Origin of the sequence: Enterobacter sp. kpr-6, assembly GCF_900116015.1 — a bacterium.
In the GTDB taxonomy this organism is placed as follows: domain Bacteria; phylum Pseudomonadota; class Gammaproteobacteria; order Enterobacterales; family Enterobacteriaceae; genus Enterobacter_D.
Map to the genome: position 1 here is coordinate 426,823 of NZ_FOYH01000002.1, position 115,343 is coordinate 542,165.

Genomic DNA, 115,343 nt, shown 5'->3' on the forward strand with positions numbered 1-115,343 from the left:
TGTTGGGGTATCGCCAAGCGGTAAGGCTCTGGTTTCTGATACCAGCATTCCGAGGTTCGAATCCTCGTACCCCAGCCATATAAAACAAAAAGCTCGCTTCGGCGGGCTTTTTGTTTTTCTGTATCCGGCAATTGAACCCGGCAAAACGTTGTCACCGGGCTTCGCTTACAGCCCTAACGCATACTTCAGCGCCTGCGTTTTTAACACCCCCGCGCGCTGTGCCGCCATCAGACCGACGTTACGCAATACCCGCAGCGGCCCCAAATCGTTACTGAATCCGGCGTAGAAGAGATCCATCCCGCTTTGCATAATGAAATTATCCGCCATCCGCCGCCGCTGGTAACGCTTGAGGATCGTGTGGCTTGACCACTCTTCGCCATAGCTTCTGGCCCCGCTCAGCACGTCAATCAACGCATCCACATCGCGATAGCCGAGATTTACCCCCTGCCCTGCCAGCGGATGAATGGTATGCGCGGCGTCGCCCACCAGCGCCAGCCCCGGCTGAACGTATTGCAGCGCGTGGCGGCGCGTTAAAGGGAAGGCTCCGGCGTGGATCGGCTTCACTTTACCCAGTCGCGCCGGGAAGTGTTTTTCAATCTCGCGCTGCAACTGCATCATGTTGAGCGTTTTCAACTGGCGTACCCGCGCGGGTGTGTCGTACCAGACCAGCGAAGCCCAGTTATCGAATAAGGGTAAAAAGGCATGCGGCCCGTTCGGTGTGAACTGCTGCCAGGTGGCGTCACCGGGCGCATTCTCACACTCAACGGTGATCAGCATGCAGGCCTGCTCATACTGCCAGGCGTGGATGCCAATCCCGGCCCACTGGCGCACCTGCGAATTGGCTCCGTCGGCTCCCACAACCAGCCTTGCGGACAATGACTCGCCGTCAGCGAAATCGAGCTGGTGATAGTCACCCTGTCGATGAATCGCCTTCAGCGCCGCGGGTGCGCAAAGCGTCACCTGAGGATGGCTTTCCAGCGCCTCCCACAGCGCGCGTTGCAGCACGCTATTCTCAACCATGTAACCCAACAGCGGCAGCTTCAGCTCGGCGGCATCAAAGCACACATGGGCGCTCTCCCACTCCCACGTTTCAAGCCGCCGGTATGGATGGCAGCGCATTGCCGTGATCGCATCCCAGACGCCAAGCTCACGCAGCAGGGTCACAGAGGCGGCGCTGATCGCCGAAATCCGCACGTCCGGCACGCTTGCGGCATCAAACGCCGACGGCACCGCCTGCTCGATGACCGTTACCGTAAATCCCTGCTGCGCCAGCCCCAGCGCCAGCGCGCTGCCGACCATCCCGCCGCCGACCACCGCAACTTCAGTTCGTTGATTTATCATGGTCATTCATCCTTATTTTCAATTCCCTTAAGTTTACCGGATTTTTGATTACCGTGGGCGGGACATGAACTATGGTCAGCGCCCGGTCAAAGCATTACAATACGCGACCTGCAATCCTGGCGTTAATCAGAGCAAGAGCAAGTCGATGACAAAAAAACTCCATATTAAAACCTGGGGCTGTCAGATGAACGAATACGATTCATCAAAGATGGCCGATCTGCTGGATGCCACTCACGGGTACCAACTGACCGAAGTGGCAGAAGAAGCCGATGTGCTACTGCTGAACACCTGCTCGATCCGCGAGAAGGCCCAGGAGAAAGTGTTCCATCAGTTAGGTCGCTGGAAACTCTTAAAAGAAAAAAATCCTGACCTGATTATCGGCGTAGGCGGCTGCGTCGCCTCGCAGGAAGGCGATCATATTCGTCAACGCGCCCAGTGCGTCGATATTATTTTCGGACCACAAACCCTGCACCGCCTGCCAGAAATGATCAGCGCCGTGCGCGGTAACCGCAGCCCGATCGTGGACATCAGCTTCCCGGAAATCGAAAAATTCGACCGTCTGCCGGAGCCGCGCGCCGATGGCCCGACCGCCTTCGTCTCGATCATGGAAGGCTGCAACAAATATTGTACTTACTGCGTGGTGCCCTATACCCGTGGTGAAGAAGTGAGCCGTCCGTGCGACGACATTCTGTTTGAAATCGCTCAGCTTGCGGCGCAGGGCGTGCGTGAAGTTAACCTGCTCGGTCAGAACGTGAACGCCTGGCGCGGTGAAAACTACGACGGCAGCACCGGGACGTTTGCCGAACTGCTGCGTCTGGTGGCTGCAATCGATGGCATCGACCGCATTCGCTTCACCACCAGCCACCCGATTGAATTTACCGATGATATCGTTGACGTCTACCGCGACACGCCGGAGCTGGTGAGCTTCCTGCACCTGCCGGTGCAAAGCGGTGCTGACCGCGTGCTGAACCTGATGGGCCGCACCCACACGGCGCTGGAGTACAAAGCCATCATCCGTAAACTGCGGGCGGCCCGCCCGGATATCCAGATTAGCTCTGACTTTATCGTTGGCTTCCCTGGCGAATCCACCCAGGACTTTGAGCAGACAATGAAGCTTATCGCCGACGTGAATTTCGACATGAGCTACAGCTTTATTTTCTCCGCCCGTCCGGGCACTCCTGCCGCCGATATGGTTGACGACGTGCCGGAAGAGGACAAAAAACAGCGTCTGTACATTTTGCAGGAGCGCATCACCCAGCAGGCAATGGCGTGGAGCCGCCGGATGATTGGCACCACTCAGCGTATTCTGGTGGAAGGCACCTCGCGCAAGAGCATCATGGAGCTTTCTGGCCGTACCGAGAATAACCGCGTGGTGAACTTCGAAGGCACGCCGGAGATGATCGGTAAATTTGTTGATGTGGAAATCACCGACGTCTTCACCAACTCCCTGCGTGGAAAAGTGGTGCGGACCGAAGAAGAAATGGGCCTGCGCATTGCGGAAAGCCCGGAATCGGTTATTGCCCGCACCCGCAAAGAAAACGAACTCGGCGTAGGCGTTTACCAGCCCTGATCGTCCAGGCCTGCCGTTGCTGGCAGGCCTTGTTTTTATCCGCCCTACCCCCATATTCTTTCCAATGCTTGCGCCTTTTTCCCTTGCCGTAAATAATTTCGGTATCGCTAAAGACATTGCCCGTCAGCACCTCGCTGGCCAGCCAAGAGGTATAGTTTGAATACAGAAACCCGTGAAGTAACCCTTGAACCCGCCGATAATGCCCGTTTACTGAGTCTGTGCGGCCCGTTTGATGACAACATCAAACAGCTTGAGCGACGCCTGGGTATTGAAATCAACCGCCTTGATAATCACTTTAAACTGACCGGTCGCCCTATCAGCGTGACGGCGGCTGCGGATATCCTGCGTGATTTGTATGTCGACACCGCGCCCATGCGCGGCCAGACCCAGGACATTGAGCCTGAACAAATCCATCTGGCGATCAAAGAAGCCCGTGTGCTTGAGCAGACGGCGGAAAGCGTGCCGGAGTACGGCAAAGCGATCCACATCAAAACCAAGCGTGGAGTGATCAAACCACGCACGCCGAACCAGGCGCAGTACGTCGCCAATATTCTTGACCACGACATCACCTTTGGCGTGGGACCGGCCGGTACCGGTAAAACCTATCTGGCAGTGGCAGCGGCCGTGGACGCGCTGGAGCGTCAGGACGTGCGCCGCATCCTGCTGACCCGTCCGGCGGTGGAAGCGGGTGAAAAGCTCGGCTTCCTGCCCGGCGATTTAAGCCAGAAGGTCGATCCCTATCTGCGCCCGCTGTATGACGCGCTGTTTGAGATGCTCGGCTTTGAAAAAGTCGAAAAGCTGATTGAACGTAACGTGATTGAAGTGGCTCCGCTGGCCTACATGCGCGGACGCACGCTGAACGACGCCTTTATCATCCTGGATGAGAGTCAGAACACCACCATCGAGCAGATGAAAATGTTCCTGACCCGTATCGGCTTTAACTCCAAAGCGGTGATCACCGGCGACGTCACGCAGATCGACCTGCCGCGCAACCTGAAATCCGGGCTGCGCCATGCGATCGAAGTGCTGGCTGAAGTCGATGAAATCAGCTTTAACTTCTTCCACAGCGAAGACGTGGTACGCCATCCGGTCGTTGCCCGTATCGTTAACGCCTATGAAGCCTGGGAAGAGGCCGATCAAAAACGTAAAGCTGAACTGGCCGCCGAGCGCAAACGCGAAGCCCAGCAGCAGGAGCAAAAATGAGTGCGGTGATCCTCGATTTACAACTGGCCTGTGAAGATAACAGCGGCCTGCCGGAAGAAGCGCAGTTTCAGGGCTGGCTTGACGCCGTGATCCCCCAGTTCCAGGAAGAGTCAGAAGTGACAATCCGCCTGGTGGACGAAGCCGAAAGCCATGACCTCAACCTGACGTATCGCGGTAAGGATAAGCCGACCAACGTGCTCTCCTTCCCTTTCGAAGCGCCGCCGGGAATGGAAATGCCGCTGCTGGGCGATCTGATCATCTGCCGTCAGGTGGTTGAGCAGGAAGCCCGCGAGCAGGGTAAACCGCTTGACGCCCACTGGGCGCATATGGTGGTGCACGGCAGTTTACACCTGCTCGGCTACGATCATATTGAAGACGAAGAAGCAGAAGAAATGGAAGGCCTCGAAACAGAGATAATGCTTGCTCTGGGCTATGAGGATCCGTACATTGCCGAGAAGGAGTAGTCAGCCCAGGCTGACCTCCTGATTCCCGTCTGGCGCTGAGTTTGCGCGACCCGGCATGCATTTATTAACATGAGAACCCATACGACGCCATGAGCGACGACAATTCACACAGTAGCGACACACTCAACAGCAAAAAGGGATTTTTCTCCCTCTTACTGAGCCAGCTTTTCCACGGCGAACCGAAAAACCGTGATGAACTTCTGGCGCTTATCCGTGATTCCGGGCAGAACGAGCTTATCGATGAAGATACGCGCGACATGCTCGAAGGGGTAATGGATATCGCCGACCAGCGCGTCCGCGACATCATGATCCCCCGCTCGCAAATGATTACCCTGAAACGCAACCAGACACTTGATGAATGTCTCGACGTCATCATTGAGTCTGCGCACTCGCGTTTCCCGGTGATCAGCGAAGATAAAGATCACATTGAAGGGATTCTGATGGCGAAAGATCTGCTGCCGTTTATGCGCAGCGATGCTGAAGCCTTTAGCATGGAAAAAGTGTTACGCCAGGCGGTGGTGGTGCCGGAAAGCAAGCGGGTTGACCGCATGCTGAAAGAGTTCCGCTCTCAGCGCTACCACATGGCGATTGTCATTGATGAATTTGGTGGCGTATCGGGTCTTGTGACCATTGAAGATATTCTTGAACTTATCGTCGGCGAAATCGAAGACGAATACGATGAAGAAGAGGATATCGAGTTCCGCCAGTTGAGCCGCCATACTTGGACGGTTCGCGCGCTGGCCTCCATTGAAGATTTTAACGAAGCCTTCGGGACCCGCTTCAGCGATGAAGAAGTGGATACCATTGGCGGGCTGGTGATGCAGGCGTTCGGGCATCTGCCTGCGCGCGGGGAATCCATTGATATTGATGGCTACCAGTTCAAAGTCGCCATGGCAGACAGCCGCCGTATTATTCAGGTTCATGTCAGAATGCCGGACGACTCACCCCAGCCTAAACTGGACGAATAAAACCAAACTGGACGAATAAATGGTTTTTGCCTCACTGCTTGAGCGCCAGCGCGTACGTCTTTTGCTGGCGCTGTTATTCGGAGCCAGCGGAACGCTGGCTTTTTCTCCTTATGACTTCTGGCCTGCCGCGCTGATATCCCTTATCGGTCTGCAAGGCCTGACGCTGAATCGCCGTCCGCTACAGGCCGCCTGGATCGGCTATGCATGGGGCTTTGGCCTGTTCGGTACCGGTATTAACTGGGTGTACGTCAGTATTGCCCAGTTTGGCGGGATGCCCGGCCCGGTCAACATCTTCCTTGTCGTGTTGCTGGCAGCTTATCTCTCGCTCTACACCGGGCTTTTTGCCGGGGTACTTTCACGCCTGTGGCCGAAAGCGAACTGGCTTCGCGTGGCAATTGCTGCCCCTGTGGTCTGGCAACTCACGGAGTTTTTACGCGGCTGGGTGCTGACTGGCTTCCCGTGGCTGCAATTTGGCTACAGCCAGATCGACGGCCCGTTAAAAGGCCTCGCACCGGTCATGGGTGTGGAAGCCATTAACTTCCTGTTGATGATGGTCAGCGGTTTGCTGGCGCTGGCCGCCGCGGCCCGTAACTGGCGTCCACTGGTCGCCGCCGTGGTGCTTTTCGCCCTGCCGTTCCCGCTGCGCTACATTCAGTGGTATACCCTGCTACCCGAACGCGCCACGCAGGTGTCGATGGTACAGGGCAATATTCCGCAGTCGATGAAGTGGGATGAAGGCCAGTTGATCAATACGCTGGAGATCTATCTCAACGCCACGGAGCAGGTGGTGGGTAGATCGCAGCTTATTATCTGGCCGGAGTCGGCTATTCCCGATCTGGAGATTAACCAGCAGCGCTTTTTAAGCGCGACGGACGACATGCTGCGCGCCAAAGACAGTACGCTGATCACCGGTATTGTTGATGCGCGACTCAGTCAGCAAAACCGTTATGACACCTACAACACCATCATCACGCTCGGTAAAGACAGCCCGTATCGCTACGACTCCACCAATCGCTATAACAAGAACCATCTGGTGCCGTTTGGTGAGTTTGTGCCGCTGGAGTCGATCCTGCGCCCGCTGGCTCCGTTCTTCGACCTGCCGATGTCGTCGTTCAGCCGTGGCCCGTATGTGCAGCCGCAGTTGATTGCGCACGGGTTAAAACTGACCGCCGCGATTTGCTATGAAATCATCCTTGGCGAGCAGGTGCGGGACAATTTCCGCCCGGATACAGACGTCCTGCTGACCATTTCCAACGACGCCTGGTTTGGTAAATCGATTGGCCCGTGGCAGCATTTCCAGATGGCGCGGATGCGCTCGCTGGAGCTGGCACGCCCGCTACTGCGCAGTACCAACAACGGCATCACCGCCGTGATTGGCCCGCAGGGTGAAATCCAGGCGATGATCCCGCAATTTACCCGTCAGGTTCTGACCGCTCAGGTCACCCCAACCACTGGCCTCACCCCCTACGCCCGCCTGGGCAACTGGCCGCTGTGGATCGTCACCGCGCTGTGTGGTTTTGGCGCGCTGGTGATGAGCCTGCGCCAGCGTCGGCGGTAATTTTTCCCCCTCACCCCGGCCCTCTCCCTCAGGGAGAGGGAGAAAAGCGGTCCCTGAAACCACTCCGGCTGTCCCCTCTCCCTCAGGGAGAGGGAGAAAAGCGATCCCCGAAACCACTCTGGCCGTCCCCTCTCCCTTAGGGAGAGGGTTAGGGTGAGGGTATACCCCAATCTGGCACATCTTTTGCTTAACAATATCAGGCAACTGCGAATTTTTGCGTCTGTGCAACTTGTCTGCACCACAGCGGATCGACGGTAGCACCATTTTAGTGCAACGGCAGATTTTTGCCTCTTAACGGTGCGGTGCACCTCGCAAAAATAAACAATAACGCAGCAAAATCTTTACATTAAGCCAGACTAAATGTTAACAAACACGCATAACTCTGCACGCTTTTGCAGCAGGATATAACAACACAACACTCACACTGGATCACAACGCGTCTCTGGCGCTGACGATGAAGGAGTTGGATATGCAATTACGTAAACTGGCCACAGCAATGCTGGTGATGGGAATGTCAGCCGGACTGGCGCACGCTGAAGACGCAGCCCCTGCCGCTGCCGGTCAAAGCACGCTCGATAAAATTGCCAAAAACGGCGTGATCGTGGTCGGCCACCGTGAATCTTCCGTGCCGTTCTCGTACTACGACAATCAGCAAAAAGTGGTCGGCTACTCTCAGGACTACTCCAACGCCATCGTTGAAGCGGTCAAAAAGAAACTCAACAAACCTGATTTGCAGGTCAAGCTGATCCCAATTACCTCGCAGAACCGTATTCCACTGCTGCAAAACGGCACCTTTGATTTTGAGTGCGGCTCAACCACCAACAACCTTGAGCGCCAGAAACAAGCGGCCTTCTCTGACACCATTTTCGTGGTCGGCACCCGTCTGCTGGCGAAAAAAGGCGGCAATGTTAAAGACTTCGCGGATCTGAAAGGCAAAGCGGTCGTTGTCACCTCCGGTACCACCTCTGAAGTGCTGCTCCACAAACTCAACGACGAGCAGAAAATGGACATGCGCATCATCAGCGCGAAAGACCACGGTGACTCCTTCCGTACGCTGGAAAGCGGTCGTGCGGTGGCGTTCATGATGGATGATGCCCTGTTAGCCGGTGAACGCGCGAAAGCGAAAAAACCGGACAACTGGGAAATCGTCGGCAAACCGCAGTCCCAGGAAGCCTACGGCTGCATGATGCGTAAAGATGATCCGGAGTTCAAAAAACTGCTGGATGAGACTATTGCTCAGGCACAGACCTCCGGTGAAGCCGCTAAGTGGTTTGATAAGTGGTTCAAAAACCCAATTCCACCGAAAAATCTCAACATGAACTTTGAGCTTTCTGACGAAATGAAAGCCCTGTTCAAAGAACCGAATGACAAAGCACTGAACTAATTAGAACGTAGAACCATTAGGGGCAGGCTCTCCTGCCCTCTCGATTAACAAGAAGCACGGACAGACTATACGTTGAAGGGTCGTTCCCCATTCAGCGCGAACATTTAGCTTCTTATTAATCTTCGAGGGTAGCGCTGCTACCCTTTTTTTTCAGAGGTACATTATGTCAATAGACTGGAACTGGGGAATTTTCCTGCAACAAGCCCCGTTCGGCAACACCACGTATTTAGGCTGGCTGTGGAGCGGCTTTCAGGTCACGGTCGCCCTGTCGATCACCGCCTGGATCCTCGCTTTTTTAGTCGGCTCACTGTTTGGTATTTTGCGCACCGTTCCTAACCGCTTCCTCTCGGGGATCGGCACCCTGTATGTTGAACTCTTCCGTAACGTTCCGCTCATCGTGCAGTTCTTTACCTGGTATCTGGTGGTCCCTGAGCTGCTGCCAGAAGATCTCGGCATGTGGTTTAAAGCGGAACTCGACCCGAATATCCAGTTTTTCGTCTCTTCCATGATCTGCTTAGGGCTGTTCACCGCCGCGCGCGTGTGCGAACAGGTGCGTGCGGCTATTCAGTCGCTCCCGACAGGGCAGAAAAACGCCGGTCTGGCGATGGGGCTGACGCTGCCGCAGACCTACCGTTACGTGCTGCTGCCGAACGCTTACCGCGTGATTGTGCCGCCAATGACCTCCGAGATGATGAACCTGGTCAAAAACTCCGCCATCGCCTCCACCATCGGTCTGGTGGATATGGCTGCGCAGGCGGGGAAATTGCTGGATTATTCCGCCCATGCCTGGGAATCCTTTACCGCCATCACGCTGGCATATGTCCTGATTAACGCGGTGATTATGTTGGTCATGAATCTGGTGGAACGTAAAGTCCGTCTGCCCGGCAACCTGGGGGGCAAATAATGTACGAGTTTGACTGGAGTTCTATTGTTCCGTCTCTGCCCTATCTGTTTGACGGGCTGTTGATCACCCTGAAAATCACCGTCACCGCGGTGATTGTCGGTATCGTCTGGGGCACCATTCTGGCGGTACTGCGCATGTCGAGCTTTAAGCCGCTGGCGTGGTTTGCCTCAAGCTATGTCAACGTCTTCCGCTCGATTCCGCTGGTGATGGTGTTGCTGTGGTTCTATCTGATCGTGCCGGGGTTACTGCAGGATGTGCTGGGCCTGTCGCCAAAATCGGATATCCGCCTGATTTCAGCGATGGTGGCCTTCTCAATGTTTGAAGCCGCTTACTATTCTGAAATTATCCGCGCCGGGATCCAGAGTATTTCCCGCGGGCAGTCGAGCGCCGCGCTGGCGCTGGGTATGACGCACTGGCAGTCGATGAAGCTCATCATTCTGCCGCAGGCGTTCCGGGCGATGGTGCCGCTGCTGTTAACGCAGGGCATCGTCCTGTTCCAGGATACATCGCTGGTGTATGTGTTAAGCCTCGCCGATTTCTTCCGTACCGCCTCTACTATCGGTGAGCGCGACGGAACCCAGGTTGAGATGATCCTGTTTGCCGGTGCGGTCTATTTTGCCATTAGTCTCAGTGCTTCACTGTTGGTCAGCTATCTGAAGAAAAGGACAGTTTAATGATTTCCCTGAAAAATGTTTCAAAATGGTATGGTCACTTTCAGGTGCTGACCGACTGCTCAACGGACGTGAAAAAAGGCGAAGTGGTGGTGGTTTGCGGGCCGTCGGGTTCCGGTAAATCCACGCTGATTAAAACCGTCAATGGGCTTGAGCCGGTACAGAAAGGCGAAATTATCGTTAACGGCACCAAAGTCAACGACAAGAAAACCAATCTGGCCGAACTGCGCTCCCACGTGGGCATGGTGTTCCAGCACTTCGAACTATTCCCGCATCTCTCCATTATTGAGAACCTGACGCTGGCGCAGGTTAAAGTGCTCAAGCGCGACAAAGCCGCAGCGCGGGAGAAAGGCCTGAAGCTGCTGGAGCGCGTAGGTCTGTCGGCACACGCTAATAAGTTTCCGGCGCAGCTTTCCGGCGGCCAGCAGCAGCGCGTGGCGATTGCCCGCGCCCTGTGTATGGACCCGGTCGCAATGCTGTTTGACGAACCCACTTCCGCGCTCGATCCCGAGATGATTAATGAAGTGCTGGACGTCATGGTCGAACTGGCCCAGGAAGGGATGACCATGATGGTGGTCACGCACGAAATGGGCTTTGCGCGTAAAGTCGCCTCGCGGGTGATCTTTATGGATGAAGGTAAAATTGTCGAAGATTCAAATAAAGACGATTTCTTTAACGATCCGAAATCGGAGCGGGCCAAAGACTTCCTGGCGAAGATCCTGCACTAAATGACCTTTACCGGGCGGCCAACCCGCCCGGTATCAACAATTAAGGTTCAAACGGCCTGCGCTGGAACTGGTCGTGGCCGCACTTCGGACACAGCGGCAACGCGTCCGGGGTGTATATCGCCAGATGGAAGTGGCATTTCTCACAGACTAAATTGCCAAGCCCGACTACTTCCCCGCTGTGATAGACGCCGTGATGGTTGAGATCGGAAAACACCTCGCGCCACTCAAGCTGCGTTTTATCGGTAATGTCCGCCAGCTCCTGCCAGAGACTCTCTTTGATGACGCGCATAAACACGCTGTCATTTAGCTCGTCCTGACTTTCCCCATAGCTGCGGGCGAACTCCTCCAGATCGCGGCGAATGGCGCGCGTTAGTTCATCGATCTCCGTGCGGGTTAATTCCCCTGTCTGCGATACACGCAGCCTCGCCTGTTCGACCAGCGCATCAATGTCGCGTTCGCCGTTACGCAAACGCTCGGTCATGGTGGTCACCAGTTCACGGTAGTATTGAGCAACCTTGTTCATCCTTTCGCCTCCGGGCTGAGTAACTAACTCTAATAATAGACCTTATTTACGCCACGCTTTGCTCGCGGCCCCACAGAGTCTGTAAATTCGTGCAAGGATTGGCAGGTGACCTTTTCATCGCCCGATGTGCGAAAGGCTGTTTTGAGGCGGGCGTTTGGGCTATGCTATGCGGATCGTATACCCCCATCTTAATGCTACGCTTGTAGCTGTATTAAAAACAGGATCACTGGCTGCCATGCAAGAGCAATACCGCCCGGAAGAGATAGAATCGAAAGTCCAGCAACACTGGAGCGATGCGCGCACATTTGAAGTCACTGAAGACGAGAGCAAAGAGAAGTATTACTGCCTGTCTATGCTTCCCTATCCTTCTGGTCGCCTACACATGGGCCATGTTCGTAACTACACCATCGGCGATGTGATTGCCCGCTACCAGCGCATGCTTGGCAAAAACGTTCTTCAGCCTATCGGCTGGGATGCCTTCGGTCTTCCTGCGGAAGGCGCAGCGGTTAAAAACAACACCGCACCGGCTCCGTGGACCTACGACAACATCAATTACATGAAGAACCAGCTCAAAATGCTGGGCTTCGGGTATGACTGGAGCCGCGAGCTGGCGACCTGTACGCCGGAATACTACCGCTGGGAACAGAAATTCTTTGCCGAGCTGTATAAAAAAGGTCTGGTTTACAAGAAAACCTCTGCGGTGAACTGGTGCCCGAACGATCAGACGGTACTGGCGAACGAGCAGGTTATCGACGGCTGCTGCTGGCGTTGCGACACCAAAGTTGAACGTAAAGAGATCCCGCAGTGGTTCATTAAAATCACCGCTTACGCCGAAGAACTGTTAAACGACCTGGATACGCTGGACCACTGGCCAGATACGGTCAAGACCATGCAGCGTAACTGGATTGGTCGTTCCGAAGGCGTTGAAATCACCTTCAACGTTGAGAATTACGATCAGAAACTGACCGTGTACACCACCCGCCCGGACACCTTTATGGGTGCCACCTACCTGGCGGTTGCCGCAGGTCACCCGCTGGCGCAAAAAGCGGCAGCAACGAATTCCGCGCTGGCTGATTTCATCGAGGAATGCCGCAATACCAAAGTGGCCGAAGCCGACATGGCGACGATGGAGAAAAAAGGCGTCGATACCGGCTTTAAAGCGATTCACCCGCTGACGGGCGAAGCGATCCCGGTGTGGGCCGCTAACTTCGTGCTGATGGAATACGGCACCGGTGCGGTAATGGCCGTTCCGGGTCACGATCAGCGCGACTACGAATTTGCCAGCAAATACGGCCTGAACATCAAGCCGGTTATTCTGGCGGCAGACGGTTCTGAGCCGGATCTGTCAGCACAGGCGATGACCGACAAAGGCACTCTGTTCAACTCCGGCGAATTCAGCGGCCTGAGCTTTGAAGAGGGCTTTAACGCTATTGCCGATAAGCTGGCGGCAATGGGTGCGGGCGAGCGCAAAGTGAACTACCGTCTGCGCGACTGGGGTGTCTCCCGTCAGCGTTACTGGGGCGCGCCAATTCCGATGGTTACCCTGGAAGATGGCACCGTGATGCCAGCGCCTGACGATCAACTGCCGGTTATTCTGCCGGAAGATGTGGTCATGGACGGTATCACCAGCCCGATTAAAGCCGATCCTGAGTGGGCGAAAACCACCGTGAACGGCCAGCCTGCGCTGCGCGAAACCGACACCTTTGATACCTTTATGGAATCCTCCTGGTACTACGCGCGCTACACCTGCCCGCAGTACAACGAAGGCATGCTGGATCCGAACGCCGCCAACTACTGGCTGCCGGTCGATATTTATATTGGCGGTATCGAGCACGCTATTATGCACTTGCTCTACTTCCGCTTCTTCCATAAGCTGATGCGCGATGCAGGAATGGTGACGTCGAACGAACCGGCGAAACAACTGCTGTGTCAGGGTATGGTGCTGGCTGATGCCTTCTACTATGTGGGCGAAAACGGCGAGCGTAACTGGGTTTCTCCGAAAGACGCGATCGTCGAGCGCGATGAGAAAGGCCGCATCGTAAAAGCCAAAGACGCCGCGGGCCATGAGCTGGTGTATACCGGCATGAGCAAGATGTCCAAGTCGAAAAACAACGGCATCGACCCGCAGGAAATGGTTGAGCGTTACGGCGCGGACACCGTGCGCCTGTTCATGATGTTTGCGTCTCCGGCAGACATGACCCTGGAATGGCAGGAATCCGGCGTTGAAGGGGCTAACCGCTTCTTAAAACGCGTGTGGAAACTGGTTTACGAGCACACCTCTAAGGGTGCTGTCAACGCGCTTGACGTGGCGAGCCTCAGCGAAGATCAGAAAGCGCTGCGTCGTGACGTTCACAAAACTATCGCTAAAGTCACCGATGATGTGGGTCGTCGTCAGACCTTCAACACCGCGATTGCGGCGATTATGGAACTGATGAACAAGCTGGCGAAAGCACCGCTGGACGGCGAGCAGGATCGCGCCCTGATGCAGGAAGCGCTGCTGGCAGTGGTACGCATGCTCAACCCGTTCACTCCACACGCCTGCTTCACCCTGTGGCAGGAACTTCACGGCGAAGGCGATATCGACAACGCGCCGTGGCCGGTGGCTGATGAAAAAGCGATGGTGGAAGACTCCACGCTGATCGTCGTGCAGGTGAACGGCAAAGTGCGCGGTAAAATTACCGTGCCTGTCGATGCAACAGAAGAACAGGTCCGCGTGCGCGCAGGCCAGGAACATCTGGTGGCGAAGTATCTTGAGGGCGTTACCGTGCGTAAAGTGATTTACGTACCGGGCAAACTGCTCAATCTGGTCGTTGGCTAAGCGCGGGAGGAAGCGTGCGATATCTGGCAACATTGTTACTCTCTCTGGCGGTGCTGGTCACCGCCGGGTGCGGCTGGCATCTGCGTAATACCACGCAGGTTCCTTCCGAGATGAAAACCATCATTTTCGACTCAGGCGATCCGAATGGACCGTTAAGCCGTGCCGTGCGCACCCAGTTACGTCTGAACGGTATTGACGTGGTTGAAAAAGGCTCACTGCGCCAGGATATCCCGTCTCTGCGTCTCGGAGCGGCAGGGCTTACACAAGATACGGCGTCGATTTTCCAGAACGGCCGTACAGCGGAATATCAGATGGTGATGAACGTATCGGCGTCAGTGATGATCCCGGGTCAGGGGATCTATCCGCTGAATACCAAAGTGTATCGTTCATTCTTTGATAACCCGCAGACCGCGCTGGCGAAAGCTGCCGAGCAGGCCATCATCATCCAGGAGATGTATGACAAAGCGGCAGAGCAATTGATTCGTAAATTGCCGAGCGTTCATACGGCTAACGCTGAAAATGAACCGCCGATTGTCAGTTCTGATGCGGCTGTTGCCCCCGAGGCACCCGCCTCAATGGGTAACTGATGCTAAAGCTGTACCCTGAACAACTCCGCGCGCAGCTCAACGAAGGGCTGCGCGCGGCGTATCTGTTACTCGGAAACGATCCGCTGCTGTTGCAGGAAAGTCAGGATGCGGTGCGCCAGAGCGCTGCCGCTCAGGGCTTTGACGAGCATCATACCTTTACCCTTGATACCAGCACCGACTGGAACGTTCTCTTCTCGCTGTGCCAGGCGATGAGCCTGTTCGCCAGCCGTCAGACACTGTTACTCCAGCTTCCCGACAATGGCCCCAATGCCGCCATCAACGAACAACTGGCGACGCTGGTGAGTCTGTTGCATGACGACCTGCTGCTGATTGTGCGCGGCAACAAGCTCACAAAAGCGCAGGAGAACGCGGCCTGGTTTACCGCCCTTAGTAACCGTTCAGTACAGGTTACCTGCCAGACGCCGGAGCAGGCACAGCTTCCGCGCTGGGTTGCCAGCCGGGCAAAGCAGGCTAATTTACAGCTCGACGATGCGGCAAATCAGCTCCTGTGTTACTGCTACGAAGGCAACCTGCTGGCACTGGCGCAGGCGCTGGAACGGCTCTCATTACTATGGCCCGATGGCAAACTGACGCTGCCGCGCGTGGAACAGGCAGTGAACGATGCGGCGCACTTCACGCCGTTCCATTGGGTGGATGCGTTGCTGGCTGGCAAAAGCAAACGTGCCCTGCATATTTTGCAGCAACTGCGCCTTGAAGGTAGCGAGCCGGTGATTTTGCTGCGCACCTTGCAGCGCGAACTGCTCCTGCTGGTCACCTTAAAACGCCAGTCTGCCAGCACGCCACTGCGCACGCTGTTTGACAAACACCGCGTCTGGCAAAACCGCCGCGCGGCGACCACCGACGCATTAAACCGGCTCGGCCATGCAGAGTTGCGCCAGGCCGTGCATCTGTTGACCCGCGCTGAACTCACCGTCAAACAGGATTACGGTCAGTCCGTCTGGGCAGAGCTGGAAGGGCTTTCTCTGCTACTCTGTCATAAGGCACTGGCAGACGTATTTATTGATGGGTGATATGAATCAGTTACAGGCGTTATTTGGTGGTACGTTCGATCCGGTTCATTACGGGCATCTGTTGCCCGTTGAAGCGCTGGCAAATCTGGTGGGGTTAGGCCGGGTCACCATTATGCCTAATAATGTGCCGCCGCACCGCCCGCAGCCTGAGGCGAGCGCCGCACAGCGTAAAACCATGCTTGAACTTGCTATCGCCGATAAGCCGCTGTTTGCGCTCGACGATCGGGAATTAAAACGCGATACCCCGTCCTGGTCGGCGCAAACGTTGCAGGAGTGGCGTGAAGAGCAAGGCCCGACGCGCCCGCTGGCTTTTATTATTGGCCAGGACTCCCTGCTGACCTTCCCCACCTGGCATCGTTACGACACCATCCTGAGTCAGTGCCACCTGATTGTCTGCCGCCGTCCGGGTTATGCGATGGTGATGGACAGTGAAGTGGATCAGCAATGGCTTTTACAGCACCAGACTCACCGCATTGACGATCTCCACACACTGCCCGCCGGGAAAATCTACCTGGCCGAGACGCCGTGGTTCAACATCTCCGCCACGCAGATCCGCGAGCGGCTGGCGCGTGACGAAAGCTGTGATGAACTGGTGCCCGCCCGCGTGCTCGACTACATCAGAGAGCAGGGGCTGTACCGTTAAGCACCCGCTGCATCGCAGCGATCAGCCGATCGTTCTCATCCTGACTACGCACGGCAACGCGATAGTAGCGCGCGTCCAGGCCAGGATAATTACTGCAACTGCGGATCAGAATATGTTCTTCCAGCAACGCACGCTGTAAATCCAGATTCGGCACATTGCAGCGTAAAAACAGATAGTTAGCCACGCCCGGCCAGAGAGTCAGCCCGGCAATATCCCGTAGTGCCTGATACAGACGCGGCCTTTCAGTGTTGATCCACTGCCAGGTGGCCTGCTGGTAAGTCGTATCGTGCAACACGATTTCCCCCGCCAGCGCCGCAAACGCATTGATCGACCACGGCATCTGCCTGCCCCGAAGACGCGCCATCGCCTGCTCGTCGCTGTTAAGCACATACCCGAGCCGCAGACCGGGAATAGCATAGAATTTGGTGAGCGAACGCAGCACCCAGATGTGCGGATTGTCGGCCAGATGGGCAACAAAACCGCCCGCCCCTGCAATAAAATCGATAAAGGCTTCATCGAGGATAAGGGCAATGCCCTCTGTTTTGCAGCGCGCAGCAATGGCGCTAAGCAGATTTTCATCCGGCATCAGGCCAGTGGGATTGTTAGGCGTGCAGAGAAACAGGCAATCAAGATCCGGCGTCAGCGCATCCAGAATCGCCTCCGTCACCTGCCAGCCATCGTCCTCGCGCAGCGCAAAATCGCGGATCTCGCATCCGACGAGGGTTAACGCCCGGCGATATTCAGCAAATCCCGGCGTCACCAGCAGCGCCCGGCGCGGCGCAAGGCCATACACGAGGGTAAAAATAGCTTCCGTTTCGCCGTTTCCCGCCAGCACCCACGCTTCAGGCAACGCATGATGCGCCGCAAGCTGCTGGTGCAGGCTGCGGTATTCCACATCCGGATAGCGCCCGGCCAGGTGGATATTGTCGACCAGCGCGCGCACCAGGGACGGCGGCATTCCCGCCGGATTAATATTGGCGCTAAAATCGAGTAGCGCTTCGGGCGCAATCCCCAGCAGTCCGGCGGCTTCACGGATATTGCCTCCGTGTTCGCTGTTAAACAAAGCCATCTTTTTATCCCGGTTAAAAAGTGTATCTTAACGAAAAAGCCCAGCGCCTTCAGCGCGCTTTGCCAGACTTCACTGATAAACACCGGAGGGATACCTGATGCGACTGTGGCTGGTTAGACATGGAGAAACCGAGGCGAATGTCGCCGGGCTGTATAGCGGGCATGCACCGACCGCCTTAACCCCGCGCGGTATTACCCAGGCGCAAACCCTGCGCACGCTTTTGCAGGAAGTCCCGTTTGATCAGGTCCTGTGCAGCGCCCTTAAGCGTGCTCAACACACGGCCCAGCTGATACTGGCGTCACGCGAAGTCCCCCTGCACACCCTGCCCTCACTCAACGAGATGTTTTTTGGCGACTGGGAAATGCGCCATCATCGCGATCTGACGCGTGAAGATGCCGCGAATTACGCTGCCTGGTGCGCCGACTGGCAAAACGCCATTCCCACAAATGGCGAAGGATTTCAGGCGTTTTCGCAGCGCGTGCAGCAGTTCATCACGGAGCTGACCGCCTGGCAGCATCACAGCAACGTGCTGATTGTCAGTCATCAGGGCGTACTCAGTTTGCTGATCGCCAGTTTGCTGAAGATGCCGCCCGCGTCACTCTGGCATTTTCGCATCGAACAGGGAGCCTGGAGCGCGCTGGATGTCTGCGACGGTTTTACCACCCTGAGCGTACTGAACAGCCGCGCCATCTGGCAGCCAGAGACGTAATAGCCCCATTATTTATGCCCAACAGCCTCTCTGACGGCATTACGTGATTGACACGCCCCCTGAGGCTGCTATCCTCCGCTGCCAGACTTGCCCGCCATGCAATGACTTACAGAAATTGTTTTACAAAAATGGCGATGCAATCTCTTGCCCGGAGTGGGATGATAGCCCACTTCCAAACCTTACCGGCGACATACATAGTCCCGCCGGACGGCAGTTCAGGTATACTGTCTGACCTTCGTTAATTAATTATGCACGCTCCCAGGGGGAACACTTGCAGGGTAAAGCACTCCAGGATTTTGTTATCGACAAAATTGATGACCTGAAAGGCCAGGACATCGTGACCATCGACGTTCAGGGTAAATCCAGCATCACTGACTGTATGATCATTTGCACCGGCACTTCCACCCGCCATGTGATGTCCATTGCTGACCACGTGGTTCAGGAATCCCGCGCCGCCGGTATGCTGCCGCTGGGCGTAGAAGGCGAAAACGTCGCCGACTGGGTAGTGGTCGATTTAGGTGAGGTGATTGTTCACGTCATGCAGGAAGAGAGCCGTCGTCTGTACGAGCTGGAAAAACTCTGGGGTTAATGCGTGAAGCTGCAACTGGTCGCCGTCGGCACCAAAATGCCGGACTGGGTACAAACCGGTTTTACTGAATATCTGCGTCGTTTTCCCAAAGACATGCCGTTCGAACTGGTTGAAATTCCGGCCGGAAAGCGCGGCAAAAACGCCGATATCAAACGTATTCTCGATAAAGAGGGTGAGTTGATGCTGGCTGCGGCGGGCAAAAACCGGATTGTCACCCTCGATATTCCGGGCAAGCCCTGGGACACGCCGCAACTGGCGGTTGAACTGGAACGCTGGAAGCTGGATGGCCGCGACGTCAGCCTGCTTATCGGCGGACCGGAAGGGTTATCCCCCGCCTGTAAAGCGGCAGCAGAACAAAGTTGGTCACTCTCTGCACTGACGCTCCCCCATCCGCTGGTTCGGGTGCTGGTGGCAGAAAGTCTCTATCGTGCGTGGAGCATCACGACCAACCATCCTTATCACCGTGAGTAATGACAACGTTTTAGGCAGATTAAGCAGCGGATGAAATTACAGAATTCTTTTCGCGACTATTCGGCAGAGTCCGCGCTGTTTGTGCGCCGGGCGGTGGTCGCTTTTACCGGGATTTTGCTGCTTTCCGGTATCCTCGTCGCCAACCTTTATACGCTGCAAATCGTCCGTCATACCGACTACCAGACGCGCTCAAACGAAAACCGCATTAAACTTGTGCCCATCGCGCCAAGCCGCGGCATTATCTACGACCGCAACGGCACGCCGCTGGCGCTTAACCGCACGATCTACCAGGTTGAAATGATGCCGGAGAAGGTTGATAACGTGCAGCAGTCGCTGGATGCGCTGCGTGACGTCGTCGATCTGACCGATGAAGACATCGCTAACTTCAAAAAAGAGCGCGCACGTTCCCATCGCTTTACCTCCATTGCCGTGAAGTCCAACCTGACGGAAGTGCAGGTGGCGCGTTTTGCCGTCAACCAGTACCGCTTTCCCGGCGTGGAAGTGAAAGGCTATAAACGCCGCTACTACCCGTACGGTTCAGCGCTGACCCACGTGATTGGCTACGTCTCAAAAATCAACGATAACGACGTTAAACGTCTCGATAAAGAAGGGACGCTGGCCAACTATGCCGCCACGCATGATATCGGCAAACAGGGTATTGAGCGCTACTACGAAGAAGTCCTGCACGGGCAGACCGGCTATGAAGAAGTTGAGGTCAACAACCGTGGCCGCGTGATCCGCCAGCTTAAAGAAGTGCCGCCGCAGGCCGGGCACGATATTTACCTGACGCTGGATCTGAAGCTACAGACCTATATCGAAACATTGCTGGCGGGCAGCCGTGCCGCCGTGGTGGTGACCGATCCGCGCACCGGCGGCATTCTGGCGATGGTTTCCATGCCCAGCTATAACCCGAACCTGTTCGTGGACGGCATTTCCAGCAAAGATTACAGCGCCCTGCTTAACGATCCCAATACCCCGCTGGTCAACCGCGCAACCCAGGGTGTTTACCCTCCGGCCTCAACGGTTAAACCTTACGTTGCCGTCTCCGCGTTAAGCGCCGGGGTGATCAACCGCAATACCAGCCTGTTCGACCCCGGCTGGTGGCAGTTACCTGGTTCCGAAAAGCGCTACCGCGACTGGAAAAAGTGGGGCCACGGACATCTGAACGTCACCAAATCGCTGGAAGAATCGGCGGATACCTTCTTCTATCAGGTGGCCTATGACATGGGTATCGACCGGCTTTCCGAGTGGATGACCAAATTCGGCTACGGCAAATATACGGGCATCGACCTCTCGGAAGAGCGCTCCGGCAACATGCCGACCCGCGAATGGAAACAAAAGCGCTTTAAGAAACCCTGGTATCAGGGCGACACCATTCCGGTAGGCATCGGCCAGGGTTACTGGACGGCCACGCCGATCCAGATGAACAAAGCGATGATGATCCTGATTAATGACGGGGTGGTAAAAGTGCCGCACCTGTTACAGAGCACGCTGGTGAACGGTAATCAGGTGCCCTGGAAGCAGCCGGAACAGCCGCCCGTCGGCGATATCCACTCCGGCTTCTGGGAAATTGCCAAAGACGGCATGTATGGCGTGGCGAACCGAGCAAACGGCACCGGGCATAAATATTTTGCCAACGCCCCGTACAAAGTGGCGGCAAAATCCGGTACCGCGCAGGTCTTCGGCCTGAAGGCGAACGAAACCTATAACGCGCATAAAATTGCCGAACGTCTGCGTGACCATAAGCTGATGACGGCGTTTGCCCCTTACGATAAACCCCAGGTTGCTGTGGCGATCATTCTGGAAAACGGCGGTGCCGGCCCGGCGGTCGGTACCATCATGCGCCAGATCCTCGACCACATTATGCTGGGTGACAACAACACCGACTTGCCTGCTGAAAACCCGGCAACAACAGCGGCAGAGGATCAATGATCATGACGGATAATCCGAACAAAAAATCGTTCTGGGATAAAATCCATATCGACCCCACTTTGTTGCTCATCATCCTGGCGCTGCTGGCCTACAGCGCGCTGGTGATCTGGAGCGCCAGCGGCCAGGATATTGGCATGACCGAACGTAAGATCGGCCAAATCGCCATGGGGCTGGTGGTGATGGTGGTGATGGCGCAAATCCCGCCGCGCGTTTATGAAGGCTGGGCACCCTATCTCTACATCATCTGCGTCATTTTGCTGGTGGCGGTGGACGCCTTCGGTGCGATCTCCAAAGGCGCGCAGCGCTGGCTGGATTTGGGCATTGTGCGTTTTCAGCCGTCGGAAATAGCTAAAATTGCCGTCCCGCTGATGGTGGCGCGCTTTATCAACCGCGATGTCTGCCCGCCCTCGCTGAAAAATACCGCCATTGCGCTGGTCCTGATTTTCATGCCAACGCTGCTGGTCGCGGCACAGCCCGATTTGGGCACCTCGATTCTGGTCGCGCTGTCCGGCCTGTTCGTGCTGTTTTTATCTGGCCTGAGCTGGCGGCTAATCGGCATCGCGGCGTTGCTGGTGGCCGCGTTCATCCCGATAATGTGGTTCTTCCTGATGCACGATTATCAGCGTCAGCGTGTGATGATGCTGCTCGATCCGGAAACCGATCCGCTGGGCGCGGGCTATCATATTATTCAGTCCAAGATTGCGATTGGCTCCGGCGGGCTGCGCGGTAAAGGCTTCCTGCACGGCACCCAGTCGCAACTGGAGTTTCTGCCCGAGCGCCACACCGACTTTATCTTTGCCGTGGTCGCGGAAGAACTGGGGCTGGTCGGCTTCCTCGTGCTGCTGGCGCTCTATTTGCTGCTGATTATGCGCGGGCTGTATATCGCCGCCCGTGCGCAAACCACTTTTGGTCGCGTGATGGCCGGTGGGTTAATGCTGATTTTATTCGTTTATGTCTTTGTAAATATTGGTATGGTGAGCGGTATCTTACCGGTCGTGGGCGTTCCCCTGCCGCTGGTCAGTTACGGAGGGTCAGCCCTCATTGTGCTTATGGCCGGGTTTGGGATCGTGATGTCTATCCATACCCACAGGAAAATGTTGTCAAAAAACGTATAAGAGGTGCGCAATGCGAAAGCTTTGGCTTGCAATCTGCATAGCAGGATCACTGGCGGCGTGTACCAGCGATGATGGTCAGCAGCAAACGACGGTCGCTGCGCCGCAGCCTGCGGTATGTAATGGCCCGATCGTTGAGATCGGCGGCGCTGAACCGCGTTATGAAGCGCCAAATCCGTCGGTAAATCAGGATTACGAACGCGACGGCAAGAATTATAAAATCGTGCAGGACCCGACGCGTTTCTCGCAGGCGGGACTTGCGGCGATCTATGACGCCGAACCTGGCAGCAACCTGACGGCCTCCGGGGAAGCGTTCGATCCGATGCAACTGACGGCGGCGCATCCGACGCTGCCGGTGCCAAGCTATGCGCGAATCACCAACCTCGCGAATGGCCGCATGATCGTGGTTCGCATTAACGATCGCGGTCCTTACGGTAACGATCGGGTGATTGCCCTCTCCCGCGCCGCTGCCGACAGGCTGAATAACTCTAACAATACAAAAGTGCGCATCGACCCGATTGTGGTCGCGCAGGACGGGACCCTCTCCGGCCCCGGCACCGCCTGTACGACCGTGGCGAAGCAAACCTATGCCCTGCCCGCTCGCCCGGATTTGAGCGGCGGACTGGGTAGCGCCTCCACGATGCCTGCACCCGCTCAGCCGGAAGGTAACGTGCAGGCGATCAGCAACGACACGCTGAAAAGCGAAGATACCATGGGCGCGCCAGTCAGCAGCGGCGGTTTCCTCGGCGCACCGACCACCCTCGCTAATGGGGTGCTGGAAGGTAACGAAGCGCCGGTCGAAGCACCGCAGCCTGTGGTTGCCGCACCTGTTGCCGCCCCCGTCTCCGCACCGGCAACACCGAACGCACCGGTCACCGCACCTGGTTCCGTGCAGGGTAGCGTAGCCCCTGCTGCGCCTGCCGCCGCACCTGCCGCACCTGCCGCCAGCGGCTATGTGGTACAGGTTGGCGCGGTAAGCGATCAGGCCCGTGCGCAGCAGTACCAGCAGCGTCTGGCACAGCAGTTTGCGGTTCCAGGGCGCGTGGCGCAAAACGGTGCGGTCTGGCGTATCCAGCTCGGCCCGTTCAGCAGTAAAGCTGATGCCGCCGCATTACAACAGCGCTTACAAAGTGAAGCCCAGTTGCAGTCGTTTATTACAAACGCGCAATAAGGCGCTAAAAGGTATCTGGCTTTGTCAATTTGTGTCAATTTCAGTCACAAAGTCATGCGCAAAGTCGGATGCCTGCCCTGATCGCTTTTGCTATAGTAAGGCACTTTTTTTAACTCCATCACGGATGTCGTTTTTCTGACCATGAAGACCACCTTTTCCGTTCGTCTAATGAAGCGCCTCGCGCTCACCACTGCTCTCACCGCAGCCACCCTCTCCGTTGCGCATGCCGATGATCTGAATATCAAGACCATGATCCCAGGCGTGCCGCAGATCGATGCTGAGTCTTATATCCTGATCGATTACAACTCAGGTAAAGTGCTGGCAGAGCAAAACGCCGATGCCCGCCGCGATCCGGCGAGTCTGACCAAAATGATGACCAGCTACGTCATCGGCCAGGCGATGAAAGCAGGTAAATTCAAAGAGACGGACCTGGTCACCATCGGTAACGATGCGTGGGCGACGGGCAACCCGGTATTTAAAGGTTCTTCCCTGATGTTCCTGAAACCGGGCATGCAGGTTCCGGTTTCTCAGTTAATTCGTGGTATCAACCTGCAATCCGGTAACGACGCCTGTGTGGCGATGGCCGATTTTGCCGCAGGCAGCCAGGATGCATTCGTCGGGCTAATGAACAGCTACGTGAACGCGCTGGGCCTGAAAAACTCCCATTTCCAGACCGTACATGGCCTGGATGCCGAAGGCCAGTTCAGCTCCGCACGCGACATGGCGCTGATTGGTCAGGCGCTGATCCGCGACGTGCCGAACGAATACACCATCTATAAAGAAAAAGAGTTCACCTTTAACGGCATCCGCCAGACCAACCGTAACGGTCTGCTGTGGGATAACAGCCTTAACGTTGACGGCATCAAAACTGGTCACACTGACAAAGCCGGTTACAACCTGGTGGCGTCGGCCACCGAAGGCCAGATGCGCCTGATCTCCGCCGTGATGGGCGGACGCACCTTTAAAGGCCGTGAAGCAGAAAGTAAAAAGCTGCTGACCTGGGGCTTCCGCTTCTTTGAAACCGTTAACCCGATCAAAGCCGGAAAAGAGTTCGCCTCTGAGCCAGCCTGGTTTGGCGATAGCGATCGCGCCTCGCTTGGCGTGGACAAAGACGTCTACCTGACCATCCCGCGTGGCCGCATGAAGGATCTGAAAGCCAGCTATGTGCTGACCAGCACCGAATTGCACGCGCCGCTGCAAAAGAACCAAGTGGTTGGCACCATCAATTTCCAGCTTGACGGCAAAACCATCGAGCAGCGCCCGCTGGTCGTGCTCCAGGAAATTCCGGAAGGTAATTTCTTTGGCAAAATCATCGACTACATCAAACTGATGTTCCATCACTGGTTTGGTTAAAAATTGCACACTTGAAAGTGTGATGTTCGTCCCCATATACTGTGTATCAATAAAACTCCCGCTTCTGGCGGGAGTTGTTCTTTTTTATAAGCCGGAGCTGACATGAAAACCAAACTTAATGAACTGCTGGAATTCCCGACCTCCTTTACCTATAAAGTGATGGGTCAGGCGAAACCCGAGCTGGTTGATCGGGTGGTTGAAGTGGTACAGCGCCATGCGCCAGGTGACTACTCTCCATCAGTAAAACCGAGCAGCAAAGGCAATTACCACTCGGTTTCTATTACCATCACCGCGACTCATATCGAGCAGGTTGAAACGCTGTACGAAGAGCTGGGCAATATCGACATCGTTCGCATGGTGCTGTAATCGTCTTCTGTGTTACCCGGTAACGATCGGGTAACATTTTCTCTGTGATATACTCGCCCCACCTATTTCTCCTTCGGAGATCCCGTTTTGCTTCAGGATACGATCCTTATCCGCCAGCTCGGTTTACAACCTTACGAGCCGATTTCCCAGGCGATGCATACCTTTACCGATACCCGCGACGACACCACACCGGATGAAGTCTGGCTGGTAGAACACTCTCCGGTTTTCACCCAGGGCCAGGCCGGAAAAGCCGAGCACGTGCTGATGCCGGGCGATATCCCGGTGGTCCAGAGCGATCGCGGCGGCCAGGTCACCTATCACGGGCCCGGCCAGCAGGTCATGTATGTGTTATTGGATCTGAAGCGCCGCAAACTGGGCGTGCGCGAGCTGGTGACGATACTCGAACAAACGGTGGTTGATACGCTGGCAGAACTGGATATTGACTCCCATCCCCGCGCGGATGCGCCGGGTGTCTATGTCGGCGAGAAGAAAATATGCTCGCTGGGATTGCGTATCCGTAAGGGCTGCTCGTTTCACGGGCTGGCATTAAATATCGCCATGGATTTAACCCCGTTTTTGCGAATTAATCCCTGCGGTTACGCCGGAATGGAAATGGCGCAGGTCAGCCAGTGGGTGCCCGATGCCTCGACCAGTAATATGGGTCCGCGTCTGGTTTCTCATTTAATGAAGCATTTAAATCATTCACCACATCAATATATTTAACCGTAAAATCTTCGGCATGTTGATAATTTTATCTGTCAGCATGCCGCCACGTATTACCCCCTCATTTTTCATCTAAAACATCCCTGTTTTTATACGCTAAACGTGATATCACCTGATTTTATGCGGCTACGGATAGTCTTAAAATCCTCGCTCCGTCACGCTATCGCTTTGAAAACGGGAGAAAATAGATATTAATAATGGCAAAAATATAATCTCAACTATTATTAAAGATGTGACAAACATGGAGTTGACGCGTGGATTACAACGATCGTCCGGAAAATCGACGTCCCGAGGAAGATAAACCGCAAATCTTCCGTACGCTGCGTAATATTGATCTTAATTTACTGACTATTTTTGAGGCAGTATATGTGCACAAAGGTATCGTCAACGCGGCGAAAGTGCTTAATCTCACCCCTTCTGCGATCAGTCAGTCTATTCAAAAACTGCGTACCATCTTTCCCGATCCGCTGTTTATTCGTAAAGGCCAGGGCGTCACACCGACCGCCTATGCCACGCATTTACATGAATATATCAGCCAGGGGCTGGAATCTATTCTCGGCGCGCTGGATCTGACCGGCAGCTACGATAAACAACGCACAATCACCATAGGCACCCCGCCGTCGCTGGGCGCGCTGGTCATTCCCACGATTTATCAGGCGATTAAAAAAGAGACCCCGCAGCTACTCTTGCGCAATATTCCGGTGGTGGATGGCGAAAACCAGCTCAGCCAGTTTCAGACCGATTTAATTATCGACACCCATCTGCCCAGCGCGCGGGCGCTAAGCCATCACGTGCTGTATGCCGACAGGCTGATGCTGGTCTGCCGTCAGGGTCACCCGATCCTGTCGCAGACGCTCAACACGCAAACCTTCCAGCAATATGAACATGCAATGTTGATGCTGGAAGGGCAGAATCTGAGTTCACTGCGCCAGCGGATCCATGAAATTTTTCCGGAGCGGCAGGTGAGTTTTAGCAGTTACAATATGTTTACCGTTGCGGCACTCATCGGTAACAGCGACCTGCTGGCCCTGATGCCCTCGCGTTTATTCACCCTTTTCAGCGCCTGCTGGCCGCTTGCTGAAATACCCTTCCCGCCCGTTAACAGTGAAAATATTGAAATATCGCTTTATTACAATAAGTTAAGTTTACGCGATCCGGTGCTGGAAAATGTCATTAACGTGATAACCCAGTCTTTTTGAGCGCGGTTTTCGCCTGGGCTTGCGGCATAAGCATGTTGGGCAAATGGCACAAAACAACAACTATTTTACATTTTAGCGGCCACTCAGGCTGCTTTAGCCCCCTTTTCAATGGTATACTGCGACGCAGGCGATTCAAAAATAGTTGATAAATACAACATTCCCTTGAATTGAAACGCTTTCCTTCGTTATTCGCAACTGGAACACGCACGCTATGAGTAAACCCATTGTGATGGAACGCGGTGTTAAATACCGCGATGCCGATAAAATGGCCCTTATCCCGGTTAAAAACGTGGTGACAGAGCGTGAAGCCCTGTTAAGAAAACCGGAGTGGATGAAAATCAAACTTCCGGCTGACTCTTCCCGTATCCAGGGTATCAAAGCGGCTATGCGCAAGAACGGGCTGCATTCCGTCTGCGAAGAAGCATCCTGCCCGAACCTTGCGGAGTGTTTCAATCACGGTACCGCCACCTTTATGATCCTCGGTGCTATCTGTACCCGTCGCTGTCCGTTCTGCGACGTGGCGCATGGTCGCCCGGTGGCACCGGATGCGAATGAACCCGCTAAACTGGCGCAAACCATCGCGGATATGGCGCTGCGCTATGTGGTCATCACCTCCGTTGACCGCGACGATCTGCGTGACGGTGGCGCTCAGCACTTCGCTGACTGCATCACTGCGATCCGCGAAAAAAGCCCGACGATTAAAATTGAGACGCTGGTGCCTGACTTCCGTGGTCGTATGGATCGCGCGCTGGACATTCTCACCGCCACTCCGCCGGATGTGTTTAACCACAACCTGGAAAACGTACCGCGCGTTTACCGCCAGGTGCGTCCGGGCGCGGACTATAACTGGTCGCTGAAGCTGCTGGAGCGTTTTAAAGAAGCGCACCCGGATATCCCGACTAAATCCGGCTTAATGGTCGGCCTGGGTGAAACTAACGCTGAAATCGTTGAAGTGATGCGCGATCTGCGTCGCCACGGCGTGACCATGCTGACGCTGGGCCAGTACCTGCAACCGAGCCGTCACCACTTACCGGTGCAGCGTTACGTCAGTCCGGATGAGTTTGATGAGATGAAAGCGGAAGCGCTGGCGATGGGCTTCACCCACGCAGCATGCGGCCCGTTCGTGCGTTCTTCTTACCACGCCGATATGCAGGCAAAAGGTCTGGAAGTGAAATAAGCGCGTTACAACTCGTTACAGACGCAGACAAAAAAACCGCCCTCAGGCGGTTTTTTTTTGCAGACCGGTCACTCTTTGTGAGTGAGTTTCTCTGCTGTGATGTCAGCATCAGCGGTTTTTTTCGCGCCGTTGTCGTCATCATTCATGGCTTTTTTGAAGCCTTTGATAGCAGCGCCAAGGTCACCACCCAGCGTACGCAACTTCTTGGTACCAAACAGCAGCACAACCAGTGCGGCCACTACCAACAGTTTGGTAATACTAATCTCACCCATAAATACCTTCTTTACTTAAACCTGGCTGCGAAATGCGCCCTATAACCTGACAGTATTAACGGTCATCTGGCGCGCGCACACAATAGCAATCTGTAACAAGGTGAATCAAGTGTTGTTTAAAAAAACATCACAATAATTGTGGTGGACCGAAGCGGCGGTTGCGAAGAACCGGCAGTTTTTCCCGCGTTTCATGAATACGCGCCTGGGTTACCTCGGCAAAAATTAGCTGTGGAGCTTCTGCGGCGGCGGCAATCGTCACGCCCTGTGGATCAATAATGCGGCTCTGGCCGATATTTTTATTGCCGCACTCCCCTGCCGCTACCACATAGCAAGTGGTATCCAGCGCGCGTGCGGCTAAAAGCGTGGCCCAGTGGTGCTCTTTAAGCGGACCGCGTACCCAGGCCGCCGGCAATACCAGAAGTTCAGCCCCCTGTAACGCCAGCGTCAACGCCAGCTCCGGGAAGCGTAAATCGTAGCAGGTCATCAGCCCTGTTTTGATTCCCGCAATCTCAATAACAGGGGCGACTTCGCCTCCGGCGTCCACCCACGTGGATTCCAGAATATTAAACGCATCATAGAGATGGAGCTTGGCATAGCGGGCAATAATTTCCCCTTCGCGGATCACCACCAGCGTGTTCACCGCCCTGCCCGCAACCGCCGCTGACGGCACATGCACGGTCAGTACCGTGGTCATGCTGTTACGGCGGCTTTCGTTCAGAACGCGTGTTAAAAAGCCGCCATCCAGCGTCTGAGCCGACTTCACCGACAGATGCGGATCGTCATCACTGCGCGCCAGCAAGGCTTCGGGGAGCACCAGCAGGGCAGCCTGATGCGCTGCCGCCTGCGCCATCAGCGCCACACAGGTGTCAGCGTTGGTTTCCCAGTGCGGGGTTACCGCGAATTGTCCGGCTGCGACGATCATGGTGTTGACTCCGAAATTGATAATAGCCAGAAGAGGCCCTCAGCATTACACTCATCACCCGAACAAATCAATTATCGGGAACTCAAGGTGGCACAACTTCTTTTTGCGGTGTTTATTGGCGGCGGAACGGGCAGCGTCCTGCGCTGGTTTTTAAGTCTGCGGTTAAATCCCACACACGTTGCGATCCCGGTCGGTACCCTGACCGCCAATCTGCTCGGCGCGTTTATTATCGGGGCAGGCCTGGCGTGGTTTAATCGCCTGACGCATATCGATCCGCTGTGGAAATTACTGATCACCACCGGCTTCTGCGGTGGCCTGACGACCTTCTCCACCTTTTCGGCGGAAGTGGTGTTTTTGTTACAGGAAGGGCGTTTTAGCTGGGCGCTGTTGAATGTGGCGCTGAACCTGTTCGGCTCATTTGCGATGACCGCGCTGGCATTCTGGCTTTTCTCAACGGTCAATGCGCAATAATCAGGCGAAAAAAAACCCGCTTCTCAGCGGGTTTTTGAATTCTGTCTTATCGCTAACTTAGATAGGCATTACGTTAGCAGCAGAAGGGCCTTTGGCACCGTTAGTGATTTCAAACTCAACGCGCTGACCTTCAGCCAGAGTTTTGAAACCATTGCTCTGGATTGCAGAGAAGTGTACGAACACATCTTTGCTGCCATCTTCCGGAGTAATGAAACCGAATCCTTTGGACTCATTAAACCACTTAACGTTACCTTTAATCTTAGACATCTAAATTACCTTTACATGAAAAAACGACACAAATGCTGTGTCGGGTATCAGTACAACAATTGTCGTGGGTTTTGTCCAGTCGATATTTACGAAAAAGTGATAAATGTCGCTAAGTTTTTTCAATATGCGCCGTTATTCCCTTTTCAGTCAGACAACAAGAAGTCCTGACCTTCCGGGATGAAAAACACCGCCATTAAAACTGAAAACGCATCCAGGCGAAGTATACATTGCCGTTATTATAGGTCCCCGGAATGTATGTCATCTGAAACGTTGCCGGACCATAACCCACTGAGGCCAGCGGTAACACCAGCGGAACAGGAATATACTTCCAGTTATCACGCGCCGTAACACCCGCCGTAAAACCCAGCCCTGCGTGAACATTTTCGTCAGCCAGCGGACGCCAGGTTTTCTCCCACCCGTAGCCGCCTATCGGCTCCCATTTGTTATAGGAGTCTTTAAATGCCATGACGTACAACCCGTGCCAGTTGCCTTTCTCATCCCACCTGGACTGACCAAACCCCGCGCCCCACGGGCGTTCGTTGTAGCGATCGGTCTTTTCTTTGTCATAGGCAAACCGGGCGTGCCAGGTAATGGCAGGCACATACGCATCCACATGTTCAGGCTGTTGCCAGGTCTGCGCCACGTTATCAGACAGTGTCGAAAACCAGCCTTTATCAGCCGCACTCGCTATACCCGATTGAACACAAATAAATAAAACAAAAAACGCAAATTTATTCAAAACCACCACAGCTCAATGACCATTTTTCATATTCAACCAGCAGGGTTACATAATTTATATGAATGAATCCTTAACGAAATGGGGATGCTCTGAAAAAATACGTAAAGAAGCGCCTGATATAAGATGAATCTTATCCCGGAATAGCGCCCGGCTATTCCGGGCGCTAACGATTAACCGCGACGATGCAACAGTAAATAGACGGCAGGAATAACAAACATAGAAAGTAGAGGCGCGGTGATCATGCCGCCGATCATTGGCGCGGCAATACGGCTCATCACCTCCGATCCGGTGCCACCGCCCCACATAATGGGCAGCAGCCCCGCCATGATGGTGGCGACCGTCATCACTTTTGGCCGCACGCGCAGCACTGCGCCCTCATGGATCGCCTGTATCACATGCCGGTTTTCCGTCTGTTCCTCATGGATGCGATATTTCGCAAGAGCCTGATTTAAATAGAGCACCATAATAACGCCAAATTCCGCGGCGACACCGGCAAGGGCGATAAATCCCACCGCCCCTGCGACCGACAAATTATATCCCAGCAGCCACAACAGCCACACGCCGCCAATTAATGAGAAGGGTAATGTCCCCATAATTAACAGGGCGTCTGAGATTCGCCGGAAGGTAATAAAAAGTAAGACAAAAATAATACACAGCGTCACCGGTAATACCACTTTCAGCTTTTGCGTAGCGCGCTCCAGATACTCAAACTGCCCGGACCAGGAGAGAGTCACCCCCTGCGGCAGCGCCACCTGCTCCGCCACCCGCGCCTGCATCTCCTCCACCGCCGATTTCAGATCCCGCCCGCGCAGATCGACATAAATCCAGTTCGACAACCGCGCATTCTCGCTTTTCAGCATCGGCGGCCCTTCACTCAGCGTGATCTCCGCCAGTTCACCCAGCGCGATCTGACTGCCAGACGTGGTCATCACCGGTAACTGGCGCAGATTGTCGACGTTATCGCGTAACCCGCGCGGGTAGCGGATATTAATCGGATAGCGCTCGCGCCCGGAAAGCACTTCGCCCACGTTCTCCCCGCCGACAAGCGTAGACACCAGCGACTGCAACTCCTTCACCGACACACCATAGCGCGCCGCCTGCGCCCGGTTAATAGTGATATCCACATAGCGCCCTCCGCTCAGTCGCTCCGCCAGCGCCGACGTCACCCCCGGCACCGATTTCACCACCTGCTCAATCTGCTGCGCCACCCGCTCGATATCACCAATATTGTTACCGTTCACCTTAATCCCGACCGGGCTTTTAATGCCCGTCGCCAGCATATCCAGACGGTTACGGATCGGCGGCACCCAGACGTTAGCAATCCCCGGCACGGTGACGGTTTTATCCAGCTCCTCAATCAGTTTCGCGGTGGTCATGCCGGGTCGCCACTGGTCGCGCGGCTTAAAGCGGATGGTCGTTTCCAGCATGGTGAGCGGGGCCGGATCGGTCGCCGTCTCCGCTCTGCCCGCTTTGCCGAAGACGCTCTCCACTTCCGGCACGCGCTTGATCAGGCGGTCCGTTTGCTGCAGTAAACGCCCGGCCTCGCGCGCCGAAATCCCCGGGAGCGTGGAGGGCATATAGAGTAAATCACCCTCATCGAGCGGCGGCATAAACTCACTGCCGAGACGACTGAGCGGCCAGGCCGTGACGCACAGCAGCAGCACGGCGAGGGCAATCGTCACCTTCGGCCAGGCGAGCACCTTATCCAGCAGCGGTTCATAGGCGCGAATAAGCCAGCGGTTAACCGGATTCGCTTTCTCATCCGGGATGCGCCCGCGAATAAAATAGCCCATCAGCACCGGCACCAGCGTGATCCCCAGTCCCGCCGCCACCGCCATCGACCAGGTTTTGGTGAACGCCAGCGGGGAGAACATCCGCCCTTCCTGCGATTCCAGCGAGAACACCGGAATAAACGACAGCGTAATAATGAGCAGGCTGCAAAACAGCGCCGGGCCAACCTCTACCGCTGCCTGTTCCGATAAGCGCCAGTAATCCGCCGATCCCGGCGCGCGTCCCGGATTATCGTGCCGCCACTGCTCCAGCACTTTGTGCATGTTTTCAATCATCACAATCGCCGCATCCACCATCGCGCCGATGGCGATGGCAATCCCGCCGAGCGACATAATGTTGGCGTTGATGCCCTGATAGTGCATCACGATAAACGCCCCCAGAATGCCCAGCGGCAATGAAACCATCGCCACCAGCGCCGAGCGAAAATGAAATAAAAACAGCGTGCAGACCAGCGCCACCACCACAAACTCCTCAATCAGTTTGTGAGTCAGCGTCTCCACCGCCTGTTCAATCAGCGTTGAGCGGTCATATACCGGTACGATCTCCACTCCTTCCGGCAGCGTTTTCTGCAACGCCGAAAGTTTCGCTTTCACCGCATGTAACGTCTCCAGCGCGTTCTTGCCGTAGCGCATGACGATGATCCCGCCCGCCACTTCCCCTTCGCCGTTGTACTCCGCCACGCCGCGGCGCAACTCCGGCCCCAGGCGCACGCTGGCGACATCGGAAAGCAGCACCGGCACCCCGCCGCGGCTGTCGATCACCACCTCACGAAATTCCGCCAGATCCTTCAGGTAGCCGCTGGTGCGCACCATAAATTCGGCTTCGCCCATCTCAATCACCGCGCCGCCGCTCTCCTGGTTCGCCGCCTGCACCGCCGTCACCAGTTGTTCATGGGTGATCGACAGCGCGCGCATTTTGGCCGGATCGGGCACGATCTGATACTGGCGCACCATCCCGCCCACGCTTGCCACTTCCGCCACATTGGGCACGGTTTTAAGCTCAAACTTCAGCGTCCAGTCCTGTAATGCCCGCAAATCGGCCAGATTGTGCCTGCCGCTGCGATCGACCAGCGCATACTCATAAATCCACCCCACCCCGGTGGCATCCGGCCCCAGTTCCACCTTGACCCCGGCGGGCAGTTGCGACTGCACCTGGCTTAAATACTCCAGCACCCGCGAGCGCGCCCAGTAGAGATCGGTGCCGTCGTCAAACAGCACATACACATACGCGTCGCCAAACATCGAAAATCCGCGCACGGTTTTCGCCCCCGGCACCGACAGCATGGTGGTGGTGAGCGGATAATTGACCTGGTTTTCGATAATCTGCGGCGCTTTGCCGGGGTAGCTGGCGCGCACGATCACCTGCACATCCGAGAGATCGGGCAGCGCATCCAGCGGCGCGCGGGCGAGCGACCACACGCCCCAGCACGCCATCACAATGGCGGCAAGCAGCACCAGCAGACGGTTACGCAGCGAGGCGCGAATCACGGCAGCAATCATTTCGCGTCCTCCATCGGCATGGTGTGGTTATGCGTCGCATCCTGCGCGGGAGACGCGGGGAGCGCGCTGCGCAGACTGGCTTCGGAGTCGATCAGGAACTGGCCGGAGGTCACCACGTTATCGCCTTCCTGTAGCCCGCTGACGATCTGTGTCCAGCCACCGGCGGTGATCCCGGTTGTCACGTTCACCGGTTTGAAATAGCCGTCGCCGCTTGCCACCAGCACCCGACGTTGCGTGCCGGTATCAATCAGCGCCTCTTCCGGCACCGCCAGCACCGCTGGCTGGGCGGCGGCGGCACTCTGCGTGACGGTTAAGAACATGCCGGGCCGCAGTTTTTGCGCCGGATTTTCCAGCACGATGCGCGCTTTCAACGTGCGGGTGGTGGGATCAAGCTGCGGCAACAGTTCGCTCACCCGCCCGTGAAACACCTCCCCGCCCTCAGCGGCGGTGGCGCTGACCTCGCTGCCCACGCGCAATGCCTGCGCCTGGCCCGGCGAGTAGTCCACCACCAGCCAGACCGGATCGAGGCTGGCGATTTCAAACAGCGGCTGAGTGGCGGTCACCTGTGCGCCTTCGCGGGCGTCGAGCTTCACCACAAATCCCGCGCGTTTCGCCCGCAGGGTTAAGCGTGTCTGCGGCTGATGGCGACGCTCCAGCTCCTGCACAATGGATTCCGGCATAAATTGCAGCGCCAGCCGCGCCCGCGCCGCCCGCGTCAGTGCCGCATCACCCAACTGGCGAACGGCGAGATACTCCTGCTGGGCCGCCGTCCACTGCGGGATCCACAGTTGCGCCAGCGGCTCCCCGGCTTTTACCCACTGCTGCGGGGCGCGAACAAACAGCGTTTCCACTACCCCGTTTGCAGGCGCGGGAACCGCCTGAATGCTGCGCTCGTCGGTGGTCACGGTGGCGAAGGCGGAAAACGCCGGAGCCAGCGCCCGTTTCTCCGCGCGGGCCACCGTCATGCCGAGATTTTGCTGCTGCCTGGCGCTGATTGCCACGCTGCCAGCCGGGGTTTCATCGGCGTAGCGCGGGACCAGATCCATATCCATAAACGGCGATTTGCCCGGCTTATCAAAACGTTCGGTAGGCATCATCGGATCGTACCAGTAGAGCACCTGGCGCTCCGGCGTTTGCGCGGCGGGCGCGTCGTGACGTTGCCCGAAATAATATCCGCCGCCCGCGGCCAGCCCGATGACGACAAGCGCCGCCACACTTTTCCATTGGTTCATTCTGCTAACTCCTCGGGGATCAGCCAGCGCAGCGCGGCCCAGCTTTGCGCCATCTCTTTTTCAGCCTGATTAATGCCAAGCCGCGTCTCCAGCAGGCTGCGACGGGCCTCCAGCACCTCTGGCAGTTCGGACTGCCCGGCGCGGTATTGTGCGGCCAGCAACTGCACCCGCTGCTGCCACAGCGGTAAAATTTCATCGCGCTGGCGCAACCACAGGGTTTGCGCCGCCCGGTACTGAGCTATCAGCGCCTGCACCTGGGCCTGATGCTCGCGCCCGGTTTGCGCCAGTTGATCATTGGCCTGCATCGTGCGCGACAGGTCGGCGGCGTGATCCCGGTCCTGGCGCTGGGCGCGAAACAGCGGCAAATCGACGGTAAACATGACGCCCGCCAGATCGTCGTTGCCTTCCGAGCGATGACCGTAATAGACCTCCACTTCCACATCGGGAATAGCGGCAATTGCCGATTGCGCGGAACGGGCTTTGGCGGTGTTGGCTTCACGCTGCGCGGCGATCATTTCCGGGTGCTGATTCACGCCGTCGATCAGCGTTTTCTCATCGGCAGGCAGCCGTTCGTAGTGCGGTAGCGCGCCACTGACTGCGGTGACGTTTTCCCCGGTCAACTGCATCAGGCGGGTTTGCGCCAGTTGCACATCGCGTTCTGTCAGTGTGAGCCGATCGCGCATCGCACTGAGGGTCATTTGCAGCGCCAGCACGCTGTTGGGCGCTGCACTGCCCGCCGCGACGCTGGCTTTTTGCGCCCCCTGCTGTTGCACGGTTTCCGCTACCAGTTTTTGCGCGGCGTCCCGCGCCTGAAGGGAGAGCGCCAGATCCAGCCACGCCTGGGCGGTATCCCGTTGCAGCGCGGCGCGCGTGGTTTGCGCCTGCGCCTGGACGCTTTGCGCTTCGGCGATCAGGGTCTGCGCTTTACGCTCGCGTTTTTCCGCGCTGACGTACTGCTGCATCACGCCGATGCGCTGCATGGTCATGCCTTCGCGGGTAAAACGGCGGTCGTTGTTGCCCTGCACCGGCAGGTTTTCGAGGCCAAATTTCAGTTTCGGATCGGGCAACTGGCGGGCGGAATCCGCCATCGCATCCAGTGCCTGCACCTCGTTATGGCGGGCAGAAAGTTCAGCGGAGTAGCGCTGGGCGGCGGACAGGGTTTGCGCGAGCGTCCATGACTCCGCCTGCGCGGCGGAGCACATAACACTCAGCATCACCCCACCGAGCCACAGACTCAGTGTGTGTTGTTTCATTGTCTCTCCGGCTTAGCGTTGCGGCGTCAATGAAACAATCTGGTAGCCTGCCGCGCCCTGAATAAAGTCAAAGCTGACCTTATCGCCAGGCTGCACATCCGGCAGTTCCGCGTCTGCAGGACGTAAAAACGTCATGGTCATCGGCGGCCAGTTGAGATCGGCAATCGTGCCGTGGGCAATAGAAAGGGATTGCGGGGTCGCTTTTTTGATCACGCCCAGCGCATGGTAAACCTGAGGGGTTGCAGCATGGTGCGCCATATCGTGAGCCGGGGCAGCATGAGCGGCAGAAAACAGCAGTACGCCCGCGAGCGCACAAATAACGGAAAAACGCATAATAAAACTCCTGTTAATCGACAATAAAAAAGGGATGCGAATTAACAGGTTTCTATTCACGGAACCGACAAAACCGGATGGTTGTCGGCGGTCCCACGGCGGGAGGGGTTAAAGACCAGGCAGAGGTGGGGGTTTCGTCACAGTGCGGCAAGGTGACGGCGACCGCAAGCGTCGCAGGAATAGCCACTAGCGGGGCATGACCGGTATCTTTTTGCGCCACATCCGGCACGCAGTGTTTGTCGCACAGCGGCGCGCTCATCATCTGCGCGGGCACCGGCGCACGCGCGGTCTGCCAGTGCGCCATGTGCTGAAGCATCATGCTTTCGCCCTGCACATTGACATCGCAGTCGTGGGACGCCACCGCCACCTGACTCTGGATCAGCAGCCAGCCGAACGCCATCAGCACCATCAACAGATGGCGCTTCAGAAAACGTAATCGACAGATCCAGTGGGTATGCATAACCGTCATCAGGCGCGAAAAAGAGGAGTTTAGTAAAACCACAATTAATAATTTTTTAAAGCGGTTTTTAATTATTTTTCATTCAGGAAGGAAATACTACGCAAACCAACATAATTATTAACTTTTTATTTTCATAAAACACTCAATTAATTTTCATTTTATATTCTTTGAAATGATTAATTGAAGATCAATCTATTTCCCGGATGATTAACAAAATTGCACGACAAGCTGCTTTACTAGTCAGTTTATTGATTTTAATCAGCTACTTTTGCCCATTAATTCGGCACATTGCGCCTCTCTATCGTTATTTGATTATTTGTCACGGACAACCATCACCGGTGTCTGTCTGCCAGGGGATACCATGTTAACCTTTATTGAATTGCTGATCGGCGTGGTGGTGATTGTGGGCGTCGCCCGCTACATCATCAAAGGCTACTCAGCCACCGGCGTACTGTTTGTGGGTGGCCTTCTGCTGCTGATTGTCAGCGCGCTGATGGGCCATAAAGTGCTGCCGGCCAGCGCCACCAGCACCGGCTATAACGCCACCGATATCGTCGAATACATCAAGATTTTATTAATGAGCCGTGGCGGCGACCTGGGCATGATGATCATGATGCTCTGCGGGTTTGCGGCCTATATGACGCATATCGGCGCAAACGATATGGTGGTCAAGCTGGCCTCCAAACCGCTGCGCTACATTAACTCGCCTTATCTGTTGATGATTGCCGCTTACTTTGTGGCCTGCCTGATGTCGCTGGCGGTGTCTTCCGCGACCGGTCTTGGCGTACTGCTGATGGCGACGCTGTTCCCGGTGATGGTCAACGTCGGCATCAGCCGCGGTGCCGCCGCCGCGATTTGCGCCTCCCCTGCCGCCATTATTCTCTCTCCTACCTCCGGCGATGTGGTGCTGGCTGCCAAAGCCGCTGAAATGCCGCTGATCGATTTTGCATTCAAAACCACGCTGCCGATCTCCATCGCCGCCATTATCTGTATGGCGATTGCCCACTACTTCTGGCAACGCTATCTGGATAAAAAAGAGAACATCACGGCGGAAATGCTGGATGTGAATGACATCACCACCACCGCGCCGTCGTTTTACGCCATTCTGCCGTTTACGCCGATTATCGGGGTGCTGATTTTTGACGGTAAATGGGGCCCGGAACTGCACATTATCACCATCCTTGTGATCTGCATGTTGCTGGCGGCGATTCTGGAATTTGTGCGCGGCTTCAATACGCAAAAAGTCTTCTCCGGCCTTGAAGTGGCGTATCGCGGCATGGCCGACGCCTTTGCGGGCGTGGTGATGCTGCTGGTGGCTGCCGGGGTTTTCGCCCAGGGTTTAAGCACCATCGGCTTTATCCAGAGTTTGATCTCCATCGCCACCTCGTTCGGCTCCGCCAGCATTATTTTGATGCTGGTGCTGGTGATCCTCACCATGCTCGCGGCGATGACCACCGGCTCCGGTAACGCACCGTTTTATGCCTTTGTGGAGATGATCCCGAAACTGGCGCACGAATCCGGTATTAACCCGGCCTATTTGTCCATTCCGATGCTTCAGGCTTCAAACCTTGGCCGCACCATTTCCCCGGTCTCCGGCGTGGTGGTCGCGGTTGCCGGGATGGCAAAAATCTCGCCTTTCGAAGTGGTTAAACGCACCTCTGTGCCGGTCATTGTTGGTTTGATCGTGGTAATTGTCGCCACCGAAATCCTCGTGCCGGGCGTGGCGGGTTAAGCGACACACGCTATCAGGGCTTTTTCTTTCATGCCGGTCAATTCCCCTTGATCGGCTTTTTTTATGCTTTAATACCAACAAATTCAGCGCATTTATCATTAACGGGCTTCCCTATGACTTCCTTCTGGCGAAACATCGCGCTTTCAGTCGTCGCCTTGCCGCTCTCATCGATGGCTGCCGCCCCGCTCGCGCCCACGCAGTACGCCGATTTTGACCGCTACGTGCTGGCGCTCTCCTGGCAGACCGGATTTTGCCAGAGCCAGCATGACCGCAAGCGTGATGAACCTGACGAATGCCGTCTGCAAACCGATTTGCCGCAAAAAAGCGATTTTTTAACCGTGCACGGCCTGTGGCCGTCGCTGCCTAAATCCATTGCCGCCCGCGGCGTCGATGAGCGCCGCTGGATGCGTTTTGGCTGCGCCACCCGCCCGATCCCCAACTCACCTGAAGCCCGCGCCAGCCGCAAATGTTCCGCAGAACAAACCGGCCTGTCGCTGGAGGGCGCGGCAAAACTCAACGAAGTGATGCCGGGCGCGGGCGGCAATAGCTGTCTTGAGCGCTACGAATACGCCAAACACGGCGTCTGTTTCGGCTTCGATCCCGACGCCTACTTCGGCGCTATGGTCAGGATGAACGGCGAGATCAAACAGAGCGCGCTGGGGGCATTTCTGGCAGACAATTACGGCAAAACCATCAGCCGCGAGGAGTTTGACCGCGCGTTTGCAAAGGCATACGGCGCGGCGAACATCAAAGCGGTGAAGCTGACCTGCAACGGTAAACCGGCTTATCTCACCGAGATGCAAATCGCGCTGGACGCCCGCGCGATCAATGCGCCGCTCGCAGCGACGTCGTTTGTGCCGCAGCCGCATCCCGGCAACTGCGGAAAACGCTTTGTGCTGGATAAAGTGGGGTATTGATTTCACCCCACCCCAGACTTCTCCTTTCAGGGCACCCTCACCCCAGCCCTCTCCCTGAGGGAGAGGGAGCTTAGAACACCCTCACCCCGGCCCTCTCCCTCAGGGAGAGGGAGCTTAGAGCACCCTCACCCCAACCCTCTCCCTCAGGGAGAGGGAGCTTAGAACACCCTCACCCCAACCCTCTCCCTCAGGGAGAGGGTGCTTTGAACACCCTCACCCCGGCCCTCTCCCTTAGGGAGAGGGGGATCGACTGACTCAGGCGAGGCACGTACTACTCCCTCTCCCCTGGGGAGAGGGCCGGGGTGAGGGGTCTTTTCTTCCGTTTTCATCACATTTCCTGATAATCCAACCCGCATCACACTTCACCACACCCGCATCAAAAATCCTGCCATTGCATCATTTATCCGGTAACTGACCTGGCGCCCGCCGCCCATAATCCTCCCGTCACCCACACACGGAGTTCATCATGGCAAAGAAATTAATCGCACTTTGCGCCTGTCCGATGGGACTGGCTCACACCTTTATGGCGGCGCAGGCACTGGAAGATGCAGCCATCGAAGCGGGCTATGAAGTCAAAATCGAAACCCAGGGCGCAGACGGCATTCAGAATCGCCTGACGGCGCAGGATATTGCGGAAGCCACCATCATCATTCATGCCATTGCTATCACGCCGGAAGATAACGAGCGCTTTGAAAGCCGTGATGTGTATGAAATCACCCTGCAGGATGCCATTAAAAACGCGGCCGGAACCCTGAAAGAAATCGAAGAGATGATCGCCGCCGAACAGTAATTTCCATCAACAGGATAGTCACCATGGCCATTAAAAAACGTAGCGCCACCGTGGTTGCCGACCCGTCCGGGACCGCAACGATGGTAAAAAGCTCTCCGGCCACCCGTAGTCGCTTCTGGGGTGAGTTACCGCAGCATATTATGTCCGGCATTTCACGCATGGTTCCCACGCTTATCATGGGCGGCGTGATCCTCGCGTTTTCACAACTTATCGCCTATAGCTGGCTCGATATCCCGGCAGATACCGGCATTATGGATGCGTTAAATTCCGGCAAATTCACCGGTTTTGACCTTTCGCTGCTGAAGTTTGCCTGGCTTTCCCAGTCCTTTGGCGGCGTACTGTTTGGCTTTGCGATCCCGATGTTTGCCGCGTTTGTGGCGAACTCCATCGGCGGCAAACTGGCTTTTCCGGCAGGCTTTATCGGCGGGCTGATGTCCACCCAGCCGACACAAATCCTCAATTTCGATCCGACCACGCTGCAATGGGGCACCACCGCACCGATCCCGTCCACCTTTATCGGTGCGCTGATTATCTCCATCGTCGCCGGGTATCTGGTGAAATGGATGAATCAAAAATTCCAGATGCCCGACTACCTGCTGGCGTTTAAAACGACCTTCCTGTTGCCAATTCTGTCTGCCATTTTCGTGATGCTGGCGATGTACTACGTGATCACTCCGTTCGGCGGCTGGATCAACGGCGGCATCCGCACCCTGCTCACCGCCGCAGGCGAAAAAGGCGTGCTGATGTATGCGGTAGGGATTTCTGCCGCGACCGCCATCGACCTTGGCGGCCCCATCAATAAAGCGGCCGGATTTGTCGCCTTCAGCTTTACCACCGATCACGTACTCCCGGTGACCGCGCGCTCCATCGCCATTGTGATCCCGTCGATTGGCCTGGGTCTGGCGACGCTGCTCGATAAGCGTCTGACCGGCAAACGGCTGTTCAGCGCCCAGCTCTATCCGCAGGGCAAAACCGCCATGTTCCTGGCCTTTATGGGCATCAGCGAAGGGGCGATCCCGTTCGCACTGGAAAGCCCGTTAACGGCGATCCCGTCCTACATGATCGGCGCGATTGTCGGCTCCACCACCGCCGTCTGGCTCGGCGCGGTGCAGTGGTTCCCGGAATCCGCTATCTGGGCCTGGCCGCTGGTAACCAATCTCGGCGTCTATATGTTCGGGATTTTACTCGGCGCGGTGATTACCGCCGGTCTGGTGATTTTCTCGCGGCATCTGCTCTGGCGTCGCGGCAAACTCATTATCGACACGCTCTGAGGAAATGATCATGACGTTGCTCGCCACCCTGCGTGACTGGCTTAAGGCCTCGCACATCGATGCGGTGCTGATCGCCTCCCGGCAAAATAAACAGCCGCATCTGGGATTTTCCAGCGGCTCCGGTTACGTGCTGATCACGCGTCAGCAGGCGCATATCCTGGTGGATTTTCGCTACCTCGCGCAGGTTAATGCGCCGGGATATCACCTGCATTTGCTCGACAGTCAGCACACGCTGGCCGCCATCGTTAACCAGTGCCTTGCCGATGAAGGCCTGACGACGCTGGGTTTTGAAGGTGAGCACGTGAGCTGGCAGACCGGTTCGCAGTGGCGCGAGAATTTTAATGCCACGCTTGTGAGCGTATCGCTTGATGCGCTGCGGCAAGTTAAAACCGCGCCGGAACTGGCGCTGATCCGCGAAGCCTGCCGGATCGCCGACACCACCGCCGAACATATCCGCCAGTTTATAGAAGCCGGGATGCGCGAGCGGGAAGTGGCGGCGGAGCTGGAATGGTTTATGCGTCAGCAAGGGGCGGAAAAACCGTCCTTTGACACCATTGTTGCCAGCGGCGCGCGCGGGGCCTTACCGCACGGCAAAGCCTCAGAAAAAGTGATTGTCGCGGGTGAGTTTGTCACCCTCGATTTTGGCGCTCAATACCAGGGATATTGCTCCGATTTGACGAGGACGTTCCTCGTCGCCGGACGCGACACAACGCCAGAAAAACACCCGCTGTATGAGATCTACCAGATCGTCCTGCGCGCGCAACGCGCGGCGATCCAGGCGATCCGCCCCGGCGTCGCCTGCCAGCAGGTTGATGCCACTGCCCGGCAGATCATTACCGACGCGGGCTACGGGGACTACTTCGGTCACAACACCGGGCACGCGGTGGGGATCGACGTTCACGAAAACCCGCGCTTCTCCCCCACCGACACCACCCTGTTGCAGCCTGGCATGGTGCTCACCGTCGAGCCGGGCATTTACCTGCCGGATCGCGGCGGAGTGCGCATCGAAGATATGGTGCTGGTGACGGCGGGCGGCGCGGAGGTGCTCTATCAGCAGCCTACCGATCTGCAACTGACAGGAGAGTCGAATGGACGTTGAATTGCTGGCGGCGCTGAGCAACGCCGACGCCATTGCTGCCTCTGAGCAGGAAGTGCGCGATATCTTCCTGAAAGAGGCCGCAAAGTACGGCAAAGCCGTACAGTTTGACGCCCTCGGATCGGTGCTGATCCGCCTGAATGAACATCCGGGGCCGAAAGTAATGATCTGCGCACACATGGATGAAGTCGGCTTTATGGTGCGCAGCATCGGCAGTAACGGGGCGATTGACGTGCTGCCCATCGGCAACGTGCGCAAAACCGCGCGAATGCTGCAGCCGGTGCGCATTACCACCCGCGAGGGGCATAAAATCTCCGGCCTGCTGGATGGTGACGCCAGCGGGGAAAACCTGCGCGTCGATATCGGCGCATGTACCGCGCAAGAGGTCACCGAGGCGGGCATTGCGCCGGGGGATCGCGTGACGTTCGCCAGCGATTTTCAGCGCCTGCCCCACCAGCGGATCATGGGTAAAGCCTTTGATGACCGCCTCGGCTGCTATCTGTTACTCACTCTGCTGCGCGAGCTTCACGCCACGCCGCTGGAGTGCGAACTGTGGCTGGTGGCCAGTTCCAGCGAAGAAGTCGGTTTACGCGGCGGGAAAACCGCGGCGCATACCGTGCAGCCGGACGTGGCGGTGGTGCTCGACACCGCCTGCTGGGGGAATAATTTCGATTTCAGTGCCGCCAATCACCGGCAGATCGGTCAGGGGCCGATGCTGGTGCTGTACGATAAATCGATGGTGGCCCCGCCCCGTCTCGCGCAGCATATCGCTGATATCGCGCGTGCGAACGATATCCGCCTGCAACAGGATATGTTCAGCAACGGCGGCACCGACGGCGGCGCGATCCACCTGACCGGCAGCGGCATTCCCACGATTGTGATGGGACCGCCGACGCGCCACGGCCACTGTGCGGCGTCGATTGCCGATCTGAATGACATTGCCAGTTGCCACCGTTTGCTGGTGGCGCTTGCCCGCACCTTTAATGCACACCATGTCCGCAGTCTGACGGATTTCAGCTAGTTTTCTGCGTACCAGGGAGTCTTTATGCTAACGATCGCCTTTTTCTGCCCGCTGCCTAACGGCCTGCATGCGCGTCCGGCCTGGGCGTTAAAAGCCCAGTGCGCCGCCTGGCACAGTGACATTCGTTTTATCAACGAGCGGCTTAACACGCAGGCCGATGCCAAAAGCTCGCTGGCGCTGGTCGGCACCGGCACGCTGTTTAACGACAGTTGCCGCCTGGAGATTAACGGCAGCGACGAAGAGCAGGCCCGCCGGGTGCTGGAGCACTATCTTAAGCATCAGTTTATCGACAGCGACAGCGCACCCGCGCCGCAAGCGCCGCTCACCGCCACTCCGCTGCCGCGATCGCTGGCCCGGTTAAATCCCTCCCTGATTTACGCCACTGCGCTGGCGGGCGGCATTGGCCGCGGCACGCTGCGCCTCTGGCAGAACGATTCGCTGGACGGCTACCGGGCGATCCCCGCCAGCCCCGAAGACAGTACGCGGCTGGAACACAGTCTGGCGGCGCTTGCATGGCAGCTAAACCAGCAGTCGCAGACGCTTGATGGCGAGAGCAAAACCATTATCAGCGCGCATCTGTCGCTGATTCAGGATGATGAGTTTGGCGGCAACATTCGCCGGTTGATGAGCGAGCAGCGCCTGAGCCTGGCGCAGGCCATCATCGGCAATATGGAGCAGGTGTGCGCTAAACTCGCCGCCTCCGCCAGCGACTATCTGCGCGAGCGCGTCAGCGACATTCGGGATATCAGCGAGCAGCTACTGCACATCACCTGGCCGGATCTGCGCCCTGATAATACGCTGACGCTGAATGAACCGACGATCCTTGTTGCCGAAGACATCACGCCGAGCCAGTTTTTAAGTCTGGATCGGCAGCAGTTAAAAGGCATGGTGCTGGAGAAAACGGGCCGCACCTCGCACACCCTGATCCTCGCCCGCGCCGCCGCGATCCCGGTGTTAAGCGGGCTGCCGTGCGCGTCACTGAGTCTGCATGACCGCAAGCCCGCTATTCTGGATGCGGAATGCGCCGTGCTGGTGACCGATCCTGACGAGGCGGTGCAGGGTTATTACCGGGTGGCGCAAAAACTGGCTGACCGCCGCCACCAGCAGCAAAGTCAGGACGCTGGCCTGCCCGCCGTCACCCGCGACGGCAAGGCGATTGAGATCGCCGCCAATATCGGCAGCGCGCTGGAAGCGCCGGGGGCGTTTGCCAGCGGCGCGGAAGGCGTGGGGCTGTTCCGCACGGAAATGCTGTTTATGGACCGGGAAAGCGCGCCGGATGAACAGGAGCAGTTCGAAGCCTATCAGCAGGTGCTGATGGCGGCGGGCGAGCGGCCGGTGATCTTTCGCACCGTGGATATCGGCGGCGACAAGCACATTCCGTATCTGCCGATCCCGCAGGAGGAAAACCCGTTTCTGGGCTATCGCGCGGTGCGCATCTACCCGGAATTTGCCGACCTGTTCCGCACCCAGTTGCGGGCGATTGTTCGCGCCAGCGCCTTCGGTAATGCCCGGCTGATGATCCCGATGGTGCACAGTCTCGACCAGATCCTGTGGGTGAAAAACCTGCTCAACGAAGTGCGCAGCGCGCTGAAGGCCGAGGGGCTGCGCATTTCCGCCGACCTGCCGCTGGGCATCATGGTGGAAGTGCCGTCGGTGTGCTTTATCATCGATCACTTCTGCGAAGAGGTGGATTTCTTTAGCGTCGGCTCCAACGACATGACCCAGTACCTGTACGCCGTGGATCGCAATAACCCGCGCGTCTCCCCGCTCTACAATCCCATTACACCGTCGTTTTTGCGGATGCTGCGCCAGATTATCAGCACCGCGCACCGCCACCATAAGCGCGTCGGCATTTGCGGCGAACTGGGGGGCGAAAGCCGCTATCTGCCGCTGCTGATAGGCCTGGGGCTGGACGAACTGAGCATGAGCGGGCCGCGCATTGCGCCGATCAAATCGCTGGTGCGCCAGTCAGACAGCGAAGCCTGCATCGCGCTTGCGCAGCAGGCCTGCGAGTGCCGCAGCGCCGACGAGATCGAACAGTTGCTGGCAAGCCAGGTCCAGCCGGAAGCACCCCGCCCGTTGCTGGCGCTGGAAACCATTTGCGTTGGCGAACCGCTCACCTCCCGCGAGCAGGTGATCCAGTATCTGTGCGGTAATCTGGCGCTGCACGGACGCACCGACGCACCGCAGGCGCTGGAGGAGGATATCTGGCAGCGTGAAGAGATTGTCACCACCGCCGTTGGGTTTGGCGTGGCCATTCCGCACACCAAATCACCGTGGGTGCGCCACTCCAGCATCAGCATTGCCCGCCTGCCGCAGCCGGTGGACTGGGGTTCAGATATGGGGGACGTGGAGATTGTGATTATGCTGACCCTTGGCGAAAACGAAGGCATGAATCACGTGAAGGTCTTCTCGCAACTGGCGCGCAAGCTGGTGAATAAGACGTTCCGCCAGACGCTATTCGACGCACAAGACAGCGAAACGATCCTCGCGCTGTTGCAGGCGGAAATTCAGCTCTGAGTTACTGAAAACGCGCGCGGTACTCCCCCGGCGTCAGGCCAAACTGACGCCGGAAAACGCGGCAAAAATAGTCGCTGTCGTGAAAACCGCAGCGCTTCGCCACTTCTGCTACCGGCAGGTGATATTTCTGCAAAATCATCCGCGCTTTCGCCATTCGCACCCAGCGAACGTAGTCGACAAAACTCATTGTCCCCTGCTGTGAAAACAGCCGTGAAAGATGGTTCGGCGTGATGTTGAACAGCGAGGCGACGGACTCGCGCGACAGCGGCGAGGCGTAGTTATCCTGGATCCAGTTGCACAGGCTCTGGTAGAGAAAATCCGCACGCGGCAGCACCGCGCCCGGCTGAGTGTGAACCACTTTGCGGCACAGATGCAGCAGGCTCAGCACCAGCGGCTGAATAATGTCCTGCTCGCCGGGCGTGCGGCTCAGATATGTCAGTGCGGTCAGCATCGCCTCCCCTTCCCCGCGCTGCGGGTGCGGCAGTTCGATTTTGCGCACCGTATGCGAGGCCGCCTGTCCGCGCGCATCGTGAAAGGTCAGCCCAAGCCAGGCGGGGGCAAACACCAGGCTTAACACCATCACCGGCTTATCAAACAGCGGACAGTTTGCCGCCCGCGCCGGGATAAACAGCATTTCGCCTTCGCCCAGGCGCTGCGACTTGTCGTCCAGCCGGTTGGTGTAATCGCCGCGCAGCACCACGTCCAGCCTCGGCCACTCCAGGCTTACGCTGCCCGTTTGCAGCATGCGTGGCTGCCCGGCAAACCAGACGCGCCCAAGCCGCTGCGGATTGAGCACCAGACCGCTTAACAAATCGGCAAAAAATTGCTGATCGGCAGGTAAATGAAGTTCAGACATCCCTGACTCCCGGTGAAATAAGCGACGTTAGTGTAGCGGATTGACCGGGGGAAAGGTAAAAACGGGGCGCAATTTACCCTGTGTTCATCACCCTGAAAATCCAGGAGGATGAGCACAGGATAATCTGCATAAATCAGGCGCGGATAAAGGCGAGCAGATCGTCGCTGATCTGGTGCTTGTGGGTGGTGCAAATCCCGTGCGAACCGCCTTCATAGACCTTGAGGCGGGCGTCCGGCAGGATTTCTGCCGCCACTTTGCCGCAGGTTTCGAACGGTACGATCTGATCGTCATCGCCATGGATCACCAGCGTCGGGATGGTCATTTTTTTCAGATCTTCACGCAGGTCAGTTTCGGAGAAGGCCTGGACACAGTCATACAGCGCTTTGATTGAGCCCTGTAACCCCTGCTCGACGAAACTTTCGCGCACCGCTTTGGACTCTTTAGCGTCCGGGCGGTTATAGCCGTAAAAGGCGGCCGTTAACTCATAGAAAAACGCCGCACGATCGTTGAGCACGCCCGCACGAATACCGTCGAAGACCTCCATCGGCACGCCGTTGGGGTTAAAATCGGTTTTCACCATAATCGGCGTCACCGCGCCAATCAGCACCGCTTTGGCGACCCGATCCGTACCGTGGCGACCGATGTAGCGCGCCACTTCACCGCCGCCGGTGGAGTGCCCGACGTGCACCGCATCCCGTAAATTGAGATGTGCGGTGAGTTCAGCCAGATCGTCGGCGTATTGATCCATATTGTGCCCGTCCCAGGGTTGCGCTGAACGCCCGTGTCCACGGCGGTCGTGCGCAATGACGCGATAACCGTTGGTCGCCAGATACAACATTTGATCTTCAAAAGCATCAGCGGTTAACGGCCAGCCATGGCTGAAAACAATGGGCTGCCCGCTGCCCCAGTCTTTGAAATGCAGATAGCTGCCATCTTTCAGTGTCAATTTGTCGTACTGGCTCATGCGTTCTCCTGTGACGAAAATGCGTTCAGTCATAACCCCAAAGGGATGCATAAAAAGCATAATTCATATCCACCAGCTATCACGTTTTTCACACAAATTTCATCTGATAGGCTTAGGGGAATGCACTGATAATCGTCCGTTGTGAGCAATATCACTACAACTTGCCGGGAAGTCTCAGTATCATCGGGAGAGCTAAACCCTTGCCGCCTGGCGGTGAGGGTTTTTCTTTTGGATTAACATGGAGTAAGAGATGTCCAGACCCGCTATTATCATTAACGAACGTGATGCTGAACGCATTGACAGCCTGCTGGAGCGGGAGCCGTACGCCAGCCTGCCGGTGGCCGATGCGTTAAACGCGGAACTGGATCGCGCGCAGATGTGTGCCCCTGAGGCGATGCCGCGCGATGTGGTGACGATGAACAGCGAAGTAAAATTCCGCGATCTGAGCAGCAACGAGATCCGCGTACGCACGCTGGTTTACCCGGCGGACATGACCGACAGCAGCCAGCAACTGTCGGTACTCGCCCCGGTGGGTGCAGCGCTGCTGGGACTGCGCGCGGGCGATACCATTCTTTGGGAATTGCCCGGCGGAACCACCACTCACCTCGAAGTGCTGGAGGTCCTCTACCAGCCTGAAGCCGCGGGTGATTTTACACGCTAACTCTCTGAATAAAGCCCCGCGCTTTGTCTTGCAGAGGATGCGTCCTGCATCCTCTTTCCGTTTTTTGCCATCTGGCTTACAAAAACCGTACCTGCGTTGTGGTTGAATGGAGGCAGTTAATCCACAGGGAGAAGCACGCATGTATAACACGCTCATTATGCCGGTTGATGTTTTCGAAATGGAACTCAGCGACAAGGCGATACGTCACGCCGAGTTTCTGGCGCAAAACGACGGTATCATTCATCTGCTTCATGTATTACCCGGCTCGGCCAACCTCAGTTTGCATCGCTTTGCGGCCGATGTGCGCCGCTTTGAAGAGCATCTCCAGCATGAAGCTGAAAGTCGGCTTAACACTATGATCGGTCATTTTTCACTTCCGGCGTCGCGCATAAAAACACACGTCCGCATTGGCAGCGTGCGCGATGTGGTGAATGAACTCGCAACGGAACTCGACGCAGATGTGATTGTGATTGGCTCCCGCAACCCTTCCATTACGACCCATTTGCTTGGATCGAACGCCTCAGGCGTGGTGCGCCATGCTCATATTCCGGTGCTGGTGGTGCGGTAAAATAAAGTTTTATGCTGATTAATTTATTACATGGCCGCCTCTTATTATTGGGGCGGCCATTTTTATTTCTGCATTTACTATGATTTCAAATAAATCGACACCCCCGGATTTTCTTTATTATCCCTGACGCAAAATATTTCATTAACGGAAAGGATTCTGACGTATGAGCCATATTGTTTACTTACGCATTAATGGAGAGCGGCAGGGAAATATCTCCGCGGGGTGTGGTACCGAAGCCTCCATCGGCAACCGCTGGCAACTCGGGCACGAGAATGAAATCATGTGTCTGAGCCTCGCCCAGAGCATGACCAGCACGGGCCAGCAGGCGCATCATCAGGGTTTGCAGTTCTGCAAGATGATCGACAAAAGCAGCCCCCTGCTGATGCAGGCGATTAACGATAATGAACCGCTGAAACTGGATTTTGATTTTTACCGGATTAATCCTTTTGGCCGCATGGAAAAATATTACCGCATCGAATTACGTGGTGCGCTAATAAACCATACATGGACAACCTTCGCAGATGATATTCCCAATGAATATATCATCGTCAGCTATGATTATATTCTTTGCCAGCATCTTATTGCCGGAACGGAAAACAGCTATCTGGTATTTCCCGATAATTACAACCGGCTTTTTCCTGTTCAGCAGGCTGCATATATCGCGCCGCCACCGCCGGAACCCAAACGCGAAATTACCCTGGTCCTCGGTGTGTTCTTTGATGGCACGGGGAATAACGCCATTAATACGCAGAATATGCTGGAGGTGTTTAAGGCGAAGCATTATCAGATTTCCAATCCGGATGCGGCCAGTATCCTTGAAAAAACCGCTGAAGAAATGGGAATGACGGATAGCGAAGCCACCAGCTATCTGGGGTACTACACCAACATTCACTGGCTCAGTACGCTGTATGACACGGATCTCCCACCAGAAAAAGGGTTTGTTCAGCAGGGGATTTACATTGAAGGGATTGGTACGGAGGACGGTAAACCTGACAGCCTGCTCGGTCAGGGACTGGGCATTTCGGATACCGGAGTGATTGCGAAGACGGACAAGGCAGTGAGTAAAATTGCCGAGGCTATCAAATCTTTACTTATAAAAATCCCGGATAAAGTGACGGTTAAAGCTGTCCAATTCGATATCTTCGGCTTCAGCCGGGGCGCTGCTGCCGCCCGTCATTTCGCCAATCGCATTCAGAATGCAGACCCGTTAATTATCGCTGCGATCCGTGAGGGGCTGGCCCGGTTCACCTACACCGGCGCACCGGCCGGGAAAACCCGCTTTATCGGCATTATGGATACGGTGGCTGCCATCGGCACCCCGGTAAACGGCCTTAACCCGCATAGCGCTGATACCGGAATCGTTAATATCACCCTTCGCCCCGGCGTGGCGGAAAAAGTGTTTCATATCACTGCGCTCAATGAATGCCGCTTTAACTTTGCGCTCAACAGCGTGCGCCCGGCGTGGCCAGAACTGGCGCTGCCCGGTGCCCACTCAGACATCGGCGGTGGCTACCTGCCGGTGATGCGCGAGAGCGTGTTTCTCACCCGTCCGCAGGGGGAAACGGTGCCGGATGGCCAACCGGAGACACAGACAGATGTCTGTCAGCGTGCGCTGGCGCAAAAAACCGTGCTTGCCGCCCTGCCCGCCGTTGCGCCACTGCTCCGCACCCATCCCGTTAACGTCAGTACCTGGAGTCAGCACACGGTGCCTTCTGACCGCAACGGACAGATGCAGAAGCGCAGCTTCGCCGCCCTGACCCTGCAAAAGCGGATCGTTAGAAACGGCTGGGCGAACGTGGTACTGCGGGTGATGATGGCAGCGGCACAGGAGGCGGGCGTGATATTTACTGAAGTTGAGAAAAATGATGACGTAAAGCTCCCCGCTGAGTTGATGCCGTTTTACCAGAAGGCGCTGGCACAGGGGAAAGCGGTGCGTGCAGGAAGAATTTATGCGCCTTTTTTACCTGCTGAAATGGATACCATCGCCAGAGATTACATCCACTGCTCCGCCAACTGGAACGCGGTAGAGATTAAAGAGAGCGGAGAAATTTACGGCGGAGCGTGGGCGAGCGAAACGCTCGGCTTTATCAACCGCCCGGATGAAAACTGGCGGCGCACTGTTTATAACATGGACGGAAAAAACACATGAAATACCTGACCCGGCTTTCACTGCTCTCACTTTTTATGCTGACCGCCTGTCACGCCGGCAAACCCATGCCCCCGGAAGAAACCGGTGCCATGCCCTACGGAGAGTGGGGGTTTGCTTTTTTTACTCCCAAAGCCCTTCCGGCGAGCGTGAATTTCGTCACCCTGCTGGATGAGAAACAGGTCCATTACACGTTTCGTACCCTCGACAGCGTGCAATCTAATCCTTCCAGCATCGGGAAGTGGTTTCAACGAGTGTCACGTTACACGCAATTCAACAAAGCCCGCCATCCCCCGCTGGCTATCATTTTCTGCTGGGATTCGATCATTGATAAAAAAACCTACGAGACGCACATCACCTTTTCGCAGGCCACGCGCGACAGAATGCACGCCCCCGCGGGAGTGGATATATCCGGTGATACGGCCTGGTACGACACCATGCTGTTCGGGCTGGCCCCGGAGGGAAAAGTACGCGTCTGGCTGCAAACGTTAAAGAGAATTGACAATCTCCCTGTCCAGCCGGAGAAACTCGTCACGCTGTCAGGCAGCGAACTGCGTGTTTGTAAAAACATATCCAACCATAAACAAGGCTATGACTATAGCCAGACAACAAAAGACTTCATCAAAGACAAAACCTACCCTTACGGCGAGTGGTAAGGCTGTTCGGGAGAAGCAGCAGTAAGTATCAATAAAAAAGCCAGTCAGTGATGACACTGACTGGCTTGCTTGCAGGTATGTCTGACTTTCTTTTTTTATACGGTGGTGCGGATCAGGTGGTCAAAGGCGCTCAGTGACGCTTTTGCCCCTTCGCCAGTGGCGATAATAATCTGCTTGTACGGCACGGTGGTGCAGTCGCCTGCGGCGAATACGCCCTTCACGCTGGTTTCGCATTTCGCGTCGATGATGATTTCACCCATGCGGTTACGTTCAATCGCGCCTTCCAGCCAGTTGGTGTTCGGCAGCAGACCAATCTGTACGAAGATCCCCGCCAGCGCCAGGTGGTGCACGTCGCCGCTCACGCGGTCACGGTACTCAAGGCCCGTCAGTTTCGTGCCGTCACCTTTCACTTCGGTGGTCTGCGCATTCAGGATGATGTCCACGTTTGGCAGGCTGCGTACTTTATTCTGCAATACCTGGTCCGCTTTCATCTCTGGCGCAAATTCCAGCAGCGTAACGTGCTCTACAATTCCTGCCAGATCGATTGCCGCTTCCACGCCGGAGTTGCCGCCGCCGATCACCGCCACGCGCTTGCCTTTAAACAGCGGGCCGTCGCAGTGCGGGCAGTAGGTTACACCTTTGGTGCGGTACTGTTCTTCACCCGGCACGTTCATGTTGCGCCATTTCGCACCGGTCGCAATGATGATGCTGCGTGCTTTCAGCACGGCACCGGACGCGGTTTCGATCTGATGCAGGCCACCTTCCACTTCCGCCGGAGTCAGACGCGTCGCGCTTTGGGTGTCAATGACATCCACATCGTAATCATCCACGTGCGCTTTTAATGCGCCCGCCAGTTTCTGACCTTCGGTTTTCGGCACAGAGATGTAGTTTTCGATATCCACGGTGTCGAGCACCTGGCCACCGAAACGCTCACCCATCAGGCCGGTACGGATGCCTTTACGGGCAGAGTACACTGCCGCCGCCGCACCCGCCGGGCCGGAGCCGACGATCAGCACGTCATATGCATCGCGTTTGTTCAGCTCTTCCGCCGCACGTTTTTCTGCGCCGGTGTCCACCTTCGCCACGATTTCAGTCAGCGTCATACGGCCCTGACCGAACTCTTTACCGTTCATAAAGACCGCCGGAACACCCATGATGTTACGGTCGGTGATTTCGTTCTGGAATGCGCCACCGTCAATCGCGGTGTGCTTAATACGCGGGTTCAGTACCGCCATTAAGTTCAGCGCCTGCACCACGTCCGGGCAGTTGTGACAGGTCAGCGAGTAATAAGTTTCGAATTCAAAATCGCCGTCGATATCGCGGATCTGCTCAAGCAGCGACTGTGCTTCTTTCGACGGATGACCGCCGGTCCACAGCAGCGCCAACACCAGCGAGGTGAATTCATGGCCCAGCGGAGAGCCGGCAAAGCGCGGTCCCTGTACTGAACCCGGATTGGTAATAACAAATGATGGCTTGCGCACGGCCAGCGTGTTGTCTTCTTTGAAAGAGACTTTGTCAGACAGTTCGGCGATTTCCGCCAGCAGTTCCTTGATTTCTGCCGATTTAGCGCTGTCATCCAGCGTGGCAATCAGCTCAACAGGCTTAGTCAGGCGCTCAAGATAAGCCTTAAGCTGTGTTTTCATATTTGTGTCGAGCATTTTCATCTCCTGCTAAAAAACATCATCATGCAAGCTGCCTTATTTGGGCTGCCTGAATGCAACTTGAATCATGGTGTTGAAAAAGCGGGTGCGGCGCACCCGCTTAAGGATTAATTCGCAAGTATTTCGTGTTACAGGAAGGCGGCAAGCTTATGAATCCCCGGGAGCTTACATAAGTAAGTGACCGGGGTGATTAAGCGCAGTCAACGCACCTGTAGCGCGAAAGACGCCGTGAATTTTAGATTTTGCCAACCAGGTCCAGAGACGGAGCCAGAGTCGCGTCGCCTTCTTTCCATTTAGCCGGGCACACTTCGCCTGGGTGAGAAGCAACGTACTGAGCCGCTTTCACTTTACGCAGCAGGTCAGATGCGTCGCGGCCAATGCCTTCAGCGGTGACTTCAACAGCCTGGATGATGCCCTGCGGGTCAACGATGAAGGTACCACGGTCAGCCAGGCCTTCATCTTCACGCATAACTTCGAAGTTACGGGTCAGGGCACCAGTCGGGTCGCCGATCATCGCGTATTTGATTTTAGCGATGGTTTCAGAGCTGCTGTGCCATGCTTTGTGAGTAAAGTGAGTATCGGTAGACACAGAGTAGATGTCCACGCCCAGTTTCTGGAACTCGTCATGATGGTCTGCCACGTCACCCAGTTCGGTCGGGCAAACGAAAGTGAAGTCAGCCGGATAGAAGAAGAACACGCTCCAGCGGCCTTCAGTATCTTTCTCAGTAACTTCTACAAATTCACCGTTTTTGAACGCCTGGTTTTTGAAAGGTTTGATTTTAGTGTTGATTAAAGACATTGATACTTTCTCCGTGGTTTCGATGGGATGTAAGTTAACGAATTTTAGCGAGCCCGGCTAATGCGTTTACGTTATCAAATCAATAAGCGATATCTATACCCGTCATACTTCAAGCTGCTGGCCAAAACCGAAAACTTCAAACGCAGGCGATTAGAACATCCCCACGTTTAAACAACAACGCGCGTAGTGTAAGGTCTGACCTATGGCTGTGATAAGTTTCACCTTACCAGAAAACATCCCTATTAAATACAAGGAATTACCATGCTTAAACGCGCGTTGTTACTGACTCTGCTGCCCTTTTTTGCCCAGGCTGAAGATCTGCCCGCACCGGTAAAAGCCATTGAGAAACAGGGAATTACTATCATCAAATCCTTCGATGCGCCGGGTGGAATGAAGGGGTATCTGGGTAAATATCAGGACATGGGCGTCACCATTTACCTTACGCCGGACGGTAAACATGCGATATCGGGCTATATGTATGACGAAGCGGGCACCAATCTCAGTGAAAAGCTGATCCAGCAGGACATCTATGCCCCTGCCGGACGTGAACTGTGGCAGCAAATGGAAAAAGCGCAGTGGATCCTCGATGGCAAACAGGACGCCCCGCGCGTGGTGTACGTGTTCGCCGATCCTTTCTGCCCGTACTGCAAACAGTTCTGGCAGCAGGCGCGCCCGTGGGTCGACAGCGGAAAAGTGCAGTTACGCACGCTATTAGTGGGCGTGATCAAACCCGAAAGCCCGGCAACCGCTGCGGCAATCATGACATCAAAAGATGCGGCGAAAACCTGGCACGACTATGAGCAGTCCGCCGGAAAACTGCCGCTGACGCTGCCGAAAGCGATCCCTGAGCCAACCATGAAGGCGCTCAACGCCCATCAAAAGTTAATGGACGATCTCGGGGCAAACGCGACGCCCGCCATCTACTACATGAATAAGGAAAATATTCTGCAACAGGTTGTGGGCCTGCCCGATGAAGAAAAGTTGAAGGTAATCATGGGGGAATAAACTTATTCACGGGTGGGCATAATGCCTGCCCATTTTCGGGCGCGTGAGCTTATTTTATTATCCCGCTTTCAAATATTTTTTTTCGTGATACATTTAGTTTTGATACAACCGTATTTAAGCATGCCGATGACAATGGATTGTAATAAGACATAATTTTCATCAATGGAATATGGGTTGTATTCCTTATTCATAGTCAATAAATCAGGATGACAAAATGGCTAACCTCTATGACCTTAAAAAGTTCGATCTTAACCTGCTGATCATTTTTGAGAGCATTTATCAGCATCAAAGTATCAGCAAGGCAGCCGAAACGTTATTTATTACGCCTTCGGCGGTAAGCCAGTCATTACAACGCTTACACGCTCAGCTCAACGATCCGCTTTTTGTGCGCTCCGGCAAAGGCGTAACGCCGACGACCGTGGGTATTAATCTGCACAGCCATCTGGAAGAAAATCTTAATCAGCTTGAACAAACGATTAACATCATGAACCGGGCTGACCTGAAAAAGAATTTCATTGTTTACAGCCCTAAGGTCTTAATTTCCAACGGCCTGACCACGCTCATTAACACCCTTCAGGATAAAGCCGCTTACACCGTTGAACACCATAATATGTTAATCGCGCCGGATACGGCGGAAGACCTGCTGAATTATCGTAAAGCCGATCTGATCATCTCGCTGTTCCCCGTCCACAACCACTCCATTATCTGCCGCCCGCTGAAAAGCGAGCCGCTGGTGCTGGTCTGCCGTAAGCAGCACCCCCGTCTGGACGAAGCCACCACCACGGACAAGGTGCTGGAAGAAGGCTTTACCTTTTATAACAGCCCCAACAGCGCCACCAAAGAGTTGCAGGCGGCTATCGAGGCGCGGCTTCCACAGCGGAACATTGTTTTTCGCAGCGACTCCATGCTCTCTATCCTCAGCATGATTAGCCAGACCGATCTGGTCGGCGTGGTGTCGCAGTCTAGTTATCTTTTCATGAAAGATATTTTGCAGCTTAAACAGATCAATATTGGCGCGCCTTTACCTAATATTGACTATTACATGTTGTATAACCGGGCCGCCCTCAGAGGCAGTGTTTTTTCACAGTTCATTGACAGCTTTGATTCATCGCATTGATGAAATAAATAATAAGGCCACCCGGGTTAAAAAGGCGTGGCCTTATTAATTCATAAAATTTATTAATAGAAAATCCCCGGTAATAACTGTTCATTTAACTTTAATCATTAAGGGAAAATAAACATTCACCTGCACCATTTTTTACTGCATTATTGTCGCCCGAACAGTGCACCTGCCCTAATTGGGAATTGATTTTTATGTCAATGCTTAAAATTGAGTTGCAGCAAAATGTCTATGAGGCCACCCTGGACCGCATTAACTGGACGTTCGACACGCTGCCACGTATTTGTGTTTCATTTTCTGGCGGGAAAGATTCAACGGTAATGTTGCATCTGGTGGCGCAAATAGCGCGGCAGCGAAAAAGAAAGATCTCGGTGTTATTTATTGACTGGGAGGCGCAATTTTCCTGCACTATTGAACATGTCGAAAGTATGCGGGCGCTTTACCAGGATGTGATTGAGGATTTTTACTGGATAGCCCTGCCGCTCACCACGCAAAACGCCCTCTCCCAGTACGAACCGGAATGGCAGTGCTGGCAGCCGGGCAAACCCTGGGTACGCAAGCCGCCTGCCCATGCCATCACCGACCCCGCTTATTTCCCCTTTTACCAGCCGGCAATGACCTTCGAAACCTTTGTCCACTGTTTTGCCGACTGGTTTGCCAATCATCGCCCGGCCACCGTGATGATTGGTATCCGCGCCGACGAATCCATCAACCGCTTTAACGCCATCGCCTCCGGGCGTAAACAGCGCTTTGCCGATGACAAACCCTGGACCTCCGTGGCAGCGCGCGGTCATAGCTGGTATGTGTACCCGATTTATGACTGGAAAACGGCCGACGTCTGGACATGGTTTGCGAAGTCGGGCGAACGCTACAACCCGCTCTACAACCTGATGTACCAGGCGGGCGTTCCCCTGCGCTATATGCGCATTTGCGAGCCGTTTGGCCCGGAGCAGCGCCAGGGATTGTGGCTTTATCATGTGCTGGAGCCTGAACGCTGGGCCGCAATGTGCGAGCGCGTCAGCGGGGTTTGCAGCGGCGGGGTGTATGCCGGAAAAGACAATACCTTTTATGGTCACCGCAAAATCAGCAAGCCCGACGGCCATAGCTGGCAATCCTACACCAGCCTGCTGCTTTACAGTATGCCCGCCCCCACCGCCAGTCATTACAAGAACAAAATCGCCGTTTACATCAACTGGTACCGTAAAAAAGGGTTTGAGATCCCCGATACCCAGGACGGTGATATTGGCTACAAAGATATCCCGTCGTGGCGGCGCATCTGTAAAGTTCTGCTTAACAATGACTACTGGTGCCGCGCGCTTTCTTTTAGTCCTAACAAACCTGGTAATTACAAACGCTACAGCGAACGCATGGCGGAAAAACGAAAAGAGTGGGGGATCTTATGCGACAACGACTGATTTCTGAGATGAAAGCCTATTTAGAATCCATACCTGAGGAGAATCGTATTGATGCTATCAATGCGTTTCGCCTGGCGTTGCACGAGCTTAGCCCGTTTAAGGAGCAGCCTGTTGACTGCGTGCTGTGGGTGAAACAGGAGTGCATCGACGGCAACGACTACAACCCCAATAACGTTGCGCCGCCTGAGAAACGCCTGCTGCTGAAATCGCTGGAAGCTGACGGCTTCACGCAGCCTGTCGTGGTGATGCAGCATCGGGAAAATCACTTTGAGATCATCGACGGCTTTCACCGTCACGAACTGGGCAAAGAGAAACCGGCGCTGAAAAAACAGCTAAAAGGCTATCTGCCCGTCACCTGCATCCGTAGCGGAAACCAGACCCGTGCAGACCGGATGGCCTCCACCGTTCGTCACAACCGGGCGCGGGGACGGCATAAAATTCATGATATGTCAGAGATTGTCCGCGAACTGGCGCAACTGGGCTGGAAAGATGAGCGCATCAGTAAAGAACTGGGGATGGACAGCGATGAAGTGCTGCGCTTAAAGCAAATCAACGGCCTGCTGGAACTGTTCGCAGACCGTCGATTTTCCCGCGCATGGACGGTGAAATAATCAGAGTTTACACAGGCGTTCTGCCGCTGCCAGCAGCGTGGCGGTCTGCTTCGCAAAGCACAGGCGAATCAGCTTATGCGGGAACGGATCGGCACAAAACACCGAGAGCGGAATAGCGGCAACGCCCGCTTCTCTGGTCAGCCACTCGCAAAAGCTGACGTCATCCAGATCGGAGATCGCGCTGTAATCGGCCAGCAAAAAGTAGGTGCCTTCGCAGGGTAAAATCTCAAGGCGGCTGTCGGCGAGCGCGTTTATCAGCACGTCGCGCTTTTGCTGATAAAACGCCGGAAGTTCCTGATAATGCTCAGGCGATGCGCGCAGCATATCCGCCAGCGCCAGTTGCGCCGGGGTGTTGACCGAAAAGGTCAGATACTGATGCACCTTGCGCAGTTCCGCGCTGATGGCCGCCGGAGCCACGCAGTAGCCCACTTTCCAGCCGGTCATATGATAGGTTTTGCCAAACGACGACACCGCCACCGCGCGGCCCCGCAACTGCGGATGCGCCAGCACGCTGGCATGGCCGTCTTTGGCAAAACAGATATGTTCATACACTTCATCGCTGATGACGTAGATTTCCCGCTCCGCAATGGCCTGCCACAGCGCGGCATAATCAGCTTTCGTCCATACCGTAGCCGACGGGTTATGCGGCGTGTTGAGGATCACCAGCCGGGTTTTGTCACTTAACAGCGCCGCGAACGCCTGCCAGTCCACCGCAAAATGCGGCGGTTGCAGGGCAATGCGTTTGAGCACGCCGCCGGAGAGTTCCACCGCAGGCGCGTAGCTGTCGTAGCTCGGATCAAAGCAGATCACTTCATCGCCCGCGCGCACCAGCGCGGTGATCGCCGCGTACAGCGCTTCGGTTGCCCCTGCCGTAACGGTGACCTCACTGTTGGCATCGGGCTTGTAGCCATACAGCGCGTCGGTTTTATCGGCAATCGCCTCACGCAGCGCCGCCACACCGGTCATCGGCGCGTACTGATTTGCGCCCGCCGCCACATGGTGCGCCAGACGTTCCTGTAAATAGCGCGGGCCGTCAAAATCCGGGAATCCCTGGGAAAGATTAATCGCCTGGTACTCCTGCGCCAGCGCGCTCATCCGGGTGAAAATCGTGGTGCCAAGGGCGGGAAGTTTACTTTGTGGGATCAGTGTGTTGTCGCTCATGAATGCAGGCCTGATTGTAATACTGATGTTGCTGCCACTATAACACGATGTTAGTATTTGGCAATCAAGACGCTTAGACGTCTAAACAATAACGATATCCGCACAGGACATAACAATGACAGACAACCTGCAACTGACCGCTCTCGTTGACGCCTGCCACTGGATTGGTGCAAAAGGCTGGGCCCCGGCGACGGGCGGCAATATGTCCGTGCGGGAAGACGCAAACCGCTGCTGGCTGAGCGAATCCGGTAAAGACAAAGGCACCCTCACCCCTGCGGATTTCCTGTTAGTGGATATCGACACCAACATCGCACCGTCCGGACGCAAACCGTCGGCGGAAACCGGCCTGCACACGCTGATTTACCGCCTGTTTCCTGAGGCGAACGCCGTGCTGCATGTACACACCGTGAACGCCACCGTGCTGTCGCGCATTGAAAAATCTGCGCTGCTGAACCTGCACGGCTACGAGATGCAAAAATCCCTCAGCGGGCAGACGTCGCATCTGGATACGGTGCCGGTCGCCCTGTTCGATAATGACCAGGATATCGACGCCCTCGCCCGTCGCATCGCCGACACCGATCCCGTGAACCTGAAATATGGTTTTCTGTTGCGCGGTCATGGTTTAACCTGCTGGGGACGCAGCGTGGCAGAAGCCCGCCGTCACCTCGAAGGTCTGGAATTTTTATTTGACTGCGAAATGCGTTTACGACTGCTGGAGAGAGAATGATCCGCGCGATAGTTACCGATATTGAAGGCACCACCAGCGATATTCGCTTTGTGCACAACGTCCTGTTCCCGTATGCGCGTGAGCGGCTGGCCGCCTTCATCACCGCGCAACAGTACGCCGATCCGGTGAACACCATCCTCGACAATCTGCGGGCCGAAATCGGCCAGCCGGACGCCACCGCCGCGCAACTGACGCAGACGCTGTTTACCTTTATGGATGAGGATCGCAAATCCACGGCGCTGAAAGCGTTGCAGGGGATCATCTGGCGCGACGGCTATGTGAATGGCGATTTTACCGGCCATCTCTACCCGGATGTCCTGCCTTCGCTGGAAAAATGGAAAGCGAAAGGCATTGATCTGTATGTATATTCCTCCGGCTCCGTTGCCGCGCAAAAACTGTTATTTGGCTACAGCGACGAAGGTGATATTACTCATCTGTTCAGCGGCTATTTTGATACCCATATCGGGGCCAAGCGCGAGGTGCAGTCATACCAGACTATCGCCGCGCAACTGGGCCTCGCCCCGGCGCAGATCCTGTTTCTGTCGGACATTCATCAGGAACTGGACGCGGCTGAACAGGCCGGTTTACGCACCATCCAGTTAATTCGCGGTGATGACGATGCCGCCAGCCATCATCACCAGGTTTCCCGTTTTGACATAATTGACCCGGAGCAGATCCCTTCATGAGCGCACTGACGATTTTTTCCGCCACCGATGCCAGCCAGCCGACGTGGCAGAGCACCGACGCCCACGAGATCCAGCAGCAACTGAACGCGAAAGGCGTGCGCTTTGAGCGCTGGCAGGCCGACCGCGATCTGGGCGAAAACCCGTCGTCTGAAACGGTGATTGAGGCCTATCAGGGGGCCATTGATAAACTGGTGGCTGAGAAAGGCTACCAGAGCTGGGATGTGATCAGCCTGCGTGCCGACAATCCGCAAAAAGACGCCCTGCGCGCAAAATTTCTCAACGAACACACCCACGGCGAAGACGAAGTACGCTTTTTTGTCGAAGGTGCCGGGCTGTTTTGCCTGCACATCGGCGACGAGGTGTATCAGGTCCTGTGCGAGAAAAACGACCTGATCTCCGTCCCCGCCGGAACCCCGCACTGGTTTGATATGGGATCGGAGCCGAATTTTACCGCGATCCGGATTTTTGATAATCCCGAAGGCTGGGTGGCGCAGTTTACCGGTGATGCGATTGCGGATGCGTATCCGCGACTGGCGTAGGTTCCTCTTCCCCTCACCCCGGCCCTCTCCCCAGGGGAGAGGGAGGTTTTCGTCCCCTCTCCCTCAGGGAGAGGGTCAGGGTGAGGGTGATTTTCGTCCCCTCTCCCTCAGGGAGAGGGTCAGGGTGAGGGTGATTTACCAAAACTCAACCCAACGGAAACCTCACCACCCCCGTATCCAGCACCCACCCGGTAATCAGCTCCGCGGGCGTCACATCAAACGCCGGGTTATACACACGTGCCGCGTCCGGTGCCCATTGCACAGCACCAAAACTTCCGGCCACGCCGGTCACTTCGCGGGCGTCGCGCTGCTCGATAGGGATCGCCTCGCCGTTCGGACAGTCCGGATCCAGCGTGGTATGCGGGGCCGCCACGTAAAACGGAATGTTGTGGAATTTCGCCAGCACCGCCAGCGAATAGGTGCCGATTTTATTCGCCACATCGCCGTTTGCCGCAATGCGATCCGCGCCGACCCATACCGCGTCCACCTGCCCTTTCGCCATCAGGCTTGCCGCCATCGAATCGGTAATAAGCTGATACGGCACGCTCAGCTCGCCCAGTTCCCAGGCGGTTAAACGTCCGCCCTGCAACAGCGGACGCGTCTCATCGACCCATACGTTCGCCACCTTGCCTTCCTGGTGCGCGCGGGCAATCACCCCCAGCGCCGTACCCACGCCTGCCGTTGCCAGCCCGCCGGTGTTGCAGTGTGTCAGCAAACGGCTGCCCGGCGTCACCAGCGCACTCCCGGCGCGGGCGATGTCATCACACAGCCGCTTATCTTCATCAATCAGCCGCCCGGCTTCCGCTTCCAGCGCATGCACAAAATCCGCCTGTGCTAACGCCAGCTTCATCCGGTCGAGGTTATTCATCAGGTTGACCGCCGTTGGACGTGACGCGCGCAGCGTTTCCAGCGCGGTGCTCAGTTCATCACGCGCTACTCCCCGCCCGGCGAGCAGCGCCAGCAGCAGGCTGGCCGACAGGCCGATCAGCGGCGCACCGCGCACCCTGAGGGCGTGAATATGCCCCACCAGATCCTCTACGCTGTTCGCCGGAAGCCAGTTTTTCTCCTGCGGCAGCGCCTGCTGATCGAGAATAAATAATTGATTTTCCCTGACGCGCAGGCTGGTGGTCTGTAATGGCTGCATATCGTTAAATCCCTGTTGCGTTGTTGTAGCTTATTGTGTCAGGATGAAATCCAGATGTATAGACGTCTGAATGGCTTTATAACCAGAATAATGAGGATAACGGCAATGTCGCAATACCGAACCTTCAACGCGGACGATGCAGTCGCGTATGCACAACAATTTGGCGGTCTGGATAACCCGTCCGAACTCGTTTCTGCGCAGGAGGTCGGCGACGGCAATCTCAATTTGGTGTTTAAGATTTTCGACACCCAGGGCGTCAGCCGCATTATCGTCAAACAGGCGCTGCCCTACGTGCGCTGCGTGGGCGAATCCTGGCCTTTGACGCTCGATCGCGCCCGCCTTGAGGCGCAAACGCTGGTCGAGCATTTCAAACACAGCCCGCAGCACACGGTGCAAATCCTGCATTTCGACCCGGAACTGGCGGTGATGGTGATGGAAGATCTCTCCGATCACCGCATCTGGCGCGGCGAATTAATCGCGAACCGCTATTACCCGCAGGCGGCCCGCCAGTTAGGGGAATACCTCGCGCAGACGCTGTTTCACACCAGCGATTTTTACCTGCATCCGCACCAGAAAAAGGCGCAGGTGGCGCAGTTTATCAACCCGGAAATGTGCGAGATCACCGAAGATCTGTTCTTTAACGATCCGTACCAGATCCACGAGCGCAATAATTATCCGGCGGCGCTTGAAGCCGATGTCGCCGCCCTGCGCGATGACGCCCAGCTCAAGCTGGCGGTGGCCTCGCTTAAGCACACGTTCTTCTCCCACGCCGAGGCGCTGCTGCACGGCGATATTCACAGCGGCTCGATTTTTGTTGCCGACGGCAGCCTGAAGGCGATTGACGCCGAATTTGGTTATGTCGGCCCGATAGGGTTTGATATCGGCACCGCCATCGGCAACCTGTTACTGAACTACTGCGGTCTGCCGGGGCATCTGGGTATCCGCGATGCCGCCAGCGCCCGCGAGCAGCGCCTGACCGATATTCAGGAACTGTGGAACACCTTTGCCGAACGCTTCCAGGCGCTGGCGGTGGAAAAAACCCGCGATAGCGCGCTCAGCACGCCGGGCTACGCCTCGCAGTTTTTACAAAAAGTCTGGACCGATGCGGTCGGCTTCTGCGGCAGCGAACTGATCCGCAGAAGCGTGGGCCTGTCGCACGTGGCGGATATCGACACCATCCGCGATGACGACATGCGCCACGACTGCCTGCGCCACGCGATTACGCTGGGTAAAGCGCTGATCGTGATTGCGCCACGGATCCACAGTGCGGAGGAGTTTATCGCGCGGGTACGGCAGTACGGCTAATTGTGGTCTGGTTTCCCCTCACCCCGGCCCTCTCCCCAGGGGAGAGGGAGGTTTTAGCCCCCTCTCCCTGAGGGCGAGTTTGTGCACAATCTGTCCCCTCTCCCTCAGGGAGAGGGTTAGGGTGAGGGTGGTTTCACCCCAAATACTCAATCACCGACAACCCACCGTTATAATCCGTGCTGTAAATCATCCCCTGCGCATCAACAAACACATCACACGACTGGATCACCTGCGGGCGGCCTGGCCTTGTGTCCATCATCTTCGCCGGTGCGGCGGGCACCAGCGCGCCAGTTTCCACCGGGCGGTACGGGTTTGAAATGTCATACGCGCGCACGCCTGCGTTCTGGTACGTCGCAAAAATCAGCGTCGAGCTGACAAAACTCCCCGGCCGGTTTTCGTGCAGGTTGTGCGGGCCGAAGTGCGCCCCTTTTGCCACGTAATCCCGCTCGTCCGGCTGCGGGAAAGTAGAAATACTCACCGGGTTCGACGGCTCGCGGATATCAAACAGCCAGATCAGCTTCTCGCCATCTTCCTGATTGTCGAGCACCGCCTCGTCGAGCACCACCAGCAGATCCCGGTCCGGGAGCGGCAGCGCGGTGTGCGTACCGCCGCCAAACGGCGGGCTCCAGTTGCGATGGCTGATAAGTTTCGGCTGGGTGCGATCCTTCACGTCCAGCAGTGTCAGTCCGCCGTCGCGCCAGCTTCCGTAAGCGGTGTCGCCTGCGATAATCGCGTGATGCAGCGCGTAGCGTTTGCCTTCCGGCCAGCTTTGCGTTTCGCCTGCCGCCTGATTCATGCCCGGCAACCACCAGCGTCCGGCGACTTCCGGTTTACGCGGATTGCTCATATCGATGGTCAGGAAAATGTAATCGGTAAAGCCGTCAATCAGCGCCGATACATACGCCCAGCGCCCGCCGACGTACCAGATGCGGTGAATGCCAATCCCGTCGAGGGATAAAAAGCCGATTTCGCGCGGTTTGTCGGGGGTTGAAATATCAAATACCCGTAGCCCGGCGCTCCAGCCTTTGTCCTGCACGTCACTCACCGTGTCGCCCACGGAGCGGGTGTAGTAAACCTTTTCATCCGCGAAACGCGCATCGGCGAACAGATCCCTTGCGTTTATCACCAGCAGCAGATCGTCATGCGCCTGCAAATGCACGTTCCAGGTCCCCGGCGGCGCGGGCACGTAGCCTGCCGGTTTCGGGTTTCTTCCGTCGCGCACATCCACAATTGAAAAGCCCTGCGACACCATATGACCGATGTACGCAAAGCCGCGGTGCACCATTAATTGCACCCCGTCCGGGCGACCGCCCTGGTCAGAATGGCCGATCAGCCGCATGTTGCGGCTGTATTCGGGGGTGGGTAATTCGAAAGCCATTTTTTTTACCTCGACTGCACCCTCACCCTAACCCTCTCCCTGAGGGAGAGGGGACAGATTATGCATAAACTCGCCCTCAGGGAGAGGGGACAGATTGTGCACAGACCCGCCTTTCTCCCTCTCCCTCAGGGAGAGGGCCGGGGTGAGGGTAAGCCCTTATTTATTTTTTGCTTCCAGCGTCGCAAACCACGGGGCGATAAAATCTTCGGTCTGGCCCCAGCCCGGAATGATTTTGCCCAGCGCGGCGACGTTCACATTGCCCGGCTGGCTTGCCAGCAGCGCCTGCGGAATGGTGGCGGCTTTGAAGTCATAGGTCGCAGGGGTGGTTTCACCGGCGATCTTATTGGCAATAAGGCGCACGTTGGTTGCGCCAATCAGCTTCGGATCGACCGCCACGCTCACTTTCCACGGGCTGCCCGATTCGCGCATCAACTGCAAATCCTGGTTAGAAATGTCGATGCTGTAGAGTTTGATCTCAGTACGGCCATTCTCTTTCAGCGCTTTATACGCGCCCTGGCTGAACGCATCCCAGGTGCCCCAGATCGCGTCGATCTGCCCTTTCGGGTATTTCGCCAGCACCGCGCCGACTTTGTTCGCCGTGTCGCCCTGCACGTCCGATGACACCGCGCCAATGGACTCCAGCTCTTTGATGCCCGGATTCTGTTTCAGCAGCGTCTGGTAGGCCGCCTGGCGACGTTCCATCGGCGGGAAGCCCGCTACCCACAGTTTGATGATGTTGGCCTTGCCGTTGAAATCCTTCACCAGTTCGCCAAAAGAGAGATTTGTCAGCGAGGCGTCATCCTGCTGGGTGACGGTCACGCCTGGGATCTCGCCGTTCACGGCGGTATCAAACACCGAAACCTTAATGCCCGCGTCCACCGCTTTTTTAATCAGTTCTGTGGAGTACGGATCGCGGCCCTGGGAGAGAATAATGCCGTCATATTTCTGGCTGATCGCCTGGTTCACAAAGTCCTGAAACTTCGCGTCGTCGCCATTACTTAAAAAGGTGCTGACTTTAAAGCCGAGCTTTTTGCCTTCGGACACCGCGCCGGAAACAAACTGGGTGGTGTTATCGTCCGATCCTAAATTGCGGATCACCGCAATGCGAACCTGATGATCGGCAATCGCCGCCGGAACCGGCGCAGGCGTGGCGGCATGGCCCGGAACAGCGCTTAACAGGCCCAGCGCCAGCAAAGAGAGTGCGAATTTTTTCATCTGTTTTTCCCCTGAAGAATGATTTAACGACGCTGGAAATAGGTAAGCGCAAGAGCACCGGCCAGCACCAGCCCCTTAATAATGTCCATGGCGTAATACGGTACCGACAGCATCACCAGCCCGTTCGACAGCACGCCGAGAATGACCGCGCCGACCAGCGTACCGAGCGCATTCGGTTTGCCGGACCCGGCGAGCGAAAAGCCGATCCACGCCGCCGCCACCGCGTCCATCAGATAGCCGCCGCCCGCGTTCACCTGCGAGGAGCCGATGCGTGAGGCGAGCAAAATCCCGCCCAGGCCCGCCAGCAACGAGGCGATCACATAGGCCGCCACTTTGTAACGGGTGGTGCGGATACCGGAGAGACGCGCGGCTTCCGGGTTACCGCCAATGGCGTACATCCGGCGACCGTGGGTGGTGAGCGACAGGGCAAGCTGCGCCAGCACCGTCACCACCAGCATGATGATCACGATGGTCGGCACCTGGCCGAGCAGCGCGAAGCCTTCCGGGATCAGCCCTTCCGCCATCTCGCCGCTTGGCAGCAGCATGTTCTGGGTGATGGAGCCGCCGTAGCTGTACGTCATCGCCACGCCCTGAATCACAAACAGGCTGCCGAGGGTGGCGAGCATGTCCGGGATACGCAGAATGACGATCAGAAAGGCATTAAACAGCCCGACCAGGGTGCAGAGCGCCAGCGTCACCAGAATCGCTTCGGTGGTGCCAAAGCCGTGCCAGACGAAGAGCGAAATCACCAGCGCATTGGCCAGCGACGCGGTTGAACCTACCGAGAGATCAAAGCCGCCGACGGTCAGCGAGATAGAGACGCCAATAGCAATCACCGTCACGATGGCGATGGAGCGCAAAATATTGATGATGTTAAACGGGTCGAGGAAGTTGTCCGAGGCGAGGCCAAAAATGGCGATCAGCAGCACAACGGTGAGCAACATGCCCCATTTATAGAGAAAATCGAAAAATTGCTGACGGCCCGATGCCGCCGCTTTTACTGAAAGGGCCTTGCTCACGACGCCGTTCCTCCGGTCGAATAATAAAGTAATGTCTCTTCACGGGCCTCAGCGCCTGCGATTTCCGCAACGATTTTGCCGTCCCACAACACGCAGATGCGGTCGCACAGGCCGACCAGTTCGGCAAATTCGCCGGAGGCGTAGATCACGCCCTTGCCTTCCTGCGCGAGGCCATCAATAAGCTGGAACAGATCGGTTTTCGCTTTGACGTCCACGCCTTTGGTCGGCTCATCAAAAATCAGCACCCGGGCGTCGCCGCGCAGCCATTTGCCTATCGCCACTTTTTGCTGGTTGCCACCGGAGAGGCGGCGCAGCGTTTGTCCGGGACCGGAGGTGCGCACGCCGACGCGGGCGATCACTTCCTGCGCCCAGCGCCAGGCTTTGCGATGGCCGAAGAGTCCGAAGCGGGAGAAGCTGTTATCGGCGCTGACCGCCAGATTCATGCTCACCGGCTCGTCAATAAAAATGCCCTCTTTGCGCCGCTCCTCCGGCACCAGCGCCAGACCGCGCAGCACCGAGTCTGCCGGATCGCGCGGTCGCCACGGCTGGCTGTTCAGCTCGCCGCGCGTCACCACGCTTTTACTTGCGCCAAACAGCGCCTTGCAGAGTTCCGTTTTGCCCGCGCCCGCCAGCCCGGCAATGCCGAGAATTTCGCCTTTGCGCAGATGCAGGGAGATATCTTTCAGCAGTCCGTCGTCGTGCAGCCCTTCAATGCGCAGCAGCGTTTCGTCGCTGTGGCGGGTGCGTTTTGGCGGGAAGATGTCGCCCAGTTCATGCCCGAGCATCTTCTCAACGATTTCCTCGCCGCTCAGGTTGTCCATGGGCCCGGATTCAATCAGTTTGCCGTCGCGCAGCACGGTTAAGGTGTCGCAGATGGCTTTCAGTTCGTGAATGCGGTGCGAGATAAAGACGATGCCAATCCCCTGCTGTTGCAGGCGTCGGACCACGGTGAACAGGCGCTCACTTTCATGCTGGTCGAGCGGCGCGGTGGGCTCATCGAGGATCAGAAAACGGCAGTGGTGCGACAGCGCGCGGGCGAGCAGAATTTGCTGTTTTTCAGCAAGCGTGCAGCTATCAATGGAGCGCTTAACATCAAGCTCAACGTCCAGTTGCGCCAGCGCCGCGCGCGCCTGCTGGCGCACAGCCTTCCAGCGGTACGCATGACCGGGCTCCGCGAGCTTATCGAGCATGATGTTTTCGGCAATGGTCAGGCCTGGGATCAGCGCCACGTCCACTTCCTGCTGCACCAGATGAATACCCAGCTGTTTGGCATCGCGCGGCGTGCGGATCGACACCACCTGATGATTAATGGCGATCTCACCTTCGTAATGATCGTGAGTCCCGCACAGCACCGCCATCAGGGTGGATTTGCCCGCGCCGTTTGCGCCCGTCAGCGCGTGAACCGTGCCGCCCCTGAGGGTGAAATCGACATGCGACAGCGCCTTAAAACCGGCAAAGGCCAGCGTGATGGCGCGCATGTCGAGGTGATTGACGCTCATAAGCCGGGGAGTTCCTGAGATTAATAGATTGATTTAACGAATTTTTCACAGCCCCGGCTGGCTGACAACTACGGAAAAGGCATAAGATAAAGCTAAATGTTATTAGCCATCCAGATGTCTAGCCATAACATTGAGTTAGCGATCACGCACAAGGACACCCACATGAGCAACACTGATATTCGCGTCGTACCCGGCCCCGCCAACTATTACTCCCACAGCGGCAGCCTGGCGCGACTGCACGATTTTTACACCCCGGAACAGCTTTCCCGCGCGGTGTGGATCTACGGTGAGCGCGCCATTGCCGCCGCTACCCCTTATCTGCCGGAGAGCTTCCATGCGCCCGGCGCAAGACACCTTCTGTTCAAAGGTCATTGCAGCGAGCATGACGTGGCGGAACTGGTGGCGCAGGCAGGTCACGATCGCAGCGTGGTGATTGGTCTGGGCGGCGGCGCGCTGCTCGACACGGTTAAAGCGGTGGCGCGGCGTTTAGGCCTGCCGGTGGTGGCCGTGCCGACCATTGCCGCCACCTGCGCGGCCTGGACGCCGCTGTCGGTCTGGTACAACGATGCGGGCCAGGCGCTGCATTTTGAAATTTTTGACGACGCCAACTTCCTCGTGCTGGTCGAGCCGGACATCATTCTTAACGCTCCGGCGGAATACCTGCTGGCGGGCATCGGTGACACGCTGGCGAAGTGGTACGAAGCGGTGGTGCTGGCCCCGGCCCCGGAAACCCTGCCGCTGACCGTGCGTCTCGGGATTAACGGCGCGCTGGCGATCCGCGATGTGCTGTTAGAAAGCAGCGAAGCGGCACTGGCAGATCAGGCGCGGGGCGAACTGACCCAGGCGTTCCGCGATGTGGTGGATGCAATCATCGCCGGTGGCGGCATGGTCGGAGGCTTAGGCGAGCGCTATACCCGCGTCGCAGCGGCACACGCGGTGCACAACGGATTAACCGTGCTGCCGCAGACCGACAAATTCCTCCACGGCACCAAAGTGGCCTACGGCATTCTGGTGCAAAGCGCCCTGCTCGGTCAGGATGACGTGCTGGCGCAACTGATCGCCGCTTATCAGCGCTTTAATCTGCCGACGACGCTGGCAGCCCTCGACGTGGATATTCACAACACGGCGGAGCTGGATAGCGTCATCGCCCACACCCTGCGTCCGGTGGAGTCCATTCACTATCTGGCGGTGGAGTTAACCCCGCAGACGCTGCGTGCGGCGTTTGAAAAAGTCGAGGCGTTTAACCGCTAAGCAGGATTGGCAGACGCGAAAAAAGGTGTATACCTTGATGAAGTTTTAACCAAACAGCCATCAGGAGTCACCATGAATAACGATCTTAGCGGTAAACGTGCGCTGGTCACCGGGGCCAGCCGGGGCCTGGGCAAAGCCATTGCGCTGTCGCTGGCACGCGCCGGGGCGGATGTGGCGATCACCTACGAGAAATCCGCCGACAAAGCGCAGGCGGTTGCCGACGACATTTCCCGTCTCGGGCGTAACGGCGTGGCGATCCAGGCCGACAGCGCCAGTGCCGCCGCGATTCGGGCGGCGGTGACGCAAACCGTGGCGCAGTTTGGCGGGCTGGATATTCTGGTCAATAACGCCGGGATCGCGCGCGGCGGGCCGCTGGAGTCGATGTCGCTTGAGGACATTGATGCGCTGATCAACGTCAATATTCGCGGGGTGGTGATTGCGACCCAGGCGGCGATCCCGCATCTGGGCGAGGGCGGGCGAATTATCAATATCGGTAGCTGTCTGGCGAACCGCGTGGCGCTGCCGGGCATTGCCGTCTATTCCATGACTAAATCCGCACTCAATTCATTAACCCGTGGACTGGCCCGTGATTTAGGGCCGCGCGGGATCACGGTAAATCTGGTGCATCCGGGGCCAACTGACAGTGATATGAATCCGGCAGACGGTGAAGGGGCTGACGTGCAGCGCCAGGGGATTGCGCTCGGGCATTACGGCGAAGCGGAAGATATCGCCGGGATTGTGACGTTCCTTGCGAGTCCCGCCGGGAAGCACATCACCGGCACGGGCATCGACGTGGATGGCGGGCTTAACGCCTGATTAGCAGCACTTCACGCCGCCTTTGCTGCCGTAGCGCGCATCCTGGCGGTCGCGGAAAAAGGCTTCGTAGGTCATCGGCGTCTGATCCGGGTGGTTCAGGCGCATATGCTCGACGTAGTTGTCGTAATCCGGCACGCCAATCATCAGCTTTGCCGCCTGGCCGAGGTATTTCCCGGCTTTGGATAGGGTATCGAACATGTTGGCTCCTGTTGGTTGGGTTCACCCTCACCCTAACCCTCTCCCTGAGGGAGAGGGGACTAAAACCTCCCTCTCCCTCAGGGAGAGGGCCGGGGTGAGGGTGACAACAACTAATATCAATGCGCGCTCTTCGCCTGCGCCACAATCTGATCCACATTCCCCGGCATCGGTTCGTACGGCGTCTCTTTCGTCGTCACGTTGCGATCTTTCAGTGCCGCCAGCGCGGTTTTAATCGAGAACACCGCCAGCACCACCACGACCACCATAAAGAAGATCGTCAGGCCTGCATCCAGTCGGTTATTGAACACCAGCTGGCGCAACTGCGATTCGGTGTACTGCACCGGAATGCTGCCGCTGTCGATCATCCCCTGGAAGCGGTTAGCAATGGCCAGGAAGCCCACTTTGGCATCGGGGCTGAACGCTTTTTGCCAGCCTGCGGTCAGGGTACAAATCAGCAGCCACGAGGTTGGCAGCAGTGCGACCCAGGCGTAGCGCTGGCGTTTCATCTTGAACAGCACCACTGCACAAAGCATCAGCGCCATGCCTGCCAGCATCTGGTTGGCAATCCCGAATAGCGGCCACAGGGTGTTAATGCCGCCGAGCGGATCGACCACCCCCTGATGCAGGAAGTAGCCCCATGCCAGCACGCACAACGCCGTCGCCAGCAGGTTCGCCGGTAGCGAATCGGTGCGTTTCAGGCCCGGGTTAATCACCCCCAGCAGATCCTGAAGCATAAAGCGCGCCGCACGCGTCCCCGCATCCACCGCCGTCAGAATAAACAGCGCTTCAAACAGAATCGCGAAGTGATACCAGAACGAGACGTCCATCAGCCCGCCGAGCGCACCGTGCAGGATGTAGGCCATCCCCACCGCCAGCGTCGGCGCACCGCCTGCGCGGGAGATAATCGACTGCTCGCCCACTTCATTGGCAATATTGGTCAGCGTGTCGGGCGTGATGCTAAAGCCCCAGCCGCTCACCACCTGTGCCGCCGATGCCACCACGTCTGTGGTTCCGGCAGGTGCCAGCACCGCCATCGGGCTGTTCATCGCAAAGTAAACGCCCGGATCGATGATGCAGGCGGACACCAGCGCCATGATCGCCACGAACGATTCCATCAGCATGCCGCCATACCCAATCAGGCAGGCCTGATTTTCGTTAGCCAGCATTTTCGGCGTGGTGCCGGAGGCGATCAGCGCGTGGAAGCCCGATACCGCACCGCAGGCAATGGTGATAAACAGGAACGGGAACAGGTTCCCCGTCCACACCGGGCCGGTGCCGTCGATGAATTTGGTCATCGCAGGCATGGTTAGCGTCGGTCGCATGATCAGAATGCCAATCGCCAGGCCAATAATGGTGCCGATTTTCAGGAAGGTGGAGAGATAATCGCGCGGGGCCAGCAGCAGCCACACCGGCAATACCGCCGCCACGAAGCCATAACCCACCAGCATCCAGGTAAGCTGTATGCCGGTAAAGTCAAAGAACGGTGCCCAGGTCGGGCTTTCTGCCACCCAGCCGCCGGAGATAATTGCAAAAATCAGGAATACCAGGCCGATGACCGACACTTCACCGATGCGCCCCGGACGCAGATAGCGGATATAAATGCCCATGAAAATCGCCAGCGGAATGGTAAAGGCGACGGTGTAGGTTCCCCACGGGCTGTGGGTCAGGGCTTTCACCACGATCATCGCCAGCACCGCGAGGATGATCACCATGATCATAAAGCAGGCCACCAGCGCGATAACGCCTGCGGTCGGCCCCATTTCCTCTTTGACCAGCTCACCGAGCGAGCGCCCGTCGCGGCGGGTGGAGACGAACAGCACCATGAAATCCTGCACTGCGCCTGCGAGTACCACGCCCGCGAGGATCCAGATCATCCCCGGCAGGTAGCCCATCTGCGCCGCCAGCACCGGACCGACCAGCGGACCGGCTCCGGCAATCGCCGCAAAATGATGACCGAACAGCACTTTTTTATCGGTGGGAACGTAATCCAGCCCGTCGTTATGCCGCACGGCAGGCGTCATGCGCGTCGCATCCACCGCCAGCACGGTTTTCGCGATGTATTGTCCGTAAAAACGATAGGCAATCAGATAGATACACACCGCTGCGACCACAATCCACAGGGCGTTGATCTGTTCACCACGATTGAGAGCGATATAACCGAGAGCAAATGCACCCACGACGGAGAGCACAGCCCAGATGAGGTATTTCCCTGAGTTGTTCATGGTCTAGTTTCCATCAGCGCAGAGGTAAGTTGTTACATTTTGTATCTATAACACTCGCTGTGGATTTAACAACCTGACAACCGGTGAAAACAGATCTGCCACCAGCTATTTACATCACATTGTTAAGCCGATCACTTTTGCCTGGTGGCAGTGGGACACCCTCACCCCGGCCCTCTCCCTTAGGGAGAGGGAGACTTAAAGCACCCTCACCCCGACCCTCTCCCTCAGGGAGAAGGGGACTTAAAGCACCCTCACCCCGGCCCTCTCCCTCAGGGAGGGGGGGACTTAAAGCACCCTCACCCCGGCCCTCTCCCTCAGGAAGGGGGAAAGGCGGGTCTGTGCACAATCTGTTCCCTCTCCCTCAGGGAGAGGGTTAGGGTGAGGGTGAAACCGTCCCACCCACTACCCCATTACCGCCGTACCCAGCCTGCACGTGCAGCACCGCCTTCCCTGCTCGTCAAACACCACAATCTCCCAGCTTTGCGACTGCCGCCCAAGGTGCAGCGGCTGGCAGACGCCACGGACTTTACCTTGCGACACCGGGCGATGATGCGTGGCGTTAAGCTCCGTCCCCACCACGCACTGTCCGTCGCGGGTCATCAGGTACCCGGCCATTGAGCCCAGCGTTTCCGCCAGCGCTGCTGACGCGCCGCCGTGCAGCAGGCCAAACGGCTGATGGGTGCGGGCGTCCACCGGCATTTCCGCTTCCAGCCGGTCGTCCGTCAGTTGGGTATAAACAATGCCAAGATGCGCCACCATCGTGTTCGCGCTGGTGGCGTTAAGTTCATCAAGCGTTAAGTGACGTTTCCAGATCATCAGGCCCCCAGCGTTGAACCGCCGTCTACCACGATATCCTGTAGCGTGATGTGGCTGGCTAAATCCGAGGCGAGAAACAGTACAGTGTTGGCAATCTCCTGCGGGCGGGCGATTTTACCCAGCGGAATGCCAAGCTTAAATTGCTCCGCAAAACCGCGGACCCGCAACTGCTCCGCGTCGTCGCTGGTCCACAGCGTGCGCTGCATGTCGGTGTCGGTGGAGCCGGGCGAGACAATATTGCAGCGTACGCCGCTGGCCGCCAGCTCCAGCCCTACCGTTAAGGCGAGGTTTTTTAACGCCGCTTTCGATGCGCCGTAAGCACTCATGCCGAGGCGCGGGGTGTGCGCCGCGTCGGACGCTACGGTGACAATCGCCCCGCCTTTTTGTGCGCGGAACTGCCCCATGGTGCGCTGAAAGAGGTTAAACGCCCCGCCGACGTTGACCGCAAAAGTCTGCTGCCAGTCGTCGGGCGAAAGCTGATCCGTCGCCCCCATGCGTAAAATCCCGGCGGCGTTAACCAGCACGTCCAGACGCTCAGTCTGCGCCAGTAAGCGCGCACAGGTGGCGGCGACCTGCTGCGCATCGGCAACATCAAGCTGTTCACAGGCGAACGGATACGCCGCCTGGTCGAACGCCACGTCAAAGCCCGTCACCGTTGCGCCCGCGTCGGCAAACGCCTGCGCGGTGGCGTAACCGATGCCCTTTCCGGCCCCGGTCACCCACACGGTTTTGCCGGTGAAATCCAGCGCGGCCATTACTTCACCTCGCGCGACAGCAGCGCCCACCAGGCGTCAATCGTCGGATTTTTTGCCAGCATCACAAAATCAATGTCGCCGTGCACTTTGCGCCAGCGGGCGGCCAGCGCCATCATGCGCACCGAATCCAGACCGTAATCGATCAGGTTTTCGTCATCCAGCGGCTCGTCGGATTCGTCGAGCAGCGGCAGGATCACCGCCCGCAGCGCCGCCTTGCTGCCCGGCACCGATGGCATCAGTTCTTCGGTCATCACCACGCGGCCCGAGCGCCCGGCGACGTAGTTCAGCGCCATCAAATGCTCGTCGCGGGTGAAATCCGCCAGCGCGTCGGCAACCATAAACGGTTTGATGTCGCGCATAAAAGCGTCGGTGGCGGTGGTCATGCAGCCGATGTGCGCGTACACGCCGGTGATGAGCAGCTGATTGCGCCCGCTCGCTTTGAGCATCTGCTCAAGCTCAGATCGGTGAAACGCGCTGTAACGCCACTTCACCAGCACGGTGTCGTCTGCGTCCGGGGCCAGCGCATCGACCACCTTTTGCTCTTCCGGCTTGCGGGTCAGGCCCGGTCCCCACATGTCGTTTAACAGGGCGCGATCGTCGTCGCTCTGATCTTTCGGCTGGGCGGTGTAATAGACCGGAATATTGTGCTGTTTGCAGAACTGGCGCAGGGCGGCGATGTTGGCGATGACCTGCTCCATCATCGGGCAGTTATCGCCCCAGAAGTTGATGAAATAGTCCTGCATGTCGTGGATCAGCAGCGCCGCGCGCTCAGGCTCGAAGGCCCAGTTGACTTTGTTCTGCGGGATCTCTGCGGCGACGGGCAGCGCATAGCCGGTTAATTTTGGGATTGCCATTGTTGCTCCTGTATTACGCCTGCGACCTGTCGGCCAGCGCCTGGCGCAGTTTTTTCTTATCAACTTTACCCACCGGGGTCAGCGGCAGCGCGTCCACGCACTCCACGCGATCCGGCAGTTTAAATTCTGCAACGCCCTGCTCGCGCAAGAAGCGACGGATCTCCACCGGGCGCACCGGCTGTTTCACCACCAGATACGCACAGCTTTTCTCCCCGAGCAGGCTGTCTTCCATGCTCACCAGCGCGGCGTGGATCACCGCGTCATGGCGCAGCAGGAGGTTTTCGATCTCTTCGGCGGCAATTTTCTCGCCGCCCCGGTTGATCTGATCTTTCTCGCGCCCCTGCACGGTGATGTAGCCGTCGGCATCGATGGAAATCAGATCCCCTGAGCAGTAAAAACCGCTGGCGTCAAAGGCGCTGGCGTTGTGCTCAGGGCTATTGAAATAGCCGCGGAAGGTGTACGGGCCGCGTGTCATCAGGCGGCCCACTTCTCCCCGTGGTAACGGATTACCGTCGGCATCGGCCACCCACACTTCATCGTCCGGGGACATCGGACAGCCCTGGGTGTGATTCACCCGCTCCGGGCCATCATCCAGCCGGGTGTAGTTGACCAGCCCTTCCGCCATGCCGAATACCTGCTGAAGCTGGCAGCCCATCTCCGCCGGAATACGCGCGGCGAGCGTGGCTGATAACCGCGCCCCGCCGACCTGCAACAGTTTCAGCGACGCCAGTTGCGCATTGCTGCCCCACTCGCTAATCGCCTGCAACCACAGGCTGACCGCAGGTGGCACCAGCGCGGTGACGTTAATCTGGTGTTTTTCAATCAGGCCAAAGCACAGCGTGGCGCTCGGATCGGAGGCCAGCACCACCCGGCCCCCGGCGAGAAACACGCCGAGCGCGCCGGGTGAACTCAGCGGGTAGTTATGCGCGGCGGGCAGCGCACAGAGATAGCGGGTGTTTGCATCGAAGCCGCAGATTTCGTTGCTGCGCAGAACGCTGTAGTAGTAGTCGTTGTGGGTGCGCGGGATCAGCTTCGGCGTGCCGGTGCTGCCGCCGGAAAGCTGGAAAAACGCCACTTCGTCGGCAGGCGTGGGCGTGGCGATAAAATTCTCTGCCGCACGGTTAATCGCCGCATCCAGCGCGTGCTCGCCGTGGTCGTTACGCAGCAGAACCACGCGCACGCTTCTGTGTTCAGTGACAAATCCGTTCAGGAATTCGTCATCGTTAAACAGGGTGTGATCGCGATCGGCAATCAACAGCGTCGGGGCGATTTGCGCGGCGTAGGCGTTCAGTTCGCTGCGCTGATGGCTCGCCAGCGCGTTGACCGGGGCGACGCCCATTTTCAGCAGCGCAAAGAAAGTGATGTAAAACTCCGCCACGTTGCCAAGCTGCACCAGCGCGGTTTCTCCCCGGCGGATACCCGCAGCGCTCAGGGCGCTGGCAAGGTTGTCGGAAGCCTGGTCAAGCTGGCGGTAGCTCAGCGTGCGCTCGCCTTCAATGACCGCGGGCGCATCGCTTTGCGCGTGGCGGGTCAGCATGTCGGTCAGAGGCAGATCCTGCCAGTAGCCTTTTTCACGGTAGCGACGGGCAAATTCGTCGGGCCAGCGGGTAAAGGGGATGGTCATGAGAAATCCTTATTGCAGGCCAAAAACGTTGAGCATGGTGGAGAGTTTGACGCCGGTTTCGCGCCACTCGGCGGCGGGCGATGAGGCGGGGACAATGCCGGCTCCGGCAAACAGGCGCACGTTGTTTTCGTGCAGGCGGGCGCAGCGGATCGTCACCACCCATTCGCCGTTGCCCTGATCGTCACACCAGCCGACGATCCCGCCGAACAGTTCGCGGTCAAACGGCTCAAGTTCAGCAATTGCCCGGCGCGCCGCCTGATGCGGGTATCCGCTCAGGGCCGGGGTCGGGTGCAGCAGGCAGGCCAGCGACAGCGCGTTTTCTGCACCTGCGGCCACGCCGTCAACCGGGGTGGCTAAGTGCCACAGGGTCGGGGTATTCACCAGTTGCGGCGAGTCCGGCAGCCGCAGTTCACGGCTGCGTGGGGCCAGCACCGCTTTCATCGCCTGAGTCACCAGCTCGTGTTCGTGACGATCTTTTTGTGAGGCCAGCAGTTTGTTTCCGGCTTCGCGATCCAGCATGTCATCCGGCTGACGCCGCGCGGAACCGGCCAGCGGCAGCGAACTAAACTGCTCGCCCTCTTTACGCAGCAGCAGTTCCGGGCTGGCACCCAGCAGCACGCCGCCATCGGGCAGCGGTACGTGGAAGTTATAGCTCGCCGGGTTTTGCGCAATTAAGCGCTCCAGCAGCGCGCCGCTGTCCACGCGGGCGTTGGTGGTGATATCGATCAGGCGCGAGAGCACCACTTTATCGACTTCCGGCGTGGCGGTACGCGCGGCGGCATTCGCCACCATCGCCATAAAGGTCTCCTGCTCCGGGATCGCTTTACGCGCCAGTACGTTTAACGGCTCGCCACCCTGAAAATAGCGCGCACTTTGCTGCTTCGCGGGGCGGGAGAAGGTTTGCCAGGATTCGGGGATGAACAGCGAAGAAGGCTGCGTGGTGTCAAACGGGATCGCGCCGACCATGACCGGGCTGGTAATACCGTGCGCTTTTGCCTGCGCAAAGGCGGCGGCCAGTTTGGTCTGAAACGCACTTTGCAGATTATCGCCCTCTACCGCAGGCTCGGAAAAACGGGCAAAACAGCCGGATGTGGTAAAGCTTCGGTACGGGGACATCAGGAAAAAGCGATCGGGCGTTAGCGTTTGCACGGTGTGCTGGATCTCCTCGGCAAGGGACGTATCCATATCATCCTCCTAAAACGGTAAAGCTATTAAGAATAATTATCATTTATATTTGGGTCGGTAAGCTAAGAGTTATTGCCTGCCATGTCAACTCCAGTTAGTGCTTCTTACCGCTAATGCTTGCATCCGCCAGCGCAATGATGAAAATGAGAAGCGTTAACCGCAATATAAACAGGACGCGACGCTGTGAGATTTTCCCCGTTATCCCTCAAGCCCTTTTTGCTGCTCACTTTTTTAGTTTTCGGATTTTCTTCAACCCAGGCGGCCGACTGGCCACGTCAGGTTACTGACAGTCGCGGAACGCATACCCTTGATCACAAGCCGATGCGCATTGTTTCCACCAGCGTGACGCTCACCGGTTCGCTGCTGGCGATTGACGCGCCGGTTGTCGCCAGCGGCGCAACCACGCCGAATAACCGCGTCGCCGACGATCAGGGCTTTTTGCGCCAGTGGGGTGCGGTGGCCAAAGAGCGCAATGTGGCGCGGCTGTATATTGGCGAGCCGAGCGCCGAAGCCGTCGCCGCGCAGATGCCGGATTTGATTTTGATTAGCGCCACCGGCGGTGATTCCGCCCTTGCCCTGTACGATCAGCTTTCCGCCATAGCGCCGACGCTGGTGATTAACTACGACGATAAAAGCTGGCAGACGCTGTTAACGCAGTTAGGCGAGATGACCGGACAGGAAAAGCAGGCAAGCGCGCGGATCGCGGATTTCAGTGAGCAGTTGGCGAAGGTGAAACAGCAGATAACGCAGCCGCCGCAGCCGGTGAGTGCGCTGGTGTACAACGCGGCGGCGCACAACGCGAATCTGTGGACAAAGGATTCCGCTCAGGGGCAGTTGTTAGAACAGTTAGGCTTTACGCTGGCAACGCTGCCTGCAGGCCTGCAAACCAGCCAGAGCCAGGGCAAGCGCCATGATATTGTGCAACTGGGCGGGGAAAACCTGGCCGCCGGGCTGAACGGCGAAGCGCTGTTTTTGTTCGCCGGGAATGAGAAAGACGCCGACGCGATTTACGCCAACCCGCTACTGGGCCATCTCAATGCAGTGAAGAATAAGCGCGTGTATGCGCTGGGCACGGAAACCTTCCGCCTGGATTACTACAGCGCGACGCTTTTGCTTAAGCGGTTTGCGGAATTATTTGGCTGAGTGTTCCCCTCACCCCGGCCCTCTCCCCCAGGAGAGGGAGAAAGGCAAGTCCGCGCTCGGATTATCCCCTCTCCCTCAGGGAGAGGGTTAGGGTGAGGGTGTAATTTTTTAGTGTGAGGGTGACACACACTCCCCATTCCTGAACCGTCGCACCTCCGCCAGCACGATCACCAGCACCAGCCCAATCCCCGCCAGCACCCAGCCGCCGACACTCGCTGACGCCTGCGGCGTCATCAGCGCGCCCATACTGCCCAGCAGCGCCGCGCCAATCGCATCGCCGGTGACGTTCTGCGCCGTCCATAAGCCATTAATCCGTCCAAGCATCGCCTCCGGGGTTTGCGTCTGGATCAGCGTGTATTGCAGCAGCGAACTCACCGCGCTCAGCCAGCCGAACAGGGCGAGGAAAAACACGCCGAGCGCCCAGACCGGCATCAGGCTGAACAGCGCAATCGCCACAAACGCGGCCACCGTTGCGCAGAGCATAATCCTGCCCGGCCGCACGCTTTGCGCGATGTTGCCGCTGGTCAGTGCGCCAAAGGCGGCACCCAGCGGAACGGCGGCGTACAGCAGGCCGATCTCCGACGCTGACATCTGCCAGTCCACCGCCAGCGCCGGATAGAGCACGCGCACCGCGCTTGCCATCGTCAGCAGGCCGCCGAGCAGCGCAATACCACCAATCAGCGGGCTGCGGAGTAAAAACTGAAATGCGGCGAGCAGCGATTTTAGCGGATGCTCGCGCGGTTGCGGCGGCGGCGGCAACTGCGGCAGGCGCAGCAGCGTCAGGGTGGTGATAAACGTGCCCGCCGCTGCCAGAGCGTAGTTCCACACCACGCCGCCGGAGGCTAACAGCAACCCGCCGATCATCGGCGAGATCACCGAACCGAGGCGCACCGTCAGCATGGTGATCGCCCCCGCCTGCATTAAATTTTCGCGCCCGACCAGCGCAGGCGTTGCTGCCAGCAGCGCGGTCACCCCCAGCGCGCCGAAAAAGCCGTCCCACAGGCCGAGCAGATAAATCGCGGTCAGCGAGGGTTCCGGCAGCGCGGCGTTAATACACAACCCGACAAAACCGATGCCACATGTGCCACGCGCCAGCAGAATTAGACGCTTACGCTCGTAGCGATCCGCCAGCACTCCGCCGATCATCAGCCCGACAAACATCGCTCCACCGGTGAGCGTCACCGCCAGCCCTACCAGCGCGCTGGAGCCGGTCATCGCCTGGATTTGCACCGGGACGCCGACGCCAAGCAGCCCCAGCGACAAAATAGAAATAAAACGGGCGATAAAGACGGCGCGATACGCCGGGTGGGTTTTCAGCAGGCTCATATTCAGCAGCCAGGATTGTCGGTTCATTACAGTGCCTTAATGCGATTTCTCTTACCCTTTTGATGGTCGCACATGCTAACATGCCCGCATAAGATCGATAACGATAATTACTATCATTATCAGCTCAGGGACGCTGTTATGTCTTTTACCCCTCGCCTGGGGCGGCCCGCCGCCGTGACCGGGTTACTATTATTGTTGCTCCTCGCCTGCGCGCTCAGTTTACTGATCGGGGCGAAATCCCTGCCCTTTTCCGTCGTCACTGACGCCCTGACGGGCACCTGCCAGAGCGCCGACTGCACTATCGTGCTGGACGCCCGCCTGCCGCGCACCCTTGCCGGACTGCTCGCGGGCGGCGCGCTGGGCATCGCGGGAGCGCTGATGCAAACGCTGACCCGCAACCCGCTGGCCGATCCCGGTTTACTGGGCGTGAATGCGGGCGCAAGTTTCGCCATCGTGCTGGGTGCCGCCCTGCTCGGCATCACAACGCCGGTGGAACAACTGGCGCTGGCCTTTTCCGGCGCGCTTGCCGCCTCGCTGGTGGTGGCCTTTACCGGCAGCGCGGGGGGCGGGCAGTTAAGCCCGGTGCGTCTGACGCTGGCGGGCGTGGCGCTCGCCGCCGTGCTGGAAGGTTTATCGAGCGGCATCGCCCTGCTTAACCCGGACGTTTACGATCAACTGCGTTTCTGGCAGGCGGGCTCCCTTGATGTGCGCACCCTGCAAACCCTGAAAATCGTGCTGCTGCCGGTGCTGATTGCCGCAGGCGTGGCCCTGCTGCAAAGCCGCGCGCTGAATAGCCTGAGTCTCGGCACCGACACCGCCACGGCGCTCGGCAGTAAAGTCGCCCGCACGCAGCTTGTCGGCCTGCTGGCGATCACCGTACTGTGCGGCAGCGCCACCGCTGTGGTCGGGCCGATTGCGTTTATCGGCCTGATGATGCCGCACATGGCGCGCTGGCTGGTGGGCGCGGATCACCGCTGGTCGCTGCCCGTCACCCTGCTGGCCACCCCTGCCCTGCTGCTGTTTGCCGATATTCTTGGCCGCCTGCTGGTGCCGGGCGAGCTGCGCGTGTCTGTGGTCAGCGCCTTTATTGGTGCGCCCGTGCTGATCCTGCTGGTGCGCCGCCACCGTCGCGGAGGTGGCCTGTGACCGCGCCTTCCCGCCGTTTAGTTTTATCCTGTTTTCTGCTGGCGATCGTCAGCCTGCTGGTGGCGCTGTGGAGCCTGAAAAGCGGCGTGGTAACGCTGACGCTTGATGAGCTTTTCGCCGCTTTACGTGGCGATGCGCCGCGCGGCATCACGCTGGTGGTGAACGAATGGCGTCTGCCGCGCGTATTAATGGCGCTGCTGGTCGGGGCCGCGCTTGGCGTCAGCGGGGCGATTTTCCAGTCGCTGATGCGTAACCCGCTCGGCAGCCCGGACGTGATGGGCTTTAACACCGGGGCGTGGAGCGGCGTGCTGGTCGCGATGGTGCTGTTTGGTCAGCACTTAACGGCGATTGCGCTGGCGGCAATGGCGGGCGGGATTGTCACATCGCTGGTGGTCTGGCTGCTGGCCTGGCGCAACGGCATCGACACTTTCCGGCTGATCATTATCGGCATCGGCGTGCGCGCCATGCTGGTGGCTTTCAATACCTGGCTGCTGCTGCGTGCCTCCCTTGAAACCGCGCTCACCGCCGGGCTGTGGAATGCCGGTTCGCTCAACGGCCTGACCTGGGCCAAAACCTGGCCGTCCGCACCGATTTTGCTGGTGATGTTCATCTGCGCGGGCCTTCTCGTTCGCCGGATGCGGTTGCTGGAGATGGGCGACGACACCGCCTGTGCACTCGGGGTGAGCGTTGAGCGTTCGCGCCTGCTGCTGATGCTGGTGGCGGTGGTGCTCACCGCCAGCGCTACTGCGCTTGCCGGGCCGATTTCATTTATCGCGCTGGTCGCGCCGCACATTGCCCGACGCCTGAGCGCTACCGCGCGCTGGGGGTTAACCCAGTCGGCGCTGTGCGGGGGATTGCTGCTGCTCGCCGCCGATCTCTGTGCGCAGCAGGTGTTTATTCCGTATCAGCTTCCGGTCGGCGTGGTGACCGTGAGCCTCGGCGGTATCTACCTTATCGCCCTGTTAATTAAGGAGTCCCGCAAGAAATGAGTGAACTTTCATCCCGCCTGCGAGGTGATGCGCTCACCCTGGGCTACGGCAAAAAAATCGTGGCGGAAAGCCTTAATGTCACCATTCCCGACGGCCATTTCACGGCGATTATTGGCCCCAACGGGTGCGGAAAGTCCACGCTGCTGCGCACCTTAAGCCGCCTGATGACGCCGACCGAAGGCCACGTTTTTCTCGACGGCGAGCAGATCCAGCGCTTTAACAGCAAAGAGGTGGCGCGGCGCATCGGGCTGTTAGCGCAAAACGCCACCACGCCCGGCGACATCACCGTGCAGGAGCTGGTGGCGCGCGGGCGCTATCCGCACCAGCCGCTGTTCACCCGCTGGCGCAAAGAGGATGACGCGGCGGTGAACCGGGCGATGCAGGCCACCGGGATTGCGGATTTAGCGCTGCAAAGCGTGGATACGCTCTCAGGCGGTCAGCGCCAGCGGGCATGGATTGCGATGGTACTGGCGCAGGAAACCAAAATTATGCTGCTGGACGAGCCAACAACCTGGCTTGATATCAGTTATCAGATTGACGTGCTGGAGTTGTTAAGCGAGCTGAACCGTGAGCAGGGCTACACGCTGGCTGCGGTGCTGCACGATCTGAATCAGGCCTGTCGCTACGCCACGCATCTGATTGCGCTGCGGGACGGCAGAATCGTGGCGCAGGGCGCGCCGAAAAAGATTGTGACGGCAGAACTGATCGAAGCGATTTACGGGCTGCGCTGCATCATCATTGACGATCCGGTTGCCCATACGCCGCTGGTGGTGCCGCTGGGCCGCACGCGTTAACCGGCCCGGCAGCGCAACGCCACCGGGCACCGCCATTTAATGCGACGGTTCGAGGGTCATTTCTGGCGGTAAAACGCGGGTCATCATTGCGTTACGCAGCAGCACGCCGCCGCAGGCAATCATTCCACCCAGTACCGCGGCAATCAGCACAATAAGCGATTTGCCGGCACCGTCTTTTTTCACCGGGTATGACGGTGAAAGCTGATAATTAAACGGCGAGAAAGAGACATCCTGGACGCTCACTTTTTCAAGCTCTGCCAGGTGATATTCACGGTTACGCAATTCCGCATTCAGATCTGAAATATCACTCAGGGATTTCTCAATCTTTAATTTCTCCTGAATACCGTCGGCACCCAGCGCGATTGAGAAATCAGGATCGTCATTGACCACCTGACCATTACTGTAAACCGGCTTCTTAATCCCGGCGGCATTTGCCACTTCAAGGGAGTAATTCAGACGCTGAATTTTAATATCACGCTGCGTGGTTAATCTGACACGGTCAAGCGCCAGCTTTTCCCGCTCAAAACGGGTATTTAAGTCCACGGTATTGCGGATATTATCCATCGCATCTTTGACGACACGGGCACTGATAAAATCGATATAGCCCTGAAGCACGGTCTGCGCTTCTTTGCTCGTTGGCGCGCTGAAACTTAAAGTCCAGGCAACATAAGGCAACTCCGTCTCGTTTTTCAGTTTGGCGTTATCTGCCGCTTTCATATTGCTTGCGAGGCCCACCAGCGCGCGCTGTAGCTCAAGCGGTTCAACGTTAGCCTGCTTCAGTTGCCCCATGACATCAGGGGACGCGAGGAAATATTCCTCCATCAGCGAGCGGGAACTGAACGCCTTAATAAACTGATTGAAGATTTCGCCACGGTGTAACGAGACATCAATATTCAGCACTTTAAGCTGCGTCAACATGCGATCAACTTCGCGCCACTGCATTGATTCTGCGGGGGTTATAATCGCACTGCTGGTCCATTTCTGCGGCAGCAAAAACGAGCCGAGAACACCAAGAAGCGCAAATATCAGCGTCACGCCAATAATCTGTTTTTTCGCAGACCATAAAACATCAATCAGCGCGAGAAGATTGATTTCGTGTTTGTGGTGGGGTTCAAGCGGATAACGGCTGAATTCCACATCCGTGTTTTGTTTAATCGTCGTTGATGACATTTTTTTAACTTCTTAATGAGTACAAAATAAGCAAAAGCCAACATGGGGGTATGATAAACCGAATTGAGAAAAATCTGAATAAAACTTTAACACTGCTTATCAGACACCTACAAAAAATAGTAGTTTCAGGGGAGTTTTCAGCGGAAATACTGCGCTAAAAAAATAAAAATAATTTCACTTAAGGAAGCGGAAAGCCCCTCCGGGATAAATTTTCACCACGGAGGGGATCAAAACAATTATTTCAACAGCGCGGCAAGCGTCGGGCCGATATCAAGAAACGCCCGGGGTGAAATAATATCGACGTGGGCACAATCCTGGCGGTAAATATCCAGATCGGCAATCCAGGGGGCCCAGGCCCGCGCCGGATCCATTCCTTCCGGCAGCGTTTTTTGCGCGACAAACAGCGTGGCTTTGCCGCCAAACGGCACGCTGTGGGCGGTGGAAAGCAGGCGCACGGCATCGCCGTAGTTGCCTTCAATCGCGCTGAACAATTCGCCAGAAGTACTCCCCTGTTGTGCCGCCAGAAACGCCTCACGCTCGCGGTTAATTTCCGCCAGCACTTCGGGATCCAGTCCGTTGGCCTCTTTTTGCGCCCAGTTTTGCGTCTCCGGCGGCCAGGTATCCAGCAGGCCGAGAAACGCCACCGTCTCGCCGCGCGCGCGCAACCGGGCGGCGATATTCTGCGCCAGCGTACCGCCGAGCGAATAGCCAAACAGGTGATACGGCCCGGTCGGTTGGTGTGCCAGCAGCGTGGCGAGATGGTGTTCGCACACCTCATCCAGCGTGGCGGCGCTTTCCATCGGCCCGCCGGGGCGCGGCGACTGAATGCCGGTGATTGACCAGCGCGGGCTGAGGTAGCGCGCCAGCACGCTGAACTGCCAGGCAAAGCCGGACGCCGGGTGGAAGCAGAACAGCGTCGGGCCGTCGGCCTCGCGCAGCGGCAACAGCGTTTCATAGCCCAGGCGCTGCGTGGCGGCATCGTCGGCGTTTTCCAGCAGCGCGGTGAGCGCGCGAACCGTCGAGGCGACCATGATCTGCCCCGGCGTCACCGGGCGGTTACATTCCCGACTGAGCGCGGCAGCCAGGCGCATCGCCAGCAGCGAGTGCCCGCCGAGGGCAAAGAAATCGGCCTCAACGTCGTTCACCTCTGTGCCGAGCAGCGCGCTAAACGCCTGCGCGACGGCGCGTTCTGTCGCCGTCTGCGGCGCGCGGCCCGACGCTTTCGCCGCGAGAACAGGCAGCGGCAGCGCTTTACGATCCAGCTTGCCGTTAGCGCTGAGCGGCAGTTCGCTTAACTGCACCAGCACCACCGGCACCATGTGCGCGGGCAGTTGTGCCTGCAAAAGTTCCAGTAAGTTCTTATTATCGAGCGGCAGGCCCGATTCCGAAACGTAATAGCCGACCAGTTGACGGGCATCACCGCCGCCCGCCGCCGCCTGGTTCAGCACGCAGGCGTGCGCCACCGCCTGGGCTACGCCCGGCAGATTTTGCATCGCCCGGTCGATTTCACCCGGCTCGATGCGCTGGCCGCGAATTTTTAGCTGATCGTCGCTGCGACCTAAATATTCCACCGCGCCGTCCGGCAGCCAGCGGGCGACATCCCCGGTACGGTACATGCGCTCGCCTGGTGCGAACGGATCGGCGATAAAACGGCTGGCGGTGAGATCCGGCCGCCCCAGGTAGCCCTGTGCCAGTTGGATGCCGGTGAGATACAAATCCCCCGCCACGCCCGGCGGCACCGGGTGCATCATGGCATCGAGAATGCGCAGCCCCGTATTCCACACCGGGAAGCCAATCGGCACGCTGTTCCCGCGTACCGCCGCGAGTGTGTCGCCGTACGCCGGATACCAGCTTACGTCCACCGCCGCTTCCGTCGGGCCGTAGAGATTATGCAGCGGCACGCCGGTGACCTTTTCCCACTCCCGGCACAGATCGGTCGGTAACGCCTCGCCGCTACAGAACACCTTGTTAAGCGTGCGGCAGTTCACCACGTTTTCCGGGGTTAGCGCAGCGACAAACGCCGCCAGCATCGACGGCACGAAGTGGGTGGTGGTGACGCCAAAGCGGGCGAAAAAGTGTTGTAACGCCTGCGGATCGCGGTGCGCGTCCGGCTCGGCCATCACCAGTTTAGCTCCGGCGATAAACGGCCAGAAAAATTCCCACACCGAGACGTCAAAACTGCACGGCGTTTTTTGCGCCACCACGTCAGCCGCACTGAGCGGGTAGTGATCCTGCATCCACAGCAGGCGGTTGACGATCGCCGTCTGCCCGACCATCACCCCTTTCGGGCGGCCGGTAGAGCCGGAGGTGAAAATGATGTACGCGGTGTGTTCCGGTTGCGATGACGGCAGCGCGGCGCTGTCGGCAGGCGGCAGCGGCGCGTTGTAACACAGGTGCGCCAGGTCCGGGATGTCGGCAAACCGCGCCCACTGATCGTCAGTGGTGATCAGCAGCCGGGGATGCGCGTCTTCAATCATCATCCGCAGGCGGTCGTCCGGGTAGCCGGTATCGAGCGGCAGCCAGGCCGCGCCCGCCTCGACAATCGCATGCAGTGCAAGGGTCAGAAACACCGAGCGCGGCAGCGCCACGGCCACGCTGTCGCCGGGCGCAACGCCCTGCTCGCGCAGCTTTTGCGCCAGCGCCACCACCTGCTCACGCATTTCGCGGTAGCTGAACTGCCAGTGCGCATCCATAAGCGCCGGGGCGTCAGGGGTTTTATGCGCCTGTTCCGCCACCAGCCCGCTGAGGGTAATGGCGGGGATCGCGTGTTCGGTGGCGTTAATGCGCGCAATCTGCTGGCGTTCTTCGGCAGAGATCAGTTCCGCCTCGCCAACCGGCAGCACCGAATTAGCGGCAAACTGGCGCAGCAGCGCGTCGAGGCGCGATGCATGGGCGTTAAGCGCCTCTTCGTCGTAGCGCGCGCGGTTCGCCAGCACTTCGATTTCCAGCCCGCCCTCGTCACTGGGGAACAGGGCGATCTCCAGATCGTTCACCGGTCCGGTGGCCAGCGTATGGGTGATGCCCGGCGCGCCATCGATATCTAACTGATAATCAAACATTTTGACGTTAAGCACCGGGCCAAACAGCGCTTCATCCCCCGCCGCGCGTCCGCTGTCACGCACGATTTGTTCGGCGTCATAACGCTGATGGCGGCGCATTTTTTTAAGCGTCGCGGCGAGATTTTGCGCCAGTTCGCTAAGGGTGGCGCGGGCGTCGATGTGAATACCCAGCGGCAGCACGTTGAGCACCGGGCCGGTGGCGGTGAGCGCCGCCGATCCCATGCGGCGCATAAAGATAAATCCGGCAGCGTAATCCAGCCGCCCGGAAAGACGGCCAATCCACAGCGCCACCAGTGCCAGCGCCAGATCCGCCCGCTGACTGCCCGGCACACTCGCGGCCAACCGGGAGAAGGCCTGGCGATCGAGATTTAACTTCAGGCGCACAATATCGGTGGTCGCCGCGCGCCCCGGCAGCGGGCGGTCGGAGAGCGATACCGGCGGCGGCAGTTCACGCCGCACCTGTGCCCAGTACGCCCCGTCGCGGACATACGCTTCGCTGTCGCGGTAGCGCTGGTATTCCTCCACCACCTCCGCAAACGGCGTAAACGGTGACGCGGGGGTGGATTCGTCGTTGCGCCACGCGCGGTAAATCGCGGCGATCTGACGGGTAATGGCGGGGAAACTGAAGCCATCCACCACTAAATGATGGTAACGCTGATACCAGTACCAGCGGTTATCCGCCACGCGCAGCAACTGATGGAACACCAGCGGATTGCCGCTTTCGACGCGCAAATTCTGGTCCAGATCGGCCTGCATCTGCGCGCGCGCGGCGGCGTGCGGATCGGCGGCGTGGCGTACATCGATAACGGCAGGTTCAGCAAAGGTGAGCGATTCATCCACCCACTGGAACACCTCGCCGTTATCTTCGACAAAGCGTGTGCGCAGGGTATCGGCCTGCATCATGCCGGCGACAATCGCCTGGCAGAACAGCGGCGCGTCGAGATCGGCGTGCGCGATTTCCACGTAATGCGCCACGCTCCAGGCGTTGGGCAAGGTGGAGAGTTTTTCAGCCAGATAGATCCCGGGCTGGGCGGCGACCAAAGGCAGGCGTACGGACATATCAGACTCCGGAAACGAAATGAGCGGGGGTTAACGTCTGCCACTGCGCGGCAAGCCAGGCGTTGCAGGTCTCCTGCGGCGCGGGGTCGCACACCACCCGCCAGCCCGCAGGCAGCGCACACTGCACGGGCCAGAGGCTGTAGTGCTGCTGCGCGTTTTGCAGAATATAAAAATGCCCCTGCGCATCATCGAAGGGATTGCTGAAAGCCATACCAAACTCCTGTCTTTTAAAGCGACTGCCAGAGCGTCATCAGCCCCGCCGTCAGCCCGCCACGCCAGCACAGCGCATCGTGTCCGCCGTCAACCTGACGCCAGATCACCGGCTGTTGGGTGTGCTGTAATTGGGTTAAGAGCGCCTGATTCGCGCGAAAAATCTGCGGCTCACGCAGGCCCGCTTCCAGCAGGATGCGCAGCGTTTTCGCCGTCACTTCGCCACGCTTTAACTGTTCGATCAGCTCGCCGTCCTGCTGTGCGCCACGATGCGGCCACCAGTAAGAACCGGACTGGCTCAGCACGCAGCCAAAGCGTTCCGGCCAGTGCAGCCCGGCGTAGAGCGACGACAGCCCGCCGAAGCTCTGCCCCGCCACCAGCGTGCGTTCCGGGCGATCGCTGAAGGGCGCGATGGCAAAAACATCGGGTAATAATTCCTGCTGCACCGCCTGCCAGAAATCGGCGTTGCAGGGCAATTCACGGCTGCGGTGCGCGGTGTCGATGGCGTCGATTAAGACATACACCGCAGGCGGCAACTGGCCGTCGCGGGTGAGCGCCGCCAGCGCAGGCCAGACGGGCATACTTTCGGCCCAGAATTGCCCGTCGAGCAGCACCGCCAGCGGGCGATCGTCACTGTTATCGTCACCGGTGGTGTAGATCCACACCCGGCGGCTATTGTTGAGAATGGCGCTGCGCCACTGAATGCATACGGGCGGCGTATAAGGTATGTCATGCGCGTTCCAGCCCGGCTGGACGGGCGCGTCCGGCAATTCAAGTGCAGATACCGCATGACCGCGCCCCCCTTTCCAGGATTGCGGATTGAGCGGATCGGAAAGCGCGTGGGGTAATAATTTGCGCCAGCCTTCACGCAGCGCCGCGCGGTCGGGCGTAGCTGTGGCAAAGACCGTATCGGCAAAATCCTGCGCGTTCGCTGAGGGAATAAAACAGTAGCTGCCGCGCCAGGTGGCATCCAGCGTGGTTTGCCAGAACCAGACATCGGTGCCCGCAATGCGGCTTAAGGATTGCGGCGCGCACTGCTGGTGATGATCGGTGACGCCGGTGATGTAGAGCCAGACCCGGCGCACGTCTGAGGTGGTTTCATCTCCCGCCGGATCGCGCCACCAGAAGGTAACCCGGCACGCGCTGTCGTTTTCACGGAACCATTCCGGCCCGCGCTTCGCTGCCCACCAGCCTTCGCTTCCTGTCGCATGTGTTGTCACGATGATAACCCTATGTTTCCTGTGTCGTTTTCAGTAACACCTGAAAAAACGTTGATAATATTATTGATAACTATTTTCATTTGCAATAGCGTATTGGCGCGCTGTGGGAAGCGCGTCTTTCAATCCCGCTGTGTCCTTCCCGTTGGGAAAGGAACGCCGGACACGGCTAAAAACAGGTAACACAATGAATAACAAACTGAAAGCCCTGACCGTACTGGTCAATATGGGAATTTATGGGGTCGCGCTTCCACTGCATGCAGAGGAAACATCCGCCGCTGAAGAGACCATCGTGGTCACGGCACAACAGCAGAATCTCCAGGCACCGGGCGTGTCGACCATTACCGCCGATGAGATCCGCAAAAATCCTCCGGCACGTGACGTGTCCGAAATCATTCGTACTATGCCGGGCGTAAACCTCACCGGCAACGCCACCAGCGGTCAGCGCGGCAACAATCGCCAGATTGATATTCGCGGCATGGGCCCGGAAAACACGCTGATCCTCGTGGACGGCAAGCCGATCACCAGCCGTAACTCAGTGCGTCTGGGCTGGCGCGGCGAGCGCGATACGCGCGGTGACACCAGTTGGGTACCGGCGGATATGATCGAGCGCATTGAAGTGATCCGTGGCCCGGCGGCAGCGCGTTACGGCAACGGCGCGGCGGGCGGCGTGGTGAATATCATCACCAAAAAAGTCAGCGATGAGTGGCACGGCTCGTGGAATGCCTATTTCAATGCGCCGGAGCACAAAGACGAAGGCGCGACCAAACGCACCGATTTCAGCCTGACCGGCCCGCTGGGCGGCGATTTCAGCTTCCGTCTGTACGGCAATCTGGATAAAACCCAGGCCGACGCGTGGGACATCAACAAAGGCCACCAGTCTGAGCGTACCGGCAACTATGCCGACACCCTTGCCGCAGGCCGCGAAGGGGTGAAAAACAAGAACATTAACGGCGTGGTGCGCTGGGAATTTGCCCCGATGAACGCGCTGGAGTTTGAAGCGGGTTACAGCCGCCAGGGGAACCTGTACGCGGGCGACACGCAAAACACCAATAACGACAACAAAACCAACGGACTGGTGAAAGAGAATTACGGCAAAGAAACTAACCGTATTTATCGCCAGAACTACGCGGTCACCTGGACCGGCGGCTGGGATAATGGCGTCACCACCAGCACCTGGGCGCAGTACGAGCACACGCGCAACTCGCGTCTCGGCGAAGGTCTGGCGGGCGGCACCGAAGGGTTGTTCTCCAGCAAAGAATTCAGCGACATCAACCTCTCTGACGTGATGCTGCACAGCGAAGTCAACCTTCCGCTCGATCTGTGGGTGAATCAGAACCTGACGCTCGGCACCGAGTGGAACCAGCAGCGCATGAAAGATGGCGCGTCGAACACCCAGGAACTCTCCGGCGGTTCGATTCCGGGTCTCGACAGCAAGGGCCGCAGCCCGTACTCCAGCGCGGAGATTTTCTCGCTGTTTGCTGAAGACAATATGGAGCTGACCGACAGCACCATGCTGACGCCGGGCCTGCGTTTTGATCATCACACCATCGCGGGCAACAACTGGAGCCCGGCGCTGAACCTGTCGCAGGGTCTGGGCGACGATTTCACCCTGAAAATGGGCATCGCCCGCGCCTATAAAGCGCCGAGCCTGTACCAGACCAACGACAACTACATTCTCTACAGCCGCGGTCAGGGCTGCTACGCCAGCGCCGCTAACGTCGGGTGCTACATGGTCGGCAACGACGATCTGAAAGCCGAAACCAGCGTGAACAAAGAGATTGGGCTGGAGTACAAGCACGAAGGCTGGCTGGCCGGGGTGACCTGGTTCCGCAACGATTACCGCGACAAGATCGAAGCGGGTTACGCGCCGCTGGGCCAGACCTCCACCACCAAGGTGAAAACCGATATTTACCAGTGGGAAAACGTGCCGAAAGCGGTGGTTGAAGGGCTGGAAGGCACGCTCAACGTCCCGGTTTCAGAGAGCGTGAACTGGACTAACAACGTGACTTACATGCTGCAAAGTAAGAATAAAAAGACCGGCGAGCGCCTGTCGATTATTCCTGAGTACACGCTAAACTCGACGCTGAGCTGGCAGGTTCGTGACGATCTGTCACTGCAATCGACCTTCACCTGGTACGGCAAGCAGCAGCCGAAGAAGTATAACTATCAGGGCGAGCCGACCACCGGTTCCGAAACCAACGAAGTCAGCCCGTACAGCATTGTTGGTCTGAGCGGCACCTGGGACATGACCAAAAACGTCAGTCTGACCGCAGGCGTGGACAACGTGTTCGACAAACGCCACTGGCGCGCGGGCAACGCCCAGACCACCGGCGGCGTGACCAACGGCGTGTCGAGCTACATGTACGGCGCGGGCGCGGAGACGTATAACGAGTCCGGACGCACGTGGTTTATGGGTGTGAATACGCACTTCTGATGATTGCTTTACACCCTCACCCCGGCCCTCTCCCTTAGGGAGAGGGAGGTTTATGTCCCCTCTCCCTCAGGGAGAGGGTGAAAGGCGGGCCTGAGTGCGCACTCGATCAGTCCCCTCTCCCTAAGGGAGAGGGTTAGGGTGAAGGTGAAGGTGAAAATAACCAAAGGATCACCATGCAAACCACGCACACCACCCTGTCCCTCGCCCGCCACACCCTGCACCGCGTCGACTTCGATCCCGCCACCTTCACCGCCGCCGATCTCTTCTGGCTGCCGCATCACGCCGCGCTGCACCACACCTCCCCCAAGCGTCAGCGGGAGCATCTGGCCGGTCGTCTTGCCGCCTTTTACGCCCTTGGTGCCATTCCCCCCATCGCGGCCTCCCGCGCTCCGCTGTGGCCTGCGGGAGTGTTCGGCAGCATCAGCCACTGCGCTTCCACCGCGCTGGCGGTGATTTCCTCTCAACCCGTGGGCGTCGATATCGAAACCCTGTTCAGCGAGCAAACCTGCGCGGAACTCACTGACAGTATTATTGATGACCAGGAGCACGCGGTATTACGCCACTCTCCCCTGCCGTTCCCGCAGGCCTTAACGCTCGCCTTTTCCGCCAAAGAGAGTCTCTACAAAGCCTTTTCCGCCGACGCCCTGCCCCTGCCCGGCTTTGCCAGCGCGAAAATCACGGCGCTCACCGCCACCGATTTAACCCTCTGTATTACCGATTATTTTTCCCCGGCACGCGCCGGTGAGACGGTCCTCGTCGCCTGGCAATTGGCGCATAATCAGGTCATCACCCTCGCCTCAGGATCGTGATCCTTTTCTCCTTTTAAGAAATTAGCTGCGCAAACCGTAGACAGTTCGCCATCGTAGCCTTATCGTTAAATTGAATAATAAATCATTATTGAATAAATATTCAATGTGGAGAAAAAGATGAAAAAAACCCTACTGAAGTCCGCTATTCTTGCCTCACTGATCGCCGCTTCCGGCTCGCTTTTCGCCGCCGATAACGGTCTGATCGCGATAATTACCCCTTCACACGACAATCCGTTCTTCAAAGCGGAAGCCGACGGCGCGGCCGCCAAAGCGAAAGAGCTTGGCTACACCACGCTGGTGGCCTCCCATGACGATGATGTGAACAAACAGAACCAGTTAATCGAGACGGCGATTGCGCGTAAAGCCAAAGCCATCATCCTCGATAACGCCGGGGCGGATGCCACCGTCGGGCCGCTCGAAAAAGCCAAAGCCGCCGGTGTGCCTGCTTTCCTCATCGACCGCGAAATCAACAAAACCGGCATCGCCGTCGCGCAGATCGTCTCCAATAACTATCAGGGCGCACAACTGGGTGCCGAGAAGTTCGCCAAATTGCTGGACGGGAAAGGCAAATACGTTGAACTGTTAGGCCGCCAGTCCGACACCAACGCCAGCGTGCGTTCGCAAGGTTATCACGACATTCTCGACGACTACCCGGACATGAAAATGGTCGCCCAGCAGACCGCTAACTGGAGCCAGACCGAAGCCTTCACCCGTATGGAAGCCATTCTGCAAACCAATCCGGATATCGTCGGGGTGATTTCCGGCAACGACACCATGGCACTGGGTGCTGAAGCGGCGCTGAAAGCCGCCGGTAAAACCAACGTCATCGTGGTCGGTTTTGACGGCAGCGATTACGTGCGCGACTCGATCATCAATAAAGGCAACATCAAAGCGACCGTGCTGCAACCCGGCTGGGAGCAGGCACAAATGGCGGTGGTTCAGGCGGATTACTTCCTGAAAAACGGCAAAGCGCAGAAAGATGAAAAACAGCTGATGGACTGCGTGCTGATTGATGACGCGAACGCCAGCAAGCTGAAAATGTTCAAACTCGGCCAATAACGCGGAGGCGCTATGTCGTTAAAACAATGGGGTGCGGCACTCGTCGGGTGCACCACCCTGTTGCTTGCGGCCTGCACGGTAGTGGATCTGGACGAGAACGGCAAGCCGATACTGCCTGCCGATCCGAATGCCAAAGCCAGTTTTGACAACCAGACTCCCCAGCAGATCGCGCAACAAACCTGGCAGAGCCGCGTCATTGACGCCGCTAATCAACACGCGCTGGATGCGACCGCCCTCGCCGCCCAGCTAAAAACCCCGGCGGAGAAACCGCAAAGTGTCTTTGTGCGCCTGACCAGTCAGGTGGAGCGGATCGACACCAGCAACCCGCGCGAGCAAAAACTGGTGCTGAACGTGAACGGACAGCCGCTTGAAGTGCAGTTTGGGCCGGTGGTGCGCGGCAACGCGATCCGCGAGGCGACCGGCTTTAAGTTTGAAGACTTTACCAACCAGGTACAGTTTGCACAGCTTTCCCGCGCCTACAACCGCGAGGCGATTAAACATCTGCCGAAAGTGGATGAGTCCTGGGCGGGTAAAAAAGCAACGCTGCTGATGGCGGTAACGTTACGCGGCGGGAAGGCAGAGGACGCGGTGGCGTTGACGGCGAAACAGGAGGCAGAGTAATGAGCGACGCACCTTCCGATGAGATCATCCTGCGCACGCGCGGCATGTCGATGCTGTTCCCCGGCACCGTGGCGCTGGATAACGTCGATTACAACGTCTGGCGCGGCAAGGTGAACGTCATCATCGGCGAGAACGGCGCGGGCAAATCGACGCTGATGAAAATCCTCGCCGGTGTCCAGCAGCCGAGCCTCGGCGAAATGTGGCTTAACGGGAAAAAGGTGCATTTTGCCAATACCCGCGAAGCCGCCGCCCACGGTATCGGCATGGTGCATCAGGAGCTGAACCTGTTTGAAAACTTAAGCGTCGCCGAGAACGTCTTTCTGGGGCGCGAGCTACAAAAAGGGCTTGCGCCGATCCACGAGGCGGAGCAGGAGAAGCGCACCGCCGAACTGCTCGCGCGCCTCGATCAGCCGATCTCCCCGCGTGAAACGGTCGGCAACCTGAAAGTCGGGCAGCAGCAACTGGTGGAGATCGCCAAAGCGCTGGCCGAGGACGCCGACATTCTGATCCTCGACGAGCCGACCTCGGCGCTGAGTAAAACGGAAGTGGAGATTTTGTTCCGCGTGATCCGCGAACTCACCCGCCAGGGGGTGTCGATTATCTATATTTCGCACCGCTTAGAAGAGCTGATGGCGATTGGCGATGTGATCACCATTTTGCGCGACGGCAAATTCCAGGCCGAAGCCAAAGTCAGCGACATCGACGTGCCGTGGATCGTGCGCGAAATGCTCGGCAGCGATCCGGTGAGCAACTTTCTTACGCCGGGCCGCAGTTTTGGCGCGCCGGTGCTGGAAGCGGAACACATCACCAGCGTCAATGCGGCGGGTAACGCGGTGGTCAACGACGTCAGTTTTAAAGTCCACGCCGGGGAAATCGTCGGCATTTATGGGCTGATGGGCGCGGGTCGCACGGAGCTGTTCGAATGTATGCTCGGCACCGAGCGCAACTATCTCGGCAAACTGTGGCTGGACAGCAAACCGGTGCCGCAGCGGTTAAACACCGCCGAGCGTATCCGCATGGGGATGAGCCTGGTGCCGGAAGATCGCAAGCGCACCGGGATTTTCCCGATTTCATCGGTGGCCTCAAACCTGACCATCGCCAGCCTGTGGCGGCGGCTGGAGAGCGGCTTTGCCATCTCGCAAAAAGATGAACAGGCGGTAGTCGCTAATACCATCGGCGATCTGTCGATCAAAGTCTCCTCACCGGAAGTGGAAATTCAGGCGCTCTCCGGCGGCAATCAGCAAAAAGTGGTGATCGGCCGCTCGCTGCTCACCAATCCGAAAATCCTGTTTCTTGATGAGCCGACGCGCGGCATCGACGTGGGGGCCAAAGCCGACGTTTTTCGCATGATGGTGCAACTCTCGGAACAGGGGATCGCGGTGGTGTTTTCCACCTCCGATCTGAAAGAAATCATGGCGGTATCTGACCGCATTCTGGTGATGTCCGGCGGCAAACTGACCGCCGATATCGTACGCGATCAGGCCGAAGAGTCGGCACTGGTAACGGCAAGTGCTCAGGGGTTCTGATATGAAAACGACACATTCGGTTGCGGTCGCGCCAGGCGGCGGAACTGCACTCACGCGGGAAAATATTCTGCTGCTGTTACTCAAGCTGCGCACCTTTATTGCTCTGTTTTTGATCGTCGGCTTTTTTACCGCCACCGTACCGGGATTTCTCTCGGCGGGAAGCCTGGTGATCATGATCAAACACATCGCCATTAACGCGTTTCTGGCGCTCGGCATCACCTTTGTGATCATCACCGCCGGGATAGACCTGTCGATTGGCGCAACCCTTGGCCTGTGCGGGATGATCGCCGGATGGCTTATCACCAAAGGGATCGTGCTGCCGATGTTTGGCATCGCGATTTTCCCAAGCGTGTGGGTGATTGTGCCGCTGGTGCTGCTGATCGGCGGACTAATAGGCGCGACCAACGGCTGGATCATCACCCGCTATAACGTCGCGCCCTTTATCTGCACGCTCGGCACCATGTACGTGCTGCGCGGCGCGGCGATGCTCACCTCCGACGGGCAGACCTTTCCGGGGCTTTCGGGCAATCCGCAGTTGGGTAATACCGGGTTTGATGAGATTGGCGCAGGCACTCTGTTTGGCATTCCGTGGGCGATCTGGATGATGATCGTGCTGGCGATAGCCATTGCCTACGTTGCCCGCCGCCTGCCGTTTGGCCGCCATGTCTACGCGATTGGCGATAACGAACGCGCGGCGGAGCTGTCCGGGGTGAAGGTGAAGCAGATCAAAATCTGGGTTTATACGCTCTCCGGCCTGTGCGCGGCGATCGCCGGGATCGTGGTCTCCGCCCAGCTTTCCGCCAGCCACCCGGCGAACGGCACGGCGTTTGAGATGAACGCGATTGCAGCCGTGGTGCTCGGCGGCACGTCGCTGGCGGGTGGTCGCGGCACGATTCTGGGTACGCTTATCGGCGCATTCGTGATCGGCTTTCTGGCCGACGGACTGGTGATGATGGGCGTGAGCGAGTTCTGGCAGATGGTGATTAAAGGGATTGTGATTATCGTGGCGGTGATTATCGACCAGATGCAAAACCGGATGCAGCAAAAAGCGGCTGTGGTGGCGCAAAAGGCGGTGATGGAAGGGAAGTAGGGTTTGTAAAACACCCTCACGTTAAAGCACCCTCACCCCTCCCTCTCCCTCAGGGAGAGGGAGATAACAGCACCCTCACCCCTGCCCTCTCCCTTAGGGAGAGGGTGAAAGGCGGGCCCGAGTTGTGCGCGGGCTGTCCCCTCTCCCTCAGGGAGAGGGTTAGGGTGAGGGTGAGGGTGAAACGACCCCTTACTGCAGCAGGCTCGACACCATACCCGACATGCTGTTGGACTGCTTCAGCATACTGATACTGGTCTGCATCAATACCTGCTCTTTCGACATGTTGGACGCTTCCAGCGCGTAGTCGGTATCCATAATGTTCCCGATCGCCACGTTGGTATTATCTTGCATGCTTTGCAGGTTGCTGGCGGTATCATTCAGACGGTTGATGGACGCACCCAGCGTAGACTGGATTTTACCCACACCGCTCATCACATCGCTGATGGCGCTGATGGTGGCAGTTGCTGACGCAGAAGACATCAGTTCTTTACCGCTGGCTGCCGTGCCGCCTGCGCCGTCAGTACCATAATCACCTTTGAACGATGCGCTCAGCGCGCTCAGGCTGGTCGCCAGATCGCCCACTTGCTTAGAGATGTTCACGGTCATCTGATCGGTAGACTCAGAACCCACCTGGAAAGTCACGCCAGAGGTGCCGGTGAACAGGCCGCTGGCGGATTTGTTGAACAGGTTGGTGCCGCCGTAGGTGGTGTTTTGCAGCATATCGGACATCTCTTCGCCCAGTTCGTCGAACTCGGACTGCATCGCCGCACGGTCGTCATCGCTGTACGTTCCGTTCGCTGCTTGTGTAGAGAGGTCTTTCATACGACCCAGAATGTCATTCATTTCATCAAACATACCATCCGCAGTTTGCAGCATCGCGGTCGCGTCAGCGATGTTGCGCTGGGCAACAGCCATGCCGCTGGCCTGCGCGGTCAGACGGTTGGCAATCTGCTTGCCCGCCGCATCGTCAGAAGACGAGTTGATGCGGTTACCGGTTGCCAGGCGTTCCATCGACTGACTCAGGGACGCATTGCTGGTGTTGATGGCGTTTACCGCTGCCATGGAGGCGGCGTTGGTATTAATAGATAACATGACGTACTACTCCTTGTTGAATGTCTTTATAACGTTGGACAAAGAGAGAAAACGACCGCCCCTTCGCTAAAATTAAATGGGGTGATAAAAATTTTTATTCCGTCATCGCTACCCGCACGTTCACTGTTCCTCATTCGTTAAAATTAATTACCTTTTAATGATTCTTCGGTGCGCACCCGCCAATAGCACAAATAAATTAAAATGCACATATCACGGTAACTTACAATTAAGTAAATTCTTAATCCCCGAATGACGCTGTAAGAAGATTTTGCAGTCCACACAGGCAGATCTCCCTGCATTGATATATTTTTAAAACAGGCGTCAGGGTGATGTCATCATCACTTTTGATTTAATTAACATTATTTATGCTAACGCTTTTCCGTTTTTCTGATGAGTAACAAAGGAAAAACGATTTCACTGTCTGGTATTTACTAAAAAGAATCTTATGCAAATTATTATTAACAAATGGCGACTCGATACCTCGCTTAACGCGCTTATCCACTGTGAGACAGGCGAAATACAACGCCTGGGCGAGTTCCATTTCATTTTGCTGGAAACCTTCATTCAACATGCCGGAGAAGTGCTGCCCCGCGCATGGCTGATCAACGAGGTCTGGAAAAACCGGGTGGTGGGTAACAACAGCCTGCCAACCGCCATTTATGCGCTGCGGGTGGCGCTGGGCGACGATGGCCGGGTCCAGGAGATCATTAAAACCGTCCCCAAAAAAGGCTATGTTTTTAATAAAGATTTTATTACCGAACGGGCTGATGACGACGCGGAAAATACAGGGGCCGGGGAAGCAGTCTTATTCAGTCCGGCAAGCGCACCGGTTAGTGATGACACCCCGGACGCGGTGGCTGAATCTCCCCCGCTCCCGGACGGGAGTGAACCCGTTGCGCCGGTAAAAAAAGCGTCACGGCGGACAAAAAGTTTGCTGCTGATTTTTACGCTGTTGCTGGCAGCAGGCATTTCCTGGGGCCTGATGAAAGGTTTTCACCGGGAAACACCGGTAGCAAACAATGATGTAACAAACCCGGACACGCTGTTATTACACGAAGAAAAAAACCTTGAGACAAATCGCATCGCCTTATTTCATCTGCGGCGCAATAACGATGAAATTCACGCATCACAATTAACCGCTCACATACCGGCACACTTAAAGAAAATTAATGCGCTTTTAGAGACAAAACAGGCGTCATTAACCCTTTATTATTACACCACGATGCCGAGATTATCCTTATCGCTTTTAATTACCGACCGTTGCAAGCAGCAAAATCAATTAATTATGGGCATTCAGAACTGGCAGCGCAGTGCCGATGAATTAGGCTCGCTGGTTTATCAGGAAGTGGAGAGAACGTTAAATGAAATGCCTGTCTGTCAGTAATTTTTGTGCCGCGCTGCTGTGTGGCCTGGCGTTGCAGGCCAGTGCCGCGACGATTTCCCGCACCCAGTTTGGTCAGTACGATCTGGCCAGCGGCAGCCGCCAGCTTTACACCCTCAATCTGACGGCGACAGAGGGCGGCGCAAACATGAACATCACCCAGCCCGATCGCGCCCAACCGCTTTTCACTTCCGGCATTAGCGTCTGCGCCTTTGCGCCGAAGACGCCGGGCACCGGCGGCTATTTACATCTGCAAACCCAAAACAAGCCGGCCGCCGACTCGCCGTTTAACGCTTTCATGGGCTACGTTAACGACAACAATCTGCATGTGTTTATCAAGCCGCTCAGCGACTCCCGGCAAATCGTGCTGATCCAGGACACCCTGTCGCTGATCGTGGTGGACCGCGCGATGATGTCCATCACCGACGCGGGCTGCACCCCTTAACCGAGCAGGCTTCTGACCGTCAGCTTCGACAAATTGGCCTGCCCGCGCACCGCTTCGGCCAGCACATCGTAATGGTGGCTGGCCCGATCCAGCGTCGAGGTCAGCGCCGCTGACGCTGCCACCGCGCTCTGGCTTTCCGGAAAGCGCGACATCCCGTCGATCAACTGCCGCGCTTTTTCCTGCTGCGCCGCCAGTTGCTGACGCTGCTCTCCAAGCTGGCCCAGCGCGCTCTGCACCAGCGGCTGTGCGGCTCCCCAGTTACCCGACGCCACCGCCGCCCGCAGCCGATCCGCCTGCGCCGGTTCTGCCTGTACTGCCACTTTCTGCGCCGCTTTGCCCTCGCCTTTTTGCATAAGCGTGGCGGAAATCTGCGCAAACTGTGTTTCTCTGGTGGTGAAGGCCACCTCACCCGGCACGCGATCGATTCCTATCCGTCGCAGCGCGTTGTTCAGTTGCAGCGCGTACTGGCGCGCGTCGGTATCGCTCTGAGCGGTGAGCGCCGACAAACGCTTTTTCTGCCCGTCCTGCACGCTGAACATCACCGTTTCCGGCGCGTTGGCCAGATGCAAAAGCGCAGGCGCATCAAAGCGCACTTTGGCGTCCCCCTGTAAGACCGGCATAAGCTGGCGATCCACCGCCCCGCCGCTGCTGACCACGCGCTTATCGAGAAGCTCAGTTACCGCCGCCGCCTGGGTTTGCAAATCCGGCGAGCGCCGCCCGCCGCCTGTCGCCGCGTGACGGTAATCCAGCAGCCGCTGTTCCAGTTGCCCGAGGTAGCTGTCGGCGTGTTGCAGCGTGGTGAGCTGATCGTTGAGCTGCACGCTGTAGCGCTGCGGGCGGGTGGTGAGCAGCGGCGAAGCCGGGTAATCGCTGTTTGTAAGCACCGTTTTGCTGCTTACGGGCGCGCTGCGGTTCAGCGCCTGCGGGGAAACCGCAGAAGGCGCGAGGCCGCCTGCGTTCGACAACGTGGAAGTGTGTAAACCAACCTGCATGGAAATACCGTTCATCAGCGCCCGGACGCGGCGTCCGGACTGGTGGAAGAATTAGATCGCGCTAAAAAGGTTCAGCTCGCTGACCTTCGAGTAGGTTTTCATGGTCGCTTCCATCGCCATTTGTAACCCGGTAAAAGTGATGGTCGCCGGGCCGTAGTCCAGATCGCCCAGTTGCCCGATCATGTCCTGATTGGAGGTGGAGATCCCGGTCTGCGCATCGCCAAGCATGGTGAGCGTATTCTGCCGCTCGCCGAGGCTGGAAATCGCCATGTTGAGCGACTGGGAGGCGTCATCGATCACATCAATGGAATGGGTGATGTCATCCAGCACCTGCGGATCGGTTGGATTGAGATTCGGGTCCTGCAATTCAGTCGCCAGATCGTCGAGGGTGTTAAACACGTCCAGCCCCTGGCCGAAGATCTCCCCCACCGAGACGTTGGTGTCGATTTCCACGCCGTTAGAAACGGTGGCACTGCGGTGTTCCGTATTGCCGTGATAGACATATTCGTCCCCTTCGCCATCGCCGTCGGTATCATCATAAGTGATGGGCGCGGTGTCGTTGACGGTGCCGCCAAAAATGTAGTGGCCGTCTTCGTCCTGATAGTTCAGCGCCGCCATCATTGATTCGGTAAGCGAGTTGATCTCCTGACCGAAGCTCGCCAGGGTTTCGGCGGTGCAGGTGCCGTTCGCCGCCTGGAGTAAATCGTCGCGGATGGCGAGCAGATTATTGTTCACCCCGTCGAGCACGCTCTCCTGCTGGCTCAGGCCTGAAGAAACCGTTTTGATGTTGCTCTGGTACTGCTCAATCGCCGACTGCTGGCGGTCAAGCTGGGTGATGCGGGTGGCGGCGATGGGATCGTCCGACGGCAAAATAATGCGTTTGCCGGTCGCCATCTGGGTGACCACCTGTTGCAGATCGGCGGAGAGATCCGTAAAGCTGCTGGTCATCGAGACATAAGATTGTTGGGTGCTTACGCGCACAGGATTTACCTCTCTGCTCCGTTAAAACATGTCGAGCACGGAATCAAAAATCTCCGCGCCGGTTGAAATCACTTTCAGGTTGGCCTGATAGATCTGGGTGTAGGTGATCAGATTGACCGCCTCTTCATCCATGTTGACGCCGCTGACGCTGCTGCGCTGGTTCTGCGCTTCGGCGTAGACGTTGCTGGCAGACTGGGCTTCGGTCTGGTTCTGGCGGCTGTAGATGCCGATGTTGCTGATGAGGCTGGAACAGGCGTTACCCACCGTGACGCTGCCAAGCCCGTCGATCTCCATGGGTTTCGTGGAGAGGTTGATCAGCGCCTGGAGATTATCGCCGTTGCCCGACGCCTCGGGCGAGCCGGAGAACGCCAGTTCGTCACCGGTGATATCCGGGTTCACCAGCAGCGGGCCGTCCGGATTGCTGGGATCAAAGATAAACAGCGGCGCGCCGGGGTTGCCGTTGAGATCGTACCCGGCGGCAAGCTGGCCGTTCACCGCGCTGGTGAACTGCTCCGCGATGCTGTTAATGGTGTTATTGAGCGGCGCGAGCACGTCGCTCTGATAATCAAACAGCGCCCCCAGCGATCCGCCGGTGTCCATGGTCATCGGATAAGTGGTGCCCGCAAAGGTCAGGGACATACTCTGTTTACCGTTTACGTCGCGGTCCATGGCGAGGGTGGAATAATCCTGCCCGTTGACCAGCGGCTGGCCGTTTTTCAGGCTGATGTTGTAGTTGCCCTGATCGTCAACGTTGACGTCAACGTCCATCATGCCGCTCAACTCCTCCACCATCTGATCGCGGGCGTCGTACAGCGCCGAGGCGTTGTCGCCGTTGGCTTCCGCCTGGGCGATCTGCTGGTTGTAGCTGGCGATACCGGAGGTCAGGGTATTGATCTGCGAAATCGTCGCCTGCTCCTGGCTGATGATTTCACTGTTCTGCGACTGAAGATAATCGACGGTGTTATCAAAACGCATCGCCAGCGCGCCCGCTTCGCTGATCACCTGCTGGCGCAGCGCCGCATCGTCCGGGTTGGTGGAGGCTTCGTTCAGGGCGGCGAAAAAGTTATCGAAGCCCGCGCTCAGGCTGCTGTTCTCATCGCTTAACACCGTTTCCAGTTGCGTCAGATACTGCTGCTGGGTGCTGTAGTAGCCGTTATCGCTCGCCGCATACCACACCTGGTTGACCATATACTGATTCGACACGCGGCAGATGCTGTCCACCTGTACGCCGTTACCGGCGCTGTTGATCGCCCCCGAACTCGCGCCAATGGTGCTGGTCATCGCCATTTCACGGGTGTAGCCCGGCGTCATGGCGTTGGCGGTGTTTTGCGCGGTTACGTTCAGTTGCACCTGCGCGGCAGACGCGCCGCTGTAACCGATATTGATCATATCCATCTGGTATTCCTCGCCGGGTCGCCACCGGCTCTAAATTGGCGTAATAGGGGCATAAGGCGGCTAAAACGCCGCACTTCTTAAATCGCGGGATTATTTTCCCGGCCCCGGCGACAGCTGTTTAACGATCATCGCCGCAATGCCGATGCCGTTGTGCGAGGCAAGCTGGTCGCACAGCTTGTCGTCGTAAAAGCCCTGCATCAGCCGGGTGGCGTCGCTGTTTAACGGGTTATCTTTCGAGTCGAACAGTTCATTCACCTTGCGCATCTCTTTCATCATGTTGCGCAGAAAAATGGCTTCAAACTGTTGGGCAGCCTGCTTCAGATCGTTTTCGCGGATCTGCATGGGCGTGTCGGCAGCGTGCGCGGTGGCGGTGGTCAGCGCTTTCAGCGGGTCCATCAGATCACCTCCAGATCGGCATCCAGCGCCCCGGCTTCATGCAGCGCCTGCAAAATTGACATCACATCGTCCGGCGAGGCACCCAGTCCGTTTAGCACATTGACCAGCGTTTTCAGGCTGGTGGATTCCGGCAGCGTCACCATCTGCGGACGCGCGTGATGCACGTTGATATTGCTCTGCGGCGTCACGGCGGTACGCCCGCCCGCGAACGCATTCGGCTGGCTGACGTTGCTGTTTTCGGTAATCGAGACGGTCAGGCTGCCGTGGGAGACCGCCGCCGGGTGGATCTGCACCCCGTCGCCCATCACCACCGTGCCGGTGCGGGCGTTAAACACCACTTTGGCGCGCACGCGCTCGGCGGTGATCTGCACGTCCTGCAACTGCGACATAAACTGCACCCGCGCGCCGGGCGCGGTCGGGGCGGTCACTTCAACGTTAGTGGCGCTTTTCGCCGTCGCCAGCCCGCCGCCAAAGGCCATATTGATGGCGCTGGCGATGTTATTGGCGTCTTTAAAACTCGGGCGCTTGAGGTTCAGCATCACGGTACTGGTCATGGCGAAATCACTGGGAATTTCGCGCTCCACCGATGCGCCATTGGGGATAAGCCCGGCGGTCGGCGTGTTGACGGTGACGCTGGAGCCGCTGTTACCGCTGGCGTTGAGGCCGCCGACCACCACGTTCCCCTGCGCCAGGGCATAAATTTCCCCGTCCGCGCCGTGCAGTTGAGTGAGCAGCAGCGTGCCGCCGCGCAGACTTTTGGCATCGCCAATAGACGAAACGGTGACGTCAATGGTCTGCCCGCGGGCGTACATCGGCGGCAGGGTGGCACTCACCGCCACCGCCGCCACGTTTTTCACCTTCGGATCGATTTTGCCCGGTAGCTGCACGCCAAACTGACGCAGCATGTTGGTGATGGTCTGGTTGGTGAATTTGACCTGGTTTTTATCTCCGGTGCCGTCAAGCCCCACCACCAGGCTGTAGCCGATCAACTGGTTGCCGCGCACGCCCTGGATATCCACCAGCGATTCGAGGGACTGCGCATGGGTGGCGGCGAGCGGGATCAGGCACAGCCCGATAAACAGCGTCTTAACGACCGATTTTGAAAAACACAACATAACGACTCCGGATCACAGCGGGAATAAAGGATGGTTAAACAGGCGCGTCAGCCAGCCTGCGGCGTTGGCGTCGCTTAACGCCCCGCGTCCGGCGTAGGAGATGCGCGCGTTGCCGATGCGCTGAGACGACACGGTATTGTCGTTTTCGATATCGTCGGCGCGCACCAGCCCGCTCAGGCGGATGTATTCATCGCCCTGATTGAGCGTCAGCCATTTCTCACCGCGGATCTCCATCACTCCGTTCGGCAGCACCTGGTGAACGGACACGGTGATCGACCCGTGCAGGCTGTTCTGCTGCTGTGAACTGGCCCCGCCGTCAAAACTGCGGTTCGCATCGGCAGAACTTTCCAGTTTGTCTTTGGTTTTGCCGAACACCGTCGGCGCGCCGATATCAATACTGCTGTTCTTGTCAAAATCGGTTTTTGCCTGCTTGCTGGACTGGGTGGATTCTTCGAGGATCACCGTCAGAATGTCCCCCACCCGGTAGGCGCGGCGGTCGGCGGTTAATGACCAGTTGTAGCCAGCCTGAAACACCCCGCCCGCACGCCCTTCTGGCGTCGGCATTGCTGCCATCGGCGGCGGCGCAAAGGCTTCGTCATCTTTTTTGACCAGCATCGCCTGCGACTCGCAGCCGGTCAGCCACAGCACAAGCACCATTAACCCCAATAATTTCTTCACGATTACTCTCACAACTGAACAAAAGCCGCGCCAGACGCGGCCCCGTTCATGATTACGTTTACAAGTTCTGATTGATGTACTGCAACATGTCGTCGGCGGCGGACACCATTTTGGCGTTCATCTCGTAGGCGCGCTGCACGGTGATCATCGCCACCATTTCGTTGACGATATCGACGTTGGAGCCTTCCAGCGCCCCCGGTTTCAGGGTGCCCAGGGCATCTTCGCCCGGTACGCCTTCGGTCGGCTGGCCGCTGGCGGCGGTTTCCAGATAGAGGTTGTCCCCTTCCGCCATCAGCCCCGCCGGGTTGGTGAAATTCACCAGCGTCAGTTGCCCAAGCTCGGCGGGATCGCTCTCGCCCGGCATCATCGCCATGATGGTGCCGTCCTCAGCGATGGTGATGTCGGTGGCGTTGGCAGGCACGTCGATTTCCGGCTGGATCGGCAGACCCTGGGCGTTGGTCAGCACCCCGTCGGCGTTAACCTGCAAATTCCCGTCGCGGGTGTAGGCGGTGTCACCGTTGGCTTTTTGCACCTGGAAAAACCCCTGCCCCATGATGGCGACGTTAAGCGGGTTGTCGGTGGTTTCAATGTTGCCTTCGGTGAAGGTTTTCTGCGTGCCAACCACGCGCACGCCGCTGCCGTACTGAATGCCGGTCGGCGCGACGTTGTTCTGATCCAGCATCGCGCCGGGCGCGCGCTGGTTCTGGTAGAACAGATCCTGGAACATCACCCGATCGCGCTTAAAGCCGTTGGTATTGACGTTGGCGATGTTGTTGGCGATGGCGCTCATTTCGGCATCTTCTGCCGATAAGCCGGTTTTACTGATCCATAGTGCTGCGTTCATGACTCTTTAATCCTGAATGGCGGCTTACGAGCCGCGTAACAGCCGGTTGCCCGACTCGCTTAAATCTTCCGCCGCCTTCATCATTTTGATTTGCGCTTCAAACTGACGATTGAGGGAAATGGAGGCCAGCATTTCGGAGACCGCAGAGACGTTGCTGCCTTCCAGATAGCCGCCGCTGACTTTGATGTTTTCATCCACTTCCGCAGGCGTGCCGTCGGCGGTGATGAGCATCCCCCTGGCGTTTTTCGCCAGATTCTCCACCGGGATATGCACCAGTTTCAGGCGGTCGATATCCATCGCGGCGGTAACGTCGCCGTCGTCCGGGACCACCGAAAGCGTACCGTCGCTGCCAAACGAGGCGATGGCGTTCGGCGGCAGAGTAATCGGGCCGTTGTCGCCGAGCACCGCGTGCCCGTCGATGGTCAGTTCGCCCCGATCGTTCTGCTGGATATTGCCGTTACGGGTATAAACCTCACTGCCGTCGTCACCCTGCAACGCGATATAGCCTTCACCCTGAATCGCCACGTCCAGCGGGCGACCGGTGTTTTGCGCGGCGGCGGTAGAATCGTTCACCCCGCTCTGGCTTTCCTGAGTCATAAAGCGCGTGGCAAACCCGCTGCCGTTAATCGCCTGGCTGTGCGACATCTGCATGTCGGCGCGAAAGCCGGTGGTGTTGACGTTCGCCAGGTTATTGGCGCTGATCTGTTGCTCCATCAGCGAGTGCGACGCCCCGCTGACGGCGGTAAAAAGTAATCGATCCATTGTGTCTTTCCCGATTACATGGCCTGGAACAGCGCCTGATCCAGCTGTGTGCTGGCGGAGATCACTTTGGTGTTGGCCTGATAGTTACGCTGGGCGCTCATCAGTTCCACCAGCTCGCCGGTGATATCGACGTTTGAGCCTTCGAGCATCCCGGATGAGAGCGTGCCGAAGCTGCCTTCCCCCGGTGCGCCGAGAAGCGGCGTGCCGGATTCCCCGGTCTGCACCCACGCCGTGCCGCTGACCGCCTGGAGCCCGTTTTCATTCGGGAAGGTCGCCAGCACCACCTGGCCCTGCAACATGCGCTCGCCGTTGCTGTAGGTGGCGTAGACTTTGCCGTCGCCGTCCACCTGCACGCCGTTCTGCTCTGCCGAGGCGTAGCCGTTGGCCGCGTTGGTGGTGACTGCAAATTCAGAGCCGTACTGGGTGCAGTCGCCGTAATCGAAGGTCATTTCGATCGCTTCTGCGCCGTCGGCGCTGAAGGTCATCGGCGTCGGCGAGGTCGGGCTGACCAGCGTGCCGCTCTCGTTAAACGAGAGTTGGGTGGTGGTGGACTGGGTTTCGCCGTCGAAGCTGTAGTGCACTTCCCAGGTGTTATCCGCCGTTTTGGTGAAGTACTGCGCCACCGAGTGCTCGTTGCCCAGCGAGTCATAGACGGTGGTGGTGTAGGAACTGTTATAGGAATCGACATTGATGGGATCGAATGGCACCGCCGCCGTGTCGATGGCCTCATCCTGGGCGCAGAAGTTGGCGGTAAAGGTCTCTTCCGTGGTCGCCTGCGCCGGAATGTTGCCGGTCTGGATTTGCAGATCGGTCACCGTACCGGTTTCCAGCGTGCCGCTGTCGTCCACCGGGTAGCCCTGAAGGTTATCGCCGGTGGAATTGACGATGTTGCCCTCTTTGTCAGTGTGAAACGAACCCGCGCGGGTGTAGCACACGTTGCCTGCGCTGTCACAGGTGACAAAGAAGCCGCCGTTGTCGATCGCCAGATCGAGCGCGTTGCCCGTCGAGACCATTGAACCGCCACGGGAAATACTTTGCGCAGTCCCGGCCACGCTCACCCCCATCGCCTGGGTGCCCGCATACATGGCGGAAAACTCCGTGGTCATGGATTTGTAACCCACGGTCCCGGCGTTGGCGATGTTATTACTGATCCCGTCCAGTTGTTCGTTGACCGCATTCAGACCGGTGGCGGCAATTTCATAACTCATAACTCAATATCCTGTGAGATTAACTGCTTAAAAAAATCAGGCTTCAACCGGCGTGGCATCGTCCGGTACATCGGCGCTGTCGCTGTCCGGCACGCCGAACTGACTGATCATGGTGAACGGCACTTCGCCAACGCCGGTGACGTTCAGCACCGGGGTGCTGCCATCCAGCGGAATACGCACGTCGTTCACCACGCCCGCGACTTCCACCGGCACCTCTTCTTCCCCGGTGTTGGTCACAACCGACACGTTGTAATTCCCCGGCGGAATGCCGTAATCGGCCGGATCGACATCAAAGTCCACCTGGCCTGGTGACTGCTCACCCAGCGGGATGTCGTAGTCGTTTCCGGCTTCATCGGTAAAGTGGAGATCGACGGTGGTACAGGCGTCCTGCAATTCAATGCGCCCGTGGATCGCGCCGTCGCCCACCTCAAGCGTGGTGGTCTGCACCATGATCGGATCGCCCACCATATTGCCGAGCGCCATCACCTGGATGTTGCTCATCAGCACCGCATTGGTGTTCATCTGCACCGACATCTCCTCCGCCATCGCCACCTGCGCCATAGACGAAAGCTGGCTGATGTACTCGGTCGGATCGGTCGGCTCCGTGGGGTCCTGATTCTGGATCTCAGCGACAAACAGCGTCAGAAAGGTGTCCGCCATCGAGGTGGAGGTGCTGGCGTCCTGCGCGCTGACGTTGCTGGTCGGCTCAGGCGTGCTGCTTACCGGCGCACTGGTGCTGCTGGTGACGTTACTCATACGCCCTCGCCCAGTTTCAGCACGCTTTGCTGCATACTTTTCACGTTGTTAAGCACCTCGACGTTGGTTTCAAAATCGCGCGAGGCGGAGGTCATGTCGGCCATCTGATCCACCACGTTGATATCCGGGTACCAGACGTTGCCGTCGGCGTCCGCCAGCGGGTGATGCGGCTCGTAGCGCTTCACGCCGCTGCCGCTTTCCAGCACGTCCTGAATGCGCACGCTGGCCCCGTCCACGTCGTGATGACGGCTCTGCACCAGGCTGTTTTGATACACCGCCGCAAAAACCGGGCTGCGCGCTTTGTACACCTGCGCCTCACTCTGGGCGGGGGATTCGGCGTTCGCCAGGTTACTGGCGATGGTGTTCAGACGCACCGTCTGGGCGGTCATCGCCGAGCCGGATATCTGATAAATGTCAGCAAAAGACATAATTACTTCCCTTCAATGGCCGCTCGCAGGCCACTTAGTTGCAGATTTAAAAAGGTCAGACTGCTTTGAAATTCCAGGCTGTTTTGCGAAAACTTCGCCTGCTCCGTATTCAGTTCTACGGTGTTGCCATCCTGGGCGGGCTGCATCGGCACGCGGTATTTCGCGACGGCCGTGCTTGTCGTTCCTTCAAAATTTGCTCGTTGCATCTCAGCGGCAAAATCAATATCTTTAGCCTTGAAATTTGGCGTATCAACGTTAGCCAGATTAGCCGTGAGCAGCTCGGTCCTCTCAAGACGCAATGCCACGGCCTGCGGATGTACACCCAGTGCCTGTTGAAAACTTAACCCCATAATTTCGCGATGCTCCTTCAGTGATGATTCTCGTGCACGCCCATTAAGCAAATGGCGTGCCAGAAATTTAACTCATTGAAAGGTAAGAGATTGTGAAATCAAATTCCCTCAGGCGGAAAGCCGCCTTCCCCTTCCTTTTCCTGTTTGCGGAAATGGTTTTTGCCGGGTTTTCACTCCCGGCACACAGCGCGCCCGGTGCGCATATCGAAAGCGCGCGCCAGCAAATTAATGCCCTGCTGATTAAGCAGGCGGGCGCGACCCTCGACGCGCTGGCCGCGCAAAAACAGTGGCCGGAGCACGACTATCAACTCAACGTTTTTATGCCCGCGTCGGTCGCTTCGCTGACCCTCTGTTCCACGCCGCCGGTGATAAACGCCCCGCATCCGCAGACCTCCCTGCGCCAGTTCAACTACGAGGTGGTGTGCAAGGGCACGACGCCCTGGCAGGTGAAAGCCTCGGTGAAACCGGACGTCTATGTGCCGGTGCTGATGCCCGCCCGCACCCTTGAGCGCGGCGAAGCAATCAGTGCCGACGATTTGATCCTCAAAAAATTCAACATCAGCAATCAGCGCGGCGAACTGCTGTTTAACGCCGACGACGCGGTGGGCCTGAGTGCCAGACGTACGCTCGGCGCGTACAAACCGATCACCCTCGCCCAGTTGCAACAGCCGCTGCTGATTAAGCGCGACGAGGCGGTGACCATCGTTTCGCAAAGCGGCGGCATCAGTGCCAGCACCGCGGGCGTGGCGCTGAAAAACGGTTACAAGGGGGAGGTGATCAAAGTGCAGAACGCCAACAGCCAGCAGGTGATCAGCGCCGCGGTGACCGACAGCGGTGTGGTGAAAGCCCTCACCGCTGCTGAATAATTTTTTCTGTTTGCGGTTTAAGTTTTCGCCTGGGTGGTCGCTTTAGCTTCACAACAGACGCAGAGCCTTGCCCTGAGAGGGGCAAAACGCGTGACCAATCAACGAGCAGGAGAAACAGATGGCGATTTCCAGTAACCCCGCGTTAAAGCCAGGACAGATGCCTTCGACTCAGCGCATGACGATGACGCAGCCGCAAAAGAAAACTATTCCTGCAAAAGAGAGCGTTGCGCCCACGGATGCGGCCGATGACGTGACCCAGCAGGGTTTACAGACCGCCCAGCAGAGTCTGAACGCAGAGCCGACGGATGCGGTAGACGCCGACCGTGTGGCCGCGATGCAGGCGCTGATCGCCGCAGGTGAATTTACGGTAGATACCGATGCGCTGGCCGATTCGATGCTGAGCTTTTTTCAGAAGTAATACGTGACCATGGTGAGCAACAGACTTGAGCAGGTCAAAATCCTGCTGCGCGGCATCCGTGCCGACATCGATCATTACCAGCAACTGCGCACGCTGCTGGAAGAACAGCGGCTGTGCATGATCCGCCGCGCCACCGACGCGCTGATGGCGGTGAATGAGAAGATCCACGCCCATTATCCGCAACTGAGCCGCAACACGCAGATCCGCCGCGAGGTGCTGACCGCCCTGGGCGTCACGCCGGATCGCCATGGCATCGCCACCGTATTGAGCTGGCTGCCGCCCGCGCAACACGAGGCCGCCCGCAGCCGGTGGCAACAACTGGAAGCCATCGCGGAAAACTGCAAAGCGTTCAACGAGAAAAACGGTGAGCTGCTGACGATGCAGTACGAATTCGTGCAGGCCTTTCTGGGCACCGAACCCGATTTTATTTATCAGCGCTGATCCCCCACACAGTCGAGAAAACCATGAGCCAGATTGAATGTTACGAACCGGAGTTCGTTCGCCAGTATCTTAAAAAACACCCGCAGCCTGTGCGCTCGCCGCTGTCGATTAGCTGGCAGCACGAAAGCCGCCGCAGTCTGCTGCTCGATGACTACGACTGCTGTGATGCGGTGCTCGGATCGCCGGAAGCCTTTGCGCTCAACGTCAAAATGATTGAGGCGGACCCCGCGACCTCGCCGCTCTCCCCGGTGATGGGCGCGCTGAATCAGGCGGCGCTGGATGTGGTGACGCTGCCGGGGCTGAGTATCGATCTGCGTCTGTACGCGCTGGGGGTGATGCTCTCGTTCGTGCAAAAACTGCCCGACGACCGCCCCGATCTGCTGCGCATTATCGCCTCCCTGCCCGCGCAGATGGCCCACTACGCCGCCGAGGGCACGCTCACCCGGCTTTACCAGCAGTTGCCGCCGCTGAATACCCTTTCGCGTCCGTTGATCAGCCAGTTAGGTCGCCTGTCGCTGGACTGGGACAAACTCACCGACTGCACGCGCAAATTCAGCCTGCCGCTGCAAATCAGCCTGCTGGGATTGCAGGATAAAAACAGCGAAGCCCTGATGCAGCAACAACTGGCGGAAGTGTGGGAAATGCAGGGACAGGCGACATTTGCCGACCGTCCGTGGATCTGGACCAATTATCTGGTCTATCGCCTCTATCACGACACCTTCCCGCAGCACGACACGCTCTCCGTGACCGCCTGCTACCTGCAACTGGTCAGCGACATCTTTTTACTGCGCAGCCTGTTCAGCCTGTGGCTGATGGATGATTCAACGCTGACCCACGAGCAGATCATCAGCCTGTTCTGCGTGTTTGAAAGCTGGCGTCACGCCCCGGCATGCGCCACGGAACGCGCGGCGCTGCGCCAGCTAACCCAGGAAGATGAACTGCTGTCTGCCTTTTCACTGCTGATCCGCTGATTGGCACCGCCCGACTTTTTTGGCTTGCTTGCAATGACTGATTTAATGGCTGCACCTCACGCGCCCGCGCGTGAAAAACCCTTCGTCAGCGTGGTTACTCCCACCTGGAACCGCCCGGCGTTTCTGCCCTGGCTGCTGTATATGTTTCGCTACCAGGATTACCCGGCGGATCGGCGGGAGCTGATCATTCTTGATGACTCAGCGCAGAGCCAGCTTGCCACCATAAACGCCTTAACCCAGGGCGATCCGGCGCGTTTTAACATTCGTTACGTGCACCATCCTGAGCGGCTGGCGCTGGGTAAAAAACGCAATATGCTCAACGAGATGGCGACGGGCGAATACATCATCTGTATGGATGACGACGACTATTACCCGGCGGATAAAATTTCCTACACCGTTGAGATGATGCAGCGCCACCGGGCGCTGATTTCCGGTTCCGACCAGATCCCAATCTGGTACAGCC

Annotated in this window: 110 protein-coding genes and 1 tRNA gene (1 of these 111 running past the window's edge); 64 read left to right on the top strand and 47 right to left on the bottom strand. The window is 57.5% G+C overall.

The genetic code is table 11. From position 1 onward, the window contains the following. Positions 1 to 3 precede the first annotated feature (3 nt). Positions 4 to 78 (top strand) — tRNA-Gln (locus BM373_RS06725). 87 nt (positions 79 to 165) lie between these two features. Here the strand turns inward: BM373_RS06725 and ubiF are convergent. Continuing rightward, positions 166 to 1,341: a 3-demethoxyubiquinol 3-hydroxylase gene (ubiF, locus tag BM373_RS06730; RefSeq protein ID WP_090460659.1), complete on the bottom strand. Its 1,176-nt coding sequence runs from the start codon at positions 1,339 to 1,341 to the stop codon at positions 166 to 168. Positions 1,342 to 1,486: 145 nt separating this feature from the next. On the opposite strand from ubiF, the gene miaB reads away from it, so the two are divergent. The 9 genes from miaB (at position 1,487) to BM373_RS06775 (ending at position 10,791) form a co-directional block, all read left to right on the top strand. Further along, positions 1,487 to 2,911, top strand: coding sequence for a tRNA (N6-isopentenyl adenosine(37)-C2)-methylthiotransferase MiaB (gene miaB / locus BM373_RS06735; protein WP_090461076.1), 1,425 nt, complete (start codon positions 1,487 to 1,489; stop codon positions 2,909 to 2,911). A gap of 156 nt (positions 2,912 to 3,067) precedes the next feature. After that, complete coding sequence (locus tag BM373_RS06740; protein WP_090460660.1) at positions 3,068 to 4,114, top strand: PhoH family protein; 1,047 nt, start codon at positions 3,068 to 3,070, stop codon at positions 4,112 to 4,114. Beyond that, a complete protein-coding gene (ybeY, locus tag BM373_RS06745; protein WP_090460661.1) occupies positions 4,111 to 4,578 on the top strand; it encodes an rRNA maturation RNase YbeY in 468 nt (155 codons plus the stop codon). Before BM373_RS06740 ends, ybeY begins: the two co-directional genes overlap by 4 nt. Positions 4,579 to 4,667: 89 nt before the next feature. Next, on the top strand, positions 4,668 to 5,546 hold the full coding sequence (gene corC, locus BM373_RS06750; RefSeq protein ID WP_090460662.1) for a CNNM family magnesium/cobalt transport protein CorC: 879 nt from the start codon (positions 4,668 to 4,670) through the stop codon (positions 5,544 to 5,546). Positions 5,547 to 5,565: 19 nt separating this feature from the next. Further along, positions 5,566 to 7,104, top strand: a complete 1,539-nt coding sequence (lnt, locus tag BM373_RS06755) for an apolipoprotein N-acyltransferase (RefSeq protein WP_090460663.1) — start codon at positions 5,566 to 5,568, stop codon at positions 7,102 to 7,104. Between the two features lie 469 nt (positions 7,105 to 7,573). Further along, a complete protein-coding gene (locus BM373_RS06760) occupies positions 7,574 to 8,488 on the top strand; it encodes an amino acid ABC transporter substrate-binding protein (protein ID WP_177220124.1) in 915 nt (304 codons plus the stop codon). Between the two features lie 163 nt (positions 8,489 to 8,651). Next, entirely contained in the window at positions 8,652 to 9,392 is a 741-nt protein-coding gene (locus BM373_RS06765) for an amino acid ABC transporter permease (protein WP_090460665.1), read from the top strand. Beyond that, complete coding sequence (gene gltK / locus BM373_RS06770; RefSeq protein WP_090460666.1) at positions 9,392 to 10,066, top strand: glutamate/aspartate ABC transporter permease GltK; 675 nt, start codon at positions 9,392 to 9,394, stop codon at positions 10,064 to 10,066. Before BM373_RS06765 ends, gltK begins: the two co-directional genes overlap by 1 nt. Beyond that, positions 10,066 to 10,791, top strand: a complete 726-nt coding sequence (locus tag BM373_RS06775; protein WP_090460667.1) for an amino acid ABC transporter ATP-binding protein — start codon at positions 10,066 to 10,068, stop codon at positions 10,789 to 10,791. The genes gltK and BM373_RS06775 overlap by 1 nt, the downstream gene beginning before the upstream one ends. A 40-nt stretch (positions 10,792 to 10,831) precedes the next feature. Here the strand turns inward: BM373_RS06775 and BM373_RS06780 are convergent, their stop codons facing one another. Beyond that, positions 10,832 to 11,314, bottom strand: a complete 483-nt coding sequence (locus tag BM373_RS06780) for a zinc ribbon-containing protein (RefSeq protein WP_090460668.1) — start codon at positions 11,312 to 11,314, stop codon at positions 10,832 to 10,834. 235 nt (positions 11,315 to 11,549) lie between these two features. Between BM373_RS06780 and leuS the strand changes: the two genes are divergently transcribed. From leuS to nadD, 4 genes are read left to right on the top strand one after another with little or no spacing between them, the layout of a single operon-like run. Then, a complete protein-coding gene (leuS, locus tag BM373_RS06785; RefSeq protein ID WP_090460669.1) occupies positions 11,550 to 14,132 on the top strand; it encodes a leucine--tRNA ligase in 2,583 nt (860 codons plus the stop codon). Between the two features lie 14 nt (positions 14,133 to 14,146). Then, on the top strand, positions 14,147 to 14,719 hold the full coding sequence (gene lptE / locus BM373_RS06790) for an LPS assembly lipoprotein LptE (RefSeq protein WP_090460670.1): 573 nt from the start codon (positions 14,147 to 14,149) through the stop codon (positions 14,717 to 14,719). Continuing rightward, a complete protein-coding gene (gene holA, locus BM373_RS06795; RefSeq protein ID WP_090460671.1) occupies positions 14,719 to 15,750 on the top strand; it encodes a DNA polymerase III subunit delta in 1,032 nt (343 codons plus the stop codon). The genes lptE and holA overlap by 1 nt, the downstream gene beginning before the upstream one ends. Beyond that, positions 15,743 to 16,393, top strand: a complete 651-nt coding sequence (gene nadD / locus BM373_RS06800; RefSeq protein WP_090460672.1) for a nicotinate-nucleotide adenylyltransferase — start codon at positions 15,743 to 15,745, stop codon at positions 16,391 to 16,393. The genes holA and nadD overlap by 8 nt, the downstream gene beginning before the upstream one ends. Here nadD and cobD read toward each other — a convergent pair. Further along, entirely contained in the window at positions 16,368 to 17,462 is a 1,095-nt protein-coding gene (gene cobD, locus BM373_RS06805) for a threonine-phosphate decarboxylase CobD (protein ID WP_090460673.1), read from the bottom strand. The two genes, nadD and cobD, sit on opposite strands and share 26 nt — an antisense overlap. A gap of 97 nt (positions 17,463 to 17,559) precedes the next feature. On the opposite strand from cobD, the gene BM373_RS06810 reads away from it, so the two are divergent. The 11 genes from BM373_RS06810 (at position 17,560) to lipA (ending at position 28,264) form a co-directional block, all read left to right on the top strand. Next, positions 17,560 to 18,171: an adenosylcobalamin/alpha-ribazole phosphatase gene (locus BM373_RS06810; RefSeq protein ID WP_090460674.1), complete on the top strand. Its 612-nt coding sequence runs from the start codon at positions 17,560 to 17,562 to the stop codon at positions 18,169 to 18,171. Positions 18,172 to 18,442: 271 nt separating this feature from the next. Then, the gene (gene rsfS / locus BM373_RS06815) at positions 18,443 to 18,760 is read left to right on the top strand and encodes a ribosome silencing factor (protein WP_090460675.1); all 318 of its coding nucleotides are present in this window, start codon (positions 18,443 to 18,445) and stop codon (positions 18,758 to 18,760) included. Positions 18,761 to 18,763: 3 nt separating this feature from the next. Next, entirely contained in the window at positions 18,764 to 19,231 is a 468-nt protein-coding gene (rlmH, locus tag BM373_RS06820; protein WP_090460676.1) for a 23S rRNA (pseudouridine(1915)-N(3))-methyltransferase RlmH, read from the top strand. Between the two features lie 30 nt (positions 19,232 to 19,261). Next, entirely contained in the window at positions 19,262 to 21,163 is a 1,902-nt protein-coding gene (mrdA, locus tag BM373_RS06825) for a peptidoglycan DD-transpeptidase MrdA (RefSeq protein ID WP_090460677.1), read from the top strand. A gap of 2 nt (positions 21,164 to 21,165) precedes the next feature. Then, on the top strand, positions 21,166 to 22,278 hold the full coding sequence (gene mrdB, locus BM373_RS06830) for a peptidoglycan glycosyltransferase MrdB (RefSeq protein ID WP_090460678.1): 1,113 nt from the start codon (positions 21,166 to 21,168) through the stop codon (positions 22,276 to 22,278). Positions 22,279 to 22,288: 10 nt separating this feature from the next. Next, the gene (gene rlpA, locus BM373_RS06835; RefSeq protein ID WP_090460679.1) at positions 22,289 to 23,446 is read left to right on the top strand and encodes an endolytic peptidoglycan transglycosylase RlpA; all 1,158 of its coding nucleotides are present in this window, start codon (positions 22,289 to 22,291) and stop codon (positions 23,444 to 23,446) included. 141 nt (positions 23,447 to 23,587) lie between these two features. Continuing rightward, complete coding sequence (gene dacA / locus BM373_RS06840) at positions 23,588 to 24,799, top strand: D-alanyl-D-alanine carboxypeptidase DacA (protein WP_090460680.1); 1,212 nt, start codon at positions 23,588 to 23,590, stop codon at positions 24,797 to 24,799. A gap of 102 nt (positions 24,800 to 24,901) precedes the next feature. Beyond that, positions 24,902 to 25,165: a DUF493 family protein YbeD gene (gene ybeD / locus BM373_RS06845; RefSeq protein ID WP_090460681.1), complete on the top strand. Its 264-nt coding sequence runs from the start codon at positions 24,902 to 24,904 to the stop codon at positions 25,163 to 25,165. A gap of 87 nt (positions 25,166 to 25,252) precedes the next feature. Then, positions 25,253 to 25,888 carry a lipoyl(octanoyl) transferase LipB gene (lipB, locus tag BM373_RS06850; RefSeq protein ID WP_090460682.1) on the top strand — a complete coding sequence of 212 codons (636 nt, stop codon included), beginning with the start codon at positions 25,253 to 25,255 and terminating at the stop codon, positions 25,886 to 25,888. A gap of 254 nt (positions 25,889 to 26,142) precedes the next feature. Continuing rightward, positions 26,143 to 27,087, top strand: a complete 945-nt coding sequence (locus BM373_RS06855; RefSeq protein WP_090460683.1) for a YbeF family transcriptional regulator — start codon at positions 26,143 to 26,145, stop codon at positions 27,085 to 27,087. Between the two features lie 211 nt (positions 27,088 to 27,298). After that, entirely contained in the window at positions 27,299 to 28,264 is a 966-nt protein-coding gene (gene lipA / locus BM373_RS06860; RefSeq protein WP_090460684.1) for a lipoyl synthase, read from the top strand. Between the two features lie 68 nt (positions 28,265 to 28,332). On the opposite strand, the gene tatE is transcribed toward lipA, so the two are convergent. Both tatE and BM373_RS06870 read right to left on the bottom strand, forming a co-directional pair. After that, on the bottom strand, positions 28,333 to 28,536 hold the full coding sequence (tatE, locus tag BM373_RS06865; RefSeq protein WP_090460685.1) for a twin-arginine translocase subunit TatE: 204 nt from the start codon (positions 28,534 to 28,536) through the stop codon (positions 28,333 to 28,335). Between the two features lie 127 nt (positions 28,537 to 28,663). After that, positions 28,664 to 29,458, bottom strand: a complete 795-nt coding sequence (locus BM373_RS06870) for a deaminated glutathione amidase (RefSeq protein ID WP_090460686.1) — start codon at positions 29,456 to 29,458, stop codon at positions 28,664 to 28,666. Between the two features lie 87 nt (positions 29,459 to 29,545). On the opposite strand from BM373_RS06870, the gene crcB reads away from it, so the two are divergent. Further along, positions 29,546 to 29,929: a fluoride efflux transporter CrcB gene (gene crcB / locus BM373_RS06875; protein WP_090460687.1), complete on the top strand. Its 384-nt coding sequence runs from the start codon at positions 29,546 to 29,548 to the stop codon at positions 29,927 to 29,929. Positions 29,930 to 29,986: 57 nt separating this feature from the next. Here the strand turns inward: crcB and cspE are convergent, their stop codons facing one another. The 7 genes from cspE to BM373_RS06910 all read right to left on the bottom strand — a co-directional run bounded on the left by cspE (position 29,987) and on the right by BM373_RS06910 (position 37,503). Continuing rightward, positions 29,987 to 30,196 (bottom strand): transcription antiterminator/RNA stability regulator CspE, encoded by a 210-nt coding sequence (gene cspE / locus BM373_RS06880; protein ID WP_004100146.1) that lies wholly within the window; start codon positions 30,194 to 30,196, stop codon positions 29,987 to 29,989. A gap of 193 nt (positions 30,197 to 30,389) precedes the next feature. Continuing rightward, a complete protein-coding gene (gene pagP, locus BM373_RS06885) occupies positions 30,390 to 30,935 on the bottom strand; it encodes a lipid IV(A) palmitoyltransferase PagP (RefSeq protein WP_371261100.1) in 546 nt (181 codons plus the stop codon). A gap of 170 nt (positions 30,936 to 31,105) precedes the next feature. Continuing rightward, on the bottom strand, positions 31,106 to 34,225 hold the full coding sequence (locus BM373_RS06890; protein ID WP_090460689.1) for an efflux RND transporter permease subunit: 3,120 nt from the start codon (positions 34,223 to 34,225) through the stop codon (positions 31,106 to 31,108). Further along, complete coding sequence (locus BM373_RS06895) at positions 34,222 to 35,457, bottom strand: efflux RND transporter periplasmic adaptor subunit (RefSeq protein WP_090460690.1); 1,236 nt, start codon at positions 35,455 to 35,457, stop codon at positions 34,222 to 34,224. The genes BM373_RS06890 and BM373_RS06895 overlap by 4 nt, the downstream gene beginning before the upstream one ends. Beyond that, entirely contained in the window at positions 35,454 to 36,710 is a 1,257-nt protein-coding gene (locus BM373_RS06900; RefSeq protein WP_090460691.1) for a TolC family protein, read from the bottom strand. Before BM373_RS06900 ends, BM373_RS06895 begins: the two co-directional genes overlap by 4 nt. Before the next feature lie 12 nt (positions 36,711 to 36,722). Continuing rightward, a complete protein-coding gene (locus BM373_RS06905) occupies positions 36,723 to 37,043 on the bottom strand; it encodes a copper-binding protein (protein ID WP_090460692.1) in 321 nt (106 codons plus the stop codon). Positions 37,044 to 37,095: 52 nt separating this feature from the next. Continuing rightward, positions 37,096 to 37,503, bottom strand: a complete 408-nt coding sequence (locus BM373_RS06910) for a hypothetical protein (protein ID WP_090460693.1) — start codon at positions 37,501 to 37,503, stop codon at positions 37,096 to 37,098. A 361-nt stretch (positions 37,504 to 37,864) separates the two neighbouring features. Between BM373_RS06910 and dcuC the strand changes: the two genes are divergently transcribed. The 7 genes from dcuC (at position 37,865) to ptsP (ending at position 46,850) form a co-directional block, all read left to right on the top strand. Continuing rightward, on the top strand, positions 37,865 to 39,235 hold the full coding sequence (dcuC, locus tag BM373_RS06915) for an anaerobic C4-dicarboxylate transporter DcuC (RefSeq protein WP_090460694.1): 1,371 nt from the start codon (positions 37,865 to 37,867) through the stop codon (positions 39,233 to 39,235). A gap of 113 nt (positions 39,236 to 39,348) precedes the next feature. Next, positions 39,349 to 40,152: a ribonuclease I gene (gene rna / locus BM373_RS06920; protein ID WP_090460695.1), complete on the top strand. Its 804-nt coding sequence runs from the start codon at positions 39,349 to 39,351 to the stop codon at positions 40,150 to 40,152. A 466-nt stretch (positions 40,153 to 40,618) separates the two neighbouring features. Further along, on the top strand, positions 40,619 to 40,942 hold the full coding sequence (locus BM373_RS06925; protein WP_090460696.1) for a PTS fructose transporter subunit IIB: 324 nt from the start codon (positions 40,619 to 40,621) through the stop codon (positions 40,940 to 40,942). Positions 40,943 to 40,965: 23 nt separating this feature from the next. Continuing rightward, positions 40,966 to 42,213, top strand: coding sequence for a PTS fructose transporter subunit IIC (locus tag BM373_RS06930; RefSeq protein WP_090460697.1), 1,248 nt, complete (start codon positions 40,966 to 40,968; stop codon positions 42,211 to 42,213). Positions 42,214 to 42,223: 10 nt separating this feature from the next. Continuing rightward, entirely contained in the window at positions 42,224 to 43,312 is a 1,089-nt protein-coding gene (gene ypdF, locus BM373_RS06935; protein ID WP_090460698.1) for an aminopeptidase, read from the top strand. After that, positions 43,302 to 44,330: an aminopeptidase gene (ypdE, locus tag BM373_RS06940; RefSeq protein ID WP_090460699.1), complete on the top strand. Its 1,029-nt coding sequence runs from the start codon at positions 43,302 to 43,304 to the stop codon at positions 44,328 to 44,330. Before ypdF ends, ypdE begins: the two co-directional genes overlap by 11 nt. 24 nt (positions 44,331 to 44,354) lie before the next feature. After that, positions 44,355 to 46,850, top strand: coding sequence for a phosphoenolpyruvate--protein phosphotransferase (gene ptsP, locus BM373_RS06945; RefSeq protein ID WP_090460700.1), 2,496 nt, complete (start codon positions 44,355 to 44,357; stop codon positions 46,848 to 46,850). A gap of 1 nt (position 46,851) precedes the next feature. Here the strand turns inward: ptsP and BM373_RS06950 are convergent, their stop codons facing one another. Together BM373_RS06950 and BM373_RS06955 are read right to left on the bottom strand one after the other, a co-directional pair. Further along, the gene (locus BM373_RS06950; protein ID WP_090460701.1) at positions 46,852 to 47,706 is read right to left on the bottom strand and encodes a helix-turn-helix domain-containing protein; all 855 of its coding nucleotides are present in this window, start codon (positions 47,704 to 47,706) and stop codon (positions 46,852 to 46,854) included. A 133-nt stretch (positions 47,707 to 47,839) separates the two neighbouring features. Next, positions 47,840 to 48,670 (bottom strand): alpha/beta fold hydrolase, encoded by an 831-nt coding sequence (locus BM373_RS06955; protein ID WP_090460702.1) that lies wholly within the window; start codon positions 48,668 to 48,670, stop codon positions 47,840 to 47,842. Positions 48,671 to 48,920: 250 nt separating this feature from the next. Here BM373_RS06955 and rnk point away from each other — a divergent pair, with 250 nt between their 5' ends. The 4 genes from rnk (at position 48,921) to BM373_RS06975 (ending at position 52,701) form a co-directional block, all read left to right on the top strand. Next, positions 48,921 to 49,331: a nucleoside diphosphate kinase regulator gene (gene rnk, locus BM373_RS06960; RefSeq protein WP_090460703.1), complete on the top strand. Its 411-nt coding sequence runs from the start codon at positions 48,921 to 48,923 to the stop codon at positions 49,329 to 49,331. Between the two features lie 139 nt (positions 49,332 to 49,470). Then, the gene (gene uspG, locus BM373_RS06965; protein ID WP_090460704.1) at positions 49,471 to 49,899 is read left to right on the top strand and encodes a universal stress protein UspG; all 429 of its coding nucleotides are present in this window, start codon (positions 49,471 to 49,473) and stop codon (positions 49,897 to 49,899) included. 163 nt (positions 49,900 to 50,062) lie between these two features. Further along, a complete protein-coding gene (gene tssD / locus BM373_RS06970) occupies positions 50,063 to 52,048 on the top strand; it encodes a type VI secretion system tube protein TssD (RefSeq protein ID WP_090460705.1) in 1,986 nt (661 codons plus the stop codon). Next, positions 52,045 to 52,701 (top strand): DUF2931 family protein, encoded by a 657-nt coding sequence (locus tag BM373_RS06975; RefSeq protein WP_090460706.1) that lies wholly within the window; start codon positions 52,045 to 52,047, stop codon positions 52,699 to 52,701. Before tssD ends, BM373_RS06975 begins: the two co-directional genes overlap by 4 nt. A gap of 95 nt (positions 52,702 to 52,796) precedes the next feature. Here the strand turns inward: BM373_RS06975 and ahpF are convergent, their stop codons facing one another. Both ahpF and ahpC read right to left on the bottom strand, forming a co-directional pair. Beyond that, complete coding sequence (gene ahpF, locus BM373_RS06980; protein WP_090460707.1) at positions 52,797 to 54,359, bottom strand: alkyl hydroperoxide reductase subunit F; 1,563 nt, start codon at positions 54,357 to 54,359, stop codon at positions 52,797 to 52,799. 238 nt (positions 54,360 to 54,597) lie between these two features. Further along, positions 54,598 to 55,161 (bottom strand): alkyl hydroperoxide reductase subunit C, encoded by a 564-nt coding sequence (ahpC, locus tag BM373_RS06985; protein WP_090460708.1) that lies wholly within the window; start codon positions 55,159 to 55,161, stop codon positions 54,598 to 54,600. Between the two features lie 261 nt (positions 55,162 to 55,422). Here ahpC and dsbG point away from each other — a divergent pair, with 261 nt between their 5' ends. From dsbG to BM373_RS07005, 4 genes are all read left to right on the top strand, one after another. Further along, entirely contained in the window at positions 55,423 to 56,166 is a 744-nt protein-coding gene (gene dsbG, locus BM373_RS06990; RefSeq protein ID WP_090460709.1) for a thiol:disulfide interchange protein DsbG, read from the top strand. A gap of 214 nt (positions 56,167 to 56,380) precedes the next feature. Further along, the gene (locus tag BM373_RS06995; RefSeq protein WP_090460710.1) at positions 56,381 to 57,283 is read left to right on the top strand and encodes a DNA-binding transcriptional repressor CitR; all 903 of its coding nucleotides are present in this window, start codon (positions 56,381 to 56,383) and stop codon (positions 57,281 to 57,283) included. 197 nt (positions 57,284 to 57,480) lie between these two features. Next, entirely contained in the window at positions 57,481 to 58,701 is a 1,221-nt protein-coding gene (locus BM373_RS07000) for a phosphoadenosine phosphosulfate reductase (protein WP_090460711.1), read from the top strand. Further along, positions 58,686 to 59,312: an IbrB-like domain-containing protein gene (locus BM373_RS07005; RefSeq protein WP_090460712.1), complete on the top strand. Its 627-nt coding sequence runs from the start codon at positions 58,686 to 58,688 to the stop codon at positions 59,310 to 59,312. Before BM373_RS07000 ends, BM373_RS07005 begins: the two co-directional genes overlap by 16 nt. Here the strand turns inward: BM373_RS07005 and BM373_RS07010 are convergent, their stop codons facing one another. Further along, the gene (locus BM373_RS07010; protein WP_090460713.1) at positions 59,313 to 60,473 is read right to left on the bottom strand and encodes a pyridoxal phosphate-dependent aminotransferase; all 1,161 of its coding nucleotides are present in this window, start codon (positions 60,471 to 60,473) and stop codon (positions 59,313 to 59,315) included. 115 nt (positions 60,474 to 60,588) lie between these two features. On the opposite strand from BM373_RS07010, the gene BM373_RS07015 reads away from it, so the two are divergent. The 3 genes from BM373_RS07015 to BM373_RS07025 are packed head-to-tail and all read left to right on the top strand — an operon-like array spanning position 60,589 to position 62,425. Beyond that, on the top strand, positions 60,589 to 61,200 hold the full coding sequence (locus BM373_RS07015) for a methylthioribulose 1-phosphate dehydratase (protein WP_090460714.1): 612 nt from the start codon (positions 60,589 to 60,591) through the stop codon (positions 61,198 to 61,200). After that, complete coding sequence (mtnC, locus tag BM373_RS07020; protein WP_090460715.1) at positions 61,197 to 61,886, top strand: acireductone synthase; 690 nt, start codon at positions 61,197 to 61,199, stop codon at positions 61,884 to 61,886. Before BM373_RS07015 ends, mtnC begins: the two co-directional genes overlap by 4 nt. Beyond that, positions 61,883 to 62,425, top strand: a complete 543-nt coding sequence (locus tag BM373_RS07025) for a 1,2-dihydroxy-3-keto-5-methylthiopentene dioxygenase (protein ID WP_090460716.1) — start codon at positions 61,883 to 61,885, stop codon at positions 62,423 to 62,425. Before mtnC ends, BM373_RS07025 begins: the two co-directional genes overlap by 4 nt. A 145-nt stretch (positions 62,426 to 62,570) precedes the next feature. Here the strand turns inward: BM373_RS07025 and mtnA are convergent, their stop codons facing one another. After that, a complete protein-coding gene (mtnA, locus tag BM373_RS07030) occupies positions 62,571 to 63,569 on the bottom strand; it encodes an S-methyl-5-thioribose-1-phosphate isomerase (protein ID WP_090460717.1) in 999 nt (332 codons plus the stop codon). A gap of 105 nt (positions 63,570 to 63,674) precedes the next feature. On the opposite strand from mtnA, the gene mtnK reads away from it, so the two are divergent. Next, positions 63,675 to 64,874: an S-methyl-5-thioribose kinase gene (gene mtnK / locus BM373_RS07035; RefSeq protein WP_090460718.1), complete on the top strand. Its 1,200-nt coding sequence runs from the start codon at positions 63,675 to 63,677 to the stop codon at positions 64,872 to 64,874. Between the two features lie 133 nt (positions 64,875 to 65,007). Here the strand turns inward: mtnK and BM373_RS07040 are convergent, their stop codons facing one another. The 4 genes from BM373_RS07040 to BM373_RS07055 all read right to left on the bottom strand — a co-directional run bounded on the left by BM373_RS07040 (position 65,008) and on the right by BM373_RS07055 (position 69,985). Next, positions 65,008 to 66,252, bottom strand: coding sequence for an LVIVD repeat-containing protein (locus BM373_RS07040; protein ID WP_090460719.1), 1,245 nt, complete (start codon positions 66,250 to 66,252; stop codon positions 65,008 to 65,010). Positions 66,253 to 66,408: 156 nt separating this feature from the next. Then, complete coding sequence (locus BM373_RS07045; protein WP_090460720.1) at positions 66,409 to 67,467, bottom strand: sugar ABC transporter substrate-binding protein; 1,059 nt, start codon at positions 67,465 to 67,467, stop codon at positions 66,409 to 66,411. 23 nt (positions 67,468 to 67,490) lie between these two features. After that, positions 67,491 to 68,486: an ABC transporter permease gene (locus BM373_RS07050; RefSeq protein ID WP_090460721.1), complete on the bottom strand. Its 996-nt coding sequence runs from the start codon at positions 68,484 to 68,486 to the stop codon at positions 67,491 to 67,493. Next, a complete protein-coding gene (locus BM373_RS07055; protein ID WP_090460722.1) occupies positions 68,483 to 69,985 on the bottom strand; it encodes a sugar ABC transporter ATP-binding protein in 1,503 nt (500 codons plus the stop codon). The genes BM373_RS07050 and BM373_RS07055 overlap by 4 nt, the downstream gene beginning before the upstream one ends. Positions 69,986 to 70,147: 162 nt before the next feature. Between BM373_RS07055 and BM373_RS07060 the strand changes: the two genes are divergently transcribed. Next, a complete protein-coding gene (locus tag BM373_RS07060; protein ID WP_090460723.1) occupies positions 70,148 to 71,236 on the top strand; it encodes an oxidoreductase in 1,089 nt (362 codons plus the stop codon). Between the two features lie 72 nt (positions 71,237 to 71,308). Then, positions 71,309 to 72,052, top strand: coding sequence for an SDR family NAD(P)-dependent oxidoreductase (locus tag BM373_RS07065; protein WP_090460724.1), 744 nt, complete (start codon positions 71,309 to 71,311; stop codon positions 72,050 to 72,052). On the opposite strand, the gene BM373_RS07070 is transcribed toward BM373_RS07065, so the two are convergent. From BM373_RS07070 to entC, 7 genes are all read right to left on the bottom strand, one after another. Continuing rightward, positions 72,053 to 72,250 (bottom strand): YbdD/YjiX family protein, encoded by a 198-nt coding sequence (locus tag BM373_RS07070; protein WP_090460725.1) that lies wholly within the window; start codon positions 72,248 to 72,250, stop codon positions 72,053 to 72,055. It lies immediately after the preceding gene. 116 nt (positions 72,251 to 72,366) lie between these two features. After that, positions 72,367 to 74,472 carry a pyruvate/proton symporter CstA gene (cstA, locus tag BM373_RS07075; RefSeq protein WP_090460726.1) on the bottom strand — a complete coding sequence of 702 codons (2,106 nt, stop codon included), beginning with the start codon at positions 74,470 to 74,472 and terminating at the stop codon, positions 72,367 to 72,369. A 402-nt stretch (positions 74,473 to 74,874) separates the two neighbouring features. Beyond that, positions 74,875 to 75,288 carry a proofreading thioesterase EntH gene (entH, locus tag BM373_RS07080; protein WP_090460727.1) on the bottom strand — a complete coding sequence of 138 codons (414 nt, stop codon included), beginning with the start codon at positions 75,286 to 75,288 and terminating at the stop codon, positions 74,875 to 74,877. Then, positions 75,288 to 76,043, bottom strand: a complete 756-nt coding sequence (gene entA, locus BM373_RS07085) for a 2,3-dihydro-2,3-dihydroxybenzoate dehydrogenase EntA (RefSeq protein WP_177220125.1) — start codon at positions 76,041 to 76,043, stop codon at positions 75,288 to 75,290. The genes entH and entA overlap by 1 nt, the downstream gene beginning before the upstream one ends. After that, positions 76,043 to 76,897 carry an isochorismatase gene (locus BM373_RS07090; protein ID WP_090460728.1) on the bottom strand — a complete coding sequence of 285 codons (855 nt, stop codon included), beginning with the start codon at positions 76,895 to 76,897 and terminating at the stop codon, positions 76,043 to 76,045. Before BM373_RS07090 ends, entA begins: the two co-directional genes overlap by 1 nt. Positions 76,898 to 76,910: 13 nt before the next feature. Next, entirely contained in the window at positions 76,911 to 78,521 is a 1,611-nt protein-coding gene (gene entE, locus BM373_RS07095; protein WP_090460729.1) for a (2,3-dihydroxybenzoyl)adenylate synthase EntE, read from the bottom strand. Between the two features lie 9 nt (positions 78,522 to 78,530). After that, a complete protein-coding gene (gene entC / locus BM373_RS07100; RefSeq protein ID WP_090460730.1) occupies positions 78,531 to 79,706 on the bottom strand; it encodes an isochorismate synthase EntC in 1,176 nt (391 codons plus the stop codon). A 183-nt stretch (positions 79,707 to 79,889) separates the two neighbouring features. On the opposite strand from entC, the gene fepB reads away from it, so the two are divergent. Next, positions 79,890 to 80,849, top strand: coding sequence for a Fe2+-enterobactin ABC transporter substrate-binding protein (gene fepB / locus BM373_RS07105; RefSeq protein ID WP_090460731.1), 960 nt, complete (start codon positions 79,890 to 79,892; stop codon positions 80,847 to 80,849). Positions 80,850 to 80,957: 108 nt separating this feature from the next. On the opposite strand, the gene entS is transcribed toward fepB, so the two are convergent. Next, entirely contained in the window at positions 80,958 to 82,202 is a 1,245-nt protein-coding gene (entS, locus tag BM373_RS07110) for an enterobactin transporter EntS (protein WP_090460732.1), read from the bottom strand. 111 nt (positions 82,203 to 82,313) lie between these two features. Here entS and fepD point away from each other — a divergent pair, with 111 nt between their 5' ends. The 3 genes from fepD to fepC are packed head-to-tail and all read left to right on the top strand — an operon-like array spanning position 82,314 to position 85,104. Continuing rightward, a complete protein-coding gene (gene fepD / locus BM373_RS07115; protein WP_090460733.1) occupies positions 82,314 to 83,321 on the top strand; it encodes a Fe(3+)-siderophore ABC transporter permease in 1,008 nt (335 codons plus the stop codon). Beyond that, positions 83,318 to 84,310, top strand: a complete 993-nt coding sequence (gene fepG, locus BM373_RS07120; protein ID WP_090460734.1) for an iron-enterobactin ABC transporter permease — start codon at positions 83,318 to 83,320, stop codon at positions 84,308 to 84,310. The genes fepD and fepG overlap by 4 nt, the downstream gene beginning before the upstream one ends. Then, a complete protein-coding gene (gene fepC / locus BM373_RS07125; RefSeq protein ID WP_090460735.1) occupies positions 84,307 to 85,104 on the top strand; it encodes an iron-enterobactin ABC transporter ATP-binding protein in 798 nt (265 codons plus the stop codon). The genes fepG and fepC overlap by 4 nt, the downstream gene beginning before the upstream one ends. A gap of 36 nt (positions 85,105 to 85,140) precedes the next feature. On the opposite strand, the gene wzz(fepE) is transcribed toward fepC, so the two are convergent. From wzz(fepE) to fes, 4 genes are all read right to left on the bottom strand, one after another. Continuing rightward, positions 85,141 to 86,274 (bottom strand): LPS O-antigen length regulator Wzz(fepE), encoded by a 1,134-nt coding sequence (wzz(fepE), locus tag BM373_RS07130; protein WP_090460736.1) that lies wholly within the window; start codon positions 86,272 to 86,274, stop codon positions 85,141 to 85,143. Positions 86,275 to 86,510: 236 nt separating this feature from the next. Further along, the gene (gene entF, locus BM373_RS07135; protein WP_090460737.1) at positions 86,511 to 90,392 is read right to left on the bottom strand and encodes an enterobactin non-ribosomal peptide synthetase EntF; all 3,882 of its coding nucleotides are present in this window, start codon (positions 90,390 to 90,392) and stop codon (positions 86,511 to 86,513) included. Position 90,393: 1 nt separating this feature from the next. After that, positions 90,394 to 90,603 carry an MbtH family protein gene (locus BM373_RS07140; protein WP_090460738.1) on the bottom strand — a complete coding sequence of 70 codons (210 nt, stop codon included), beginning with the start codon at positions 90,601 to 90,603 and terminating at the stop codon, positions 90,394 to 90,396. 16 nt (positions 90,604 to 90,619) lie between these two features. Continuing rightward, positions 90,620 to 91,822 carry an enterochelin esterase gene (gene fes, locus BM373_RS07145; protein WP_090460739.1) on the bottom strand — a complete coding sequence of 401 codons (1,203 nt, stop codon included), beginning with the start codon at positions 91,820 to 91,822 and terminating at the stop codon, positions 90,620 to 90,622. 184 nt (positions 91,823 to 92,006) lie between these two features. On the opposite strand from fes, the gene BM373_RS07150 reads away from it, so the two are divergent. From BM373_RS07150 to BM373_RS07175, 6 genes are all read left to right on the top strand, one after another. Further along, the gene (locus BM373_RS07150; protein WP_090460740.1) at positions 92,007 to 94,256 is read left to right on the top strand and encodes a TonB-dependent siderophore receptor; all 2,250 of its coding nucleotides are present in this window, start codon (positions 92,007 to 92,009) and stop codon (positions 94,254 to 94,256) included. A 173-nt stretch (positions 94,257 to 94,429) separates the two neighbouring features. Further along, a complete protein-coding gene (gene entD / locus BM373_RS07155) occupies positions 94,430 to 95,065 on the top strand; it encodes an enterobactin synthase subunit EntD (RefSeq protein WP_090460741.1) in 636 nt (211 codons plus the stop codon). 117 nt (positions 95,066 to 95,182) lie between these two features. Continuing rightward, positions 95,183 to 96,124 carry a D-ribose ABC transporter substrate-binding protein gene (locus tag BM373_RS07160; protein WP_090460742.1) on the top strand — a complete coding sequence of 314 codons (942 nt, stop codon included), beginning with the start codon at positions 95,183 to 95,185 and terminating at the stop codon, positions 96,122 to 96,124. A 12-nt stretch (positions 96,125 to 96,136) separates the two neighbouring features. Beyond that, positions 96,137 to 96,745 carry a DUF2291 family protein gene (locus BM373_RS07165; protein WP_090460743.1) on the top strand — a complete coding sequence of 203 codons (609 nt, stop codon included), beginning with the start codon at positions 96,137 to 96,139 and terminating at the stop codon, positions 96,743 to 96,745. After that, positions 96,745 to 98,271: a sugar ABC transporter ATP-binding protein gene (locus BM373_RS07170; RefSeq protein WP_177220126.1), complete on the top strand. Its 1,527-nt coding sequence runs from the start codon at positions 96,745 to 96,747 to the stop codon at positions 98,269 to 98,271. Before BM373_RS07165 ends, BM373_RS07170 begins: the two co-directional genes overlap by 1 nt. Before the next feature lies 1 nt (position 98,272). Next, positions 98,273 to 99,361, top strand: a complete 1,089-nt coding sequence (locus BM373_RS07175) for an ABC transporter permease (RefSeq protein WP_090460744.1) — start codon at positions 98,273 to 98,275, stop codon at positions 99,359 to 99,361. A 189-nt stretch (positions 99,362 to 99,550) separates the two neighbouring features. Here the strand turns inward: BM373_RS07175 and lafA are convergent, their stop codons facing one another. After that, a complete protein-coding gene (gene lafA, locus BM373_RS07180; protein ID WP_090460745.1) occupies positions 99,551 to 100,453 on the bottom strand; it encodes a lateral flagellin LafA in 903 nt (300 codons plus the stop codon). 445 nt (positions 100,454 to 100,898) lie between these two features. On the opposite strand from lafA, the gene BM373_RS07185 reads away from it, so the two are divergent. Then, the gene (locus BM373_RS07185; RefSeq protein WP_090460746.1) at positions 100,899 to 101,837 is read left to right on the top strand and encodes a winged helix-turn-helix domain-containing protein; all 939 of its coding nucleotides are present in this window, start codon (positions 100,899 to 100,901) and stop codon (positions 101,835 to 101,837) included. Continuing rightward, positions 101,815 to 102,279: a hypothetical protein gene (locus tag BM373_RS07190; protein WP_090460747.1), complete on the top strand. Its 465-nt coding sequence runs from the start codon at positions 101,815 to 101,817 to the stop codon at positions 102,277 to 102,279. The genes BM373_RS07185 and BM373_RS07190 overlap by 23 nt, the downstream gene beginning before the upstream one ends. Here the strand turns inward: BM373_RS07190 and BM373_RS07195 are convergent. The 12 genes from BM373_RS07195 to BM373_RS07250 all read right to left on the bottom strand — a co-directional run bounded on the left by BM373_RS07195 (position 102,276) and on the right by BM373_RS07250 (position 112,184). Then, complete coding sequence (locus BM373_RS07195) at positions 102,276 to 103,271, bottom strand: hypothetical protein (RefSeq protein ID WP_090461079.1); 996 nt, start codon at positions 103,269 to 103,271, stop codon at positions 102,276 to 102,278. The genes BM373_RS07190 and BM373_RS07195 overlap by 4 nt on opposite strands. Before the next feature lie 51 nt (positions 103,272 to 103,322). Continuing rightward, complete coding sequence (gene flgL / locus BM373_RS07200) at positions 103,323 to 104,252, bottom strand: flagellar hook-associated protein FlgL (protein ID WP_090460748.1); 930 nt, start codon at positions 104,250 to 104,252, stop codon at positions 103,323 to 103,325. 21 nt (positions 104,253 to 104,273) lie between these two features. Then, positions 104,274 to 105,647: a flagellar hook-associated protein FlgK gene (gene flgK, locus BM373_RS07205; RefSeq protein WP_090460749.1), complete on the bottom strand. Its 1,374-nt coding sequence runs from the start codon at positions 105,645 to 105,647 to the stop codon at positions 104,274 to 104,276. A gap of 90 nt (positions 105,648 to 105,737) precedes the next feature. Continuing rightward, entirely contained in the window at positions 105,738 to 105,989 is a 252-nt protein-coding gene (locus tag BM373_RS07210) for a rod-binding protein (RefSeq protein ID WP_090461080.1), read from the bottom strand. Positions 105,990 to 106,042: 53 nt separating this feature from the next. Then, positions 106,043 to 107,158: a flagellar basal body P-ring protein FlgI gene (locus BM373_RS07215; protein WP_090460750.1), complete on the bottom strand. Its 1,116-nt coding sequence runs from the start codon at positions 107,156 to 107,158 to the stop codon at positions 106,043 to 106,045. A 12-nt stretch (positions 107,159 to 107,170) separates the two neighbouring features. Further along, the gene (gene flgH / locus BM373_RS07220) at positions 107,171 to 107,836 is read right to left on the bottom strand and encodes a flagellar basal body L-ring protein FlgH (protein WP_090460751.1); all 666 of its coding nucleotides are present in this window, start codon (positions 107,834 to 107,836) and stop codon (positions 107,171 to 107,173) included. 58 nt (positions 107,837 to 107,894) lie between these two features. Next, complete coding sequence (gene flgG, locus BM373_RS07225; protein WP_090460752.1) at positions 107,895 to 108,680, bottom strand: flagellar basal-body rod protein FlgG; 786 nt, start codon at positions 108,678 to 108,680, stop codon at positions 107,895 to 107,897. A gap of 24 nt (positions 108,681 to 108,704) precedes the next feature. Further along, the gene (locus BM373_RS07230; RefSeq protein WP_090460753.1) at positions 108,705 to 109,442 is read right to left on the bottom strand and encodes a flagellar basal body rod protein FlgF; all 738 of its coding nucleotides are present in this window, start codon (positions 109,440 to 109,442) and stop codon (positions 108,705 to 108,707) included. Positions 109,443 to 109,456: 14 nt separating this feature from the next. Continuing rightward, entirely contained in the window at positions 109,457 to 110,650 is a 1,194-nt protein-coding gene (gene flgE, locus BM373_RS07235; RefSeq protein WP_090460754.1) for a flagellar hook protein FlgE, read from the bottom strand. Between the two features lie 36 nt (positions 110,651 to 110,686). Next, positions 110,687 to 111,406 (bottom strand): flagellar hook capping FlgD N-terminal domain-containing protein, encoded by a 720-nt coding sequence (locus BM373_RS07240; RefSeq protein ID WP_090460755.1) that lies wholly within the window; start codon positions 111,404 to 111,406, stop codon positions 110,687 to 110,689. Continuing rightward, the gene (flgC, locus tag BM373_RS07245) at positions 111,403 to 111,834 is read right to left on the bottom strand and encodes a flagellar basal body rod protein FlgC (protein WP_090460756.1); all 432 of its coding nucleotides are present in this window, start codon (positions 111,832 to 111,834) and stop codon (positions 111,403 to 111,405) included. The genes BM373_RS07240 and flgC overlap by 4 nt, the downstream gene beginning before the upstream one ends. A 2-nt stretch (positions 111,835 to 111,836) precedes the next feature. After that, a complete protein-coding gene (locus BM373_RS07250; RefSeq protein WP_090460757.1) occupies positions 111,837 to 112,184 on the bottom strand; it encodes a flagellar basal body protein in 348 nt (115 codons plus the stop codon). Between the two features lie 92 nt (positions 112,185 to 112,276). On the opposite strand from BM373_RS07250, the gene flgA reads away from it, so the two are divergent. The 5 genes from flgA to BM373_RS07275 form a co-directional block, all read left to right on the top strand. Then, positions 112,277 to 113,050, top strand: coding sequence for a flagellar basal body P-ring formation chaperone FlgA (gene flgA, locus BM373_RS07255; protein ID WP_143102633.1), 774 nt, complete (start codon positions 112,277 to 112,279; stop codon positions 113,048 to 113,050). Between the two features lie 118 nt (positions 113,051 to 113,168). Continuing rightward, on the top strand, positions 113,169 to 113,468 hold the full coding sequence (gene flgM / locus BM373_RS07260; protein WP_090460759.1) for a flagellar biosynthesis anti-sigma factor FlgM: 300 nt from the start codon (positions 113,169 to 113,171) through the stop codon (positions 113,466 to 113,468). A gap of 12 nt (positions 113,469 to 113,480) precedes the next feature. Next, complete coding sequence (locus BM373_RS07265; protein WP_090461081.1) at positions 113,481 to 113,909, top strand: flagellar protein FlgN; 429 nt, start codon at positions 113,481 to 113,483, stop codon at positions 113,907 to 113,909. 23 nt (positions 113,910 to 113,932) lie between these two features. Further along, positions 113,933 to 114,880, top strand: coding sequence for a hypothetical protein (locus BM373_RS07270; protein ID WP_090460760.1), 948 nt, complete (start codon positions 113,933 to 113,935; stop codon positions 114,878 to 114,880). Between the two features lie 45 nt (positions 114,881 to 114,925). After that, a protein-coding gene (locus tag BM373_RS07275; protein ID WP_256214585.1) for a glycosyltransferase crosses the window boundary here: on the top strand, positions 114,926 to 115,343 show its 5' end (the start). The gene runs 2,099 nt beyond the window's last position; the window shows 418 of its 2,517 coding nt (coding positions 1-418); the start codon lies at positions 114,926 to 114,928; its stop codon lies off the right edge, out of view.

Bases quoted from the DNA above. Each gene is read 5' to 3' on its own strand.
- ubiF (WP_090460659.1), bottom strand. From the start codon at position 1,341: ATGATAAATCAACGAACTGAAGTTGCGGTGGTCGGCGGCGGGATGGTC.
- miaB (WP_090461076.1), top strand. From the start codon at position 1,487: ATGACAAAAAAACTCCATATTAAAACCTGGGGCTGTCAGATGAACGAA.
- ybeY (WP_090460661.1), top strand. From the start codon at position 4,111: ATGAGTGCGGTGATCCTCGATTTACAACTGGCCTGTGAAGATAACAGC.
- corC (WP_090460662.1), top strand. From the start codon at position 4,668: ATGAGCGACGACAATTCACACAGTAGCGACACACTCAACAGCAAAAAG.
- lnt (WP_090460663.1), top strand. From the start codon at position 5,566: ATGGTTTTTGCCTCACTGCTTGAGCGCCAGCGCGTACGTCTTTTGCTG.
- BM373_RS06760 (WP_177220124.1), top strand. From the start codon at position 7,574: ATGCAATTACGTAAACTGGCCACAGCAATGCTGGTGATGGGAATGTCA.
- BM373_RS06765 (WP_090460665.1), top strand. From the start codon at position 8,652: ATGTCAATAGACTGGAACTGGGGAATTTTCCTGCAACAAGCCCCGTTC.
- gltK (WP_090460666.1), top strand. From the start codon at position 9,392: ATGTACGAGTTTGACTGGAGTTCTATTGTTCCGTCTCTGCCCTATCTG.
- BM373_RS06775 (WP_090460667.1), top strand. From the start codon at position 10,066: ATGATTTCCCTGAAAAATGTTTCAAAATGGTATGGTCACTTTCAGGTG.
- BM373_RS06780 (WP_090460668.1), bottom strand. From the start codon at position 11,314: ATGAACAAGGTTGCTCAATACTACCGTGAACTGGTGACCACCATGACC.
- leuS (WP_090460669.1), top strand. From the start codon at position 11,550: ATGCAAGAGCAATACCGCCCGGAAGAGATAGAATCGAAAGTCCAGCAA.
- holA (WP_090460671.1), top strand. From the start codon at position 14,719: ATGCTAAAGCTGTACCCTGAACAACTCCGCGCGCAGCTCAACGAAGGG.
- nadD (WP_090460672.1), top strand. From the start codon at position 15,743: ATGGGTGATATGAATCAGTTACAGGCGTTATTTGGTGGTACGTTCGAT.
- cobD (WP_090460673.1), bottom strand. From the start codon at position 17,462: ATGGCTTTGTTTAACAGCGAACACGGAGGCAATATCCGTGAAGCCGCC.
- BM373_RS06810 (WP_090460674.1), top strand. From the start codon at position 17,560: ATGCGACTGTGGCTGGTTAGACATGGAGAAACCGAGGCGAATGTCGCC.
- mrdA (WP_090460677.1), top strand. From the start codon at position 19,262: ATGAAATTACAGAATTCTTTTCGCGACTATTCGGCAGAGTCCGCGCTG.
- mrdB (WP_090460678.1), top strand. From the start codon at position 21,166: ATGACGGATAATCCGAACAAAAAATCGTTCTGGGATAAAATCCATATC.
- rlpA (WP_090460679.1), top strand. From the start codon at position 22,289: ATGCGAAAGCTTTGGCTTGCAATCTGCATAGCAGGATCACTGGCGGCG.
- dacA (WP_090460680.1), top strand. From the start codon at position 23,588: ATGAAGACCACCTTTTCCGTTCGTCTAATGAAGCGCCTCGCGCTCACC.
- ybeD (WP_090460681.1), top strand. From the start codon at position 24,902: ATGAAAACCAAACTTAATGAACTGCTGGAATTCCCGACCTCCTTTACC.
- lipA (WP_090460684.1), top strand. From the start codon at position 27,299: ATGAGTAAACCCATTGTGATGGAACGCGGTGTTAAATACCGCGATGCC.
- tatE (WP_090460685.1), bottom strand. From the start codon at position 28,536: ATGGGTGAGATTAGTATTACCAAACTGTTGGTAGTGGCCGCACTGGTT.
- BM373_RS06870 (WP_090460686.1), bottom strand. From the start codon at position 29,458: ATGATCGTCGCAGCCGGACAATTCGCGGTAACCCCGCACTGGGAAACC.
- cspE (WP_004100146.1), bottom strand. From the start codon at position 30,196: ATGTCTAAGATTAAAGGTAACGTTAAGTGGTTTAATGAGTCCAAAGGA.
- BM373_RS06890 (WP_090460689.1), bottom strand. From the start codon at position 34,225: ATGATTGCTGCCGTGATTCGCGCCTCGCTGCGTAACCGTCTGCTGGTG.
- BM373_RS06895 (WP_090460690.1), bottom strand. From the start codon at position 35,457: ATGAACCAATGGAAAAGTGTGGCGGCGCTTGTCGTCATCGGGCTGGCC.
- BM373_RS06900 (WP_090460691.1), bottom strand. From the start codon at position 36,710: ATGAAACAACACACACTGAGTCTGTGGCTCGGTGGGGTGATGCTGAGT.
- BM373_RS06905 (WP_090460692.1), bottom strand. From the start codon at position 37,043: ATGCGTTTTTCCGTTATTTGTGCGCTCGCGGGCGTACTGCTGTTTTCT.
- BM373_RS06910 (WP_090460693.1), bottom strand. From the start codon at position 37,503: ATGCATACCCACTGGATCTGTCGATTACGTTTTCTGAAGCGCCATCTG.
- dcuC (WP_090460694.1), top strand. From the start codon at position 37,865: ATGTTAACCTTTATTGAATTGCTGATCGGCGTGGTGGTGATTGTGGGC.
- rna (WP_090460695.1), top strand. From the start codon at position 39,349: ATGACTTCCTTCTGGCGAAACATCGCGCTTTCAGTCGTCGCCTTGCCG.
- BM373_RS06925 (WP_090460696.1), top strand. From the start codon at position 40,619: ATGGCAAAGAAATTAATCGCACTTTGCGCCTGTCCGATGGGACTGGCT.
- BM373_RS06930 (WP_090460697.1), top strand. From the start codon at position 40,966: ATGGCCATTAAAAAACGTAGCGCCACCGTGGTTGCCGACCCGTCCGGG.
- ypdF (WP_090460698.1), top strand. From the start codon at position 42,224: ATGACGTTGCTCGCCACCCTGCGTGACTGGCTTAAGGCCTCGCACATC.
- ypdE (WP_090460699.1), top strand. From the start codon at position 43,302: ATGGACGTTGAATTGCTGGCGGCGCTGAGCAACGCCGACGCCATTGCT.
- ptsP (WP_090460700.1), top strand. From the start codon at position 44,355: ATGCTAACGATCGCCTTTTTCTGCCCGCTGCCTAACGGCCTGCATGCG.
- BM373_RS06950 (WP_090460701.1), bottom strand. From the start codon at position 47,706: ATGTCTGAACTTCATTTACCTGCCGATCAGCAATTTTTTGCCGATTTG.
- BM373_RS06955 (WP_090460702.1), bottom strand. From the start codon at position 48,670: ATGAGCCAGTACGACAAATTGACACTGAAAGATGGCAGCTATCTGCAT.
- rnk (WP_090460703.1), top strand. From the start codon at position 48,921: ATGTCCAGACCCGCTATTATCATTAACGAACGTGATGCTGAACGCATT.
- uspG (WP_090460704.1), top strand. From the start codon at position 49,471: ATGTATAACACGCTCATTATGCCGGTTGATGTTTTCGAAATGGAACTC.
- tssD (WP_090460705.1), top strand. From the start codon at position 50,063: ATGAGCCATATTGTTTACTTACGCATTAATGGAGAGCGGCAGGGAAAT.
- BM373_RS06975 (WP_090460706.1), top strand. From the start codon at position 52,045: ATGAAATACCTGACCCGGCTTTCACTGCTCTCACTTTTTATGCTGACC.
- ahpF (WP_090460707.1), bottom strand. From the start codon at position 54,359: ATGCTCGACACAAATATGAAAACACAGCTTAAGGCTTATCTTGAGCGC.
- ahpC (WP_090460708.1), bottom strand. From the start codon at position 55,161: ATGTCTTTAATCAACACTAAAATCAAACCTTTCAAAAACCAGGCGTTC.
- dsbG (WP_090460709.1), top strand. From the start codon at position 55,423: ATGCTTAAACGCGCGTTGTTACTGACTCTGCTGCCCTTTTTTGCCCAG.
- BM373_RS06995 (WP_090460710.1), top strand. From the start codon at position 56,381: ATGGCTAACCTCTATGACCTTAAAAAGTTCGATCTTAACCTGCTGATC.
- BM373_RS07000 (WP_090460711.1), top strand. From the start codon at position 57,481: ATGTCAATGCTTAAAATTGAGTTGCAGCAAAATGTCTATGAGGCCACC.
- BM373_RS07005 (WP_090460712.1), top strand. From the start codon at position 58,686: ATGCGACAACGACTGATTTCTGAGATGAAAGCCTATTTAGAATCCATA.
- BM373_RS07010 (WP_090460713.1), bottom strand. From the start codon at position 60,473: ATGAGCGACAACACACTGATCCCACAAAGTAAACTTCCCGCCCTTGGC.
- BM373_RS07015 (WP_090460714.1), top strand. From the start codon at position 60,589: ATGACAGACAACCTGCAACTGACCGCTCTCGTTGACGCCTGCCACTGG.
- mtnC (WP_090460715.1), top strand. From the start codon at position 61,197: ATGATCCGCGCGATAGTTACCGATATTGAAGGCACCACCAGCGATATT.
- BM373_RS07025 (WP_090460716.1), top strand. From the start codon at position 61,883: ATGAGCGCACTGACGATTTTTTCCGCCACCGATGCCAGCCAGCCGACG.
- mtnA (WP_090460717.1), bottom strand. From the start codon at position 63,569: ATGCAGCCATTACAGACCACCAGCCTGCGCGTCAGGGAAAATCAATTA.
- mtnK (WP_090460718.1), top strand. From the start codon at position 63,675: ATGTCGCAATACCGAACCTTCAACGCGGACGATGCAGTCGCGTATGCA.
- BM373_RS07040 (WP_090460719.1), bottom strand. From the start codon at position 66,252: ATGGCTTTCGAATTACCCACCCCCGAATACAGCCGCAACATGCGGCTG.
- BM373_RS07045 (WP_090460720.1), bottom strand. From the start codon at position 67,467: ATGAAAAAATTCGCACTCTCTTTGCTGGCGCTGGGCCTGTTAAGCGCT.
- BM373_RS07055 (WP_090460722.1), bottom strand. From the start codon at position 69,985: ATGAGCGTCAATCACCTCGACATGCGCGCCATCACGCTGGCCTTTGCC.
- BM373_RS07060 (WP_090460723.1), top strand. From the start codon at position 70,148: ATGAGCAACACTGATATTCGCGTCGTACCCGGCCCCGCCAACTATTAC.
- BM373_RS07065 (WP_090460724.1), top strand. From the start codon at position 71,309: ATGAATAACGATCTTAGCGGTAAACGTGCGCTGGTCACCGGGGCCAGC.
- BM373_RS07070 (WP_090460725.1), bottom strand. From the start codon at position 72,250: ATGTTCGATACCCTATCCAAAGCCGGGAAATACCTCGGCCAGGCGGCA.
- cstA (WP_090460726.1), bottom strand. From the start codon at position 74,472: ATGAACAACTCAGGGAAATACCTCATCTGGGCTGTGCTCTCCGTCGTG.
- entH (WP_090460727.1), bottom strand. From the start codon at position 75,288: ATGATCTGGAAACGTCACTTAACGCTTGATGAACTTAACGCCACCAGC.
- entA (WP_177220125.1), bottom strand. From the start codon at position 76,043: ATGGCCGCGCTGGATTTCACCGGCAAAACCGTGTGGGTGACCGGGGCC.
- BM373_RS07090 (WP_090460728.1), bottom strand. From the start codon at position 76,897: ATGGCAATCCCAAAATTAACCGGCTATGCGCTGCCCGTCGCCGCAGAG.
- entE (WP_090460729.1), bottom strand. From the start codon at position 78,521: ATGACCATCCCCTTTACCCGCTGGCCCGACGAATTTGCCCGTCGCTAC.
- entC (WP_090460730.1), bottom strand. From the start codon at position 79,706: ATGGATACGTCCCTTGCCGAGGAGATCCAGCACACCGTGCAAACGCTA.
- entS (WP_090460732.1), bottom strand. From the start codon at position 82,202: ATGAACCGACAATCCTGGCTGCTGAATATGAGCCTGCTGAAAACCCAC.
- fepD (WP_090460733.1), top strand. From the start codon at position 82,314: ATGTCTTTTACCCCTCGCCTGGGGCGGCCCGCCGCCGTGACCGGGTTA.
- fepC (WP_090460735.1), top strand. From the start codon at position 84,307: ATGAGTGAACTTTCATCCCGCCTGCGAGGTGATGCGCTCACCCTGGGC.
- entF (WP_090460737.1), bottom strand. From the start codon at position 90,392: ATGTCCGTACGCCTGCCTTTGGTCGCCGCCCAGCCCGGGATCTATCTG.
- BM373_RS07140 (WP_090460738.1), bottom strand. From the start codon at position 90,603: ATGGCTTTCAGCAATCCCTTCGATGATGCGCAGGGGCATTTTTATATT.
- BM373_RS07150 (WP_090460740.1), top strand. From the start codon at position 92,007: ATGAATAACAAACTGAAAGCCCTGACCGTACTGGTCAATATGGGAATT.
- entD (WP_090460741.1), top strand. From the start codon at position 94,430: ATGCAAACCACGCACACCACCCTGTCCCTCGCCCGCCACACCCTGCAC.
- BM373_RS07160 (WP_090460742.1), top strand. From the start codon at position 95,183: ATGAAAAAAACCCTACTGAAGTCCGCTATTCTTGCCTCACTGATCGCC.
- BM373_RS07165 (WP_090460743.1), top strand. From the start codon at position 96,137: ATGTCGTTAAAACAATGGGGTGCGGCACTCGTCGGGTGCACCACCCTG.
- BM373_RS07170 (WP_177220126.1), top strand. From the start codon at position 96,745: ATGAGCGACGCACCTTCCGATGAGATCATCCTGCGCACGCGCGGCATG.
- BM373_RS07175 (WP_090460744.1), top strand. From the start codon at position 98,273: ATGAAAACGACACATTCGGTTGCGGTCGCGCCAGGCGGCGGAACTGCA.
- lafA (WP_090460745.1), bottom strand. From the start codon at position 100,453: ATGTTATCTATTAATACCAACGCCGCCTCCATGGCAGCGGTAAACGCC.
- BM373_RS07185 (WP_090460746.1), top strand. From the start codon at position 100,899: ATGCAAATTATTATTAACAAATGGCGACTCGATACCTCGCTTAACGCG.
- BM373_RS07190 (WP_090460747.1), top strand. From the start codon at position 101,815: ATGAAATGCCTGTCTGTCAGTAATTTTTGTGCCGCGCTGCTGTGTGGC.
- BM373_RS07195 (WP_090461079.1), bottom strand. From the start codon at position 103,271: ATGCAGGTTGGTTTACACACTTCCACGTTGTCGAACGCAGGCGGCCTC.
- flgK (WP_090460749.1), bottom strand. From the start codon at position 105,647: ATGGATATGATCAATATCGGTTACAGCGGCGCGTCTGCCGCGCAGGTG.
- BM373_RS07210 (WP_090461080.1), bottom strand. From the start codon at position 105,989: ATGCAGATCCGCGAAAACGATCTGAAGCAGGCTGCCCAACAGTTTGAA.
- BM373_RS07215 (WP_090460750.1), bottom strand. From the start codon at position 107,158: ATGTTGTGTTTTTCAAAATCGGTCGTTAAGACGCTGTTTATCGGGCTG.
- flgG (WP_090460752.1), bottom strand. From the start codon at position 108,680: ATGAACGCAGCACTATGGATCAGTAAAACCGGCTTATCGGCAGAAGAT.
- BM373_RS07230 (WP_090460753.1), bottom strand. From the start codon at position 109,442: ATGGATCGATTACTTTTTACCGCCGTCAGCGGGGCGTCGCACTCGCTG.
- flgE (WP_090460754.1), bottom strand. From the start codon at position 110,650: ATGAGTTATGAAATTGCCGCCACCGGTCTGAATGCGGTCAACGAACAA.
- BM373_RS07240 (WP_090460755.1), bottom strand. From the start codon at position 111,406: ATGAGTAACGTCACCAGCAGCACCAGTGCGCCGGTAAGCAGCACGCCT.
- flgC (WP_090460756.1), bottom strand. From the start codon at position 111,834: ATGTCTTTTGCTGACATTTATCAGATATCCGGCTCGGCGATGACCGCC.
- BM373_RS07250 (WP_090460757.1), bottom strand. From the start codon at position 112,184: ATGGGGTTAAGTTTTCAACAGGCACTGGGTGTACATCCGCAGGCCGTG.
- flgM (WP_090460759.1), top strand. From the start codon at position 113,169: ATGGCGATTTCCAGTAACCCCGCGTTAAAGCCAGGACAGATGCCTTCG.
- BM373_RS07270 (WP_090460760.1), top strand. From the start codon at position 113,933: ATGAGCCAGATTGAATGTTACGAACCGGAGTTCGTTCGCCAGTATCTT.